102 protein-coding genes are annotated in these 103,140 nt (G+C 69.0%); 23 read left to right on the top strand and 79 right to left on the bottom strand.

Going from position 1 to position 103,140, the window contains the following annotated elements; translation table 11 throughout:
- Positions 1 to 741 (top strand): TOBE domain-containing protein (locus tag AC3WPZ_RS02725; RefSeq protein WP_492437982.1); only part of this gene is annotated, 741 nt, incomplete at its 5' end.
- A gap of 197 nt (positions 742 to 938) precedes the next feature.
- Here AC3WPZ_RS02725 and AC3WPZ_RS02730 read toward each other — a convergent pair.
- The 7 genes from AC3WPZ_RS02730 to AC3WPZ_RS02760 all read right to left on the bottom strand — a co-directional run bounded on the left by AC3WPZ_RS02730 (position 939) and on the right by AC3WPZ_RS02760 (position 6,575).
- Positions 939 to 1,241 carry a hypothetical protein gene (locus AC3WPZ_RS02730; protein WP_444686585.1) on the bottom strand — a complete coding sequence of 101 codons (303 nt, stop codon included), beginning with the start codon at positions 1,239 to 1,241 and terminating at the stop codon, positions 939 to 941.
- Between the two features lie 328 nt (positions 1,242 to 1,569).
- Positions 1,570 to 1,902, bottom strand: coding sequence for a hypothetical protein (locus AC3WPZ_RS02735; protein WP_444686584.1), 333 nt, complete (start codon positions 1,900 to 1,902; stop codon positions 1,570 to 1,572).
- A complete protein-coding gene (locus AC3WPZ_RS02740; RefSeq protein WP_444686583.1) occupies positions 1,899 to 2,522 on the bottom strand; it encodes a VC1465 family Xer recombination activation factor in 624 nt (207 codons plus the stop codon). Before AC3WPZ_RS02740 ends, AC3WPZ_RS02735 begins: the two co-directional genes overlap by 4 nt.
- 157 nt (positions 2,523 to 2,679) lie before the next feature.
- A complete protein-coding gene (locus AC3WPZ_RS02745; RefSeq protein WP_492437985.1) occupies positions 2,680 to 2,985 on the bottom strand; it encodes a hypothetical protein in 306 nt (101 codons plus the stop codon).
- 584 nt (positions 2,986 to 3,569) lie between these two features.
- On the bottom strand, positions 3,570 to 4,094 hold the full coding sequence (locus AC3WPZ_RS02750) for a VC1465 family Xer recombination activation factor (RefSeq protein ID WP_492437988.1): 525 nt from the start codon (positions 4,092 to 4,094) through the stop codon (positions 3,570 to 3,572).
- A gap of 155 nt (positions 4,095 to 4,249) precedes the next feature.
- Positions 4,250 to 5,095, bottom strand: a complete 846-nt coding sequence (locus AC3WPZ_RS02755; protein WP_492437990.1) for an alpha/beta fold hydrolase — start codon at positions 5,093 to 5,095, stop codon at positions 4,250 to 4,252.
- Positions 5,088 to 6,575 (bottom strand): phosphopantetheine-binding protein, encoded by a 1,488-nt coding sequence (locus tag AC3WPZ_RS02760; RefSeq protein WP_492437992.1) that lies wholly within the window; start codon positions 6,573 to 6,575, stop codon positions 5,088 to 5,090. Before AC3WPZ_RS02760 ends, AC3WPZ_RS02755 begins: the two co-directional genes overlap by 8 nt.
- A 183-nt stretch (positions 6,576 to 6,758) precedes the next feature.
- On the opposite strand from AC3WPZ_RS02760, the gene AC3WPZ_RS02765 reads away from it, so the two are divergent.
- Both AC3WPZ_RS02765 and AC3WPZ_RS02770 read left to right on the top strand, forming a co-directional pair.
- Entirely contained in the window at positions 6,759 to 7,601 is an 843-nt protein-coding gene (locus tag AC3WPZ_RS02765; RefSeq protein ID WP_444686580.1) for an alpha/beta fold hydrolase, read from the top strand.
- A 19-nt stretch (positions 7,602 to 7,620) separates the two neighbouring features.
- Positions 7,621 to 8,664, top strand: coding sequence for a 2,5-dihydroxypyridine 5,6-dioxygenase NicX family protein (locus tag AC3WPZ_RS02770; RefSeq protein ID WP_382324846.1), 1,044 nt, complete (start codon positions 7,621 to 7,623; stop codon positions 8,662 to 8,664).
- A 21-nt stretch (positions 8,665 to 8,685) separates the two neighbouring features.
- On the opposite strand, the gene AC3WPZ_RS02775 is transcribed toward AC3WPZ_RS02770, so the two are convergent.
- Positions 8,686 to 9,444: an IclR family transcriptional regulator gene (locus AC3WPZ_RS02775; RefSeq protein WP_382157941.1), complete on the bottom strand. Its 759-nt coding sequence runs from the start codon at positions 9,442 to 9,444 to the stop codon at positions 8,686 to 8,688.
- A gap of 141 nt (positions 9,445 to 9,585) precedes the next feature.
- Here AC3WPZ_RS02775 and AC3WPZ_RS02780 point away from each other — a divergent pair, with 141 nt between their 5' ends.
- From AC3WPZ_RS02780 to AC3WPZ_RS02810, 7 genes are read left to right on the top strand one after another with little or no spacing between them, the layout of a single operon-like run.
- On the top strand, positions 9,586 to 10,557 hold the full coding sequence (locus AC3WPZ_RS02780; RefSeq protein ID WP_492437995.1) for a Bug family tripartite tricarboxylate transporter substrate binding protein: 972 nt from the start codon (positions 9,586 to 9,588) through the stop codon (positions 10,555 to 10,557).
- Between the two features lie 11 nt (positions 10,558 to 10,568).
- The gene (locus AC3WPZ_RS02785) at positions 10,569 to 12,872 is read left to right on the top strand and encodes a xanthine dehydrogenase family protein molybdopterin-binding subunit (protein WP_492437997.1); all 2,304 of its coding nucleotides are present in this window, start codon (positions 10,569 to 10,571) and stop codon (positions 12,870 to 12,872) included.
- Between the two features lie 9 nt (positions 12,873 to 12,881).
- A complete protein-coding gene (locus AC3WPZ_RS02790; RefSeq protein WP_492437999.1) occupies positions 12,882 to 13,634 on the top strand; it encodes an SRPBCC family protein in 753 nt (250 codons plus the stop codon).
- Positions 13,634 to 14,497, top strand: a complete 864-nt coding sequence (locus tag AC3WPZ_RS02795; protein ID WP_382324838.1) for an FAD binding domain-containing protein — start codon at positions 13,634 to 13,636, stop codon at positions 14,495 to 14,497. The genes AC3WPZ_RS02790 and AC3WPZ_RS02795 overlap by 1 nt, the downstream gene beginning before the upstream one ends.
- Positions 14,494 to 15,009, top strand: coding sequence for a (2Fe-2S)-binding protein (locus AC3WPZ_RS02800; RefSeq protein WP_492438001.1), 516 nt, complete (start codon positions 14,494 to 14,496; stop codon positions 15,007 to 15,009). The genes AC3WPZ_RS02795 and AC3WPZ_RS02800 overlap by 4 nt, the downstream gene beginning before the upstream one ends.
- Before the next feature lie 32 nt (positions 15,010 to 15,041).
- Positions 15,042 to 16,226 carry an FAD-dependent monooxygenase gene (locus tag AC3WPZ_RS02805; protein WP_492438003.1) on the top strand — a complete coding sequence of 395 codons (1,185 nt, stop codon included), beginning with the start codon at positions 15,042 to 15,044 and terminating at the stop codon, positions 16,224 to 16,226.
- A 2-nt stretch (positions 16,227 to 16,228) separates the two neighbouring features.
- Complete coding sequence (locus AC3WPZ_RS02810) at positions 16,229 to 16,939, top strand: isochorismatase family protein (RefSeq protein ID WP_382157956.1); 711 nt, start codon at positions 16,229 to 16,231, stop codon at positions 16,937 to 16,939.
- Between the two features lie 21 nt (positions 16,940 to 16,960).
- On the opposite strand, the gene AC3WPZ_RS02815 is transcribed toward AC3WPZ_RS02810, so the two are convergent.
- The 5 genes from AC3WPZ_RS02815 to AC3WPZ_RS02835 form a co-directional block, all read right to left on the bottom strand.
- Complete coding sequence (locus AC3WPZ_RS02815; protein ID WP_492438005.1) at positions 16,961 to 17,668, bottom strand: 2OG-Fe(II) oxygenase; 708 nt, start codon at positions 17,666 to 17,668, stop codon at positions 16,961 to 16,963.
- A 12-nt stretch (positions 17,669 to 17,680) separates the two neighbouring features.
- On the bottom strand, positions 17,681 to 18,745 hold the full coding sequence (gene ada / locus AC3WPZ_RS02820) for a bifunctional DNA-binding transcriptional regulator/O6-methylguanine-DNA methyltransferase Ada (RefSeq protein WP_492438006.1): 1,065 nt from the start codon (positions 18,743 to 18,745) through the stop codon (positions 17,681 to 17,683).
- Positions 18,746 to 18,770: 25 nt separating this feature from the next.
- The gene (alkB, locus tag AC3WPZ_RS02825) at positions 18,771 to 19,421 is read right to left on the bottom strand and encodes a DNA oxidative demethylase AlkB (protein WP_492438008.1); all 651 of its coding nucleotides are present in this window, start codon (positions 19,419 to 19,421) and stop codon (positions 18,771 to 18,773) included.
- Positions 19,422 to 19,423: 2 nt separating this feature from the next.
- The gene (locus AC3WPZ_RS02830; RefSeq protein ID WP_492438117.1) at positions 19,424 to 20,086 is read right to left on the bottom strand and encodes a 2OG-Fe(II) oxygenase; all 663 of its coding nucleotides are present in this window, start codon (positions 20,084 to 20,086) and stop codon (positions 19,424 to 19,426) included.
- 203 nt (positions 20,087 to 20,289) lie between these two features.
- Positions 20,290 to 20,970 carry a GntR family transcriptional regulator gene (locus AC3WPZ_RS02835; RefSeq protein ID WP_492438010.1) on the bottom strand — a complete coding sequence of 227 codons (681 nt, stop codon included), beginning with the start codon at positions 20,968 to 20,970 and terminating at the stop codon, positions 20,290 to 20,292.
- An 84-nt stretch (positions 20,971 to 21,054) separates the two neighbouring features.
- On the opposite strand from AC3WPZ_RS02835, the gene AC3WPZ_RS02840 reads away from it, so the two are divergent.
- The 3 genes from AC3WPZ_RS02840 to AC3WPZ_RS02850 are packed head-to-tail and all read left to right on the top strand — an operon-like array spanning position 21,055 to position 23,789.
- On the top strand, positions 21,055 to 21,912 hold the full coding sequence (locus AC3WPZ_RS02840) for a fumarylacetoacetate hydrolase family protein (protein WP_492438012.1): 858 nt from the start codon (positions 21,055 to 21,057) through the stop codon (positions 21,910 to 21,912).
- The gene (locus tag AC3WPZ_RS02845) at positions 21,912 to 22,760 is read left to right on the top strand and encodes a polysaccharide deacetylase family protein (protein WP_382157968.1); all 849 of its coding nucleotides are present in this window, start codon (positions 21,912 to 21,914) and stop codon (positions 22,758 to 22,760) included. Before AC3WPZ_RS02840 ends, AC3WPZ_RS02845 begins: the two co-directional genes overlap by 1 nt.
- Positions 22,761 to 22,802: 42 nt before the next feature.
- Entirely contained in the window at positions 22,803 to 23,789 is a 987-nt protein-coding gene (locus tag AC3WPZ_RS02850) for a tripartite tricarboxylate transporter substrate binding protein (RefSeq protein ID WP_492438014.1), read from the top strand.
- Here AC3WPZ_RS02850 and AC3WPZ_RS02855 read toward each other — a convergent pair whose 3' ends face one another.
- The 4 genes from AC3WPZ_RS02855 to AC3WPZ_RS02870 are packed head-to-tail and all read right to left on the bottom strand — an operon-like array spanning position 23,790 to position 28,668.
- Positions 23,790 to 24,740 (bottom strand): fumarylacetoacetate hydrolase family protein, encoded by a 951-nt coding sequence (locus AC3WPZ_RS02855; RefSeq protein WP_492438016.1) that lies wholly within the window; start codon positions 24,738 to 24,740, stop codon positions 23,790 to 23,792.
- Positions 24,737 to 26,857, bottom strand: a complete 2,121-nt coding sequence (locus AC3WPZ_RS02860) for an acetate--CoA ligase family protein (protein ID WP_492438018.1) — start codon at positions 26,855 to 26,857, stop codon at positions 24,737 to 24,739. Before AC3WPZ_RS02860 ends, AC3WPZ_RS02855 begins: the two co-directional genes overlap by 4 nt.
- A 29-nt stretch (positions 26,858 to 26,886) precedes the next feature.
- Positions 26,887 to 27,684, bottom strand: a complete 798-nt coding sequence (locus AC3WPZ_RS02865) for an enoyl-CoA hydratase/isomerase family protein (RefSeq protein WP_382324819.1) — start codon at positions 27,682 to 27,684, stop codon at positions 26,887 to 26,889.
- Positions 27,685 to 27,690: 6 nt separating this feature from the next.
- On the bottom strand, positions 27,691 to 28,668 hold the full coding sequence (locus AC3WPZ_RS02870; protein WP_492431849.1) for a Bug family tripartite tricarboxylate transporter substrate binding protein: 978 nt from the start codon (positions 28,666 to 28,668) through the stop codon (positions 27,691 to 27,693).
- Positions 28,669 to 28,781: 113 nt separating this feature from the next.
- On the opposite strand from AC3WPZ_RS02870, the gene AC3WPZ_RS02875 reads away from it, so the two are divergent.
- The gene (locus tag AC3WPZ_RS02875; protein WP_382157981.1) at positions 28,782 to 29,672 is read left to right on the top strand and encodes a LysR family transcriptional regulator; all 891 of its coding nucleotides are present in this window, start codon (positions 28,782 to 28,784) and stop codon (positions 29,670 to 29,672) included.
- Positions 29,673 to 29,683: 11 nt separating this feature from the next.
- On the opposite strand, the gene AC3WPZ_RS02880 is transcribed toward AC3WPZ_RS02875, so the two are convergent.
- From AC3WPZ_RS02880 to AC3WPZ_RS02900, 5 genes are all read right to left on the bottom strand, one after another.
- Entirely contained in the window at positions 29,684 to 31,642 is a 1,959-nt protein-coding gene (locus AC3WPZ_RS02880; protein ID WP_492438020.1) for a methyltransferase domain-containing protein, read from the bottom strand.
- Between the two features lie 75 nt (positions 31,643 to 31,717).
- On the bottom strand, positions 31,718 to 32,521 hold the full coding sequence (locus AC3WPZ_RS02885) for an enoyl-CoA hydratase-related protein (protein ID WP_492438022.1): 804 nt from the start codon (positions 32,519 to 32,521) through the stop codon (positions 31,718 to 31,720).
- Positions 32,518 to 33,087 (bottom strand): DUF2889 domain-containing protein, encoded by a 570-nt coding sequence (locus AC3WPZ_RS02890; RefSeq protein WP_492438024.1) that lies wholly within the window; start codon positions 33,085 to 33,087, stop codon positions 32,518 to 32,520. Before AC3WPZ_RS02890 ends, AC3WPZ_RS02885 begins: the two co-directional genes overlap by 4 nt.
- A gap of 1 nt (position 33,088) precedes the next feature.
- Complete coding sequence (locus AC3WPZ_RS02895) at positions 33,089 to 34,255, bottom strand: CaiB/BaiF CoA transferase family protein (RefSeq protein WP_492438026.1); 1,167 nt, start codon at positions 34,253 to 34,255, stop codon at positions 33,089 to 33,091.
- Between the two features lie 16 nt (positions 34,256 to 34,271).
- Positions 34,272 to 35,432, bottom strand: coding sequence for an acyl-CoA dehydrogenase family protein (locus AC3WPZ_RS02900; RefSeq protein ID WP_492438028.1), 1,161 nt, complete (start codon positions 35,430 to 35,432; stop codon positions 34,272 to 34,274).
- A 127-nt stretch (positions 35,433 to 35,559) separates the two neighbouring features.
- On the opposite strand from AC3WPZ_RS02900, the gene AC3WPZ_RS02905 reads away from it, so the two are divergent.
- The gene (locus tag AC3WPZ_RS02905; RefSeq protein ID WP_382157993.1) at positions 35,560 to 36,150 is read left to right on the top strand and encodes a TetR/AcrR family transcriptional regulator; all 591 of its coding nucleotides are present in this window, start codon (positions 35,560 to 35,562) and stop codon (positions 36,148 to 36,150) included.
- Between the two features lie 16 nt (positions 36,151 to 36,166).
- Here the strand turns inward: AC3WPZ_RS02905 and AC3WPZ_RS02910 are convergent, their stop codons facing one another.
- From AC3WPZ_RS02910 to AC3WPZ_RS03030, 25 genes are all read right to left on the bottom strand, one after another.
- Complete coding sequence (locus tag AC3WPZ_RS02910) at positions 36,167 to 37,342, bottom strand: ABC transporter substrate-binding protein (RefSeq protein ID WP_492438030.1); 1,176 nt, start codon at positions 37,340 to 37,342, stop codon at positions 36,167 to 36,169.
- A gap of 32 nt (positions 37,343 to 37,374) precedes the next feature.
- The gene (locus AC3WPZ_RS02915; protein WP_492438032.1) at positions 37,375 to 39,501 is read right to left on the bottom strand and encodes a 3-hydroxyacyl-CoA dehydrogenase NAD-binding domain-containing protein; all 2,127 of its coding nucleotides are present in this window, start codon (positions 39,499 to 39,501) and stop codon (positions 37,375 to 37,377) included.
- A 32-nt stretch (positions 39,502 to 39,533) separates the two neighbouring features.
- Positions 39,534 to 40,742: an acetyl-CoA C-acetyltransferase gene (locus tag AC3WPZ_RS02920; protein ID WP_492438034.1), complete on the bottom strand. Its 1,209-nt coding sequence runs from the start codon at positions 40,740 to 40,742 to the stop codon at positions 39,534 to 39,536.
- 31 nt (positions 40,743 to 40,773) lie between these two features.
- Positions 40,774 to 41,565, bottom strand: a complete 792-nt coding sequence (locus AC3WPZ_RS02925) for an enoyl-CoA hydratase/isomerase family protein (protein ID WP_492438036.1) — start codon at positions 41,563 to 41,565, stop codon at positions 40,774 to 40,776.
- 110 nt (positions 41,566 to 41,675) lie between these two features.
- Complete coding sequence (locus AC3WPZ_RS02930; protein ID WP_492438038.1) at positions 41,676 to 42,065, bottom strand: hypothetical protein; 390 nt, start codon at positions 42,063 to 42,065, stop codon at positions 41,676 to 41,678.
- A gap of 9 nt (positions 42,066 to 42,074) precedes the next feature.
- Complete coding sequence (locus AC3WPZ_RS02935; protein ID WP_492438040.1) at positions 42,075 to 43,007, bottom strand: hypothetical protein; 933 nt, start codon at positions 43,005 to 43,007, stop codon at positions 42,075 to 42,077.
- A 164-nt stretch (positions 43,008 to 43,171) separates the two neighbouring features.
- Positions 43,172 to 43,267: an acyl-CoA dehydrogenase family protein gene (locus tag AC3WPZ_RS02940; protein WP_492438119.1), complete on the bottom strand. Its 96-nt coding sequence runs from the start codon at positions 43,265 to 43,267 to the stop codon at positions 43,172 to 43,174.
- A gap of 46 nt (positions 43,268 to 43,313) precedes the next feature.
- A complete protein-coding gene (locus AC3WPZ_RS02945; protein ID WP_492438042.1) occupies positions 43,314 to 44,042 on the bottom strand; it encodes an alpha/beta hydrolase in 729 nt (242 codons plus the stop codon).
- 101 nt (positions 44,043 to 44,143) lie between these two features.
- Positions 44,144 to 45,079 carry an AraC-like ligand-binding domain-containing protein gene (locus tag AC3WPZ_RS02950; RefSeq protein ID WP_492438044.1) on the bottom strand — a complete coding sequence of 312 codons (936 nt, stop codon included), beginning with the start codon at positions 45,077 to 45,079 and terminating at the stop codon, positions 44,144 to 44,146.
- A gap of 63 nt (positions 45,080 to 45,142) precedes the next feature.
- Positions 45,143 to 46,279: an acyl-CoA dehydrogenase family protein gene (locus AC3WPZ_RS02955; protein WP_492438046.1), complete on the bottom strand. Its 1,137-nt coding sequence runs from the start codon at positions 46,277 to 46,279 to the stop codon at positions 45,143 to 45,145.
- Positions 46,280 to 46,295: 16 nt separating this feature from the next.
- Positions 46,296 to 49,055, bottom strand: a complete 2,760-nt coding sequence (locus tag AC3WPZ_RS02960; RefSeq protein WP_492431864.1) for a winged helix-turn-helix domain-containing protein — start codon at positions 49,053 to 49,055, stop codon at positions 46,296 to 46,298.
- 1 nt (position 49,056) lies between these two features.
- On the bottom strand, positions 49,057 to 50,244 hold the full coding sequence (locus AC3WPZ_RS02965) for a lipid-transfer protein (protein WP_492438048.1): 1,188 nt from the start codon (positions 50,242 to 50,244) through the stop codon (positions 49,057 to 49,059).
- 5 nt (positions 50,245 to 50,249) lie between these two features.
- Complete coding sequence (locus AC3WPZ_RS02970) at positions 50,250 to 51,416, bottom strand: ABC transporter substrate-binding protein (RefSeq protein ID WP_492438050.1); 1,167 nt, start codon at positions 51,414 to 51,416, stop codon at positions 50,250 to 50,252.
- A gap of 27 nt (positions 51,417 to 51,443) precedes the next feature.
- A complete protein-coding gene (locus AC3WPZ_RS02975) occupies positions 51,444 to 53,288 on the bottom strand; it encodes an AMP-dependent synthetase/ligase (RefSeq protein WP_492438052.1) in 1,845 nt (614 codons plus the stop codon).
- A gap of 4 nt (positions 53,289 to 53,292) precedes the next feature.
- A complete protein-coding gene (locus tag AC3WPZ_RS02980) occupies positions 53,293 to 54,066 on the bottom strand; it encodes an ABC transporter ATP-binding protein (protein ID WP_492431870.1) in 774 nt (257 codons plus the stop codon).
- Positions 54,063 to 54,878 (bottom strand): ABC transporter ATP-binding protein, encoded by an 816-nt coding sequence (locus tag AC3WPZ_RS02985; protein ID WP_492431872.1) that lies wholly within the window; start codon positions 54,876 to 54,878, stop codon positions 54,063 to 54,065. Before AC3WPZ_RS02985 ends, AC3WPZ_RS02980 begins: the two co-directional genes overlap by 4 nt.
- Positions 54,875 to 55,951, bottom strand: a complete 1,077-nt coding sequence (locus AC3WPZ_RS02990; protein WP_382324787.1) for a branched-chain amino acid ABC transporter permease — start codon at positions 55,949 to 55,951, stop codon at positions 54,875 to 54,877. Before AC3WPZ_RS02990 ends, AC3WPZ_RS02985 begins: the two co-directional genes overlap by 4 nt.
- Positions 55,952 to 55,961: 10 nt before the next feature.
- Positions 55,962 to 56,837 carry a branched-chain amino acid ABC transporter permease gene (locus AC3WPZ_RS02995; protein ID WP_492438054.1) on the bottom strand — a complete coding sequence of 292 codons (876 nt, stop codon included), beginning with the start codon at positions 56,835 to 56,837 and terminating at the stop codon, positions 55,962 to 55,964.
- A 595-nt stretch (positions 56,838 to 57,432) separates the two neighbouring features.
- Positions 57,433 to 58,599 carry an ABC transporter substrate-binding protein gene (locus tag AC3WPZ_RS03000; RefSeq protein WP_492438056.1) on the bottom strand — a complete coding sequence of 389 codons (1,167 nt, stop codon included), beginning with the start codon at positions 58,597 to 58,599 and terminating at the stop codon, positions 57,433 to 57,435.
- A gap of 36 nt (positions 58,600 to 58,635) precedes the next feature.
- Positions 58,636 to 59,682, bottom strand: coding sequence for a branched-chain amino acid ABC transporter permease (locus AC3WPZ_RS03005; protein WP_444686552.1), 1,047 nt, complete (start codon positions 59,680 to 59,682; stop codon positions 58,636 to 58,638).
- Positions 59,682 to 60,554 (bottom strand): branched-chain amino acid ABC transporter permease, encoded by an 873-nt coding sequence (locus tag AC3WPZ_RS03010; RefSeq protein ID WP_382324781.1) that lies wholly within the window; start codon positions 60,552 to 60,554, stop codon positions 59,682 to 59,684. Before AC3WPZ_RS03010 ends, AC3WPZ_RS03005 begins: the two co-directional genes overlap by 1 nt.
- Positions 60,551 to 62,413 (bottom strand): AMP-dependent synthetase/ligase, encoded by a 1,863-nt coding sequence (locus AC3WPZ_RS03015; protein ID WP_382326691.1) that lies wholly within the window; start codon positions 62,411 to 62,413, stop codon positions 60,551 to 60,553. The genes AC3WPZ_RS03010 and AC3WPZ_RS03015 overlap by 4 nt, the downstream gene beginning before the upstream one ends.
- Positions 62,406 to 63,185, bottom strand: a complete 780-nt coding sequence (locus AC3WPZ_RS03020; RefSeq protein ID WP_382325598.1) for an ABC transporter ATP-binding protein — start codon at positions 63,183 to 63,185, stop codon at positions 62,406 to 62,408. The genes AC3WPZ_RS03015 and AC3WPZ_RS03020 overlap by 8 nt, the downstream gene beginning before the upstream one ends.
- Positions 63,182 to 64,033 (bottom strand): ABC transporter ATP-binding protein, encoded by an 852-nt coding sequence (locus AC3WPZ_RS03025; protein WP_382326693.1) that lies wholly within the window; start codon positions 64,031 to 64,033, stop codon positions 63,182 to 63,184. The genes AC3WPZ_RS03020 and AC3WPZ_RS03025 overlap by 4 nt, the downstream gene beginning before the upstream one ends.
- Before the next feature lie 131 nt (positions 64,034 to 64,164).
- On the bottom strand, positions 64,165 to 65,421 hold the full coding sequence (locus AC3WPZ_RS03030) for an NAD(P)/FAD-dependent oxidoreductase (protein WP_492438059.1): 1,257 nt from the start codon (positions 65,419 to 65,421) through the stop codon (positions 64,165 to 64,167).
- Between the two features lie 116 nt (positions 65,422 to 65,537).
- Between AC3WPZ_RS03030 and AC3WPZ_RS03035 the strand changes: the two genes are divergently transcribed.
- A complete protein-coding gene (locus AC3WPZ_RS03035) occupies positions 65,538 to 66,137 on the top strand; it encodes a TetR/AcrR family transcriptional regulator (protein ID WP_444686548.1) in 600 nt (199 codons plus the stop codon).
- 14 nt (positions 66,138 to 66,151) lie between these two features.
- On the opposite strand, the gene AC3WPZ_RS03040 is transcribed toward AC3WPZ_RS03035, so the two are convergent.
- Genes AC3WPZ_RS03040 through AC3WPZ_RS03070 form a run of 7 tightly spaced genes read right to left on the bottom strand, consistent with a single transcriptional unit; the run spans position 66,152 to position 73,269 of the window.
- On the bottom strand, positions 66,152 to 67,705 hold the full coding sequence (locus AC3WPZ_RS03040; protein WP_492438061.1) for an acyl-CoA synthetase: 1,554 nt from the start codon (positions 67,703 to 67,705) through the stop codon (positions 66,152 to 66,154).
- Between the two features lie 34 nt (positions 67,706 to 67,739).
- Entirely contained in the window at positions 67,740 to 68,870 is a 1,131-nt protein-coding gene (locus AC3WPZ_RS03045) for an Rv3169 family protein (RefSeq protein ID WP_492438063.1), read from the bottom strand.
- Entirely contained in the window at positions 68,867 to 69,382 is a 516-nt protein-coding gene (locus AC3WPZ_RS03050) for a hypothetical protein (protein WP_492438065.1), read from the bottom strand. The genes AC3WPZ_RS03045 and AC3WPZ_RS03050 overlap by 4 nt, the downstream gene beginning before the upstream one ends.
- Positions 69,379 to 70,416, bottom strand: a complete 1,038-nt coding sequence (locus AC3WPZ_RS03055) for a phosphotransferase family protein (protein ID WP_492438067.1) — start codon at positions 70,414 to 70,416, stop codon at positions 69,379 to 69,381. Before AC3WPZ_RS03055 ends, AC3WPZ_RS03050 begins: the two co-directional genes overlap by 4 nt.
- Positions 70,417 to 70,420: 4 nt before the next feature.
- The gene (locus AC3WPZ_RS03060; protein WP_492438069.1) at positions 70,421 to 71,725 is read right to left on the bottom strand and encodes a TRAP transporter large permease; all 1,305 of its coding nucleotides are present in this window, start codon (positions 71,723 to 71,725) and stop codon (positions 70,421 to 70,423) included.
- Complete coding sequence (locus tag AC3WPZ_RS03065; protein ID WP_492431892.1) at positions 71,725 to 72,231, bottom strand: TRAP transporter small permease; 507 nt, start codon at positions 72,229 to 72,231, stop codon at positions 71,725 to 71,727. Before AC3WPZ_RS03065 ends, AC3WPZ_RS03060 begins: the two co-directional genes overlap by 1 nt.
- 6 nt (positions 72,232 to 72,237) lie before the next feature.
- Entirely contained in the window at positions 72,238 to 73,269 is a 1,032-nt protein-coding gene (locus tag AC3WPZ_RS03070) for a TRAP transporter substrate-binding protein (protein WP_492438071.1), read from the bottom strand.
- Positions 73,270 to 73,455: 186 nt separating this feature from the next.
- On the opposite strand from AC3WPZ_RS03070, the gene AC3WPZ_RS03075 reads away from it, so the two are divergent.
- Complete coding sequence (locus tag AC3WPZ_RS03075) at positions 73,456 to 74,400, top strand: DMT family transporter (protein WP_492438073.1); 945 nt, start codon at positions 73,456 to 73,458, stop codon at positions 74,398 to 74,400.
- Here AC3WPZ_RS03075 and AC3WPZ_RS03080 read toward each other — a convergent pair.
- The 16 genes from AC3WPZ_RS03080 to AC3WPZ_RS03155 are packed head-to-tail and all read right to left on the bottom strand — an operon-like array spanning position 74,357 to position 91,147.
- The gene (locus tag AC3WPZ_RS03080; RefSeq protein ID WP_382158059.1) at positions 74,357 to 74,971 is read right to left on the bottom strand and encodes a TetR/AcrR family transcriptional regulator; all 615 of its coding nucleotides are present in this window, start codon (positions 74,969 to 74,971) and stop codon (positions 74,357 to 74,359) included. The two genes, AC3WPZ_RS03075 and AC3WPZ_RS03080, sit on opposite strands and share 44 nt — an antisense overlap.
- Before the next feature lie 40 nt (positions 74,972 to 75,011).
- Positions 75,012 to 76,223, bottom strand: a complete 1,212-nt coding sequence (locus AC3WPZ_RS03085) for a CoA transferase (protein ID WP_492438075.1) — start codon at positions 76,221 to 76,223, stop codon at positions 75,012 to 75,014.
- Positions 76,220 to 77,890, bottom strand: coding sequence for an acyl-CoA dehydrogenase family protein (locus AC3WPZ_RS03090; protein WP_492431897.1), 1,671 nt, complete (start codon positions 77,888 to 77,890; stop codon positions 76,220 to 76,222). The genes AC3WPZ_RS03085 and AC3WPZ_RS03090 overlap by 4 nt, the downstream gene beginning before the upstream one ends.
- Positions 77,890 to 79,212 carry a phytoene desaturase family protein gene (locus AC3WPZ_RS03095; protein ID WP_492438077.1) on the bottom strand — a complete coding sequence of 441 codons (1,323 nt, stop codon included), beginning with the start codon at positions 79,210 to 79,212 and terminating at the stop codon, positions 77,890 to 77,892. Before AC3WPZ_RS03095 ends, AC3WPZ_RS03090 begins: the two co-directional genes overlap by 1 nt.
- Positions 79,209 to 80,111 (bottom strand): HpcH/HpaI aldolase/citrate lyase family protein, encoded by a 903-nt coding sequence (locus tag AC3WPZ_RS03100; protein WP_492438079.1) that lies wholly within the window; start codon positions 80,109 to 80,111, stop codon positions 79,209 to 79,211. The genes AC3WPZ_RS03095 and AC3WPZ_RS03100 overlap by 4 nt, the downstream gene beginning before the upstream one ends.
- 8 nt (positions 80,112 to 80,119) lie before the next feature.
- Positions 80,120 to 80,965, bottom strand: a complete 846-nt coding sequence (locus AC3WPZ_RS03105; protein ID WP_492438081.1) for an HTD2 family dehydratase — start codon at positions 80,963 to 80,965, stop codon at positions 80,120 to 80,122.
- Positions 80,962 to 82,488: a 3-hydroxyacyl-CoA dehydrogenase gene (locus AC3WPZ_RS03110; RefSeq protein WP_492438083.1), complete on the bottom strand. Its 1,527-nt coding sequence runs from the start codon at positions 82,486 to 82,488 to the stop codon at positions 80,962 to 80,964. Before AC3WPZ_RS03110 ends, AC3WPZ_RS03105 begins: the two co-directional genes overlap by 4 nt.
- Before the next feature lie 4 nt (positions 82,489 to 82,492).
- Positions 82,493 to 83,269, bottom strand: a complete 777-nt coding sequence (locus AC3WPZ_RS03115) for an enoyl-CoA hydratase-related protein (RefSeq protein WP_492438085.1) — start codon at positions 83,267 to 83,269, stop codon at positions 82,493 to 82,495.
- A complete protein-coding gene (locus AC3WPZ_RS03120) occupies positions 83,266 to 84,063 on the bottom strand; it encodes an enoyl-CoA hydratase/isomerase family protein (RefSeq protein WP_492438087.1) in 798 nt (265 codons plus the stop codon). The genes AC3WPZ_RS03115 and AC3WPZ_RS03120 overlap by 4 nt, the downstream gene beginning before the upstream one ends.
- Positions 84,063 to 85,265: an acetyl-CoA acetyltransferase gene (locus AC3WPZ_RS03125; RefSeq protein WP_492438089.1), complete on the bottom strand. Its 1,203-nt coding sequence runs from the start codon at positions 85,263 to 85,265 to the stop codon at positions 84,063 to 84,065. The genes AC3WPZ_RS03120 and AC3WPZ_RS03125 overlap by 1 nt, the downstream gene beginning before the upstream one ends.
- A 3-nt stretch (positions 85,266 to 85,268) precedes the next feature.
- Positions 85,269 to 86,750, bottom strand: a complete 1,482-nt coding sequence (locus tag AC3WPZ_RS03130) for a hydroxymethylglutaryl-CoA synthase family protein (protein WP_444686532.1) — start codon at positions 86,748 to 86,750, stop codon at positions 85,269 to 85,271.
- Positions 86,747 to 87,757, bottom strand: coding sequence for an alpha/beta hydrolase (locus tag AC3WPZ_RS03135; protein ID WP_444686531.1), 1,011 nt, complete (start codon positions 87,755 to 87,757; stop codon positions 86,747 to 86,749). The genes AC3WPZ_RS03130 and AC3WPZ_RS03135 overlap by 4 nt, the downstream gene beginning before the upstream one ends.
- Positions 87,754 to 88,497, bottom strand: a complete 744-nt coding sequence (locus tag AC3WPZ_RS03140) for an SDR family NAD(P)-dependent oxidoreductase (protein ID WP_382158083.1) — start codon at positions 88,495 to 88,497, stop codon at positions 87,754 to 87,756. The genes AC3WPZ_RS03135 and AC3WPZ_RS03140 overlap by 4 nt, the downstream gene beginning before the upstream one ends.
- Before the next feature lie 2 nt (positions 88,498 to 88,499).
- Positions 88,500 to 89,336, bottom strand: coding sequence for an enoyl-CoA hydratase/isomerase family protein (locus AC3WPZ_RS03145; RefSeq protein ID WP_492438092.1), 837 nt, complete (start codon positions 89,334 to 89,336; stop codon positions 88,500 to 88,502).
- Between the two features lie 21 nt (positions 89,337 to 89,357).
- Positions 89,358 to 89,855, bottom strand: coding sequence for an aromatic-ring-hydroxylating dioxygenase subunit beta (locus AC3WPZ_RS03150; protein WP_382324732.1), 498 nt, complete (start codon positions 89,853 to 89,855; stop codon positions 89,358 to 89,360).
- Positions 89,852 to 91,147 (bottom strand): aromatic ring-hydroxylating oxygenase subunit alpha, encoded by a 1,296-nt coding sequence (locus AC3WPZ_RS03155; RefSeq protein ID WP_492438094.1) that lies wholly within the window; start codon positions 91,145 to 91,147, stop codon positions 89,852 to 89,854. Before AC3WPZ_RS03155 ends, AC3WPZ_RS03150 begins: the two co-directional genes overlap by 4 nt.
- Positions 91,148 to 91,275: 128 nt before the next feature.
- Here AC3WPZ_RS03155 and AC3WPZ_RS03160 point away from each other — a divergent pair, with 128 nt between their 5' ends.
- From AC3WPZ_RS03160 to AC3WPZ_RS03170, 3 genes are all read left to right on the top strand, one after another.
- Complete coding sequence (locus AC3WPZ_RS03160; RefSeq protein ID WP_492438096.1) at positions 91,276 to 91,596, top strand: 2Fe-2S iron-sulfur cluster-binding protein; 321 nt, start codon at positions 91,276 to 91,278, stop codon at positions 91,594 to 91,596.
- A gap of 157 nt (positions 91,597 to 91,753) precedes the next feature.
- Complete coding sequence (locus AC3WPZ_RS03165) at positions 91,754 to 92,029, top strand: BrnT family toxin (protein ID WP_492438098.1); 276 nt, start codon at positions 91,754 to 91,756, stop codon at positions 92,027 to 92,029.
- Entirely contained in the window at positions 92,019 to 92,279 is a 261-nt protein-coding gene (locus AC3WPZ_RS03170; RefSeq protein WP_382324726.1) for a BrnA antitoxin family protein, read from the top strand. Before AC3WPZ_RS03165 ends, AC3WPZ_RS03170 begins: the two co-directional genes overlap by 11 nt.
- Here AC3WPZ_RS03170 and AC3WPZ_RS03175 read toward each other — a convergent pair.
- The 6 genes from AC3WPZ_RS03175 to AC3WPZ_RS03200 form a co-directional block, all read right to left on the bottom strand.
- Complete coding sequence (locus AC3WPZ_RS03175) at positions 92,245 to 93,183, bottom strand: acyl-CoA thioesterase (RefSeq protein WP_492438100.1); 939 nt, start codon at positions 93,181 to 93,183, stop codon at positions 92,245 to 92,247. The two genes, AC3WPZ_RS03170 and AC3WPZ_RS03175, sit on opposite strands and share 35 nt — an antisense overlap.
- 3 nt (positions 93,184 to 93,186) lie before the next feature.
- Positions 93,187 to 93,939 carry an NAD(P)H-dependent oxidoreductase gene (locus AC3WPZ_RS03180; RefSeq protein ID WP_492438102.1) on the bottom strand — a complete coding sequence of 251 codons (753 nt, stop codon included), beginning with the start codon at positions 93,937 to 93,939 and terminating at the stop codon, positions 93,187 to 93,189.
- Positions 93,940 to 94,012: 73 nt separating this feature from the next.
- Positions 94,013 to 94,474, bottom strand: a complete 462-nt coding sequence (locus AC3WPZ_RS03185; RefSeq protein ID WP_492438104.1) for a hypothetical protein — start codon at positions 94,472 to 94,474, stop codon at positions 94,013 to 94,015.
- The gene (locus AC3WPZ_RS03190) at positions 94,471 to 94,818 is read right to left on the bottom strand and encodes a hypothetical protein (RefSeq protein WP_382158100.1); all 348 of its coding nucleotides are present in this window, start codon (positions 94,816 to 94,818) and stop codon (positions 94,471 to 94,473) included. The genes AC3WPZ_RS03185 and AC3WPZ_RS03190 overlap by 4 nt, the downstream gene beginning before the upstream one ends.
- A gap of 163 nt (positions 94,819 to 94,981) precedes the next feature.
- Positions 94,982 to 95,296, bottom strand: a complete 315-nt coding sequence (locus AC3WPZ_RS03195) for a hypothetical protein (RefSeq protein ID WP_382324718.1) — start codon at positions 95,294 to 95,296, stop codon at positions 94,982 to 94,984.
- Positions 95,297 to 95,374: 78 nt separating this feature from the next.
- The gene (locus AC3WPZ_RS03200; RefSeq protein ID WP_492438106.1) at positions 95,375 to 96,757 is read right to left on the bottom strand and encodes a phospholipase D-like domain-containing protein; all 1,383 of its coding nucleotides are present in this window, start codon (positions 96,755 to 96,757) and stop codon (positions 95,375 to 95,377) included.
- Positions 96,758 to 96,863: 106 nt separating this feature from the next.
- Between AC3WPZ_RS03200 and petA the strand changes: the two genes are divergently transcribed.
- Entirely contained in the window at positions 96,864 to 97,448 is a 585-nt protein-coding gene (gene petA / locus AC3WPZ_RS03205; protein WP_492438108.1) for a ubiquinol-cytochrome c reductase iron-sulfur subunit, read from the top strand.
- A 1-nt stretch (position 97,449) separates the two neighbouring features.
- On the opposite strand, the gene AC3WPZ_RS03210 is transcribed toward petA, so the two are convergent.
- Entirely contained in the window at positions 97,450 to 98,181 is a 732-nt protein-coding gene (locus AC3WPZ_RS03210; protein ID WP_382158108.1) for a response regulator, read from the bottom strand.
- A gap of 82 nt (positions 98,182 to 98,263) precedes the next feature.
- On the opposite strand from AC3WPZ_RS03210, the gene AC3WPZ_RS03215 reads away from it, so the two are divergent.
- Together AC3WPZ_RS03215 and AC3WPZ_RS03220 are read left to right on the top strand one after the other, a co-directional pair.
- Positions 98,264 to 100,336 (top strand): ATP-binding protein, encoded by a 2,073-nt coding sequence (locus tag AC3WPZ_RS03215; RefSeq protein WP_492438110.1) that lies wholly within the window; start codon positions 98,264 to 98,266, stop codon positions 100,334 to 100,336.
- Between the two features lie 57 nt (positions 100,337 to 100,393).
- Entirely contained in the window at positions 100,394 to 100,786 is a 393-nt protein-coding gene (locus tag AC3WPZ_RS03220) for a hypothetical protein (protein ID WP_492438112.1), read from the top strand.
- A 3-nt stretch (positions 100,787 to 100,789) separates the two neighbouring features.
- Here the strand turns inward: AC3WPZ_RS03220 and AC3WPZ_RS03225 are convergent, their stop codons facing one another.
- Together AC3WPZ_RS03225 and hemP are read right to left on the bottom strand one after the other, a co-directional pair.
- Positions 100,790 to 102,496, bottom strand: coding sequence for an AMP-binding protein (locus AC3WPZ_RS03225; protein WP_492438115.1), 1,707 nt, complete (start codon positions 102,494 to 102,496; stop codon positions 100,790 to 100,792).
- Between the two features lie 142 nt (positions 102,497 to 102,638).
- The gene (gene hemP, locus AC3WPZ_RS03230; protein ID WP_382324706.1) at positions 102,639 to 102,875 is read right to left on the bottom strand and encodes a hemin uptake protein HemP; all 237 of its coding nucleotides are present in this window, start codon (positions 102,873 to 102,875) and stop codon (positions 102,639 to 102,641) included.
- Between the last annotated feature and the right edge of the window lie 265 nt (positions 102,876 to 103,140).

Consider the following 103,140-nt stretch of genomic DNA (forward strand, 5'->3'; position numbering starts at 1 on the left):
GGGCATGGGCGGGTGGCCTTGCTGCGCGCCGTCGACCAGCACGGCTCCATCACACAGGCCGCCAAGGCCTTCGGCATGAGCTACAAGGCCGCCTGGGATGCCATCAACAGGATGAACGCGCTGTCTCGAACGCCCCTGATCGAGCGCGCCGTCGGGGGCAGAGGAGGTGGGTCCACTCACTTGACCGAGCATGGCCGGAAGTTGATCGAGCGCTATGAACAGGTAGACGCCATTCACCAACGTTTTGTCGAACTTCTGGACCAGGGCTCGATGGACCTGGATCAGGAATTCTCCCTTTTGAAGGTACTGAACATGAAGACCAGCGCGCGCAACCAATGGATGGGAAAAGTCACGGCCGTGCGCTCGGGCGCGGTCAACGATGAGGTCGAAGTGACCTTGCCTGGTGGACAGCGGCTCGCGGCCATCATCACCCGGGAAAGCACACAAGCCCTGGGACTCAAGACCGAGCAGGCGGTGATCGTGCTGGTGAAAGCGTCGTCTGTGCTGCTGGCCACCGACCTGCAAGGCGCCAAGATTTCGGCGCGCAACCGCATCGAAGGCAAGGTGCACGCGCTGACGCCGGGCGCGGTGAACGCGGAAGTCACTCTCAAGACCGAGGATGGCCTGGAGGTCGTGGCGATCGTCACGCAAGGCGCTGTCGCCGAACTTGCGCTGACACCAGGCGCCTCCGCAACGGCGCTGGTGAAAGCGTCGGATGTGATTCTGGCTGTCGCGAGCTGAGCTCGGGGCGGGACCGTTTTCAGCCCGAGACAGAGTCCGCGGGGGACCTGAGACGTTGGGTTTCAGATATCCTTTACACATTCTACGATGTATATCGCAGGCAATTGGATTTGCTCATGATAGCGAATTTCCTTCAATCGAGAGGCAATTAAATACCGCTTATCAAGCCGCGAGGGGCTTAATTGGCGGTAACTGAGTTACGTCCGCGACTGGTCGGATTGGCGATCAACCACCTTTGTCACCATGGGGGCCATGGCCCCCATACCCCCAATTGCGGCGATATCACGCAAGATCGGCATTGCCTCTCGGCCAATAGCCGTTTCCAGCACCTCCAGAGCCTCATAGAGCGGGCGGTACTGGTCGCGCATCATCTGCACCCACCGAGGTGCCTCTCCAAGCTCGCCGTTGATCTGGTCCAACACGGTGAGCACGTTGTCCATCACGTAGGCATGGCCCATCACATCCTGAAGCGCTTTTTCGATAACATTGGCAGCAGCCATTTCGTAACTCCTTTTCAGTTCGAACTTTGGTAAGAGACGCCCGGGCCTGACCGCCTGGGCGTTCTCGCTTTGTGGATTGACCGCCACATCGGCTAGACCGTCTCACCCCCTTTCCCGGATAACGCAGCTGCCAATTGCGCAGCCACGCCAGGCGCGAAGGACGGGCAAGGAACAACGTGGCGAGGACCGTAGGCCCAGGAATCAGCCCACTCCCGAAGCTCCGATTTCCGGCGACGGAGCAACAGGACCTGGACCGCATTGCGGCTGGCCCTGAAGCGCCGCTGAGCCTCACGATTGGCGATGGCCGCCTGCTCTGGTGTCATGGCCATCACTCACCCACCTTCCCGAACTGCTGGTACTGTGGTTGCCAAGAGGAGGGCGGATCAACCAGGGCAGTGCTCCCCAAGCTGGGGAACTCCTGCACGCCGGCCCGCTGCGCTACCTGCGCTGCAAGCTCGGCCATGCCGGCCAGCCAGGCGCGAGCGAACTCGGCCTGGCTGGTGCCTGGCTCACGGGAGGCCCAGGCGGCGCGCCTGTAGGCCTTCTGAGCGATCCGGGCGGCCTCGGCATTGGTGAGCCACTGCCAGGGCGCTTGGATCGGCACTAGACCATCGCGGCGGCGTTGCCGGAGCACGGCCATGTACTTTGCTGAAGTGCTCATCGGACACCGCCTTTCCGGGCGCCGAACCGAGGCCTCAACGACCGTTTGCAGGCCGCGCAGTGTTCAGCCCGCTCTGCGCTATCTGCGGTGGGCAAAAGCTCACCGGTGAGCCTAAAGTGACGTGTTACTAGCACGTCAGGCCCTGCGGGCCGCTTCGGTCCTGTCCGTTTTTCCGGACTAAAGTGAGGTGTTACAAGCACCTCAGGCCCTTCGGGCCGTTCTGAGCCGCGGTCGCGGCAAGCCGCTGCCCGGTCTCCGACCGGCCCTCCAGGCAGCGATGCAACCGCCGCTCTCAGCTCGTTGTTGGCCTTGTAGAGCTCGTTGAACATGGCGGCCTTGCGCGCCAGCAACCCCCACCAGTAGAAGTCCCTGGGGTGCAGTTCGAGGTTCTCAGGCGTGTACAGCCGGCCTGCGCTGATCGACCAGCCTTTCCAGGCATCGCCTGGCAGTTCGTAGTGCAGCTGCAGCCGCAGCAGCTTGTAGGCCGCGTACGGGATGCGCACGCGGCCGGAGATCCACGCGTAGACGGTGCGGGTGGTCACCTGAAGAAAACGGGCCACGTCGGCCACCGTGAAGCCCAGGCGGCTGTACATGGCCTTGAAGCGGCGGGCTTGTTCCATGCGGGCTTCAGGGCTGCAGGGCCGTTTCCTAGGTGGTGGGTTGATCTTCCACGATGTATATCGCGAGCTATTAATCATGATAGCGAATTTCCTGCAATCGGGAGGCAAATAAATACCGCTTATCAAGCCGCGATGGACTTAATTGGCGGTAACTGAGTTACGTCCGCGACTGGCCGGATTGGCGATCAACGACCCTTGTCGCCATGGGGGCCACGGCCCCCATACCCCCTTTTGCTGCGAACGAATCGAGATCGCGCAGATAGGGCAGCGCAGTGACGTGGACCTCGCTCATGTACGCGTGAGCCTCAAGCTCAACCCTGTCGACGAGACGCCCCACAGTCAGGAGCCATGCCTGCTCTTCCTCAACATCGAGGGTTCGGCACAACTTGATCAACTGCACCAATTCACACAGGGACTCTTCAAATTGGTTACCCGCTTTGGTAATAACATCGGCCTTAGCCATTTCGTAACTCCATTTCAGTTCGGTTTGGTCAGAGACGCCCGGGCCTGCCTGCCCGGGCGTTCTCGCTTGTGGACGCCTACGAGAGGGCTTTGGTAGACCTCCCGCCGAAGACCTGCTGCAGCGCTTCATAAGCGCCCGGCGCAAACGCTGGCACAGGCACCGGCCATGCTGGGCCGTACACGAACCCCGCATCTTCCTGGTCAGCACGGCCGCGATTGGCACGCGAGCGCGCAACGTAAGCGCGGTTTCGAGCTCGGCGCTGTTGCTCTGTCATGGGCTCACGAATGGCCATCACTAACCACCTTTCAAGACAGTGCCTAGGCGGCGCGGCCGCCTAGGCGAGTAGCCGGCCCTGGCATAGCCAGAGACCGGCCCGCGCGCGCCTGGCTTGAGGCGCACGGGCGTCGGAACCCACCAAGTGCTGTCCTCGGAGCGGTGAGCGCCCTCGATGCGACCATCACGAAGGAGCTTGGACGCACGCTGCCTGGAGACGCCGAGGAGGGCGCCCACCGAGGTCACAGACAGCCGTGCTTTCGACCCCATGGAACCCAGGATTTCGGGCGCAACAGTTCTTGCAACAGTTTTTAGCTTGGCCATTTGCCCCCCTGATCGGCCCGCAACCCGCGCCGTTGCTCACTTCTGCACCAACGGCATGTCTGTTTCTCAGTGCGTTTAATTGGACTAAAGTGACGTGTTACTAGCACGTCACGCCCTCCGGGCCGGTCGGAGCCTCGGTCGCGGCAAGCCGCTGCCCGGTCTCCGTCCGGCCCTGCGGCAGCACGGAGCGCGGTATTCGCCTCATAGAGCGTTTTGAACGACCGGGCTTGCCGCACCAACAGACCCCACCAAACGAAGTCCTGTGGGCGCAATTCATGGCCTTCAGGGGTGTACAGCCGGCCAGCGCTCAAGTGCCAGCCGTTCCAGGCATCGCCAGGCAGCTCGTAGTGCAGCTGGACGCGCAGCAGCTTGTAGGCCGCGAACGGGATCCGCACGCGGCCAGAGATCCACTGGTGGACCGTGCGCGTGCTGACCTGCAGAAACTGCGCAGCATCGGCCACAGAAAACCCGAGCTGGCTGTACATGGCCTTGAAGCGGAGGGCTTGTTCCATGCGGGCTTCAGGGCTGCAAGGCCGTTTCCTAGGTGGTGGATTGATATTCCACGATGTATATTATGTCAAATTAAAAAGATCGAGACAGCCCTCTTGGCCTACACCCCGAAAGACGCAGTGCCGTCGAGCACGGCCTGACGCACGGCTGCAGCGTCTCAGTCAGCATCAAGGCCACGGAGCCAATCGGCCAGGCTGTGGATCAAATGCTGCTGAGCCGCCAGTGTCGTGGCGGTGTGATCGGCCTGCGGCAGGTACTCGCACCGCACGCGTTCGACGAAGTCGAACTCGCTGAAGGCGTCGCGCCATTGCGCCGGGTAGTTGAAGTGCCAGCGCATGCTGCCGGAGTAAACGACACACACAGCCACACCGCGATCGACAAGCGCCTGGAAGTCGAGGGCGAAGACTTCACGCGGCGGAGGGTCTCGGCCAAAGTCCCACAACTCCTGCGTCATCGATTGGTCGGCCACGTTTCTGAAGGCCCGCGCGGCGCGCCTGACGAGCTTTCGCGTCCACGATCGGAGGGCGCGCAGCGGCGCCTCGCGCAGCTGGCCGGTGTAGCGATTCCACCTTGTCCTGGCCGTGGGATAGGCGTAACCGTCGAGCATCCAGAGGGCCGCCACCCGGTGGTCCGCCAGGGCCGCCGCCAGGCCGTTGTAGGCACCGGAGCAAATGCCCGCAATGGCGAATTTCTCGACCTTGCAAAGGCGCTGGAAATGGTCCATGGCCGCCTGAAGGTCCGTTACGGCCTGTTGTTCATAAGGCAGGGCTTCGTCCGGCGTGCCGCTGTCGCCCTGACCCGAGAGGTCCATGCGCAAAGTGGCCCAGCCCTCTCTGGCGAGCGTTCGGGCAAGCTTGGCGTTGAAGCGGTGCGGGCCCATGCGGTGAATGATGCCGACATTGAGCAGCACGACGCCCATGCGCGCAGGCCGTTCGCCAGGGGGCAGCGTCAGCGTGGCGCTCAGGTGCCGCCGGGAACCGAAGCTGAAGGAGACTTCATTCAAATGGGCCTCCCCTGAGCAGCGCGGCAAGAAGGTTCAGCGCGTCGGCGGGAACCAGCGCGGTGTTGAAGGCCTCCTCCGAGGTCCAGTCGAAGTTGAGGCTTAACGTTTGGCGCTGCACGTCGACCCCCCTGCCCTGCAGGACGGCGGCCCACCCGCCGGCGCCAGCGGTTTGCCGCCCCGGCGCGACCACCACGACGCGGCGGGCCCGCGCACGCTCGTAGTCGGCGGGCTCCACGGCGCGCAACTGCTCCAACAGGCGCCGACTCACGCCAAAGCCCAGGATCTCTTCATCGCCCGCGAGCGCGCCGCCGTCTGGCAGGTTGGCGACCGTCGACGCATGCACAGCCTGCAGGTGCTCGACATAGCGCGCTCCGGAGATGACCGGCTCCCAGAGCACAAGTTGCCGCGGTGCCTGCGGCGCCAGCGCCGAGGCCCGCACCGCCAGGGCGCTGGCCAGGCGCGGTGCAACCCAGTCCACTTCGTGAACGTCAGCTCGCTGGCGCAGCAGTGCGTCGGCGGCCACCACATCCTGGACCCATCGATCGAGATCGGCTTCGTGGTCCTCGCCCAGCGATTCCCCACTGGCGTGGTAGTCGAACCGAAGGCAGGCCACGCCGGCGCGCGCCAGGCGATCGGCCAGCACGCAGAAAAAACGATGAATGCGCACCGCTTCCTGGCCAAAGGGATTGCAGAAGAGCACGGCGCGAGGGCGCGCACCGCGCACGCCACTGGGATGGAAGACGCCATAAAGGGACGACGCAGGGTGACCAAAGCGCAGGGTGGTCATGCCCTCCCCGTTCTCGGCGTGCGACCCGGCCTGCACTTCGGCCGCAGGGGAAGCGTCGGGCGCGGCAGCGGCCGATTCGATCGCGATACCAGCGGCGATCTGGCTGAGCGATTCAAAGATCAGGCGGCTGATCGCGATCTTCTCGCCGGTGATGTGCTGCATCCCCTGGACGGCGCGCAGGGCGAGCAGCGAGTGGCCGCCGAGGTTGAAGAAGTTGTCGTTACGCCCGACCCGCTCGATGTTCAGCAGGCGCGCCCAGACGGCGGCGATCGCCAGCTCGGTGGCGTTCGCTGGCACGGCAAAGCCCACATGGGTCGCGCGCGGGTCTTCCAGCTCGAGGCGTTGGCCGCGCACCACGACCGGGCGGTCCACCATGGCGGGTGGCACCGCGTCGACGCGCGCGGCCTCGGTGGCCGCGGGCGGGCTGCCGTCGTTGGCGGTGACGGCCGGGGCCGCGGACGCGAGGGTAGGCACGACCATGGGGGCCACGCTGCCCGACAGCAGTGCCAACTGCTGCGCCATCAACTGAATCTGCTGCTGGATCAGCTGGTGAACCGGGCTGCCGCCCTGGACCGCAGGCACGAGCACCTGCGCCATGCGCATGGCCTCACTGGCGATCTCCGCGACCGGCTGGCCGGCCGCGTCGCGGAAGACCCGCTGGAGTTCGGCTTCGAAGAGGGGGGCGCGGATCATGAGGATGGTGGACAGCTCGGGAGTTGGTCGCAAGGGTGAGGGCAGCACTGCGCTCGGCGCATCGGGTGAACGGGGCAAACGGGGTGCCCGGCAGGCGCCGTGAGCACGAAGCCAGAGCGGGATGCCTGTTGTCGCGCTCGATGGTTCTGTTTGACAAAACGATATTCTTTCAAGCAGAATTGAATGCCATCCCATTCACGCATCGGAAAGCCCATGAGCCCCGCAAGCGGCGGACACGTCAGAGCCAACGGCATCCGCCAGCACTACCTGCACTTTCCGGGTGAAGGGCGGCCGGTCGTCATCGTGCCCGGCATCGTGAGCCCCGCCGTGCTCTGGACACACGTGGCTGAGCGGCTGGCGCCGCGTTTCGACTGCCACGTGCTGGACGTGCGAGGTCGCGGCCTGTCCGAGTCCGGCCCGCACCTGGACTATGGCGTGGGTGCGTGCGCACAGGATTTGATGGCTTTCGTGGAAGCGCTCGGCCTGACGCCAGAACCCATCGTCATAGGCCACTCGATGGGCGCGCGCATCGCTTTGCGGGCTGCCGCACTGGCCGCTGGGCGGCTGCATTCCCTGGTCCTTCTGGACCCCCCCACCAGCGGCCCTGGCCGCCGCCCCTACCCCGTGCCGCTGGCGCGCACGCTGGCGCTGCTCCGTGCGGCGCAGCGCGGTGAAGCGGCCGCGGCATTGCGTGCGAGCACGGCGACGCCCTGGCCCGAAGCGCTGCAGCAACTGCGTGCCGAGTGGCTGTCCACCTGCGACGAGCGCGCGGTCTTCGTCGCCAGCGAGGATTTCCATGGCCAGGACATGTTCGCCGACCTCGCCCGAAGCGACCTGCCCATCACGCTGATCTGCGCAGGCGAAGGCGGTGTGGTCGCCGACGCCGATGTGGACGACATGCGCAGCCGGCGCCCCGACCTTCACGCCGTGCGCCTCGAGGGCGTCGGTCACCAGATGCAGGCCGAGAGCCCGGAGGCTTTTTGCCGCTTGCTCAGTGAAACCCTGGAACGCCACGATCGATCGTGATCACAAGGAGAGAACATTGATGTTGGATGTCGAAATGCTGGAGCTGTTCACGCGCGAGCTCACACTTTGCGCGGTCAAACCCGGTGAAACCGTCGTGGTGCTGACGGCGGAGGACGAATGGAAGGACCACGCCCAGGCCTTCATGGCGGCGGCGGAAACCTTGGGTGCCAGCACCTTCAACCTCAACGTTCGGCGGGGGCAGCGCAACGCGGTCGGGGTTCAAGGCCGTCACCCCCTGGTGGGCAACGCCCTGGCGATGCAAACGCTGAAGTCGGCCAGCATGGTGATCGACATGGTGGGTCTGCTGTTCTCGCGCGAGCAAGCCGAGATCCAGGCCGCGGGCGTGCGCATTCTGCGCGTGATGGAGCCGTTTCACGTGCTCAAACAGATGTTTCCCACGGAAGACCTGGCTCGCCGCGTGGAGCACGCCAAGGGCCTGCTGGAAAAGGCCACGCGCATGCGCATCACGTCGGATGCGGGGACCGATGTCACCTACCACCTGGGGCAATACCCCGTGATTTCGGAGTACGGCTATACCCACGAGCCTGGCCGCTGGGACCATTTCCCTTCGGGCTTTGCATTCACGCAGGGCAACGACGGCGCGGTGGACGGCCGCGTGGTGCTGCAGCCGGGCGACATCCTGTGCGCGTTCAAGCAGTATGTGCAGTCCCCGGTCACGCTGGAGATTCGCCAGGGGATGGTGGTGGACATCCAGGGCGACGGCATGGACGCGCAATTGATCAAGAGCTACATCGACAGCTTCCACGATTCCCGTGCCTATGCCGTCTCCCACATCGGCTGGGGATTGAACGAGAAGGCGCGCTGGTACCAGTTCTCCGTGACTCGCCAGTTGCCGCTGGAGCATGTGATGAACGCGCTGTCCTTCTACGGCAACGTGCTGTTCTCGCTGGGCCCGAATCTCGAACTCGGTGGCACCAACGACACCGCCTGCCACCTCGATCTTCCGCTGCGCCGCTGCAGCCTGTGGCTGGACGACGTTCAGATCCTGAGCGAAGGTGACGTCATCCATCCTGCGATGCGCGTCGACAGCGGCGGGGCCTGACGGGGCCCCGCGCGGACAGGCTCAAGGGGCCGGCCGGGAGATCATGTTGATCGACTCGGCCCGGTCCAGCAGGGTCGAGTCGCCGCCCAGGCGGCGCGTCAGCTCCGATGCCGCCTTGAGCAGGGCCTGCGACATGCCGGGCACGAGGTCGATGGAAAAGCGCATGGCCGGTCCGGAGATGGCCAAGGCGCCGCGCAGGCTGCCCTGGGGCCCGAAGACCGGCGCGGCAATGGCCGCGATGTCGGGCTCGCGCTCACCCACGGTCGCGATCAAGGGCTGAGACGGGAACTGGGACGGATCCACCAGCGCGCGGTCGAAGCCGGCCAGCACACGGCCCGCGGCCCCTTTGTCCAGCGGCAGCAAATCACCGGTGTGCACGTGGTCGCGAACGGAGCGCGAAGAATCCACGCGGAACAGGCACACGCGCAGCGATCCTTCGCGGGTGAAGAACGATGCACCCTCGCCGGTTTCCTGAGCGAGCCGGCGCAGGATGGGCGGCACATGGTCGTCCAGGCGAAGCGCCGCCTGGTACAGACCACCCCAGTGCAGCAGCATGGAGCCGAGCTGGTAGCTGCCGTCGTCCAGTCGCACGATGCAGTGCTCCTGCACCAGCGTGGCGATCAGCCTCAGGATCGTGCTCTTGTACATCCCCGTGCGCCGCGCGAGTTCGTTCAGCGGCAGCGAAGCGTCGCCCGGTTGAAAGGCATTGAGGATGGCGAATGCGCGCTCGACAGCAGCGACACCACCCGGCTTCGGATCACTCTCTGGGTCTTTGGTCATGAACGAGCAAGGGGATTGGCAAACATTCTGCTTGACATTATGCCGTGCTGCTGTACAAAATGAGGTTCTCTTCAGCAGAACGATGTTCCCTCAAACAGAATATCGAAGACTTCTTGGCCTCAACCTTTCAGGAGTTTCCGCATGTCCCCATGGAAAAAAATCGCGCTGGCCCTCTGTGGTACCGGCCTCGCCCTCGCCGCCACGGGCGTTCAAGCCCAGGCATACCCCAACAAGCTCATCACGATCGTGGCGCCCTACCCGCCCGGCGGCGCCACCGACCTGTATGCGCGTTCGGTAGCCAACGGCCTGGCCGAGTGGGGCCAGCCCACGGTGGTCGACAACAAGGCGGGGGCGTCCGGCATGATCGGCGCGGACCATGTGTCTCGTCAGCCGGCCGACGGCCACACGCTGCTGATCGGTGCGTCGTCGATGTTCTCCGTGCTCCCCCAGCTGAACGAGCGGATGAAAGAGGTCTCGCAGCGCGTTGAGCCGATTTCGCTGCTGGGCCTGAACCCCTCGTATGTCGTGGTGCCCACCACGCTGCCGGTGGACACCATCCAGGATCTGATCGCCTATCTCAAGGCCAACCCCGGCAAGTTCGGCTACGGCTCGGCCGGCAAAGGCACCTCGCAGCACGTGTTCATGGAGCTGTTCAAGCAGCGCGCCGGTGTCGACACGTTCAGCGTTCACTACAAGGGCAGCGGCCCCATGGTGGTGGACTTGATCAGTGGACGCACCGTGATGGCCATCGAACAAGGTCCGGCGGTGCTCGGCCACATCAAGTCCGGCAAGCTCAAGGCGCTGGCGGTGACCACCGCCAGGCGCGCCCAGGCCTTGCCCAACGTGCCCACCCTGGCCGAAACGGTGCTCCCCGGCTTCGAGGCGGTGACGTGGTTTGCCCTCTACGGTCCCTCCGGCATGCCCAAGAGCGTGGTCGCCAAGCTGGTGCCGCAAATCGCGAAGACCATGGCTTCGGCCGAAGTCAAGGAGCGCTTGCACGCCGTCGGCGTCGAACCCGCCTCCAGCTCGCCGGAGGAACTGAGCAAGCGCCAGTCGAGCGAGACGACGATGTGGAAAGAGGTGATCACGCGCGCCGACATCACGCTGGATTGATTCACTCCGCCATGCACGCCCCTCTCCCTCTCACGCTTCACGAAGAACCCCGCGCCGACTACCTGCAGAAGGTCACCGGCACGGCGGTCTACGCCAGTGACGTGGAAGTGCCCGGCATGCTGCACGGGAAAATCCTGCGCAGCACCGTGCCCCACGCGCGCATCCGCCGCATCGACGTCAGCGCTGCCTTGGCGATGCCCGGCGTGGTGGCGGTGCTCACCGGCGACGACCTGAAGGACCTGCCCGGCACCGAGATCCGTTGGGGTCTGTCGCTGCGCGATCGGCCCGTGATCGCGCTGGACAAGGTCCGCTATGTGGGCGATCCGGTGGCCGCCGTGGCGGCGGTGGACGAAGGCACGGCGGAGGAAGCGCTCGACGCCATCACCGTCGACTACGACACCCTGCCCTATGCCACCACCGCGCAGGAGGCCATGGCCGAAGGTGCGGCGCTGGTGCATGACGACATGGACCGGCTCAAGGACTACTACTTCCGCGGCGAAGCAGCGCCCGTGGAGGGCACCAACATCTTCCAGCAATGGCAGTACGCCTGCGGGGATGTCGACCAGGCCTTTTCGAGCGCGGCGAGGGTTTTTGAAGACACCTTCACCTTCCCCATGGTGTTCCATTACGCGATGGAACCCCATGTGTGCGTGGCGCACTGGAAACCCGGATCGCTGGAGATCTGGAGCGGGGGCCAGACGCCCACCGCCATTCAGCGCGTGTGTTCCGAGATTCTCGGCGTGCCGCTGGCCTGCGTGCGCGTGCACTCGCCCTATGTCGGCGGCGGCTTTGGCGGCAAGGCCTCCGTGAAGATCGACCCCTTGGTGGCCGCCTTGTCGTGGAAGGCGCGCGCGCCGGTGCGCGTGTGCCTCACCATCGCCGAGTCCATGCTGACCTGCCGTCGACTCGACGCCGAGATTTCGCTCAAGACCGCGGTCGATGGCACGGGCCGCATCGTGGCCAAGTCGATCCGCGCCGTTCTCAATGGCGGGGCCTACGCCGACACGGGCCCGGCCATTGCCATCAAGGCGGCCATCCGCGCCATCGGGCCGTACCACATCCCGAACCTGCGGCTCGAGGCCGTCGGGGTGTACACCAACACCGTGCCCGGCGCGGCGTTCCGATCCATCGGCGGGCCACAGGCGGTGTGGGCCACGGAGTCGCAGATGGACATCATGGCCTCGGCGCTCGGTCGCGATCCGGTCGAATTCCGTCTGGCCAACATGGCCGACAAGGGCCAGACGATCAAGCCCGACCTGCGCCCGCTGGATGTCGACATGCGCAACTCGCTGCGCAAAGCCGTGGCCGCGCTCGAGAGCCTGCCGGAGCCCACGGACGCGCGCCGCCGCGGCCGAGGCGTGGCGGTGGGGGTGAGCGATCCCGGCATCGTCCCGGTCGGCGGCGCCATCGTGCGCTTGCGTGCCGACGGCTCGATCAACGTGTCGGCCAACACCGTGGAGATCGGCCAGGGCAGTCGAGGCGTGCTGCGCATCATCGCGCACAAGGCACTCGGGCAGCCGCTGCGCAGGATCGCCGTGGCCGAGCCGGACACGCTTCAGGCACCCTACGACTGGGGCACCGGCGCCAGCCGTTCGACGGTCATCATCGGCCTGGCCGTGCAGATGGCCTGCGAAGACATCGTGCGCCAGGTGCAGGAAACGGCCGCCCAGGTGCTGGGCGGATCGCCGCAGGCGTACCAGCTGGGCGAGGGTTGCGTTGAAGGGCCGGGCGGGCCGCTGTCCATCCTCGACCTGCTGCGCCGCTTCAACGGCATGGCCGCTGGCGAGTTTCTGGGCGTGGGCCGCGTGAACTCGAACACCCACAACGGCGATTTCAAGCTCGCGCCCCTGTTCTGGGAAACCGGCGCGGGCGCCTGCGAGATCGAGGTCGACGAAGGCACCGGCGCCATCCGAGTGATGCGCGTGGGTGGCGCGGCCGATCTGGGGCATGTGATCAACCGGAAGGCGGCCGAAGGCCAGGATGAAGGCGCCATGGTCATGGGCCTGGGACACACGCTGTCCGAAGAGTACGTCTACGAGGACGGCCAGGTCGTCAACGGCACCCTGTTCGACTACAAGGTCCCGACGATGGAAGACGCGCCGCGGCACGTGGCCACCACGCTGATCGAAAGCGGCGACGGCCCCGGGCCCTTCGGCGCGCGCGGCGGCGGCGAAGGCGCCATCCTTCCGGTGGCCCCAGCCGTGGCCAACGCGCTCTTCCAAGGCTGGGGCGTGCGCATCAAGGAGCTGCCGCTGACGCCGGAGCGCGTCTGGCGCGCACTGCAGGCTGCCAAGGCCGAAACCAACAACCAATGAGAGACTTGCATGGATTTCAAGATCGACGCCACCCTGCCCGCGACGGCCGCTCAACTCTGGGCCATCTTCTTTGATGTGCAGCGTGTCGCCGGGTTGATCCCCGGCTGCGAGAACGTCACCGAGGTCGAGCCGCTCAAGGAATTCTCCGCGGTGATGAAGCAGAAGATCGGCCCGTTCAAACTCGAGGTGCCCACGCGCATCGTTCTCGAATCGCACACCCTGGAAAAGCACGTCGAGCTCAGCGCCAGCGGTCGCGACAAATTCACCGGCACCACGATCGACGTGCGCATGAAGGTGGATCTGGAAGAGCTGAGTGATACGCAGCCGCGCCAATGCCGGCTCGCGGTGGACGCGCAGATGCAGGTGGCGGGCCGATTGGCCGCGCTGGGTTACCCGGTCGTGAAAAAGCGATCCGACGAGTTGTTCGCCGAATTCGAGCAACGCCTGCGCGACGAGCTGGCGTCATTCGGGGTCGCTCGGGCACCCTCCGCGGCCCAGGCGCCTGCGGCAAGCGCCCACAAGCCCGAAGCGCGAACCGCCGTCGCACCGCGACCCGGTGCGGCACCGGCCGCGCCGACCGCAGCGACACGGACCCGACCACGCCGCGTCGAACTGGTGTTGGTCTGGCCCCGCGTGGGCGTGAGCGTCGGGGTCGCTTTTGCGGTGGCGCATGTCGCCCACCTGCTGGGCCAGGCACCCTGGTGGTGGCTGGTGGCGCCCCTGCTGGGCGTGGCGGCCGGACTGGGTCGGAAGGAGGACTGATGCGCCCCGCCCGTTTCGAACTTCATCGCCCCACGAGCCTGGAGGATGCCCTGGCATTCAAGGCCGTGTACGGCGATGAATCCACGTTTCACGCCGGCGGCACGGAGCTGCTGGTGGCGCTGAAGGCGCGCGTGCTGCACTACGACCACGTGATCGACCTCAAGCAAGTGCCGGAGCTGCGCCGCATCCACCTGCGCGAGGACGGCACGCTGGTGATCGGCGCGCTCTCCACCCACCATGCCATCGCGCGCGATCCGCTCGTGCAGCGGCTCTTGCCGGGCTACGCCGAGCTGAGCGACAACGTGGCCAACATCCGGGTGCGTGTGGCCGGCACCCTGGGCGGGGTCCTGTGCTTCGCCGAACCGCATGCCGATGCACCCACCATGCTGTGCGCGCTGGATGCGCGCATGGCGCTGGCGAGCCACGGGTCGGCGCGAACCTTGCCGTCGCGCGAATTCCACCTGGGGGAGTTCACCACGGCGCGCGAGGAAAACGAAATCCTGGTGGCCATCGAAGTGCCACCGCAGCCGCCCGGTGCGCGCTCGGCCTACCGCTGCTTCGGACACACCGAACGCCCCGCCGTGGGCGTGGCCGCTGTCTGGTCCCGCAAAGGGCCGCAGCGCTTGTCGCTGTGGGCCGGCGCCATCACCGGTGTGCCCATCCCCCTGCCCGAGACGCAGGCCGCGGCGAACACCCTCCCCGCCGACCTGCCGCCGACCGAGATCTGGAATCGCCTGGCGCCGGTGCTGGCCGCCGAAGCGACCCGCATTCCTGCACACGACGATCTGCACGGCGGTGCGGACTACAAGCGCCATCTGGTCCAGGTGCTGGCCCAGCGCGCCATCGAGGCCTGCCTGACATGAACGATTCGAGTTCCCCCGAATTCCCCCTCACGCGCGTGGACATGACGCTCAACGGACGGCCGACCTCGGTCGACGTCGAGCCGCGCGACATGCTGATCGATGTGTTGCGCGACCGCTTGCGCCTCAAGGGCACCAAGCGTTCCTGCGACGTGCAGGTGTGCGGCGCTTGCACCGTGCTGGTGGACGGCATGCCCGCCTCCAGCTGCACCACGCTGTGCAGCGATGTGCACGAGCGCAGTGTGACCACCATCGAAGGGGTCGCCGCCGGCGGGCGGCTGGACCCTGTGCAGCGGGCCTTCATCGCCCATGGCGCACTGCAATGCGGCTTCTGCACGCCGGGAATGATCCTGGCCGTGAAGTCGCTGCTCGCCGTCGACCCCCGGCCGACGGAGGACACCGTTCGACATTACCTGCGCGGCAACCTCTGCCGATGCACCGGCTACGTCAAGATCATCGAGGCCATTCTGGACCTCGCCGACAACCCAGAACGTTTTTCATCGGAGCAACAATGACAGACAAGGTACAAGGAGATAAGCGCCCCCACGTGATCATCGCGGGCGCTGGCATGGGCGGGCTCACGCTCGCCGTGGCGCTGCTGAAGATGGGCATGGATGTCGACGTCTACGAACAGTCGTCGGAGCTGCGCGAGGTGGGGGCCGGCTTGTGGATCTCGGCCAACGGAGGCAAGGTGCTCGACACGCTGGGCCTGAAGAAGACGGTCGAAGCCATCAACCTCCCGCCCCAGGACCGTGTCGTGCGCTATTGGAAGACCGGCGAGGAACACTCGGTCTACAACCGCGATGCCCCCTCCTCCAAGGCCGATCACACGCTGATCCAGGTGCTGCGCGCCGAGCTGCAGCGCGTGCTGTTCGAGGCCGTGATCGCGCTCAAGCCGGATGCGGTGCACTTCGGTGTGCGCTCGCTGGGCGCGGACACGGTCGATGGCCGTGCGCGGCTGTTGCTCGATGGTGGAGGTTTCGTCGAGGGTGATGTGGTGGTCGGTTGCGACGGCGCGCATTCGCGCGTTCGCCAGTCCCTCTTCGGCGAGGCGCCGGCGCGCTACACCGGTGCCAATGCCTGGCGCGGCCTCGCGGCGATGTCGCGGCTCAAACCGCAACACCGCAGGCCCCTGGCCTCGACCTGGGTCGGACCGACCGCGCACGTGACCACCTACCCTGTGCAGCGCAACGGCGAGCAGTTCGTGAGCTTCTCGGCCCAGGTCGACAGCGACCTGTGGCAGACCGAATCGTGGTCGGAGCGCGGCGAGCTCGCCGACGCGCTCAAGGATTTCGAGGGCTGGCACCAGGACATCCTGGACCTGTTCATCCAATCGGAGAACCTGTTCCGCTGGGGTCTCTTCGTGCGCGATCCGCTGGAGGCCTGGTCCCAGGGACACGTCACGCTGGTCGGCGACGCCTGCCATTCGATGACGCCTTACCTGGGCATGGGGGTCAACGTGACCATGGAAGATGCCTACGTGCTGGCGCGCTGCCTCGCCGAATCGCCAAATGACGTGGCGAGCGCACTGAAGCGCTACGACACCGCCCGTGTTTCGCGCGCCAACCAGACCAAGGCCAGTTCGCTCGACATGCTGCACGTGTTCCACAGCCCGGCGCTGGAAAGCATCGAGACCGCGCGCCCCTACATTCAGAAGGCCTGGGCGCCCCAGGCCGTGCGCGAGCGCTACGACTGGCTGGTGTCCTACGACGCGACCACGGTGGAGATCTGAAGATGAGCGCTGCAGATCCTCAAGCGCGCCCTTGGGACGGGGTCATCCCTCCTGAAGAGCAGGCCATCTACCGGCAGTCCGGTTGGGGCATGCCCAGCGGCATCGGACGACGACCGGCCCTGCTGGTGATTGATGTGCAATACCGATCCATGGGTGAACAGCCCTTGCCGATCCAGGAGGCCATTCTCACCCTGCCCACCAGCTGCGGCGAGTACGGCTGGCGGGCGGTGCCGCACATCGCGCGGCTGGTCGAGACGTTCCGCCAACTCAACGCGCCCATCCTGTATCCGTACGTGGCGCACAAGTCGGCGCACAACCGCGGCCAGTTCGAGACCAAGGTGCCCGGGGTGATGGACGTACCGGAGCAGGCGTATGCCTTCGTCGCCGAGGTCGCCCCCCGCGAAGGCGACATCACCATCCCGAAGTTCCAGGCCAGCGCTTTCCACGGCACGGCCCTCACGAGCTACCTGGTGAGCCTCGGCGTCGACACCGTCGTGGTCACCGGCTGCACCACCAGCGGCTGCGTGCGCGCCACGGTGGTGGACGCCTGCGCGCTCAACTTCAAGGTGGTCGTGCCGCAGGATGCCGTTTACGACCGCTCGCAAACCTCGCACGCGGTCAACCTGTTCGACATGGCGAGCAAGTACGCCGACGTGACACCCACGGACACCCTGGTCGACCTGCTGAAGAACAAGATCGAACGGCGCGGCTGATCGGCCGCCGGAGTCCCCGCTCTACGGGGCATCGTGGAACGACAACTCCAGACCGATGCGCTCCCCCTGGCGCACGCGGCCGATGGCGTGCTTGAGGTTGACCCGGTAGTGCCCCTTGCTTCCCTTGAACGGGCGCTGCGCCGTGGCGATGAGGGCCGCGTCCCCGAGCCCAAGCGGCAGCACCATCGGGCGCGACTGCGTGCGGGGACGTTGTTCCGTCATCACGAATTCGCCGCCCTGGAAATCGGTGCCCGGCTCGGACAGCAATGCCACGAGCTGCAACGGAAACACCTGTTCGCCGGCGTTGCGCTGGTGCAGCGGCACATGGTCTTCCACGCCAAGCCGGCTCAGGTAGGACTGCCCTCGCGTCTGACCCGCCTTGCGGTTGCGCCGCAGAAAATCGCCCAAGGTCGCGGGATAACGGTCGTCCATGCCCAGTGTGTCGTTCCAGCGATTGGCGATCACGGCCAGATGACCGTAGAACGCCGTGCGCCAGGCGTCCAGTGGCGCCGGCAGCGCCGCGTCGAAATAGAACACCTCGGCGTTGCCCGGATCGGCCCCGCGCCGCGATGCGCCCTCCCCGTCTGCCGCCGCCGGCATCCTCCGTGCCAGGCGCCGGGCAGCCTCGGCGCCCAGCAGGCCTGGCAACAGGCAACAGCCTTCGGCATCGAGCTGTGCGCCGATGCCGGCCCAGTCCAGGCGGTCGATGAGGGTGTCGGGTGACGTCATGAAAAACCCCTGTCACGCCTCGAGTTCACGGCGCAGCAACTCGCGCTTGCGGTCCACGCCCCAGCGGTAGCCGGCCAGCTCGCCATCGCGGCGCACGACGCGATGGCAGGGAATGGCCACGGCAAGGGGGTTCGTCGCGCAGGCCTGCGCCACGGCGCGCACGGCCTTGGGAGCACCGATGCGCCGGGCGATCTCCGTGTAGCTCGCGGTCGTGCCCGGCGGGATCTCGCGCAGCGCACGCCAGACGCGTTCCTGGAAGGCCGTTCCCTGCACATCCAGAGGCAGGTGCAGGCCGACCGCAGGCGCTTCGATGAACCCCACCACCTGGGCGATCCAGTCTTCGAACTCACCATCGCACCCGATGATCTCGGCCTTGGGGAACTGGTCTTGCAGGTCGCGCACCAGCCGCTCGGGGTCATCGCCCAGCAAGATCGCGCAGATGCCGCGCTGGCTCTGGGCCACCAGGATGGCGCCCAGCGAGCACTGGCCCACCGCGAAGCGGATGACGGCGCCGGCACCGCCTGCCCGGTAGTCGCGCGCGCGCATGCCCAACAGATCGTCAGCGGCTTCATAGAACCGGCTGTTGGAATTGAAGCCCGCGCCATAGATGGCATCGGTGATCGAGGCCTGCGGGCTGCTCAGTTCCCCACGCAGCTTGCGGGCGCGGTAGGCCGAGCTGTAGGCCTTGGGTGTCAGCCCGGTTTCGGCCTTGAACACGCGGTGGAAGTGGAACGGGCTCATGCCCACCTCCAGCGCCAGGTCATCGAGCGGCGGAGGCGTCTGCGATGCCTCGATCACGCGGCAGGCGCGCGCCACCAGCGCGGCGCGCTCGGCCGCGGCGCTGGTCTGGTCGGCGCGGGCGCGGCGGCTGGGGCGGTAACCCGCGGCCTCGGCGGCTTCGGCGCTGTCGAAGAACTCGACGTTCTCGCGCTTGGGACTGCGCGCCATCGAACTCGGTGGGCAGTACACGCCGGTGGTGCGCACGGCGTAGACGAAATGGCCGTCGGCGGCGACGTCCCGCGCCTGCACGGCGGCCCAGCGGGTGTCTTCGGTGTCGTAAGCAAGGGTCGTGTTCATGGCAGAAACTCGGTCTCGGCGGGTGTCATCCCGCTTTGCGGAAGGTGAGATTGAGGCGTTGGCTGCCGAGTAGCGCATGCGGCGCCTCCTTGAGCGGCATCACGCCGTGGTATCGCAGGCGATCGGCACCGCCCCACACCACCACATCGCCATGGTGCAGCGGCACCTTGAGCACGGGGTCGGTGCGCGCCTGGCCACCGAACAGGAACGTGGCCGACATGCCCAGCGACACGGAGACGATGGGCGCGGTGTCGTCGCGCTCGTTCCGGTCCTGGTGCAGCGAAAGCCGGCTGCCGGGCCGGTAGCGATTGACGAGGCAGGCATCGGGCTCGAAGCCGTCGAATCCCGCCGCGGCCGCCGCCTGGGTGGCCAGCCGGGCCAACACCGCCGGCATGGCCGGCCAGGGGGCGCCGGTGTCCGGATCGACCGCGCTGTAGCGGTAGCCGCGCCGGTCGGTGGTCCATCCCAGCGCGCCGCAGTTGGTCAATGCCACCGACATGGTGAAGCCACCGGGCGTGACCATGTGCCGGAACGGCGAGATGGCTTCGATGGCGTCGATGGCGGGCAGCAGCTCACGCACGCACGGCAGGGCGAAGCCGCGCAACACCATCGCGGCAGGCCCCAGGCGCTGGCGCTCGTCTTGCGCCGTGGCCTCGAAAAGGTCGAGCGATGGCATGTTCACCTCGCGTCGTGAAAGATCAGGCCGACGGTGTGGCGCCGACCGCTGTGGATGCGGCTGACGCCGTGCCGCATGGCCAGCTTGCGGATGCCGCGCTGTCCCATCGCGGGCCGTTGATGGACGGTGAACACCACCGCATCCCCTTGGCGCAGCCCGACGACCTCCGCGCGCTGGCCCCGGGTGGACAGCTCGGTCATGACGAACTCGCCGCCGGCGAAGTCCCGGCCCGGCTCCGAGAGCAGGATCGCCACCTGCAGCGGGAAGACGTGCTCGCCATACAGATCCTGGTGCAGGCAGTTGTAGTCGCCTTCGCCGTATTGAAGGATCAGCGGCGTGGGGCGGGTCTGGCCGGCCTGGTGGCACCGGTGAAGGAAATCATCCAGCTCGTCGGGGTATTGCACCGCGATCCCCAGCTGCCGGTTCCAGCGGTTGGCGATCGGTGCCAGCCGAGGGTACAGCGCATGGCGCAACTGGTCGATCAGCGGCGGCAACGGGTACGAGAAGTACTTGTATTCGCCGCGCCCGAACCCGTGGCGGGCCATGACGATCCGCGAGCGATAGCCCTTGTCCTGCGGGTAGAGCGCGGCCAGTGCCTCGCATTGCTCCGCCGTCAGGAGGCCAGGCAGCACGGCATGTCCCTGCGCGTCCAGCCGCTGCGCCATGCCTGCCCAGCCGCTGGCGTCGGGCTTCGCGGTGCTGTCGTCGGTGGAACAGAAAAGGGAACGGGTCTGCATGGCCATGGCGCTAGGTGTCGAAAGGGTGGAGTGAGTCTAGGAACCCGCCCTCTTCCCGGCACTCCGCTCCTTGCGGTTGAATTCTTTTCCTGCCGTTCCCCCGCCGGTTCAGGTGCGCCGCCCGCCCCGGCCTAGGCGCTGGCCTCGAAGAAGATCCCCGCCGTGCGACGGTAGTGCTCGGCCATGAGGCGCTGCGCCTCTTCCAGCTGCGAGCCCATCACCGCGTCGAAGATGGCGCGGTGCTCATCGAGCTCGTTGCGGCGCTTGTAGGCCTTGCGCGCCGCGAGCTGCCGGTAGCGATAGGCCTGGTCGTACAGCTGTTCGCAGAAGCCCAGCAACAGGGGGGAGCCGCAGCCTTCGAGCAGGGAGACGTGAAACGCCCGGTGAAGCCGCTCCCATTCCGGGTTCTCCTCGTAGTCGGCCTCCCCCACCGAGCGCGGCGTTCGCGACAGGCGGTGGAAGGCCAACACCACCTTTTCCTCCCAGGCCGCCGAGCGCTTCGCGAAGGCCTGCGCCAGGGCCATCGACTCGACGGCGATGCGCGTGGACACCAGGTCGTCCAGCTGCGCCTGCGTGGCCTGCGCCACGCTGAAGCCGCGCTGGTCGCTGTGCACCACCCATTCCTCGCTGGCCAGGCGGTTGAGCGCCTCGCGCAGCGGGCTCGCGCCCACCTGGTAGTGCTCGCGCAATTCATGCATCAACAGCTTGCGGCCGGGTTGCCAGCGGCCGGACAGCACGTCGGCCCGCAGCCGGTCGTAGGTGGTGCGGGTCAGCGTGGGCGTCGAGATCTCGGGTGGGGCATCGGTCTGCATAGGGTTTTCACTTAATTATCGACAACAACAACGGTTGCATAATTTTTATCGACAAAACAACGTATCAAAGGATTTATCGACATCATGCCAAAGTTTGCGCGCATTGCAACGCTTGCGGGTGGGCCTGCCCATTGGGCCGTCCAGCAGGGCGACGACCTCATCGACCTGGGCCCCGCGCCAGCGGGTGACGACCCCGCCGCCTGGCTGCAACGGCTGGCGGGCGGCGCCAGTGCGGCGGCGCTGGCCCGTGGCGAACGCCTGGATGCCGCCCGCGTCCAGTGGCTCACGCCCGTGCCTCGGCCGGGCAAGGTGATCTGCCTGGGCCTGAACTACGCCGCCCACGCGGCCGAAGGCGGCAACGCGGCGCCCGAGTACCCGGCCTTCTTCATGCGCGGCGCCACCTCGCTGATCGCGCACCAGGCGCCGCTGGTGCGGCCCCGCGTCTCCGACAAGCTGGACTTCGAGGCCGAGCTGGCCGTGGTGATCGGTCAGCGCGCGCGCCACCTCAGCGAGGCCAACGCGCTGCAGGCGGTCGCCGGTTACGCCTGCTTCAACGACGGCACGCTGCGCGACTACCAGCGCCGCACGCCGCAATGGACCATCGGCAAGAACTTCGACGGCACCGGCGCGTTCGGCCCCTGGCTGGTGCCGGCGGCCGACCTGCCGCCGGGCGCCACCGGTCTGAAGATCGAGTCGCGCCTGAACGGCCGCGTGATGCAGAGCGACAACACCGGCCACATGGTGGTGACGGTGGCCCAGGCGCTGGTGCTGCTCTCGGAAGTGCTCACGCTGGAGCCCGGCGACGTGATCGCCATGGGCACGCCGGCCGGCGTCGGTTATGCGCGCAAACCTCCCGTGTGGATGCAGCCCGGCGACCGCATCGAGATCGAGATCGACGGCGTCGGCCTGCTGTCCAACCCCATTGCCCAGGAGAACCATTGATGGAACCCCGCGTGACCCGACTGCCCGACGACTTCCGCTGGCCCGGTGGCCGCCAGCTGGCCGTCATCTTCAACATCGCCTACGAAGCCTGGTCCGATGGCCAGGCGCCGGGCATCGGCCCCATGGGCAACGTGCTCAAGCCCGGCTTCTTCGACACCAACGCGCATTCGTGGGCCTCGTTCGGCCTGACGCGCGGCATCCACCGCCTGCTGGCCATCGCCGAAAAGCACGCCGTCAAGACCAGCATCATGGTCAACGGCGTGATCTGCGAGCGCGATCCGGCCACGGTGCGCCAGCTCGCCGAGCTGGGCCATGAGGTCATCAACCACTCGTGGGGCATGGACGTGATCCCGGTGTACTTCGACGAGGCCGGCGAGCGCGCCAACCTGCGGCGCAACCACGACCTGCTCACCAAGACGGCCGGCGTCGCGCCCACGGGCTGGATCAGCCCGCGCGGCACGGGCAGCCCGATCAGCTCGCGCCTGCTGGCCGAGGCCGGTTACCTGCACCATGGCGACGTGAACGACGACGACCGCCCCTACGTGATGGACTTCGGCGGCCAGCGCATCGTCGGCATCCCGCTGACCATGGATGTGAACGACCTGCCCACCTGCATCCGCTACGGCCAGGGCCCGCGCCACATGCTCGACACCTTCGACGACACCTTCGCCGCGATGCGCGCCGAGCGCGCGCCGCTGATGCTGGACGTCACCGCGCACACGCACGTCATGGGCCGGCCGTCCGGCGCCTGGGTCTACGACGAAATCATGGCGCGCGTCAAAGCCGCGGACGACGTCTGGATCTGCACCCGGGAAGAAATGGCGCGCCATGTGCTGAAGACGGTCTGACGGCGCGCGCATCCCCACCACAACAAAAGGAGACAAACCACCATGCAACGTCGATCCCTTGCACGGACCCTGTTGGCGGCCGCCCTGCTGGCCGCCCCAGCGCTCGGCCTGGCCCAGCAGCCGGCCTCCCTTGCCCCCTGGCCCACCAAGCCGGTGCGCCTCGTCGTCGCCTTCGCGCCCGCGGGGCCGGCGGACATCATCGCCCGCCTGCTGGGCCAGAAGCTGGGCGAGGTGTTCGGCCAGAGCGTGGTGGTGGACAACCGCCCGGGCGCGGGCGGCAGCGTGGCCTCGGCCCTGGTGGCGCGCGCCGAGCCCGATGGCTACACGCTGCTCATCAACACCAGCTCGTACGCGGTGAACCCGTCGATGCAGCGCAACCTCGGCTTCGACGCCGAGAAAGACCTGACGCTGGCCACCCTGGTCGCCTCCAGCCCCAACCTGATCGCGATCGCGCCTTCGCTCAAGCCGCGCAACCTCAAGGAGGTGATGGAAGAGGCCAAGGGCGGCACCTACAACTACGGCACCGCCGGCGCGGGCACCACGCCGCACCTGACGGCCGAGTACCTCTTCAAGGTGCTGGGCAAGGTGCCGGTCACGCACGTGCCGTTCCAGGGCGCGGGGCCGGCGCTCAACTCCATCATGGGCGCGCAGACGCAGCTGGCCAGCGTGGCGCTGCCGGCGGCCGTGGAGCTGGTCAAGTCCGGCCGTGTGCGCGGCCTGGTGGTCACCGGCTCCAAGCGCTCCGCCGCGCTGCCGGACGTGCCCACCGTGGCCGAATCGGGCTTCCCCGGCTTCGAGGACGTGACCTGGGTCGGCGTGTTCGCGCCCGCCAGGACACCCGACGCCATCCTGCAGCGCGTCAACCGCGAGGTGGCGCGCCTGCAGCAGGACCCGGACTTCCTGGCCAGGCTCGCCGCCACCGGCTTCGAGCCCCTGGGCGGCAGCGTCGCCGAATCGCGCGACTACCTGCACAAGGAGCTGGCCAAGTGGGCCCGGGTGGTCAAGGAGACCGGCGCGCAGCCCAACTAGTCAGGACACGCCCGCCCCGGGGCGGGCCCGCACCCGGTTGGACAACTCGCCCAGGCCCTCGATGCGGCAGGTGACGACATCCCCGTCGGCCAGGAAGCAGCGCGGATTCATGGCGTAACCCACGCCCGAGGGCGTGCCGGTGGCGATGACGTCGCCCGGCTCCAGCGTCAGGCCGGCCGACAGCGACTCGATGATGGCCGGGATCCTGAAGATCATGTCCGCGGTGCTGGCGTCCTGCCGGCGCTCGCCGTTCACGTCCAGCTGAATGCGCAGGGCGTGGGGGTCGGGAATCTGGCTGGCGTGCACGATCCATGGCCCCATCGGGCAAAAGGTGTCCAGCCCCTTGCCCTTGAACCACTGGTCGTGGCGGCGCTGCAGGTCGCGCGCGGTCACGTCGTTCACGATGGTGTAGCCAAAGACGTGCTTCCAGGCGTCCTTGGCCGGGATGTCGCGGCCGCCCCGGCCGATGACGAAGGCCAGTTCCACTTCGTAGTCCAGCCGCCGCGTGACCGCGCTGTCCAGCTCGATGTCGGTGTCCGGCCCGGTGATGGAGGTGGCGGGCTTGGTGAAGAACTGCGGCGCTTCGGGCAGAGGCGTGGCCTTGTCGCGCGAGGTGTTGTCCTCCTGGATGTGCTCGGCGTAGTTGCGCCCCAGGCAGAAGACGTTCTTGCGCGTGCGCGGAATCGGCGCGGCCAGGCGCAAGGCATCGGGCGCGATCCGCGCGGCGCCGAGCCCGGGCAAGGCCTGCGCGACCGCCTGGGCCAGCTCGAGCGCCCGTTCATCCAGCGCGATCAGTTGCACGATGTCGGTGGTCGCGCCAGGCGCAAGCCACTTCAGTTGGCCTTCGCGCTGCAGCAGCGGCAAGGCCAGGTGCAGATCGACGATGGTGTCGTCGTCCAGCTTCAGGACGGTGTGGTGCTCGCCTTCGCGCAGCAGGGTGCCCAATCTCACGGGTGATCTCCTTCGGTGGTCAGAACAATCAGGGCATCGAGCGCCACGGGTGCCGCGTCGCCGATGAGCAAGGGGTTGATTTCCATGGCCTGCAAGGTGGGGCCAAGGTTGGCGGTCAGGGTTTGCAGGCGCTCGAGCACCTCCACGAGGTCCTCCAGCGTGCTGGCGCGTGGCCATCGGGCGGCCGTCACGACGCGCCCCACGGTGCCCTTCAGGACGAAGGCCCGCATCTCGTCGCGGCTCGCCGGCATGCGCAGCAGCTGCACGTCGTCGATCGCTTCGGCGTACCGGCCGCCCAGGCCCATCAACAGGAAGCGACCCAGGGGGGCCTCGTGCACGACACCCACGATGAGCTCGAGTTCGCCCCGCATCATCTGCTGCGCGCAGACGTGGCCCGGCACCGGCAAGCCCGCCATCGCGCGCCCGATGCGCTCGAAGGCCTGCGCCACCTTGTCGGGCGTGTCCAGATGGAGCTGCACCAGCCCCACGTCCGACTTGTGTTCGATCCCGTCGACCACGCCCTTGAGCACGATGGGGGTGCCGCATTGCGCCGCGAAGGCCTTCGCCGCCGGGGCATCCGCCACGATGGCGCGCGCCACGCAGCGGATGCCGACCTCGGTGAACAAGCGCATGGCGGCGATTTCGTTGAGCGCGCGGGCCTGACCGGCGGCGCCCGCCGGCAGGGCACTCAGGTTCACCTCAGGGTCTGCCGGCCCACGCGATCGCCGGCTGCGCGCGGCTTTCATGAAAGCCGCCAGGGCTTCCATGGCGCTGGCGCTGTCGGTGAAGACGGGCACGTCCTGGGACGCCAGCAGCGCCGCCTGCTCGGCGGGCAGCGTGCCCGGTGCGATGACCAGGTGCGGCTTTCCACTGCCGCGCCGGGCGTCGCCAATGGCGCGCGCGAAGGTTTCCCGGCCCACGGCCGACGGCAAGGTGTGCAGGAACGCGACCACGGCGTCCACCGGCCCATCGCCCGCCAGCAGGGCCGCCGTCGCGCCGCTGCTGGGCGTCCCACCGACGCTGGTGACGTCCAGCGGGTTCAGCAGGCCGGGCGATCCCTTGATGCGGGTCAAGGCCTGGGTCGCCGCGTCGCTCAGGGCGGCGACCTCGAGTCCCTGGGCCACCGCCGCATCGGCGATCAGCGTGCCACCGCCGCCCGAGGCGGTGAGCACCCCCAGCCCGAGACCTCGTGGCTGCCAACCGGGCGGCTGGCTCTGCACCAGGCGCGCGAAGGCCACCAGCGCCTCGACGGAACTCACCTGGGCCACGCCCGCGGCGTCCAGCAAGGCGCGGTAGGCGCGCGCGCTGCCCGCCAGGCGGCTCGAATGCGCATTGGTGGACGCCGCGCCCGCCTGTGTCATGCCCAGCTTGAGCACGGCCACCGGCTTGCCCGCGGCCTGGGCGCGCGCGGCGATGTCCAGGAAACGGGTGCCGTCGCGCAAGGCCTCCAGCACCAGCAGGATCACCTGCGTCTGCGGGTCGTTCACCAGGTACTCGAAGAAGTCGAGCATGTCCAGGTCCGCCTCGTTGCCCACCGCCACGAACTTGGACAGACCCACGCCACCCGTGTTCATGCGGGCGGACAAGGTGGAGAACAGCGCGCCGCTGTGCGAGACGATGGAGACCGGCCCTTCGGCGAGCACCTGCGCGTGCGCCGCGTTGTAGCCCAGCGAAAGGCGCTGGTGGGTGGCGTACAGGCCGTTGGTGTTGGGCCCGACGAAGCGGATGCCCCATTCCCGGGTGAGCGCCGTCAACGCGAGCTGGCGCGCGGCGCCCTCCTCGCCCGCCTCGGCGAAGCCCGTGGACGCGACCACGGCCGAGCCCACGCCGAGCTTGGCGCACTCCGTCGCCGCCTGCAGTGCCTGCGCACCGGGGACCACCAGGAACGCGACATCGGGCACGGCCGGCAGATCGGCCATGCGGGCGTAGCTGCGCAGGCCGGCCACTTCGTCGGCGCGCGCGTTGACCACGAAGATCTCGCCCGCGTACCCGCCGTGGCGCAGGTACTCCAGGGGTCTGTGGCTCAGCTTGAGCGGGTCGGCGGAAGCGCCGACGATGGCGATGCTGCGCGGATTGAAAAGGCGTGGCGGCACGCCACCGGGTCTCGGTTGGGTCATCGGGTTCGGTCGTTGGCGGAAGGTGGGGATCAGCGGCCGCGCCACACCGGCGCGCGCTTCTCGAGAAAGGCCCGCACGCCTTCGCGGCGGTCCTCGCTGGTGTAGGGGCTGGGGCCGATCTCCATGCGCAGCGCGGCGGCCACCGGCATGTCCAGCGTCTTCAGGGCGTTGGCTTTCATGCGCCGCACGGACAGCGGCGCGTTCGACGCGATCCGCTGCGCCAGCGCCATGCTGCTGGCGAGCACCTGGTCTTCTTCCACCAGGGCGTTGAGCAGGCCGCTGTGCCACGCGCGCCCGGCGTCCATGGCGTCGCCCGTGCACAGCAGCTCCATCGCGAGCGCGGGCGCCACGCGCCGGGCCAGCATGACGGAGCCGAAGTTCGCGCCCAGGCCGATCCGGGCCTCCGGCAAGCCGAAGCGCGCACCCCAGTGGGACAGGCGGATGTCGCAGGCCAGCGCCAACTCGAAACCACCGGCCATCGCGCTTCCGTTGAGCGCGGCCACCACGGGCACCGGGCAGTCCAGCAGGACCTCGAACACCGTGCGCTCGATGCGCGCGTTCGGACCGCGCCACGGCGGGGCCTCGCCTTCGCTGGCGCGTTCGTCCTGCTGACCCATCTCCTTCAGGTCGGCGCCCGAGCAGAACACCGGGCCTTCGCCCGTCAGCACCACACAGCGCGTGACCCCGTCTTCGCCCGCCGCCAGCACCGCCTCGGACAGCGCGTGGATCAGGGCTTTCGACAGCGCATTGCGGCGTTCCGGCCGGTTCAGCTTCAGGAGCAGCACATGCCCGTCGCGCGAAGCCAGCAGCACATTTTCATCGGCCATGCCGTGTCACTCCTGCTCCATGCCCGCGGCCTTGACGATGCGGGCCCAGAGCGCGATCTCCTTCTCCTGGAAGCGGGCGAATTGCTCGAGCGTCAAGGGATTGGGTTCGCTGCCGCTCTGGCGGAAGTAGCTGGGGTCGCTGACGATGGCCTCGCGCACCAGTTCGTTCAGGCGCCGCGCCACGGCCTCCGGCGCCTGCGCCGGCAGGTAGACGGCGGTCCAGGCGTACAGCTGGTAGTCGGTCAGGCCCTGTTCGGCGAAGGTGGGAATGTCGGGCGTGCTGCTCATGCGCTCCGCGCCGGTGGTGGCCAGGGCTTTCATCTTGCCGCTGCGGATGTTGGTCATCGCGTTCAGCCCGTCCGACCAGGTGAGGTCCACGCGCCCACCGGCGATGTCCGTCATGATCTGCGAGGGGCTCTGGTACGGCACGTGCAGCAGGTCCACACCGGCGAGCAGCTTGTAGAGCTCGCCACCGGCGCGGGCGGAGGCACTGGAACTGGCGAAGGTCAGGCTGCCTGGGCTCTTCTTCGCGAGCTCGGTCAGCTCCCGCACGTTGTTGGCGGGGAAGTCCTTGCGGGCCAGCAGGACCGTGGCGCCCTTGCTGACGGTGGCGATGGGCGTGAAGTCCTTGACGGGGTCGTAGGGCAAGCGCTTGAACAACGCGGGGTTGGCGGCGTGCGTGGTCTGGGTGGTGACCAGGGCGGTGTAGCCGTCGCGCGGCGCCTTGGCGACAAAGCTCGCCGCCAGGAAGCCATTGCCGCCTGGCTTGTTTTCGATCACCACCGGCTGCCCCGTGACCTTGGTGATGTGGGCGCCCACGAAACGGGCCACGGTGTCGGTGGCGCTGCCGGCGGCGAAGGCCACCACGAAGCGGATCGGCTTGTTCGGGTACTTCTCGGCGTCGGCGAGCTGGGCGTGCGCATGGCCGGCCGCCAGCGCCAACAGCAGCGCGCCGGCGGTCGCGCGGAACGTGGAACGGATCATGTTTGTCTCCTGGGATGTATCGAACGCCAGGCCATTGTTGGGCGGCGCGCGCGCTGGGTAAATTGAATTCTTGGTGTACGCTGATAACCTTTGGTTAATCTCTCGTCGATGCCATGAACCTGCGCCAGATGGAAGTTTTTCGCCACGTCATGCAGACCGGATCGATCAAGGGCGCGGCCGAACTGCTGCACATCAGCCAGCCGGCCGTGAGCAAGCTGCTGGCCGGGGCCGAGCGCCGCAACGCGCTGCAGCTCTTCGCGCGCGTCAAGAACCGCCTGGTGCCCACGCCCGAAGCGCACCGGCTGTATGCCGAGGTCGAGCGGCTCTGGGAGCGCGTCGAACGCGTGCGCGATCTGTCCCACGAACTCTCGAATCCCAGTGGGGGCACGCTGGTGGTCGGGGTGTCGGCGAGCCTGGGCGCCACGGTGGTGCCCACCGTCGTTCAGGAGCTGATCCGCATGACACCGCTGGCGGTGGTGCGCATCGAGCAACTGGTGCCGCATCTGCTGGTGCAATCGCTGCTCGACGGCACCACCGACATCGGCGTCACGATGGGCGTCCAGCCCCATCCGAGCCTCGAGCTTCTGTCCCGGTACCCTTGCGGCCTCGTCTGCGTCATGCCCAAGGGCCACCCGCTGTCGTCGCGGCGCTCCATCCGCGCCGCCGACCTGCGGGGGCAGCAGATCATCTCGTTCCCACAGTCCTTGAGCTACGGCATCTCGCCGCGCGACCTGTACGGCGAGTACGCGGAGGAAATCCGCGCCTCCGTGGAAGTGCGCTCAGGCCAGGCCGCCTGCTGGTACTGCCTGGCGGGCGCGGGCATCGCCGTGGTCGATGCGACCGCCGTCGCCGGCAAGGCGTTCCCGGGCCTGGTGTCGCTGCCCTACCGCTGCGAGGCGCAACTGGAAGCGCGCCTGATGCACCACGGCGAGCGCCCTCTCTCGCGCCTGGCCGAGCGGTTCTGCGACATCTTCAAAAGCACCTGGCCTCGCCTCATGGGCTGATCAACGCCGGCTCACGCGGGCTTCTGCACCCAGAACTGGTACATGCCGACGAAGGTCTCGGGGTGCTCGGTTTCGTACCGGTGCCACAGGCCCAGGTCGTGCGCCGCGCCTTCGTGGGGGAAGCGCGCGCGGAACCGCTGGCGCACCGTGGGCTCCACGTGCAGGCCCACGAAGTCCAGGCCCAGCCGGCGCAGCAGCGCCTGGATGGCGGGCAGCGTGGTGCGGTGCTCCTGCTCGTGGAACAGCAGGTCCCGGCAGGCACTGAGGCCGAAGAAGTCGCCAAAGGTGGTCAGCCGTTGGAGGGCTTCGGGGCCATCGCAGGCCATCAGCGCGGCGCGGGCATCGCGGATGCCGTCGGCCGTGGCCGGGAAACCGCGCTCGGCGATGAAGCGGCGCGCCGCCACCACCGGCGCGCGCGCCAGCTCGCTGTAGAGCCCGACCAGCATCAGGCCGCCCGGCCGCAGCAGCGGCAACAGGGCGCGCCAGCCCGCTTCGGGCTCGGCCAGGTGGTGCAGCACGCCGACCGATTCGATCAGGTCGAACCGCCGCTCGATCGCACCGAGCTGCAGGAGGTCGGCCTGCGCGTATTCGATGCGCGCCAGGCCCAGCGCCCGCGCCTGGCGCATCGCATACGCCAGGCTGCGGGCGCTCAGGTCGATCGCGAGCACCTGCGCGCCCCGGTAGTGGTTCGCGGTCTCGGTCGAGTGGCGCCCGGTGCCGCAGCCCGCGACCAGGATGTCGATGCTGCGGCGCTCGCCCAGGGGCTGGAAGCGCGCGTGAGGAACCTGCCCGCGCAAGCGGTCGTCGAGCGACAAGGGCGCGGGGAACAGCGAAGGGCGCGTCCAGCGCGGGTAAGGGTTCTCCTCGTACTGCCGCCGCACGCGACACGAGGTGTTTTCGCCGATGGCGGTCAGGCGCGGCAGGCGCTCGCGCAGGCGTTCTTCCTCCCGCACGCCGTCGATCTGCTGCCGCATCACGGCCCGCAGCGCCTCGGGCCACGGCCGGGCCGACAGCGCGTCGGCGTGGGCCAGGGTGTGCAGCGGCCGGTAGCTGGCCAGCGCCAGCAGCTCGTGCGCCTGCGGCAGGCCACCTGTGTCCAGCGTGGCGTTGATCCGGGCCTGGAGTTGCGCCAACTGCCCGGTTTCGGGCCCGCTGCGGACCCACGCGTATTCGTTGATGAAGCACTGCCGGGCGAGCGCACCCCGCAAGGCCCACAGACCTTCCTCAGGGGCAACGGGCGCCAGCGCTTCGGCCAGCAGCGCCGCGCGCGCCCGGGTCAGGCAACGCTCCAGCACCACGTCGCACACCGTGGCGCTCTCCAGCAGGGCCAGCAGCAGGCGGTCCTCGCACCAGGGCGCCAGGGCCTGCACCGCCATCGGGCCTTCCTGCCCGATGGCGCCCTGCAGGTGCGGCTCGCACAGGATCAGCGCGCTGGCCGCGCGCGCCAGCTCCTCGGGGCGCCGCCAGGCTTCGGCGATCGCGCGCGCGAGCACCGGCCGCAGGTGGCGCTGCAAGGCCTGGAGAGGCAGGCGCTGCAGGCATTCGGCCACGCCGATCTTCACTTCCACGGCCTCGTGGATCGACAGCGCCTGGAGGAAACAATCGAGCGCCCGCAGCGGCTGCCCCTGGCGGTTGAACACGACGCCGAGGTTGGCATGCGCCTGCAGAAAACCGGGGGCGATCGCGATCGCCTGGCGGTAGTGCACCGCGGCCTGGTCGAGCAGGCCCTGTTGCATGTGAAGCAGGCCGAGGTGGTAGTGGGCTTCGGGAAACCGGGGCCGGGCCAGCGTGGCGCGCGTGAGGTGGTCCAGCGCGGCCGCGGCGTCACCCGCCTCCAGAGCCCACAGGCCCATCCGGTGCAGCGCATCCGCCTGCGGCGCAGGCGCACCGCCACCACCCGCCAGGCAGCAATGCTTGTGCTTCTTTCCGCTCAGGCACGGGCAAGGGTCGTTGCGCCCCGCTGTCTTCATGCTGTCTGTCTCCTCAGGGTGGCCGTCACACGGCGGCGGTTCCCTCCCCTTTTTCTTCTTCTGGTCTTCTCGCGCTCAGAACCGGGGGGCGCGCTTCTCCAGAAAGGCGCGCACGCCTTCGGCAAAGGCAGGCCGATCCGCCAGTTCCATCTGGCGCTCGCGCTCCAGGGCCACCTGCTGTTCGAAGCTGTGGCTACCGCCCTGTTCGTAGAGCCCGCGCACCTCGTGCACGGCATGGGCGGGCAGGCGGGCGAGCCGCTGCGCGAGCCGCAGGCTCTGGGCGGGCAACTCCGCGTCGTCCACGCAGGCCCAGATCAGTCCCCATTGCGCCGCGTCCTGGGCCGAGAGCCGATCGCCCAGCAGCGTCAGCCCGAGCGCGCGGGCGCGGCCCACCGCGCGGGGCAGCGTCCAGCTCGCGCCCAGGTCCGGCACCAGGCCCAGCGCCTGGGCGAACGGCAGGTAGAAAAACGCGGAGCGCGCCGCGATCACGATGTCGGCCGCCAGCGCCAGGCCCACACCGCCGCCGGCCGCCGCGCCGTTGACCGCGCACACCACCGGCACGCGCAGCGCGCGCAGGCCCGTCACGATCGGATTGCCCGCGTCGGCCATCATGTCGCCGATCGCGCGCCCGGCGCTGGTGCCGCCATGGGCCGGGCGGTCGGGATCGAAATCGGACAGCTTGGCGCCCGAGCAGAAGGCCTTGCCGCTGCCGGTGAGGATCAGGGCGCGCACGGAAGCGTCCTCGCGCACCCGCTCCAGCGCCCGCAGGCAGCCCTGCCGCATGCCCACGCTGATGGGGTTCATCTGCGCGGCTTCGTTGAGGGTCAGGGTGGCGATGCCATCGGCCACCTCGAACAGCACGGCGGGTGCGCCACTCATGTCGGGTCTCCTCCGGCCTTGCCGGTGTATTGCTCGGGGAAATGCAGGCGCACGATCTCGCCGTCGGTCTTCAGCGCGTGGCAGCCGCCCAGGGGCGAGTTGCGGTGCTCGGGCTGCTCGCGGTCGGTCACGTCGTCCGCGCCGCTCCACAGCATCTGGAAGGCGGTGGTGGCCATGGGCGGCAGCAGCTCGGTCATGTGGGTGCAGCCCAGCTCGGCCCGGAACAGGCGCTTGGCCACCAGGATGAAGCCGGGCTGGATGCGCTGCCCGATCAGGCGGCGGTAGCTCTCGGTGATGGCGCCGCACACGGCGTGCGGCCCCTCCACCGTGTGCGCCTCCACGCCGTGGATCAGCCGGTCGCGGTCGATGGTCAGGCACAGGCTCATGTGGTGGATGGGCTGGTTCTCCCCCACGCTCTTTTCTTCCAGCTCGATCGGGAACGGCTTGGTGTCGAGCAGCGTGCCCACGATGTCGAAGAGCCCGTCGTCGCGCTCGAAGCCTTCGCAGTGGATGCGCCGCAGGTGCACCTGGCGGCGCGTCACCGGGGGCGGCGGCGTGCCGGCCATCTCAGTCCGGCGCCCCGTGCGCCACACCGGCGGCCACCAGCGCGTCGATCTCGGCGTCGCTGCGCCCGAGCGAGCGCAGGATGTCCCGGCTGTCGCGGCCGATCGCGGGCGCGGCCGGCGGCAGCTCGCTGGGCGTGCGGTCGAAGCGCGGCGCGGGCGCGGGTTGCACCGCCCCACCCTGCTCCACGAAGGTGCCGCGCGCGCGGTTGTGCGGGTGCGCCGGCGCCTCGGCCATGCTGAGCACGGGCGCCACGCAGGCGTCGCTGCCTTCGAGCAGTTCGCACCAGGCGTCGCGGCTCTTCTGCAGGAACAGCGCCGCCAGCTTCTCGCGCAGCGCGGGCCACTCGGCGCGCTCCCACTGCCGCGCGAAGTGAGCATCCGTGATGCCGCACTTCTCCAGCAGCAGCCGGTAGAACTGCGGCTCGATCGCGCCGACCGACAGGTAGCGCCCGTCCGCACAAAGGTAGTTGCCGTAGAAATGCGCCGAGCCGTCGAGGAAGTTGCTCGCGCGCTCCTCGTGCCAGAAGCCCTTGGCCTGCAGGCCATACTGCGCGGCCATCAACACGGCGGCGCCGTCGGTGATGGCCGCGTCCACCACCTGGCCCTGACCCGAGCGCTGCGCTTCATAGAGCGCGGCGACCACGCCGAGCGCGAGCAGCATGCCGCCACCGCCGTAGTCGCCCACCAGGTTCAGCGGCACGGCGGGTGGCCGGTCGGCCGGGCCCATGGCGTGCACCGCGCCCGAGAGCGCGATGTAGTTCAGGTCGTGGCCGGCGGCCTGGGCCAGCGGCCCGGTCTGGCCCCAGCCCGTCATGCGGCCGTAGACCAGCTTCGGGTTGCGCGCCAGGCAGTCCTTCGGGCCGACGCCGAGTTTTTCGGTCACGCCCGGGCGAAAGCCCTCGATCAGGATGTCGGCCTTGTCCACGAGCCGCAGCACGGTCTCCACCGCGCGCGGGTCTTTCATGTTGAGCGCGATGGAGCGGCGCCCTCGGTCCACCACGCTGTCGTTGCGCATCAGCGCCTCGAGCGCGCTGCCGCCGCCGGGCGGGGGCATGCGGTCGATCCGGATCACCTCGGCCCCCATGTCGGCCAGCATCATGCCGGCGAAGGGGCCGGGGCCGATGCCCGCGAGTTCGATGACGGTGACGCCGTGCAGAGGTCCGCTCATGGTGCGTAGCCCCCGCTCACATGCGCTTGGCGACTTCTTCGAGCATCACCTCGGTGGCCCCGCCCCCGATGGTGAGGATGCGCGCGTCGCGCGCCATGCGCTCGACCGGCGTGCCGATCATGTAGCCGGTGCCGCCGTGCAGCTGCAGGCAGGTGTGCACCACCTCCTGCAGGGTCTCGGCGGCGAAGCACTTGAGCATGGAGACCTCGCGGACGATGTCCTTGCCCTCGTCGATCATCTGTGCGCACTGGTAGGTGAGCGAGCGCACGGCCGCCGTCTTCGAGGCCATCCAGGCCAGCTTGTTGCGCACCACCTGCTGGTCCCACAACGACTTGCCGAAGGCCTGGCGCTGCTTCACGTACTCCACCGTCAGCTCGATGGCGCGCGAGGCCGTGCCCGAACTGAGCGCGCCGATCACCAGGCGCTCGTTCTGGAAGGTGCTCATGATGTAGTAGAAGCCCTTGCCCTCCTCGCCCAGCAGCGCGTCGTGCGGCACTTGCAGGTCTTCCAGGTAGAGCTCGGCCGTGTCGGACGAGCGCCAGCCGTGCTTGTCCAGCTTGCGCGCGATCTTCAGGCCCGGGTTGCCCTTCTCCACGATGAACAGCGACAGGCCCTTGCTGCCCTTGGCGTGCGGGTCGGTGCGCGCGGCCACGATGTAGATGTCGCCGAACACCGCGTTGGTGATGAACATCTTGGAGCCGTTGATCACCCAGCCGCCGTCGGTGCGTTCGGCGCGCGTCTTCAGGCCCGCCACGTCGGAGCCGGCGTGCGCCTCGGTCACGCAGATCACGCCCACCTTCTCGCCCGCGCAAGCCGCCGGCAGGTAGCGCTGCTTCTGCTCGTGCGTGCCGCGGTGCGCGATGTGCGAGAGCGACATGTCGCTGTGCACCGTGAGCGCGGAAGCCACGCCGCCGTAGGTCGAGCGCGAGAGCTCCTCGCCCAGCACCAGCGAGGACAGGGCCCCCAGCCCGCCGCCGCCATATTCGACCGGGTGGCGCATGCCCAGGAAGCCCATCGCGCCCAGGTCGGTGAAGACGTGGCGCGGGATCTCGCCGCTGGCTTCCCAGGCGTCGCCATGGGGCACGATCACCTCATCCACATAGCGGCGCAGCTGCTCGCGCACCATGCGCAGGTCCTCGTCGACGATGTCGGGTTCGCTGAAGTAAGGCAGGGTCATGGAAACGGTCTCCAAAGGGTTCTGCCACTATTATAGACCGACACGTCGGGTTATTTAAAGCCCTGGGCGCGAGGCGGGCGGGGAAATTCAACGGGGTACACTCTCAGGCCTCTGAGAGGAAACAGACATGCCACGCGTGCGATCCGACGACTACGACGCCAAGAGCCAATCCATCATGGACAGCGCCGCCGCGCTTTTTGCGAAGGTGGGCTACCCCAACGCCAAGATGCAGGACATCGCGCAGGCTTGCGGCGCGACCAAGTCCATGCTCTACCACTACTTCCCGACCAAGGACGACCTGCTCAGCGCCATGCTGACGGAGCACCTGGAGCGGGTGATCGCCAGCGTGGACGAGGCCGTGGCCGGCGACCGGCCGGTGAAGGAGCGTTTCGCCGCCTTCGTGCAGACCTACGCGCAGAAGTCGGCGCAATCGCGCCGCCGCCACGTCATCGCGATGAACGACGTGAAGTTCCTGCCCAAGGCCATGCAGACGCCGCTGCGCCAGCTGGAGAAGAAGGTGACCGACCAGGTGGCCGACCTGCTGCGCGAACTCCACCCCGGGCTGGAAGACGGCGTCTACAAGCCCTACGCCATGATGCTGCTGGGCATGCTGAACTGGACCGACTACTGGTACCGGCCCGGCGGCCCGATGAAGTCCGACGAACTCTGCGAGCGCATCACGCGCCTGTTCCTGCTCGGTTTCATGGCCGAGAAGTAGGCCCCGGCCCCTCGGTTCATTTCATCATCTGGTCGTAGTCGAGCACGACCTTCCAGCGCCCGTTCTGGATCTGCGAGAGCCGCGCCTCACTGGTGGCCAGGTGGCTGGTGGGCGACCAGCTCATGGCCGGCATGCCGAACATGTCGCTCGGCACCTTGAGCGATTCCAGCGTCTTCGCCAGCGCATCGGTGCTCACGTTGGGCCCGTTCTTCTGCAGCGCGGTCGCCAGCCGGTCGATGATCACGTAGCCGTAGGTCGAGAACACGGTCGGGTTCTCGTTGTAGGCGGTCTTGTACTTGTTGGCCCAGAAGCGCAGCGGCTGCGAGGCGTCGTCCTCGTAGGGCACCTGCGCCATCATGGTCGAGTACAGGCCGTCCATGCCCTTGCCGCCCAGGCGCGGGATCAGGTCGGTGTAGGCGCCCACCGAGGTCAGGAAGGTCGGGTTGTAGCCCAGCTTGCGCGACTCGGCGATGGCGCCCACGGTCTCTCGGATCACCGTGCCGAGCACCACGAAGTCGCAGTTGGCCGCGCGCAGGCGCGCCACCTGGGAAGAGAAGTCGGTCGCGCCGCGCTTGTAGGTGGTGCGCTCGGCGAACTCCACGTTGATGCTCTTGAGGCCGATCTCGGCGCCCTTCATCACCTCCTGGCCATAGTCGTCGTCCTGGTACAGGGTGCAGGCCTTGGTGGCGTTCTTTTCCTTGTACAGACGCGGCGTGGCGCGCGTCATCTGCTCGATGTAGGACGAGACGAAAGCGAACTTGAGCTTGTCCACCGGCTCGTACATGTCCTTGGCCAGCGCCATGGGGAAGAAGTTCATCACGTTCTTCTGCGCCAGCGTGGGCATGGCCGCGTTGGCACTCGCCGCGCCCAGCATGCCGACCATCACGAACACCTTGTCCTGATTCACCAGCTTCTGCGCGGCGAGCACGGCGCGCTTGGGGTCGTAGCCGTTGTCTTCCACCCGCAGCGCGAGCTTGCGGCCTTGCACCCCGCCCTGCTCGTTCACCTCGGCGATGCGCAGGTTCATGCCGTTGCGCAGGTCCTTGCCGTAGCCCGCGAGCGGGCCGGAGAGGTCGAGGATGGAGCCGATGAGCAACTGGTCCTTGCTCACGCCTTGCTGCTGGGCCAGGGCCGGCCAGGCCAGCGCCGCCAGGGACACGGCGGCCAATGGGATCAGGTGGCGGTGCTTCATCTCTTGTCTCCTGCAGGGGTGGTTGAAGGGAATCAGATCGGGTGGTAGCGGCCGTTCGCTGCGGCCATGTCGCGCAGCGCCTGGGGCGCCTCGAAGCGCGCGCCGTGCCGTTTGGCCAGGCGGTCGCATTCGGCCACGAAGCGGGCCGCGCCCACCATGTCGATGTGGCTGATGGCGCCGCCGAGCACGGCCGGGAAACCCCAACCCAGCAGCGAGCCCACGTCGGCGTCGCGCGTGCTCACGATGCCCTCGGCCACGCAGCGCGCGGCCTCGAGCGATTGCGAGTACATGAGGCGCTGGCGCACGTCGTCCAGGCTGGGCTGTTCCTCCGCCAGCGGGAAGCGCTGCGCCAGGCCCGGCCAGAGCTTCTTGCCACCCTCGGCGGGGTGGTCGTAGAAGCCCTTGCCGGCCTTGCGGCCCGGGCGGCCCAGCTCGTCCACCATGGCGACCAGCACCTCGTCCTGCGGCTGCTCGCGGTAGGCCGCACCCTGGTCCAGGCGGCCCTGCTTCATGGCCTTGTGCAGCAGCTCGACCGAGAACTCGTCGATCAGCGCCAGCGGCGGCATGGGCATGCCCGCCAGGCGCCCGGCGTTCTCGATCAGGTTCGGGTTCACGCCCTCGGCCAGCATGGTCATGGCCTCGAAGGGGTACATGCCGAAGGCGCGGTTGGCGTAGAAGGCCGGGCAGTCGTTGACCACGATGGGCGTCTTGCGGATGCGCTTGACGAAGTCCATGGCGTGCGCCACGGCGGCCTCGCCGGTCTTCCCGCCACGGATGACTTCCACCAGCGGCATCTTCTCCACCGGCGAGAAGAAGTGCAGGCCCACGAAGGACGCGGGGCGCGAAGACACCTCGGCCAGGCCGGTGATGGCCAGCGTGGAGGTGTTGGTGGCGAAGATGGCGTCGGCGTCCATCGCGGCCTCGGCGCGGCGCGTCACGTCGGCCTTGACCGCGCGGTCTTCGAACACCGCCTCGATCACGATGCCGCAGCCCGCGAGCTCGGCCATGTCGGTGGTGGTCTTCACGCGCGCCAGGGTCTGGTCGCGCTGCGCGGCGTCCAGCCGGCCCTTGGCCACCTGGCCGTCGAGGATCTTCGCGCCGTAGGCCTTGCCTTTCTCGGCGGCCTCCAGGCTCACGTCCAGCAGCACCGTCTCCAGCCCGGCCACCGAGCACACATGGGCCAGGCCCGCGCCCATCATGCCGGCGCCGAGCACCGCCACCTTGCCGAACTTGCGCGGCGGCACGTCCTTCGGCCGGCCCGCGAGCCGGTTCGCATCGCCCATGGCGTAGAACAGCGTGCGGATCATGTTCTTGGTCTCGGGCGAGGTCGCCAGGCGCGCGAACTGGCGCTGCTCGATGCGCAGGCCGGTGTCGATGTCGACCTGGCAACCGTCGTACACGGCCGCCAGAATGGCCTCGGGCGCCGGGTACAGCGCCTGCGTCTTGCCCAGCAGGTGGCCGGACACGCCGAAGAACACCTGCGTGGGCCCGGGCGACTGCGGCGTGCCGCCGGGGAATTTGTAGCCCTTGGCGTCCCAGGGTTTGACGGTGGCGCTCGCGCCCTCGTTCAGCAGCCAGTGTTTCGCACGCGCCAGCAGCTCGGCCGCCGGCACCACCTCGTCCACGATGCCCGCCTCCAGCGCCTTCTGCGGCCCGACCTTGCGGCCCTCCAGCAGGTAAGGCAGCGCGGCCTTGATGCCGATCATGCGCGGCAGGCGCTGCGTGCCGCCGGCGGCGGGCAGCAGGCCCAGCGTCACCTCGGGCACGCCGAGCTGCAGCCTGGCGTCGTCCACCGCGATGCGGCGGTGGCAGGCCAGGCAGACCTCCAGGCCACCGCCCAGCGCCGTGCCGTTGATGGCGGCCACGAAGGGCTTGCCCGAGGTCTCGATGCGGCGCAGCGTGGCGCTCAGCGGCCCGGTGATGTCCATGGACTGCTGCGCGCTCGAGATGGTGCGGATGAATTCCAGATCCCCACCGGCCAGGAACTCGGGCCGCGCCGAGGTCACGATCACGCCGCGCACGGCCGCGTCCGCCACCGCGCGGTTCACCGCCGCGCCGAAGGCCGCGATCGAGTCCGTGTTCAGCACGTTCATCGGCCGGTCCGCCACGTTCCACGTCAGGGTCGCGATGCCGTCCGCGTCCACCGTGTAATCCACCATTGTTTCGCTCCAGTTGCTTGTTGTTGTGGCGCTCAGACGCGCTCGATGACCATGACGGACCCCATGCCGCCGCCCACGCACATCGTGACCACGCCGGTGCTCAGGTCGCGCCGCTCCAGCTCGTCGAGCAGGGTGCCGAGCAGCATGCCGCCGGTGGCGCCCAGCGGGTGGCCCATGGCGATCGCGCCGCCGTTGACGTTCACGCGGTCGTGCGGCACGTCCAGCACCTCCATGAAGCGCAGCACGACGGAGGCGAAGGCCTCGTTGCACTCGAACAGGTCCACGTCGCGCGCGTTCATGCCGGCGCGCTTGAGCGCGGCCTGCGCGGCCGGCGCCGGGCCGGTGAGCATGATGGTGGGCTCGGTGGACACGGTGCCGAAGGCGCGCACACGGGCGCGGGCTTTCAGGCCCTGCGCGGCCGCCGCTTCCTTCGTGCCGATGAGCACCGCCGAGGCGCCGTCCACGATGCCCGAGGAGTTGCCCGCGTGGTGGATGTGTTCGATGCCGCCGAGCTGCGGGTAGCGGTGCAGCGCCAGCGCGTCGAAGCCCATCTTCTCGCCCTGCGCGGTGAACGAAGGTTCCAGCTTGGCCAGCGTCTCCATCGTGGTGTCGCCGCGCACGTGCTCGTCGCGCGCCAGGATCACCAGGCCGTTGAGGTCGCGCACCGGCACCACCGACTTGTCGAAGTAACCCTCGCGCCAGGCCTGGGCCGCGCGGCGCTGGCTCTCGACCGCGTAGGCGTCCGCGTCCTGGCGGCTGTAGCCATAGAGCGTGGAGATCAGGTCGGCCGAGATGCCCTGGGGCACGATGCGGTTGGGGATGGTGAGCTGCGGGTCGGTGATCCAGGGGCCGCCCGAGGTGAACATGGGCACGCGCGACATGCTCTCCACGCCGCCGCCGATGACCAGTTCGGCCTGCCCGGACTTCACCAGCGCGGACGCGAAGTTGCAGGCCTCCAGGCCCGAGCCGCAGAAGCGGTTGATCTGGATGCCGGGCACCGCCTGGTCGTAGCCGGCGGCGAACACCGCGCTCTTGGCGATGTCGGCCGCCTGCTCCTGCACCGGCTCGACGCAGCCCAGGATCACGTCGTTCACTTGCGAGGTGTCCAGGCCGTGCCGGTCGCGCAGCGCGCCCAGCAGGCCCCCGGCCAGGCGCGCCGAAGGCACCTCGTGCAGACCGCCGCTGGCGCGGCCCCTGCCGCGCGGGGTGCGCACGGCGTCAAGAATGTAGGCTTCCGTCATATTGAAGAGGATGGTTGGGGAATGGCGCGCTTCAGCGCCCCTGGAACACGGGTGGGCGGCGCTGCTGGAAGGCGGCGATGCCCTCCTTCAGGTCGGCGGTGGCGAACACCTGGGCCAGTTGGCGGCCCTCGTGGGCGAACATGGCGTCGAAGTCACCGCCCTGCAGCAGGATCTCTTTCGACAGGCGCAGCGCCTGCGTCGGCCCGGCGGCGATGGCCAACGCGGTCTTCGCCACCTCGGCGGCGAGCTGCTCGCGCGGCAGCGCGCGGTTGATCAGGCCCAGTCGCGCGGCCTCGGTGCCGCTGAGCAGGCGGCCGGTGTAGATGAGCTCGGCCGCCAGCGGGTGGCCCAGGCGGCTCAGCAAGAAGTGGTGGGTGCCGCTGTCGGGCACCATGCCGATGTGGCGGAACGGGCTGCCGAACAGCGCCCCGTCCTCGGCGAAACACAGGTCGCAGCACAGCGCCAGGCCGAAGCCGAAGCCCAGCGCCGGGCCGGTCACGGCAGAGATGGTGGGCACGGGCAGCTCGCGCAGTCGGCGGCAGAACGGGCCGACCACGTTCGCGATCAGGGCCGTGGGGTCGTCGGCCGCCGGGTCGATGGAACCGATGTCCCAGCCGGCGGAAAACACCGCGCCGGCGCCCTGGATCACCAGGCAGCGCGCGCTGCCGGCGAGCGCCTCGTCCAGCAGCGCGCCCAGGCGTTGCACGTCGGCGGTGCGGAAGGTGTTCTTGGGTTGCGCGAGGTCCAGCACCAGGGTGGCGACGGCGCCTTCGGTGCGCAGGGCGATGCCCGTGGCGGGTCGGGTGGCGGTGGCGGTTGACATGTCCGCCACTCTGCCAGCGGGGGTGCTCCGGAATATCGTCGCCTTGGACGATTCAGAGGGCGGCCCAGACCCGTCGTTGCAAAGCCCGTTGAACTGAACCGCTTGTCAGGTCAGCGTTTGAGCCGCAGGCAAACAAAATATGCAAGGGCCGCCGCCACGCCCGCCGCGATGATGGCGTAAGCGGCGATTCCAAAATAGAGCGCAACAGGTGGTGGCACTTTGCCGTCGAGGTGATAGTAAAAAAGACCGAAGTAGTAGATGAAAGCCAGCCCAAACACCCCCACGACAATGCGCGAGGCGCTGCGGAATCGGCTGTGGAGTTGCCGAGGATTGGGTGGGTCGACAGAAGCCAGCAGGAGCGTCACCAGGACAGCAACCAAGGTAGTCCCAAGTGCTGCCCAGCGCAGTTCCGTCTCCAGACCGAACAGCGTGGGGATGGCCTGGGCAACGACCACCGACGCCGCGATCAAGAGTGACTTGAGGAACTTGACTGGCGCCATGCTTGCTCGCTACCTGACATCAGTGACCGTCGCGTACCGAAACGCGATTCTCACAACATTGTTCGAGTCAACCACAACGACTGGCTCGTAACGCACCGATGTTGCCTCGGCGCCGTGCGACAGTTCGAATGACATCTCGCCTGCATGCTTTCCCTCTGTCGTCAGGACGATAAAGTCTCCGGCGCCGATGAATTCGTTGAGGCGCTTGATGTCTTCGTCCTTCAGGCGAAATCGCTTGAGGAGGGCCTCGCTAGAGACAACTTCGATCCGCCCCTTCGATGAAAATTGACGCTCTTGTAGATTTTCCAGCAGGCTCCGGCGCGCTGAGGGACTGTGCGCGGCAAGCTTCAGGGCGACGACGCCAACGTTTTCCTTCCACTTCACAAGGTATCGCTTGTTTTTGCCTTTGTTCATCAGCACGACTTCCACGGTGGCTTCGGCGTCCGGAAGCCCTCTTTCCACGTTAGAGACGCCCACTGCACTCTCGCGACCGCTGAAGATGCGACTGGTGAGCGAATCGGACGCGTTGATGCCCTTTCCGCCCGCCCAGTAGGCCAATGCAGTTGTCACCTTGTCGAAGCCGTACGCAATCCTGGATTCGTCCTTCGTCCAGACGCTTGGCGCCGGCAACGTACCGACATCGCAAGTCTTTGGCTGCAGCGGATGCATGAGGCTGTTTGCCATGAACCGCTCCCACTTGTATGCAAGACCGTCCGCCCCGCGGTTGCAGATTTCGTAGACGAGCTTCGGCTGGTTGGTGGCTCTGTCCACGGCAGAGAGAAACGCGAACCGCTGCTCTTGAGTGGCCCCTTCGTTTTCCCCAGTAAGCGGGCCGTCATCGGGTCTTGTCGGCGACGCTGCGGATGTACCCGCGACATCTGCAGCCATCGTGGGCAACGCAGGCATTGCCAACGCAGCGAGCAACACGGATCGACAAAGCATCACCGACTCCTCCGGGCCATGGTTCGATGCAGCCAGGAACGATTCTCGTACAGACCAGCCACTTGCACCATCTCAACCTTTGACAGTTGTCGTGGGGTCCGGCACTGCGTACTCAGCAACCCCCAGTCGCGAGCACCCTGACAGGCCTATGGGAGCGTGAAGCCTCACAAGTCCCGAGCGATCAGCTCTTTCATGAGCTCGTTGGTGCCGCCGTAGATGCGCTGCGCCCGCGCGTCCACGAGGGTGCGGCCGATCTGGATCTCGGTCTTGAGCTCGCGCCCTTGGCGCCGGCGACGTTACCCCTGTCTAGTCGCGACCGGCCGCGATGATCGCCTGCGCCAGGTCGGCCGGGCGCGTGAACCAGGCCTCGTGGCTGCCGGGCGCCTCGACATAGCGGAACAGGCCCAGCCGCTCCGACAGCCGGGGGTGCCAGGGCAGGCTGCCGGGCAACGCCACGTCCAGCACGCAGTTCACATACGACTTGCCGACCGCCAGCGCGGCCAGGGGCTGGGTGATGGCCGAGGGCTCGGTGAAGGTGCGGTAAGGGTGGGGGTTGAGTTTGGCGTAGGCGGCTTTGGCCAGCGCGAGGTCGGCGTCGTTGATGAAGGCCTCGCGCCAGATCTCGAACGGCAGCATCACCGCCTGCCCGTTCGCGGCAGCGATCTGGTCGAACAGGGCCTTGTAGTGCGGCGGCACCATGTCGTTGAGGCACTCGCCCGGCTGCGGCACGAAAGCGTTCACATACACCAGGCGCGCCAGGCGCGGCAGCAGCCGCTCGGCCGCGCCGGATATGACCATGCCGCCGTAGCTGTGGCCGACCAGGCGCACCTCTTTCAGGTCGCGGCTTTCGATGTCGCTCACCAGCGAGGCCACCGCCTCCGCCAGGCCCACGGCGGCGCGGTCGTCGCCCGGCCGGTTGCCGGCCAGCGTGGGGCAGTGCACGGTGTGGCCGGCCGCGCGCAGGTGCTCGGCGGTGGCTTCGATTTCAGCGCCGGTGTGCCAGGCGCCGTGGACAAGGACGTAGGTGTCGGACATGGGGGTCTCCTGTTGAAAGTGCAGCGCACTGTAGGCCGCGCCCGCGGCGGTGGATGGCCGCTGCCCGCCAGGCCCATGGCCGCTGACGGCCCGCGAAGGCCTCAGCGCTGGCGGCGCAGGGAGCCCGGCGTGTGCCCCGTGGCGTGGCGGAACGCGCGCACGAAATGCGAGGGGTCGAGCAGGCCCACGCGGCGGCCGATTTCGGCGACCGTGAGGCGGTCGAAGCGCGGATCGGCCAGCAGGCGGCGCGCGCTGTCCATGCGGCAGGCCATGAGTTGCTGGGCGAACGTGTGCCGGTGCGCGGCCAGCGCGCGGTGCAGGCTGCGCTCGCCGATGCCCAGGCCGGCGGCCACGGCGGCGGCGGTGAGCCCGGGCTCGGCGTGGCGCTCGCGCACCGCGTCGGCGATGCGCGCGGCCAGGCCGGGGCGGGCCGGCGGCGCCTCGGTGCCGGCGGCCAGTGCCAGCAACGCACCGAGCTGATCCGCCAGCAGGGCCGGTGGCAGCGGTGGCGCCAGCGCCAGCTCGGGCTGCAGCTGGCGCGCGAAGGCCGAGAGCGCGGCGCCGAAGCCGCTTCGGCCATCCAGCGCGCGCCCGCAGGCGGCCGCCGGGTCGGGCAGCCAGCGCTCGACCCAGTCCGAGGGCAGTTGCAGCGAGATGGTGTCGCAACGGGTGTCGAAGTGGAATTCGTACCGGCGGCGCGAATCGACCAGCAGGCAGTCGCCCGGCGCCAGCCGCGTGCCGCGCGCCTCCTGGGCGCCGGCCCAGGGCTCATCGGTCTTGCAGAGCAGGTAGAAGTAGTTCGGCCCGCCGCGCGACAGGTGCCGGGGCGTGCGGTAGACGTCCTGCGCGCTGCCCTCGACGCGGTTGAGCTGCAGGTCGCCCAGCGCAGCCGAGGTCAGCGCGGCCTCGAAGCGCTGCGGCGCGCGGCTGCGCACGTCCATCGCCAGAAAGCCTTCGCAGACCGCGTCCACCCAGTAATCCAGGGACCGCCCGTGGGAAGCGGCCTCGGTGCTCCAGCGGCGCAGCGGGGTGTTCATGGCGCCAAGCATGGCACGCCCGCGCCCCGGCCGGCAAGCCCGGAAAACCCGCCTTCGAGGGCCTTACAGGTCGCGGGCGATCAGCTCTTTCATGATCTCGTTGGTGCCGCCGTAGATGCGCTGCGCCCGCGCGTCCACGTAGGCGCGAGCGATCGGGTACTCGGCCATGAAGCCGTAGCCGCCGTGCAGCTGCACGCAGGCGTCCACCACCTTGCCCTGCAGGTCGGTCGTCCAGTACTTGGCCATGGAGGCGGCCTGCGCGTCCAGCGTGCCGCGCAGCAGCAGCGCCAGGCAGTGGTCGACGAAGGTGCGGCCGATCTGGATCTCGGTCTTGAGCTCGGCCAGCACGAAGCGCGTGTGCTGGAAATCGGCCACCGCCTGCCCGAAGGCCTTGCGCTCGCGCACGTAGTCCAGCGTCCAGCGGTAGGCCGCTTCGGCGGCGGCGATCGCCGAGATCGCGATCTGCAGCCGCTCCCAGGGCAGCTCGCGCATGAGGTAGACGAAGCCCTGGTTCTCCTCGCCCAGCAGGGCGTCGGCCGGCACGCGCACATTCTCGAAGAACAGCTCGCCCGTGTCCTGCGACTTCAGGCCCATCTTCTTCAGCGGCTGGCCCTTGCGCACGCCGGGCAAGCTGGTGTCCACCGCCAGCAGGCTCACGCCCTTGGCGCCGGCGGCCGGGTCGGTCTTGGCGACCACGATCACCAGGTCGCACACGGTGGCGTTGGAGATGAAGGTCTTGGAGCCGTTGAGCACGAACCCATCGCCCTCGCGCACCGCCGCCGTGCGCACGGCCTTCACGTCCGAGCCCGCGCCGGGTTCGGTCATGGCGAGCGCACCGATCACCTCGCCCGTCACCATGCGCGGCAGCCAGCGCTGCTGAAGGTGTTCGCCCGCGAAGTACAGCAGGTAGTTGGTGACGATCTCCGAGTGCATGGTGAGCGAGAGGCCGAAGTTGCTGTACGGCGCGGCCTCCTCCAGCAGCACGGCGGAGTACAGCAGGTCCGCGCCCGGCCCACCGAGCGACTCGGGCACGGTGGGACACAGCAGGCCGGCCGCGCCGGCCGCCTCGAAGAAGCCGTGCTCGAAGCCGCCGCGCGCTTCCCAGTGTTCGATCTTCGGCGCCACCTCGGCCTGCAGGAAACGGCGCACCGTCTCGCGGAAAAGTTCGTGTTCGGGTTGGAAGATCTCGCGTTGCATCATGGGAGTAAGAACTTTCTCAGGCCAGCCAGCCCGCGCGCCGGGCGACCTGCACGGCCTCCATGCGGTTGCGGGTGTCGAGTTTCACGTTGATGTTGCGCAGGTGGGTGCGGATGGTGGTTTCGGCCACGAACATGCGCTCGCCTATCTGGTCGTTGGACAAGCCTTCGGCCACCAGGCGCAGCACCTGCAGTTCTTTTTTCGTCAGCGCGTCGATGGCGCTGGCCGAGGGCGTCGCCGCGCCGGCCACGGCGGGCGGCGGCAGCGGCGCCACGGGCGCGCGCAGCAGGCGGTCCAGGAAGGCGATGGGCGCGCCGCCGTCCGCGTCGAGCAGGTCGGTCGGCCCGCTGCGCAGTTCCTGCAGCATCACCAGCAGCAGCGGCCCTTCCACCAGGAAGGCGCGCACATAGCCCTCGGCGGCACCGAAGCACACGGCCTTGGCCAGCACGCGCATGGCGCGGTTGCGCTCGCCCAGCTTGTACTGCGCCTGGGCCAGCACCAGGCGCAGCGTCATGGCGCGGCGCTCGCGCTGGGCGCGTTCGGCCGCGTCCACCTCGGCGCGCAGCTCGGCCACCACCTCGGCCGCGTGCCCGGCTTGCACGGCCCAGCGCGCGTGCGCCAGCGCCAGCGTCTCGACCTCGTTGGCGCGCAAGGACGAGCGGCTCACGCGCGCCCACAGCGCCTTGTCGCCGCAGTGGTCGATCTCGGCGCGCGCGCGGCCCAGCCGACCTTCGGTCACCAGCATGCGCACGCGCTCCAGCCGCGCGCCGGCCACCACGCGCGGCAGGCCGTCGCGGTGGCCCAGGTGCTCCAGCTCGGCCAGCAACTGCAGCGCGTGGTCGGCATCGCCCTGGTCCTGCGCGATGCGCGCCATCACCACGTGGGCCAGGATCAGCTGGTCCGGAATGCCCACATGGCGGATCAGGGGGATGTAGACCGCCAGCAGGCGCTCGGCCTGGTCGAGCTGGTCGGCCTCGAACAGGGCCTCGGCCAGCAGCACGCCGGCCATGGCGTTGCCATTGGTGGTGCGCCCGGCGTCGTGCGTGCCGGCGTTGACGGCCAGCCGCAGGCGCGCGAGCGCCTTGCGCAGCCGGCCCTGCGTGAGGTCCACCGCCGCCTCGGCGGCTTCGGAGAGCGTGAAGTTGAAGCTGCTGCGGTGCTCGGGCTGGCGGCTGCGCGCGGCGTCGGCGTAGCGCAGCGCCTCGTGGTAGCGGCCCGCGATCATCGCCAGGTTGGCCAGGATGATCTCCAGGAAACCGCGCACGAAGCTCACGTGGCTGGGCAGCGCGCCCAGCAGGGCCGAGGCCAGTTCGGTCGCCTCGTCGGTGCGGTCGGTCAGCACCATGAAGAGCGGTTTCATCGCGAGCCGGTGCGCCCTCACCTCCTCGTCCGGGTCGGCGCGGCGCTCCAGGCGCTCCAGCAGGGGCGCGGCCGCCAGCGGGCCGCGCGCGAAACACACGGCCCAGGCGTGCACCACCTGCAGCATGGGGTGTTCGTCGAGCAGGCCGCGCTCCAGCAGCGGGTCCAGCCAGCGCGAGAGCAGGCGCATGCGGCCCTGGTCCAGCAGGGCTTGCGCGTGCTGGTTCAGCAGCGGCAGCGCGGTGCGCACGTCGCCGGCGGCCAGCGCGTGTTCGATGGCGGGCACCGGCCGGCCCTGGCCCAGGAACCAGCGCGCGGCCGCGCGGTGCAGGCCGGGCACCTCGTCCGGGTACTGGCGCAGCAGCTGCGCGCGCAGGAACTCGGCGAACATGCCGTGGTAGCGGTAGCCGCTGCCCTCGGGCTGCAGCGGAATCAGGAACAGGTGCGACTGCTCCAGCGAGCGCAGCATGGCGGCGCTGTCCTCGCGCCCGCAGATCAGGTTGCACAGCGAGGCGTTGAGCACGGCGAGCACGCTGGAGCGCAGCAGGAAACCGCGCACGTCCTCGGTCTGGCGCGCCAGCACGTCTTCCACCAGGTAGTCCACCACGGCGGCGTTGGAGCCGGTGAAGCCGGCGATGAATTGGCCCGGGTGGTCCCGGTGTTCGAGCGAGACCGAGGCCAGCCACAGCGCCGCCGCCCAGCCCTCGGTGCTGCGGTGCAGGCGCACGATGTCTTCGCTCTCCAGCACCAGGCCGCGCCGCTCGCGCAGAAAACCCTCGGTCTCGCTGACCGAGAAGCGCAGCTGCGCCGGGTCGATCTCCAGCAGGCGGCCGCGCGCGCGCAACCGCCCCAGGCTCAGCTCGGGCGCGCCGCGCGAGCCGACGATGAGCTGGGCGCCGCGCGGCAGCTGGTCGATGAGTTCGTTCACCAGGCCCAGCGCCACCGGGTTCTGCAAGGCCTCGAAGTCGTCGAGGAAGAGCGCGAACGGCGCGGGGTGCGCCGCCACGTGGTCGATCACCGAGAAGGCCAGTTCCTCCAGGTTGCCCACGGGCGCGCCGCGCGCGCGCGCCAGGCCGGGCACCAGCGGTTCGAGCGCGGCGGCCAGCACGGTGAGGAAGCGGCCCACGTCGTTGTCCGCCCGGTCCAGCGTGAGCCAGGCGGTGGGCAGGCCGGCTTCCTCGAAGCGGTGGCGCACCTGCAGCATCACCGTGGTCTTGCCGAAACCCGCCGGGGCTCGCAGCAGCACCAGCCGCGCCGAGCCGGCGTTGAAGATCTTCTCGCCGACCTCGGCGCGCACGATCTCGAAAGCCGTGGGCAGCGGCGGGTTGAGCTTGGCCGCCAGCGGCGAGCCGCGCGCGGCCTCGTCCACGGCCTCGGTCGCCGTGCTCACCAGTCTCAGTCGCGCGCCTTCGGTTGCCATGTCATCCCGCCTTCGTGTACATCGTAACGACGCAGGCGCCGCCGAGCCCGAGGTTGTGTTGAAGCGCGACCTTGGCGCCGTCCACCTGGCGCGCGCCGGCCTGCCCACGCAGCTGCCACACCAGCTCGGCGCACTGCGCCAGCCCGGTCGCGCCCAGCGGATGCCCCTTGGACAGCAGGCCGCCCGAGGGGTTGGTGACCACACGGCCACCGTAGGTGTTGTCGCCGTCCAGGATGAAGCGCTCGGCCCCGCCCTCTTCCACCAGGCCCAGGGCCTCGTAGGTGATGAGCTCGTTGCTGGTGAAGCAGTCGTGCAGCTCGACCACCGGCACGTCGCCCGGGCCGATGCCGGATTGTTCGTACACACGCTGGGCCGCGCGGCGCGTCATGTCGAAGCCGACCAGCTTGCGCATGTCGTTCTCGTCGAAGCTGCTGTTGCCGTCCGTCACCAGCGCCTGACCGGCGATGCGCACCTGGCGGCTGAGCCCGTGCTTTTTCGCGAAGGCCTCGGAGCACAGCACCGCCGCCGCGCCGCCGCAGCTCGGCGGGCAGCATTGCAGCCGGGTCAGGGGATCGAACACCGAGGGCGAGGCCAGCACCTCCTCCAGCGTGAGCGGCTCGCGGAAGATGGCGTTGGGGTTGTTCGCCGCGTGCCGGCGCGCCTTCACCGCGATGCGCGCGAAGGTGTCGGCCCGCGTGCCGTAGAGCTGCATGTGCATGCGGCCCGCGCCGCCGAAGAGCTGCGCGGCGATGGGCGCGGCCTCGTCGCGGCCCTGGGTGTCGGCCATCACGTCGAGCAGGCGCTGCGAGGGATCGGGCCGGTCGGTGAAGTGCGCCGCGATGGCGCCGCGCTGCATCTGCTCGAAGCCCACCACCAGCACGCACTCGGCCTCGCCGCTGGCGATGGCCTGGCGGCCGAGCCAGAGCGCGGTGGAGCCGGTGGCGCAGTTGTTGTTGACGTTGACGACGGGGATGCCGGTCAGGCCCACGTGGTAGGCCGCCGCCTGGCCGCAACAGGAGTCGCCGTAGACGAAGCCGGCGCAGAGCTGGTCGACCGACTGGTAGTCCACCCCCGCGTCGGCCAGCGCGGCCTTGATGGCCGCCGCGCCCAGCAGCGGGTAGGGGTCGCCGGCGCCGGGCTTGGTGAAGGGCACCATGCCCACGCCAGCCACGAACACTTTCCGGCTCATGGCGTTCACTTCATCTGCGCGTAGTCGTACACCACCTTCCAGCGCCCGTCCTGGATCTGCGAGAGGCGCGAGGCGTCCGACGCCAGGTGCTTGGTGGGCGAGAACGACATCGGCGGGTTGCCGAACAGGTCGCCCGGGATGTTGCCCAGGCTGTCCATCGCCTTGACGAACGACTCGGTCGTGAGCGCCGGGCCGGCCTTCTGCGCCGCGCGGGCGAACAGGTCGATCATGGTGTAGCCATAGGTCGAGAAAGTCGTGGGCGCTTCGTTGAAACGCGTCTGGTATTTGTTGGCCCAGAAGCGCAGCGGCTGCGAGGCGTCGTCCAGGTAGGGGTGCTGCGCGGTGGTGGCGGCGTAGAAGCCGTCCATGCCCTTGCCGCCCAGGCGCGGGATCAGGTCGGTGTAGGCGGAGGACGTGGCGACGAAGACCGGGTTGAACTGCAGCTTGCGCGCCTCGGCGATGGTGCCCACCGATTCGCGGATCAGCGTGCCCATGACGATGAAGTCACAACCCGCGGCCTTGAGCCGCGCCACCTGCGAGGAAAAGTCGGTCGCGCCGCGCTTGAAGCTGGCTTTCTCTTCCAGCCTGGCGTTGACCTTCTGCAGGCCGGCCTCGGCCCCCTTGAGCACCTCGGCGCCGAAGTCGTCGTCCTGGTAGATGGCGCAGGCCTTCTTCGCGCCCTTCTCCCGGTACAGCTTGGGCACCACGACGGCCATCTGGTCGAAGTAGGAGGCGATCAGCGCGTACTTGTACTTGTGCAGGGGCTCGTACATGTCGCGCGAGAGCGAGAGCGGGAACAGGCTGAGCACGTGCTTGGAGAACATGATGGGCATGGCCGCGTTGGCGTGCGCGGTGCCGAAGGTGCTCACGATCGCGAACACCTTGTCCTGGTTGACCAGCTTCTGCGCGGCCAGCACGGTGCGCTTGGGGTCGTAGCCGGCGTCTTCCACCAGCAGGGTGATCTTGCGGCCGTGCACCCCGCCCTGCTCGTTGATCTCGGCCACGCGCAGCTGCATGCCGTTGCGGATGTCCTTGCCGTAGCCGGCGAGCGGCCCCGAGAGATCGGGGATGGTGGCGATGCGGATCTCGTCCTTGCTCACGCCCAGCGACTGGGCCGAGGCCGTGCCGCAGAGCGCCAGCAGCGCGGCGGCCAGGAGGGAAAACGTCTTCATGAAGCGGTCCTTTCAGGTGGGGTGGGGTCAGCGGTACATGGCCTCGATCTGCTCGGCGTACTTGGTCTGCACCAGCTTGCGCTTGAGCTTCATCGTGGGGGTGAGCTCTTCGTCCTCCGCGCCCAGGCGGGTTTCGAGCAGGAAGAACTTCTTGATCTGTTCGACGCGGGCGAACTTGGCGTTGACCTTGTCGATCTCGCCGCGGATCAGCGCCTGCACCTCGGGCGAGCGCGCCAGGCTGGCGTAGTTGCTGAAGGGCACGTCGTGGTCCTGCGCGAACTTCTCGACGTTCTCCTGTTCGATCATCACGATGGCCGTGAGGTAGGCGCGCCGGTCGCCGATGACGACGGCGTCGGTCACGTAGGGGGAGAACTTGAGCTCGTTCTCCCACTCGCTGGGCGTGATGTTCTTGCCGCCGGCGGTGATGATGATGTCCTTCATGCGGTCGGTGATGCGGAAGTAGCCGCCCTCGTCGGCCACGCCCACGTCGCCGGTGCGCAGCCAGCCGTCGGCGTCGATCGCCTCGGCGGTCTTCTCGGGCTGGTTCAGGTAGCCCATGAACACGTTGGCGCCGCGCACCAGCAACTCGCCGGTCTGCGGGTCCACGCGCACCTCGTTGCAGGGCGCGGCGCGGCCGATGCTGCCCGGGCGCATGGCCTGCGCCGGCATGATGGTGGAAATGCCGCCCGACTCGGTCTGGCCCCAGGCCTCCAGCATGGGCACGCCCAGCGCGAGGTACCAGCGGATCAGGTCGGGCGAGATCGGCGCCGCGCCGGTGATGAGGAAGCGGCAGCGGTGGATGCCGATGAAGCGCCGCACGTGGTCCAGCGAGGCCAGGCCCGCGAGCCGGTACTTCAGCCGCAGCCAGGGCCCCACCGGCCGACCCGCCAGCACGGCGGCAGAGACCTCGTGGCCGACGCCGATGCCCCAGGCGTACAGGGCCTGCTGCACCCTGCCCGCTTCCTGCACCGAGATGGTCACGGCCGAATAGAACTTCTCCCACAGCCGGGGCACGCCGCCGAACACGGTGGGCGCGATCTCGCGCACGTTCTCGGGCACGGTGTCGGGGTTCTCCACGAAGTTCATGCGCGTCCCGCTGTAGAACGAAGCGTAGAGCCCGATCACGCGCTCGGCCACGTGGCACAGCGGCAGGAAGCACATGCGCTCGTCGTTCTCGTCCTGCGGCTGGATGCCGTCGAGCCCGCGCACGGTGGCCAGCAGGCTGGCGTGCGAATGCATGGCGCCCTTGGGCCGCCCGGTGGTGCCCGAGGTGTAGATCAGGATCGCGAGGTCGCCGGGCTGGCGCGCGCCGGCCCGCTGCGCCAGGGTGTCGGACTGGGCCGCGCCGCGCCGCCGAAGTTCGTCCAGCGTGATCACACCCGGGTCGCTGAAATGCTCCAGCCCCTTGGGGTCGATGACCACGATCCAGGCCAGGCGCGGCAGGTGGGCGCGCGCCTCCAGCGCCTTGTCCAGCTGTTCCTCGTCTTCCACGAACAGCACGCTGGTGGACGAGTCTTCGCACAGGTAACGCACCTGGCCGGCCGCGTCGGTCGGGTAGATGCCGTTGGACACGCCGCCCGCGCTGAGCACGGCGAGGTCGCACCAGACCCATTCCACCCGCGTGTTGGAGAGGATGGACGCGGTGTCGCCCGGGCGCAGGCCCAGGTCCACCAGGCCCAGGGCGATCTCGCGCACGGTGTCGCCCACCTCGCGCCAGGTCCACTCGCGCCAGATGCCCAGCGTCTTCTGCCGCATGAGCACGCGATCGGCGCGGCGCGCCACGCCGGCCCAGAACATGGCGGGGATGGTCTCGCCGGGCAGCGGCTCGCGCTGGCGCGGCCGCAGGGATTCGAGGTTCCAGAGTTGTGCCATGGGGTTACCGCCAGTTCTTCTTTTTCTTCCAGCGCCGCTCGCCGCGCGCGCCGGTTTCCTTCATGCCGAGGTAGAACTCCTTGATGTCGTCCTTCTCGCGCAGGTTCTCGCAGCTGTCGTCCATCACGATGCGGCCGTTCTCCAGCACGAAGCCGTGGTCGGCCACGTTGAGGGCCATGTTGGCGTTCTGCTCCACCAGCAGGATGGTGGTGCCGCGCTCGCGGTTGATGCGCACCACGATCTCGAAGATGTCCTTGGTCAGCTTCGGGGAGAGGCCCAGGCTGGGTTCATCGAGCAGGATGAGCTTGGGGCCTGCGAGGATGGCGCGCGCGATCGCCAGCATCTGCTGCTGGCCGCCGGAAAGCAGGCCGGCGTCCTGCGCGGCGCGGTCCTTGAGGATCGGGAAGTAGCCGAACACGGTCTCCATGTCGCGCGCGATGCCGTCGCGGTCGCTGCGGGTGTAGGCGCCCATCAGCAGGTTGTCGCGCACCGAGAGCAGCGGGAACACCTCGCGCCCTTCGGGCACGTGCACCAGGCCGCGGCGCACCACGTGCGTGGGGTCGGCGGCGGTGATGTCCTCGCCCTCGAAGCGGATGCTGCCCTTGCGCGGATCGAGGATGCCGCTGATGGTCTTGAGAATGGTGGTCTTGCCCGCGCCGTTGGAGCCCAGCACGGTGACGATGCGCCCCGCGTGCACGCTCAGGCTCACGCCGCGCACCGCCTTCACCGGGCCGTAGGCGCTTTCCACGTTGTTCAGGGTGAGAACGGGTTCGCTCATGCTGACACCTCCGCCGGCCGGCGCAGCGAGGCCACGTCGTCCACGCTGCCCAGGTAGGCCTCCACCACCGCCGGGTGCGACTGCACCTCGGCCGGCGCGCCCAGCGCGATCACCTCGCCCTGGTTCATCGCGAGCACCCGGTCGGACACGCGCGAGACCAGGCCCATGTCGTGCTCGACCATCAGCACCGTGATGCCCAGGTCGCGCACGATGTCCTGGATCCAGAACGCCATGTCACCGGTCTCCTCGCTGTTCAGGCCGGACGAGGGTTCGTCGAGCAGCAGCAATTTCGGCGACATGCACAGCGCGCGCGCCAGCTCGACCACCTTGCGCACGCCGTAGGGCAGGCCCGCCACCAGCGAGTCCCGGTGGTGCTGCAGGTCCAGCATCTCGATCACTTCTTCCACCTTGGCCCGGGTCTCGCGCTCGGCCGCGCGCACGCCGGGGCCGAACAGCGCTTCGCGCCAGACCGAGGTGCGGCGGCGGATGTGGCGGCCGATCAGCAGGTTCTGCAGCACCGTGGCGTGCTCGAACAGCTCGATGTTCTGGAAGGTGCGCGCGATGCCCAGCAAGGCCACCTCGTGCGGCGGCACCGCATTCAGCGCCTGGCCGTCGAAGGCCAGCGTGCCCGAGGTGGGGGTGTAGATGCGGCTGATCAGGTTGAACACCGTGGTCTTGCCGGCACCGTTGGGGCCGATCAGCGTGAAGACCTCGCCGCGCTTCACATCGAAGCTCACGTTGTTCACCGCCAGCACGCCGCCGAAGCGCACGCTCAGATTGCGGGCCGACAGCAGGAACTCGTTGTCGCTCATTTCAGCCGCTCCGATTTCTGGAAGCTCTTCTGGCGCTTGAACATGCCGCGCCGGTAGAACGGATACAGCTCCAGCCAGGTGCGGATCTTCAGCCAGCGGCCGTGGATGCCCATGGGCTCGAACATCACGAAGGCGATCAGCACCAGGCCGTAGACCACGGCCTGCAGGCCGGTGGCCTGGCCGATGGCGGGCGGCAGCAGGTCCTTGAACAGCGCGATCACCTGCGGCGCGCCGATCAGGAAGATGGCGCCGAAGAAGGCCCCGTGCATCGAACCCAGGCCGCCGATGACCACCATGAGCAGCAGGTCGATGGACTGCACGAGGTTGAACTGGTCGGGCGAGATGAAGGTCATCTTGTGCGCGTACAGCGCGCCGCCCAGGCCGGCGAGCGCGGCCGAGATGGCGAAGGAGAGCGACTTGTAGCGCGCCAGGTGGATGCCCATGCTCTGCGCCGAGACCTCGGAGTCGCGGATGGCGACGAAGGCGCGGCCGGTGGGCGCGCGCAGCAGGTTGAGCACGGCCAGCGTGCTGAGCACCATGCAGACCAGACAGACGAAGTAGAAGGCGCGGTCCGAGTCGAAAGTCCAGCCGAACAGGGCCATGGGCTTGACGCTCTGGCCCGCGCTGCCGCCGGTGACCGACTCCCAGCGCGCCAGCACCTCTTCGACGATGAAGCCGAAGGACAGCGTGGCGATGCCGAGGTACATGCCTTTGACGCGCAGCGCCGGCAGGCCGACGATCACGCCCACCGCCGCCGACAGGCCCATGGCGCAGGCCAGCGAGACCGGGAAGGGCCAGCCGCGCGCGGCCAGCCAGGCTTCGGTGTAGGCCCCCACGCCCATGAAGGCGGCGTGGCCGATGGAGAACTGCCCGGTGAAGCCGGCCAGCAGCATGAGGCCGACGGCGACGATGGCGTAGATGAAGACGAAGGTGAGCTGCGCGAGCCAGTAGTCGGGCAGCAGCCAGGGCGCGGCCAGCAGGGCCACGAACAGCAGGCCGTACCAGAAGCGCTGGCCTTCGTGGCGAACCAGGTCGATGTCCTGGTTGTAGGAGGTCTTGAAGATGAAACGCATGGGGCCGGCCTCAGACTTTTTTTCTGGCGCGTTCGCCGAACAGGCCGGTGGGGCGCACGGCGAGCATGATCAGCACGACCACGTAGGGCATCACGTCCTTGAAGCCTTCGGGCAGGAAGAAGCCCGAGAGCGCTTCCACCACGCCGATGACGAGGCCGCCGACGATGGCGCCGGGCAGGCTGCTGAAGCCGCCGATGATGGCGGCGGGAAAGGCTTTCAGTCCGATGAAGCCCATGTTGACGTGCACGAAGGTGATGGGCGCGAGCAGGATGCCGGCGACGGTGGCGACGGCGGCGGCGAGGGCCCAGACGAGGCCGTTGAGTTTCTGCACCGGAATGCCCATGTAGTAGGCGGCGAGCTGGTTCTGCGAGGAGGCCTGCATGGCGATGCCGACGCGGGTGAAGCGGAACAGGAGCCAGAGGCCGGCGCAGAGGGCGGCGGTGGCGGCGATGATGAGGATCTGTTCGCCGGCGAGCACGAGGCCGGCGAGTTCGACGGCTTCGCCTTTGTAGGGGGCGGCTAGGGTGTGGGTGTCGGTGCCGATGCCGGGGATCATGGTGACGCCGCCGCGGGCGACGTAGCCGACGCCGATGGTGAGCATGACGATGGAGAAGGCGGGTTGGCCGAGCACGGGGCGGATGACGGCGCGTTCGAGGCCTAGGCCGACGAGGGCCATCGCGCTCACTGCTGTTATGGCGGCGAGCCAGAAGGGCATGCCGAGGGGGCCCATGCACGCGAGGCAGATGAAGGCGCCGAGCATCATGAGTTCGCCTTGGGCGAAGTTGACGGTTTCGGTGGCTTTGTAGATGAGGACGAAGCCGAGGGCGATGAGGCCGTAGACGCAGCCTAGCGCGATGCCTGCCACGAGGATTTGAAGGATGAGCAACTGGGTCTCCGTCGGCGGCCCTGCTGTGCTTTTTTTGTCTTTGCACGCGGGCATCGTTGTGGGCCCGCTCTTGTGCTGTGCGGGAGTTGCAGGGATCGTAGGAAACGCAGGGCTTCGGAATATCGTCCTATCCGACGAATCCGTTTTTTGGTGCTCGGTGGTTGCTGGGTTGGACCTCGCGCTGACGGCTGGCGTGGTCCGCGTTCTCCGGCGCTGCTCGCGGGCGTCTGCACGGGTCCGCCTTCACCTCTTCGTCAACACCACCCCCTCACTCACCCTCCGTGGCAACCGCGAATGGGCGCCTGCGCCCGCGAACCCCACCATCCGTCGAGAGGGAAGGAATGGCATGCCATTCAAATGAAACTTGAATTCAACCACTTGAATTGCCCTGCGCCACCACCATGCCACTGGGTCGATGGTGCGGGTGGCCGGGCGCAGGCGCCCATTCGCGGTTGCCACAGAGTGGGCGCGCCCGCCCCGTGTTGACGCGGGGGTATGAGCGCGCCCGGGCAGCCGCCCGCGAGCAGCGCCGGAGAACGGTCACCCGCACCAGCGGCCCCGAGCAAACCCAGGCGAGCAACCCAGGCGAGAAAAATTACTCGACAGCCTTGTAGGTAGAAGCCGCCGGATCAGCCTTCAGCAGAAAGAGCTTGGGCGCCGCCAGGTGGTTGGTGGCAGTGAAACCGATGGGCGTCATCGCCCCGGTATCCAGGTTGTTCACCTTCGCCAACTCGGCATTCGTGCAATCCCAGGTCAGCGCCTTGCCACAACGCCCCATCGCATCGAACAAAGCCCGCGTGGCCGAATAGCCGGTGTAGGTGTAGCGATTCACCCGCCCCATCTCCTCCGGGCTCAGGTGCTTGCTGATCCTGTCGGTGAAGGCCTTGCCCTGCGGCGAACTCTCCAGGTACACATAGTCCACCGTGTACACATTTTCCGCCGCGGCACCCATCAACTTCGCACTCGCCGGCACACGCGACACATACGTCACCCCCACCGGAATCTTGTGGTTGATGCGCTCCAGCTCCTTCACCATGGTCACGTTCTCGCCCAGCACACCACCGGCCAGCAGGATCTCGGCACCGGACTGCTTGACCTTCAGGATCTCCGACGAAAAATCGGTCTGGCCCTTCTTGTAGATCTGGGTCGACACCACCTGCAGCTTCTTCGCCTTGGTCGCGCGCTCGAAACCGTCGCGCACGTTCTCGCCGTAATCGTCGTCCTGCGAGATCAGGGCCCACTTCTTGCCCGGGTACCGGTCGGCCATGCGCGCGGCCAGCTCTTCCACCGCGTTGGACATGTCGTAACCGACGGCGAACACGTTCTTGATCGTCGGCTTGTACAGGCCTTCGTAGGTGGTGATGGGCGCCATCGCCGGCAGGCCGGCCTGCTGGATCAGCGGCATCGCGGCCTGGGCCTGCGCCGTGCCGGAGACCGAGGTCAGCGCGAACACCTTGTCGCTGTTGATCAGCTTGCGCACGCCCTGGATGGTGCGCGAAGGCACGTAGCCGTCGTCCTCGGAGATCAGGCGCAGCTTGCGGCCGTGGATGCCGCCGGCGGCGTTGGCTTCGGCGATCGCCGCCTTCACGCCCAGGTTGTGGGCCACACCCAGCAGCGCGGGCGGGCCGGTCAGGGGCAGGATGTCGCCGAGCACGATCTCGGTGTCGGTCACTCCCTGCTGCTGGGCCTGGGCGGTGGCGCAGGCGCCAGCGGTGAGCAGCGCGAGCGCCGCGAGTTGGGTGAGGCTGTGCTTTTTCATCATGGTGTTGTCTCCGGTGGTTGGGGTGAGAGGGTCAGGTCAGTAACGCAAGGGCCAGAACACCCAGGTGTGGCGGATGTCGTGCCAGATGCCGCGCAGGCCGCGTGGGTCGAAGCGCAGAAAACCGATGATGGCCAGGCCGTAGAGCACGCTCTTGACCTCGTGCGCGCTGGTGGTCATCACGTCCTGCAGGCGCCCGCCCAGCAGTTGCACCAGCGAGCTGAAGACCTCGGGCAGCGTCACGATGAAGACCGTGCCCAGCACCGCGCCGAGCACCGAGCCCAGGCCGCCGACGATGATGATGGCCAGCGCCTCGATGGACAGCAGGAAAGGAAACGCTTCGACGCTGACGATGCTCAGGTACATGCCCATGATGGCGCCGGCCACGCCGGTGAGCGCGGCACTGATCAGGAAGGCCAGCAGCTTGTAGCGCACCAGGTTGATGCCCATGGTGCGCGCGGCGATGTCGTTGTCGCGCAGCGCCACCAGCGCCCGGCCCAGCACCGAGCGGCGCAGGTTGAGCGTGACCAGCACGGCCAGCGTGCACATGAAGAGGCAGAACCAGTAGAAGGCGCGGTCGCTGGAGAGGTCGAAGCCGAACATCGTCGGCCGCATCACCATGATGCCCCGCCCTGCCCCGGTGAACTTGCCGCCGGCCAGGATGGCGGTGGCCACGATGTGGCTGAAGGCCAGCGTGGTGATGGCCAGGTACAGGCCGTGCAGGCGCAGCGAAGGCAGACCCACCAGCAACCCGAAGAAGGCCGGCACCACCGCCGCCGCCAGCAGCGCCAGCTCGGGCGGCAGGCCCAGGCGCGTGACGCCGATGGCGTACGAGTACGCCCCCAGCATCAGAAAGCCCACGTGGCCGAGCGAGATCAGGCCCGCGAACCCGGTGAGCACCGTCAGGCCCAGCACCCCGATCAGGGTGAACAGGATGATGGTCACGTGCGAGAGCGCGAAGTTGCCCAGCAGGAAGGGCGCCGCGATCAGCGCCACCATCAGGACCGCGACCCAGGCTTTCACCGCGGGCGAGTCCGTGAGGACGACCAGCCCGCTGTAGTGCTCCTTGAAATATCCGCTGCGCATCAGACTCTCTCGATTCGTTTTTCGCCAAACAGCCCGAAGGGCCGCACCATGAGCACCACGAGGATCAGCATGAAGCCCGCGATTTCCTTGAGGGAACTCGACAGGTAGCCACCCGTCATGTTCTCGAGCACGCCGATGATCAGACCGCTCACGCCCGAGCCCAGCACCGAGTCGAAGCCGCCCAGCACCGTGGCCGGGAAGGCCTTGAGGCCGAGCTCGTAGATCGTGGGCGTGAGGCCGTAGATCACCGCGAACAGCGCGCCGGCCAGGCCCGCCAGCGCCGATGCCGAAGCCCAGGCCACGGCCTGCACGCGCGCGGTGGACACGCCCATGAGGCGCGCCGTCTTCTCGTCGGCGGCCACGGCGCGCATCGCCACGCCGAAGCGGCTGTGGCCCAGGAAGTACCAGAAGCCCGCCACCGCCAGCACCAGGGCACCGAGCACGCCGAGCTGGCTCACGCGCAGGCCGATGCCGCCCAGGCTCACGAGGTCGTCCGCGCCCGCCACCTCGAACTTGTGCGGCGAGGCGCCCCAGACGATGGTGACGATGGAGCGCAGCACCACCGCCAGACCGACCGTGACCAGCACCACCGAGAGCACCGGCTCGCCCAGCATGGGCCGCATGATCAGGCGCTCGCACAGCAGGCCCAGCACCGCGCCGACCACGATGGCCAGCGCCACCGTGGCCAGGCTGCCGGTGCCCAGCATGGTCGCGAGCGACCAGGTGGTGTAGGCGCTGAGCATGCCCATCTCGCCCTGGGCGAAGTTGACGATGCCGGTGGCCTTGTAGATCACGGCGAAGCCCATGGCCACCAGGCCGTAGATCGCGCCGACCGCGAGGCCGGAGACCAGCAGTTCAATGAAGTAGTTCATGGCGCGCTCCCATAGATGATCTCGAGCTCGCGAGCGAACTTCTTGTTGATGAGGCCCCGGCGCACCTTCTGCGTCGCGGTGAGCTCGCCGTCGTCGTGGTCGAGCTCCTTTTCGAGCAGCACGAACCTGCGCACGTTCTCCACGCGGGCGAAGCGCGAGTTGACCTCGTCGATCACGCCCTGCACCAGCTCGATGACTTCGGGCAGCAGGGTGAGCGACTTGTAGGTCGTGTACTGCAGGTCGCGCTCGGCGGCCCAGCGGCCCACGGTGTCGAAGTCGATCTGCAGCAGGCCGCCGAGGAACTTCTTGCCCTCCCCCACCACGATGGCTTCGCGCACGTAAGGGCTGTCCTTGATCGCGTTCTCGATCTCCGAAGGCGCGATGTTCTTGCCGCCACTGGTGATGATGATGGCCTTCTTGCGGTCCACCACCGCGATCTCGCCCTCGCCGTGTTGCTCCACGATGTCGCCGGTGGCGATCCAGCCGTCGGCCGAGAGGATGTCGGCCGTGCCCTTGTCGTCGAACAGGTAGCCCTTGAACACGCCGGGCGAGCGCACGAAGACTTCCTTGTCGTCACCCAGCCGCCACTCCACGCCTTCCATGGCCGGGCCGCAGCTGCCCCGGATGAAGGGCCGCCCCGGCACTTGCACGAAGGCCAGGCCGCCGGCCTCGGTGAGGCCGTAGCCCTGCCCCACCGGCAGGCCGATGATGTCGAAGAACTTCAGCGTCTCGGGCGAGACCGAGGCGCCGCCGCACATGCGGGTGTGCGTGCGGTTCAGGCCCATGTGGCGCTGCATGTTGCGGAACAGCAGCAGGTACCAGAAGCCGAACTCGAGCCGGTCGCCCAGGCCCTGGAGGTGGCCGTGTTCGGCGCGCCGGTCCGACAGCGCGCGCCCGCGCTTCATGCCCACCCGGTAGAGCCAGCGCTGCGCGCGCCCGCTGTCCTTCATGCGGAATTCGAAGCCCTGCTGCAGCTTTTCCCAGATGCGCGGCACGCCCAGGAAGAAGGTCGGGCCGATCTCGCGGATGTTGGTGGCCACGGTGTCGACCGACTCCGCGAAGTTGATGCAGCCGCCCGAGATCAGGTGCTGCACCGTGGAGTAGGTGCGCTCGGCCACGTGGCACAGCGGCAGGTAGCAGACCGACTCGAAGGGCTTGTCCGCCATCTGGCGCGCCACCATGTAGGCGTAGGCGCCGTAGACGAAGTTGCGGTGCGTGAGCATCGCGCCCTTGGGCGGGCCGGTGGTGCCGGAGGTGTAGACCAGGATGTTGACGTCGTCGGGCACCAGGGCGTCGATCTGCCCGTCCAGCCGCTGCTCGGCCAGCGGGTCTTCGGCCACCAGCTGATCGCCGAGTTCGAGCAGGTGCGTGAACGCGTGCGGGCGGCCGGGCTCGTAGCGGCGCAGGCCCTTCATGTCGACGCAGAAGATGTGCCGCAGGTGCGGCAGGCCGGGGCCTTCGCGCATCGCGTCGAGCACCTTGTCGGTCTGCTCCTGGTCGCCCGTCACCGCCAGCTTGGCCTGGCAGTGGCCGGCGATGTACTGCACCTCGGCCCAGGGGTTGGTGGGGTAGATGCCGACCACCTGCACGCCGATCATCTGCGCGCCCAGGTCGGCGTAGAACCACTCGGGCACGTCCTCGGCCGCGATGATGATGCGGTCGCCGCGCTGCAGGCCGAGCTTGGTGAGGCCGTGCGCGACGCGGCGCGCGGCCTGGTAGTACTCGAGCCAGGTGCGGCCCTGCCAGATGCCGTGGATCTTCTCGCGCAGCGCCACCTGGGCGCCGCGCTCCTGCGCGCGCTGGCGCAGCAGGCCGGGCAGCGTGGTCTCGCCGCGAATGAGCTGGTTGTGGTCAAGCATGTGCCGCCTCCCCGCCCAGGTAGGCCTGCAGCACCGCCGGGTTCGCAGCCACCTCGGCCGGTGTGCCTTCGGCGATCAGCATGCCGAAGTCCAGCACGTAGACGCGGTCCGACAGGTCCATCACCACCTGCATGTCGTGTTCGATCATCAGCACCGCCACCCCGAATTCGTCCCGGATGTCGAGCGTGAAACGCGCGATGTCCTCTTTCTCCTCGCGGTTCATGCCCGCGACGATCTCGTCGAGCAGCAGCAGGCTGGGCTCGCAGGCCAGCGCCCGCCCGAGCTCCACGCGCTTCTGCTGGCCGTAGGCCAGTTGCGAGACCGGCTTGTCGCGCAGTTCCTCGATCTCCAGGAACTCGATGATTTCCTCGACCTTGCGCCGCGCCGCGATTTCCTCGCGGCGGGGCCGGCCCCAGAACATCAGCGACTCCAGCACCGTGTAGTTGAAGTGCACATGGCGGCCGGTGAGCAGGTTCTCCACCACCGTGCCGTGCTTGAACAGCGCCAGGTTCTGGAAGGTGCGGCCGATGCCGGCGCGCGCGTAGTCGGACGAGCGCAGGCGCGCCGTGTCCTGGCCCTGGAAGAACACCTGGCCGGCGCTGAGGTCGAGCACGCCGCTGATCAGGTTGAAGGTGGTGGTCTTGCCCGCGCCGTTGGGGCCGATCAGGCTGACGATCTCGCCCGGCATCACGCGCAGGCTCACGTTGTTGACCGCGGTGACACCGCCGAATTTTTTTGTCGCGCCGCGCACGTCGAGAATGGGATCGCTCATGACAGCCACCTCTTGCGGCGCTTGTAGTGTTTGACATCGCGCATGCTGGTGCGGCCCTGGGCCGCGCTCAGACCGAGGTAGAACTCGCGCACGTCGGCGTTGCGGCGCAGGGCCTCGCTGGTGCCGTCGAGCACCACGCGGCCGTTTTCCATGATGTAGGCGTAGTCGGCGATCGCCAGCGCGCGCGTGGCGTTCTGCTCCACCAGCAGGATGGTCAGGCCGTTCTGGTCGCGCAGGGTTTCGATGGCCGAGAAGATCTCGGAGACGATCAGCGGCGCCAGGCCCAGCGAGGGCTCGTCGAGCGCGAGCACCTTGGGCCGGCTCATGAGCGCGCGGCCGATCGCCACCATCTGCTGCTCGCCACCCGAGAGGTAGCCCGCGATCACACCGCGTTTTTCCAGCAGGCGCGGGAACAGGCGGAACACGTTCTCGCGCTCCTCGTCCAGCACCTGGCGGCTCTGCAGGTGCGCGCCGACCAGCAGGTTTTCTTCCACGGTGAGCGTGGCGAACAGGCGCCGGCCTTCGGGCACCTGCACCAGGCCCCGGCGCACGATCTCGGGCGCGGCGGCTTTTTCGATGTGCTGGCCGAAGAGCTGGATCGAGCCCTTCTCGATCTCGCCGTCCTCGGCATCGAGCACGGCCGAGATGGCCTTGAGCACGGTCGACTTGCCCGCGCCGTTGGAACCGAGCAGCGCCACGATCTGGCCGGCCTGCACTTCCAGCGAGACGTCGCGCACCGCCTCGATGGCGCCGCCATAGACGATCTGGATGTTGTGAACCGCCAGCACGGAGGCCTGGGCGGGCGCCGTCCCCGGGGGCGGGGCGGCGGCGGTGGATGGAAGCGACATGGGGCTGTGTGTGTCTCGAGGTCGTTGCGGTATCGGCGAAGGCGGTCGGGATTTGATAATTAGTCCGTCGCGTCGGTCTTTGATTGGGGCGATTATGGGGTGGTGACCTGTCGCGCGCCCTAGGACAAACCCTAGGCCGGCGCGGCGGTCGCCAGCAGCTCTTTCAGGGGAATGCCGGTGTCGGCCAGGGCCAGGGGATCGGCCTGCACGCCGGCCGCCACGGCCTTCTTGGCGAGCATGAAATCGGCCGGCCGGTTGACGGCGTCGACCGCGATCAGGCGGCCCTCGCGCAGGTAGAAAGCGCAGAAGCTGCGGTCCACGAAGGAGCCGCGCACCACGCACTGGTCGTGCCCGTCGGCCAGGCCGGTCATCTGCAGCTTCAGGTCGTACTGGTCGGACCAGAACCACGGCACCGCGTGGTTGGGCCGGGGCTTGCCGCACAGCCAGCCGGCGGCCGAGCGCGCCTGCTCCAGCGCGTTGGGCACCGACTCCAGGCGCACGCGCCGGCCGTAGAGCGCGCTGTCGTGCACCGTGCAGTCGCCGGCCGCGACGATGTGAGGATCGGAGGTGACCGAGTGCGCGTCCACCACGATGCCTCCCTCCACGCGCAGGCCCGCCGCTTCGGCCAATGCCGTGTCGGCCAACATGCCAATGCCCACGATCACCACGTCGGCCGGCAGGCGTTCGCCGTCGCCGCAGAGCACGGCGCTCACCGCGCCGGTGGCATCGCGCTCGATCGCGCGCACCGAGGCATTGGTGCGCAGGTCCACGCCGGCCTCGCGGTGCACCGATTCGTAGAAGCTGGAGAGCGTGGCGCCGGTCACCCGCGCGAGCACGCGCGGCTGCGATTCGAGCACCGTCACGCCCGCGCCGAGCTTGCGCGCCGAGGCCGCGACCTCCAGGCCCACATAACCCGCGCCGATGATGACCACGCGCGCGCCTTCGCGCACCGCCCCGGCGATCGCCAGCGCATCGGCCTGCGTGCGCAGGCTGAACAGGTTGGGCGGCGGCGCGCCCTCCAGGCCCGGCACCTCGAGCGCGCGCGCCCGGCCGCCGGTGCACAGCGCGAGCCTGCTGTAGGCCAGCGCGCTGCCGTCGGCCAGCAGCACCTGGTGCGCGGCGCGGTGAATGGCGCGCACCTTCGTGCCCAGCCGCAGCGTGATGGCCGCGGTGTCGAAGGCCGTGGCCTGGCGCAGCGCGAGCGAGGCCGCGTCGGCCGTGCCGCAGAGAAAGGCCTTGGAGAGCGGCGGCCGGTGGTACGGCAGGTGCGGCTCTTCGCCCAGCAGCACGATGGGGCCGGCCCAGCCCTGCTGGCGCGCGGCGAAGGCCAGTTCCACACCGGCGTGGCCCGCGCCGATGACGATCAATGTCTCTTCTGTGTGATCCATGCTTTCCCTATGGTGTGCCTGGGGCATTGGGCTTATAGTCCGTCTCGTCGGTCTAAATATAAAAGGGAACAGAGGAACATGCAACAGGTCACCACCCGGCCCAGGGGGCATTCCAGATGACGCGCGTGCGGGCCAACGACTACGAGCTCAAGAAGCAGGTCATCCTGGACAGCGCGGTCGCGCTGATCGCGCAGAAAGGCTTCGACCACGCGACCATGAGCGACGTGGCCGCCGCGTGCGGCGCCTCGAAATCGCACCTGTACCACTACTTCGCGAGCAAGGAAGACCTGCTCTACGCGATCGTGAAGGAGCACATCACCGGGCAGGTGGCCGAGCTCTCGGCCATCGCGCGCGAGCCGCGCCCGGCGGCGGAGCGCTTCCAGCGCTTCGTGGCCTCGTTCGTGCAGGAAGGGGCGAAGTCGCGCCACCACCACCTGGTGCTGATGAACGACATCAAGTTCCTGCCGCCGGTGCAGCGCGAGGACGTGCGCAAGCTGGAGCAGGAACTGATGCAGCTCATGGTGGGCCTGCTGCGCGAGATCAACCCCGCCCGCATGGCGCGCGCCGAGGTGAACTCGCCCTACGCCCTGCTGCTGTTCGGCATGGTGATCTGGACCTTCACCTGGTACGAGCGCGACGGCCCGATCACGCCCGCCGAGCTGGCCGAGCGCATCTCGGCCCTGTTCCTCGACGGCTTTCGCGGCGGCGGCGGCTGAGGCCGCCCGCTCACTCAGTTCACCGACTTGCTCTTGCCGCGCCAGAACGGCTCGCGCAGCACGTTCTTCATGATCTTGCCCGCGCCCGAGAGCGGCAGCGCGTCGCTGAAGTCCACCGAGCGCGGCACCTTGTAGCCCGCGATCAGGGTGCGGCAGTGGTCGATGATCTCCTTCGCGCTGGCGCTCTGCCCGTCCTTGAGCACCACCACCGCGTGCACCGACTCGCCCCACTCCGCGTTGGGGATGCCGATCACGGCGCAGTCGCGCACCGCGGGGTGCGCGTGCACCGCGTTCTCGACCTCGCGCGAGTAGATGTTCTCGCCGCCGCTGATGATCATGTCCTTCACGCGGTCGACGATGTAGACGAAACCGTCCTCGTCCATGTAGGCCGCGTCGCCGGTGTGCAGCCAGCCCTCGCGCAGCGCGGCGGCGGTGGCCTCGGGCTTGCGCCAGTAGCCGATCATGACCTGCGCGCCACGCACCGCGATCTCGCCGTGCGTGCCGCGCGGCACTTCGTGGCCCGCCTCGTCCACGATGCGCACGTCCACGCCATAGGCGGCGCGGCCGGCGGCCAGGCGCTTGCTGGGCATGCCGGGCTGGTCGAAGTGGTAGCGCCAGGGCAGGCTCACGGTGAGCGCGGCCGACTCCGTCATGCCATAGCCCTGGATGAACTCCCACGTGGGCAGCTTCTCCATGGCGGCGGCCAGCACCGGCACCGGCATGGGCGAGGCGCCGTACTCGCAGTAGCGCACGCTGGTGAGGTCGTAGCGGGCGAAGTCCGGGTGGTTGATCATCATGTTCACCATGGTCGGCACGAACAGGCAGTAGTTCACCTGGTGCGTCTGGATGGCCTCGAAGGCCAGCACGGCGTCGAACTTGGGCAGGCACACGTGGGTGCCGCCGGCCAGCGTGAGCGCGATGGCCGGCGAGCAGCCGGCCAGGTGGAACAGGCCTGCCGAGTGCATGTAGACCGTTTCCTCGCTGAAGTGCAGCGTGGCGATCCAGTTCACCGAGGCCGAGATGAAGTTCTTGTGCGAGAGCATCACGCCCTTGGGGTGGCCGGTGGTGCCGCCGGTGTAGTAGATGCCGCAGAGCTCGTCGTCCTTGCCGCATTCGTCGGCCATGGGCGGCGTGGTGGCGATCAGGGCTTCGTAGCCCTGCATGCCCTCGGGCGTGGCGCCCTCCCCCGCGTGGATCACGTGCGCCATCGCGTGGCCCGCGAGCAGCTGCGGCACCTGGGCCACGAAGGCGTCGTCCACGATCAAGGCCTGGCACTGCGCGTCGCCCAGGGTATAGATGTTCTCGGGCACGGCCCAGCGCGTGTTCAGCGGCACCAGCACCACGTTGGCCCAGGCGGCGGCGAAGAAGATCTCGATGTAGTTGTCGCTGTTGAGCGCGAGGATGCCGAGCCGGTCGCCGGGCCGCAGGCCCAGGGCGCGGAACGCGGCGGCGGCGCGCGGCACGCGCTCGCCCACCTGGGCCCAGCTGCGTTGGCGGCCCGCGAAAATCGTGGCGGTGTGGTGGCGCCGGGTCTGCACGGCGCGTGCCAGGGCCTGGGTCATCTGCATGGTGGATCGGTCTCCTGCGTGTTCTTGGGCGGCTTCAGAGCGCGGGGTGCTGCTGCGGCCCGGGGTAGCGAGCATAGCCTTGCGCCACGCCGTATTCGCTGATGCCGATGCCGGTGCGGCCCTCGCAGGTGGCGCGCACCACGTGGTCGCCCAGGGTGCGGGCGGCCGCGCGCGTGGCCGGGTCGTCGAGGTCCCACACGTCGTGCTCGGCGTGGTAGTCGCCCTTGGGGTCGCCGTGGTTCCAGCCCTGGAAGCCGCCGTACAGGCCGCCCTTCAGGTAGAAGCGGGCTTCCAGCCCTTCCATGCGCACGGTGCGCGGCGGGCCTTCGGCGAACTGCAAGGTGAAGGTGCCGGCTGAGATGGTCTGTCCCAGCGGGTCGTCGGCCCATTCGAGTTCGTGCATGACGCTGATGGCCTCGCGGTGCGCCATGCGGCCGTCGGCCCCGCGCACGAATTCGGTGGCCGAGAGGTAGTGCGGCTTGCCCGGCTCGCGCTCCTTCAGGAAGATGGAAAAACCCAGGTCCTCGAACTGGAACATGGACCAGGTCCAGAAGAAGCCGCTGTGCTGCTGCACCGGGGGCGCGGCCTCGTCGGTGCGCATCTCGGAGCGGATGCCCCAGGAATGGTCGCGCTGGCCCCACCAAGTCTGCGGCGTCACCTCGTGGCGTTGCCCACCGAGGGCGAACCAGCCGCGCCAGCGGCCGAACTGCGAGATGCGCACCATGTCCTCTTCCACCACGCCTTTGCGCTCGCGGAAGTTCTGTTTCTCCTGCGCGGCGGGAAAGCTGGCCTCGAAGTCCAGCGCGAAGCGGAAGCCCGAGGCGTTGTCGGTGAGCGTGAGGCGGTGCCGCTTCATGCCCTCCACCACCTCGAAACGCAGCGGCCCCGCGCCGGCCTCGAGCGGCGTGGCGCCCAGCGCGCGCGAGGCGCGGAAGTTGTGCTGCCGGCGGCCCACGGTGATGCCGGCGAACACGTCCATCACGCCCTTGTTGGGGTAGTAGCCCATGCCGATGTCAAGGATCATGGGCACGCCGTCCACCGTGCCGGTGACGGGGTGCAGCGTGTACCAGTAGCGCTCGGTGAAGCGGGGGTCGCCTTGGCCGGCGCGTTGCGCGAAGGGCGCGGGGGCCTGGTGGCCGATCAGGTCGTCCTGGGCAGACATCATTTGAAAACTCCTTGGGCGTCGGCCGCTGGGCTCGGCGCGGTCATCGATGAAAAGTCGGCGCTCGGCACCAGGCGGCGCTGGGCCTTGAGCGTGAGGCGAAGCGCCGTGCGAAGCTGGTCGTGCAGTTCGCCCGCCAGGGGCGCGGGCAGCTGGTCCGGCGGCGAGAACAGCCAGTCGGTGAAGCGGGCGAAGCGCCGCTCGGCGTCCGCCAAGGCGGCCTGCAATGCGGCCTGGGTTTCGGGCCGGGCGGTGGACGCGGGCGCGAGGCCGGGCGGCGCGGTCTGCCCCGCCGCGGCCAGGCGGGCCGCCACCCGCGCCAGGCAGACGTCGAGCAGTTCGAGCTGTTCGCGCGTCACGTCCGGCGACCAGACCACCATGCGCTCCACCTTGCCCAGCACGTCCAGCACGCCGGCCAGCTGCGAGCGCGCGTGGTCGCTCTGCAGTTCCGGCGCGATCTCGTCGCGCAGCGCGCGGCAGATGCTGCCCATCAGGGCTTCGAGTGATTGGTTCATGCGGCCTCCGCGATCAGCTTGTTGAGTTCCATCAGCGTGGAGGTGAGCTGGAAGCCCATCGCGGCCATGCGCACGTCGCGCGAGCGGCCGGTCTGCACGCGGATCATGGCGCCCATCAGCATCGCGGCCATCTTGAACTGCACCATCACCTCGTAGTAGCGCACCACCTCGGGCCGCACGCGCAGGCCGGTCTTCGCCTGCCAGCGCTGGTAGAAGACCTCGCGCTCGATCAGCCCGCCGATGCGCGAGGTGCCGGCGGCGAAGGTGCGCAGCCCGGCCCAGGCCAGGTCGGCGTGCGGGTCGCCCAGGTGCACCAGCTCCCAGTCGAGGATGGCGGTGATGCGGCCGTCCTGCTGCAGGAAGTTGCCCACCCGGTAGTCGCCGTGCACGATGGTGATGCGCTCGGCCTCGGGCGCGTGCGCCTCCAGCCAGCGCATGGCGTAGTGCATCTGCGGCGGCGTGGGACCGGTCCCCAGCTGGGCATGCCGCGTCCAGTAGCGCGTCTCGTGCAGCGCGGTGGTCCGCGGCGTGATGGGACCCTCCTGCGCCCAGGCGGCCAGCGGGGTGGTGGTCCAGTCGAAGGCGTGGATGGCGCCGAGCGCGTCGGCGAAGTCGTGGCCGAGCGACTGGTTGGCCGCCTCGCCGCGTTCGTCCGCGTCGCGCCAGGGCGTGGGCGTGTCGCCGGCCACGCGCTGCGTGATGACGAAAGGTGCGCCGAGGATGGCCGGGTCGTCGCTGTGCTCGTAGGCCTGGGGAATGGGCAGGCCGGGCACGCTGGCCAGCGCGGCCAGCGCCTCGTACTCGGGCCGCGAGCTGTAGGGCGAGAACAGGCCGCCCGGGTCGCCCACGCGCAGGATGAGGTCCAGCGGCGCCTCACCCGGTGACTCGGCGGTGAAGCCCAGGGTCACCCAGGACATGCCGGCCGGAAAGCGGCTCAGCCCGCTCACCTGGACCGGCTTGCGCCAGCGTTGGGACAGCCACGATTGAAGGCGCGCCGGCAGTTCGGGCGCCGCGGGGTCGAAGACAGGGTTCACGGTGTCAGGCGGCTGCCTTGAACAGCAGGTTGGGCAACCAGAGGGACAGGGCCGGCACGGCGGCGATGAGCAGGATGCGCAGCACATCGGCCACGATGAACGGAATCACGCCACGCACCACGGTCATCATGGGGATGTCGGGCATGACCGAGCGGATCACGAACAGGTTCACGCCGATGGGAGGCGTGATCAGCCCGATTTCCACCACCATCACGACCAGGATGCCGAACCACACCGGGTCGTAGCCCAGGGCCAGGATGATCGGGAAGAAGATCGGCACGGTCAGCAGGATCATCGACAGGCTTTCCAGCACCGTGCCGAGCAGGATGTACAGCACGATCATCAGCAGGATGATCCCGAACGGGGGCAGGCCGCTCTCCTGCACCACATGCAGCAGGCCTTCGTGCACGCCGGTGAGGTTCACGAACTCGCCGAACAGCGCGGCGCCCAGGATGATGGCGAACATCATGGCCGAGGTGCGCGCGGTGTCGACCAGGATCGCGTAGATGTCCTTGAGCCTGAGCGAGTGGTGCGTCAGCGCGAACACCAGGGCCGCCGTCGCACCGATGCCCGAGGCCTCGATGGAGGTGAAGAAACCGCCGTAGATGCCGCCCATGACCACGCCGAAGATCAGCGCCACGGGCCACAGCGCGCGCAGCAGCGCCAGCTTGTTGACCGGCTCCTTGTCTTCGGCGAGCGGCGCGAGTTCCGGCTGGCGCCAGACCGACCACTTCACCGCCGACATGTAGCCGCCGATGGCGATCAGGCCGGGCACGATGCCGGCGGCGAACAGCATGCCGATGTGCGTCTGCGTGGCCACGCCGTACACCACCATGATCACGCTGGGCGGGATCAGGATGCCCAGCGTGCCGCCTGCGGCGACCGCGGCCGACGAGAGCGAGTCGCCATAGCCGAGCTTGCGCATGGAGGGGATGGCCACCTTGCCCATGGTGGCTGCCGTGGCCACGCTGGAGCCGCAGATGGCGCCGAAACCACCGCAGGCCACCACGGTGGCCATGGCCAGGCCGCCCCGGCGCCGGCCGATGAAGGCCTGCGCCGCGCGGAACAGATCGCCCGAGATGCCGGCACCGGCCACGAGGTTGCCCATCAGCACGAACAGCGGCAGCACGATCAGCGAGTACACCAGCGTGCTGTCCTTGGTGACGGTGGCCACCATGCTCAGCGCGGGCGTGAGGCCATTGAGCACCACGTAACCGCCGAAACCGGCGAGGGCCAGCGCGGTGGCGATGGGCACCTGGAACAGGATGAACGCGAACGCCACGAGAAAACCCAGACAGGCAGCGAGCATCAGATCACCTCGGTGGCGTGTGGCGCGGCAGGCGCGCCGGGATGGCGAAAGGACCGCGCGGCGGCCAGCAGGAATGCGAGCGTGCTGATCGCGGCCATGGCGCCGATGCCGCCGAGCACCCAGGACAGCGGCACGCCCAGCAGCGGCGTGGCCTCGCCATAGCTGGCGGCACGCAACGCCTGGCGGACCATGCACCAGGTGATCAGCGCGAACACCACGGCGCCGATCGCGCCGCTGAGCACGCGCTGCACCTTGTGCAGGCGGGCCGGCAGCTGGATCAGGTCCACGGTGATGTGGCCGAAACCGAGCGCCAGCAAGGGATAGATCGCGAAGATCATCAGGGCCAGCACCATCTCCAGCAGCTCCGTGCCCCAGGGCAGCGGCGTGTTGAAGAGGTTGCGCCCCACCACGTCGATGAAGACGGTGACCATCAGGATCAGCAGCGCGACCGCGCCGATCGCTTCCAGGACGCGGACGGTGCGTCCGCCGGTGGCTTGTGCGGTCATGGCGGCTTATTTGGCGACAGCGATGTCGGCGCGCAGCTGGTCGATCACCTTCTGCGGATCGGCCATGCCCTTCTTCTTCGCCTTCTCGATCCACTCGCGCTCGATCGGCAGCAGCACCTTCTTCATCTCCGCCAGCGCCGGGGCCGGGAACACCTCGGCCGGCTTGCCCGCCTTGCGCATGGTCTCGAAGGCGGCCTTGTCGCCGTTGGCGTAGGCGCGGCCGATGTTTCGCGCGAACACGTCGCCCGAGATGCGGGTGATCGCCTCGCGGTCCTCGGCGCGCAGCGACTTCCACTTGTCCTCGTTGATGCCCAGCACCAGCACGGTGTTGTAGACCGCGCCGGGCACGATGGTGGCGTAGGGCACGAGCTCGGTCAGCTTGAAGGCGGGAATCGACTCGGGCGGCATGAAGGTGCCGTCGATCACGCCGGAGGACAGCAGCTCATAGGTTTCGCTCACCGGCTTGGAGATCGGCACCGCGCCCAGCAGCGTGAGCGCCTGCGTGGCGCTGGTCTGCGGACTGCGCATCTTCAGGCCCTTGAAGTCGGCCACGCTGCGCAACGGGCGCTTGGAGTTGAAGATCTGGCCGGGCGAGACCACGTAGACCGACAGCGGGTGCACGCCCTTGAACTCGTTGTGCGAGGCCAGGTGCTTGCGGTAGAAGCGGTCGGCCAGCGGCGCGTACACCTCGGGGTTGTCGCTCACGAACGGCAGTTGCAGCACCTCGAGCAGGTCGAAGCGGTTGGGCGTGTAGCCCGGAATGAAGATCACCAGATCGGCCTGGCCGTCGCGCGCCACGTCGAACTGGGCCGGCAGCGTGCCCACGACCTTGGGCGCGGTATCGATCTTCACGCGGCCCTGCGTGGCCTTCTCGACCTCGGCGATCCAGGGCTCCACCACCTCCACGCGCATGGCCTGCCCCGGCGGCAGCCAGTTGGAGTACTTGATGACGGTGGTCTGCGCCATGGCGGGCGCGCTGGCGGCGAAGGCACTGGCCAAAGCGAGGGCTGCGGTGAGCCTGGGAAGGGAAAAACGCATGCTTGTCTCCTGGGTGGATTGACGTGAGAACGACCAAACGCTGGCAGCCCGTATAATAGACCGACGGGACGGTTTAACAAAACAATTGGTCGAAAAAATCCCTAGGGATTTCCCGTATCAAAGGCCGGTTCAGATGAATCTTCTGCCGGTGGATCGATTGCAAATATGACTCATGGGACGGTTTTAATGGGCATCAACCCCAACCATCCGCCGGTTTCCGGCACGGTCCGCCGGTGGGCGCTGGTGGTGGCGCTGGCCCTGATGCTGCTGTGGGGCAGCAACTACAGCGTGCAGAAGGCGGTGATGGCGCAGATCGGGCCGGGCGCCCTGGTCTTCGCGCGCTACCTCATCACGCCGGCCTGCGCCATCGCCCTGCTGCTGTGGCGCCACGGTTGGCACTGGCCGCGGCTGGAACGGCGCGACTGGCTGGGCCTGGCGGGCCTGGCCCTGCTCGGCCACATCGCTCACGTCAACGTGATGACGCAGGCCATGCACCTGTCCACCGCGTTCTCCAGCGCGCTCATCTCCGCGCTCGGCCCCATGTTCACGCTGCTGCTGGTGCGCGTGCTGCACAGCCAGCGCTTCACGCGCCTGCAGGTGGGCGGTGTGGCGCTGGCCATGGCGGGCGTGCTGGTGTTCCTGTCGGACAAGGTCGCGCTCATGCGCACGCAGGGCCTGGGCGACCTGCTGCTGCTGCTCGCCGCCCTGCTCTTCTCGGCCCACACGGTGGCCGCCAGCCGGCTGTTCGCCCGCCATGGCGTCACCTTGGTGATGGCCTACACCACGCTGCTGGCGATGGTGCCCATGCTCCTCATCAACGCGCCGCAGGCCTTGCAGGTGCCGTGGGCCAGCCTGGGCGCGGCCGTCTGGGGCGCCCTGCTGTGGTCGCTGGCCGTGGCGTCGTTCGCGGGCTGGCTGGCCTGGGGCTGGCTCAACGACCACCTGGGCGTGGCGCGCGCGGCGCCCCTGCTCTACCTGCTGCCGCCGGTGGCGGGCCTGATCTCGTGGCTGGCGCTGGGCGAGACCTTCAGCGCCCTGAAGATCGCCGGCGCGGTGATGGCCGGCGTGGGCGTGGCGGCCACGCAGTTCAGCTGTAACCCGGCGGATGATCCCCGCCGTCGAAGCCCTTGAGGTAGACCTCGGTCAGGCGGTCGGCCAGCTCGTGCGGCGTCATGCCGCCGCCCCGGCGGTACCAGGTCGCGGTCGAGATCATCGAGCCGTAGAGGAAGAGCGCGTAGGACGCGCTCTCGCGCCGCCGCCGCATGAGGTGCGGGTTGATGTCGGTGAGCAGATCGATCACGAAGTCCAGCGCCTTGGCCTGCGCCAGCTTGATCCCCTGCTGCTGCAGCGTCGGCAGGAACTTGAGGTCGTTGGTGAGCACCGTGTGCTCGTGGCGCTTTTCCGCGGCCCGCGTCACCATCGCCCGCACCAGGTTCGTCAGCCGTTCCCGGCTCGTCCCCGGGCCCTGCGCGATGGCCTCGAGCTCGGCCACCGAGCTCATGATGTGCTCGGTGATGATCTCGAGCAGCAGCACTTCCTTGCCAGGGAAGTAGTGGTACAGCGCGGACTTCGACATGCTGCACGCCGCCGCGATGTCCTGCAGCCGGGCACTCTCGTAGCTCGTGCTCGCGAAGAGCGCGGCTGCGACGTCGAGGATCCTCTGGCGTTTGTCGTCGTGGTTCCTTGCAAGCGATCGGGTCATCGTGTTCCGCTCAAGTTTTGAGGCGGCTATTCTGACCCAACTAGACCACGCCCCTGTCGCGAAGATCACCGAATTGCGCCTGGGATACCCCCAGGAGTTCAAACAGCACCTCGCCCGTGTGCTGGCCCAGCGTGGGCGCGGTTCCCGCGGGGATGCGATCCATGCCCGAGAAGTTCAGCGGCAGCCCGGCCGCCAGGTGCGGCCCTACGCCAGGCTGGTCGATGGTGCGGAACATCGGGTTGGCTGGCGAGCAAGCCTCGTCCTGCGTCACCAGTTGCGTGAGGCTCTGGTACTTGCCCCAGCAGGCGCCCTGCTTCGTCAGCGCGGCCGCCACCTCGGCCAAGCTGTGCCGCGACACCCAGGCCTCCACCAGCGCGCCCAGTTCCTTGCGCGCGCGAAAGCGGTGGCCTTCCAGGTCCAGGTCCAGGCCCAGGCGGTCGCCCAGCGCCTTCACGGCCTCATTCAGGCCCATGGCCTCGCAGATGGCCTGCCATTGTTTCAAGGTCAGGCCGACGACGATCACGCGCTCGCCGTCCGCCGTCTTGAAGTCGCGGCCGAAGGCGCCGAACAACTCGTTGCCGTGGCGCTCGCGTTGCTGGCCGAGTTGCGCTTCGGCGATCAGGCCGAGGTGACTCACGGCCGCGAGGGCCACGTCTTCCAGTGGCAGCTTCACGTGCTGGCCCTGGCCGGTCTTGAGGCGGTGGCGTTCGGCGGCCAGCAGGCCCACGGCCGCCATCTGGCCGGTGACGAGGTCCCAGGCCGGCAGCACGTGGTTGACGGCCTCGTTCGTGGCCGCGCCGCGCTCGTCGCCGGTGATGTAGGGGATGCCGACGCGCGAGTTGATGGTGTAGTCCACCGCCGAGCCGCCGTGCCGGTCGCCTTGCACGGTGAGCTGGATCAGGTCGGCGCGCCTCTCTTTCAGCTTGTCGTGGTCCAGCCAGCCGCGCGGCGGAAAGTTGGTGAGCAGGATGCCCGCGTCCTCGCCCGGCGCGGTGATCAGCGCCATGGCGATCTCGCGGGCTTCGGGCTTGCTCAGGTCCAGCGCGACCGAGCGCTTGGACTTGTTGAGGCCGCACCAGAACAGGCTCACGTCGTCCCGGGTCACGGGCCAGCGCTTGTAATCCAGCCCGCCACCCAGGGTGTCGATGCGGATCACGTCGGCGCCCATCTGCGCGAGCGTCATGCCGCCCAGGGGCGCGGCGACGAAGGCGGCGGCTTCGACCACCCGCATGCCGCAGAGGATGGGTTTCATGGTTTGAGTGCGTCTTCCAACAGGCTGCGACCGATGACTTTGAGCGCCAGGGTTTCCTCCGCGCCCTCGAAGATCGAGAGCACGCGCGCGTCCACGAAGTAGCGGCTCACGGCGCTTTCCTCAGCGTAACCCATGCCGCCGTGCAGCTGCAGCGCTTCGCGCGTGACCATCTCGGCCGAGCGGCAGGCCAGCAGCTTGACCAGGCTGGCTTCCATGCGGCCGCCGCCGGCGTTGAGCTGCTCGGCGATGGCGTAGGCCAGCGTGCGGCAGGCCGCCAGGCGCGCGGCCATGCGCGCGAGCTTGGCCAGGGTGAGCGCGTAGGCCTGCAGCGGCGCGCCGAACACCTTGCGGTCGGCCGTGTAGCGCATCGAGGCGCGCAGCGCCGCGCGCATCACGCCGCAGGCACGCGCCGAGGTCTGCATGCGCCCGCCCACCATGCCGGCCATGGTGAAGTAGAAGCCCTTGCCCAGGCCGCCCGCGCCGCCGATCACGTTGGCGTCGGGCACGAAGAACTGGTCGAAGGCGAGGTCGAACGAGTGCATGCCCCGGTAGCCAATGGTGGGAATCGCCTTGCCGCTCAGGCGCCCGCCGCCGGGCTGCTGGAAGTCGAAGGCGTGGCCGTCGTAGGACGGTTTTTCCACCAGCAGCACGCTCAGGCCCCGGTAACCGGCCGAGCGGTCGGGGTCGGTGCGCGTGACCACCATCAGCAGACCGGCCTTGCCGGCGAAGGTGCACCAGGTCTTGGCGCCGTTGAGCAGCCAGCCGCCCTCGGTGCGCGTGCCCTTCAGGGCCAGGCTGGCCACGTCCGAGCCGTAGTCGGGCTCGGTGATGGCGATGGCGCACAGCGGGTCGCCCGCCGCGATGCGCGGCAGCCAGGTGGCCTTCTGTTCGTCGGTGCCGCCGCTGATGAGCGCGCGGCTCAGGATCTCGGGGCGCGTGATCAGGCTGCCGGCCGCCGCCAGCGAGGCTTCGGACAAGGCCTCGGTGACGACCACCATCATGGTCGCGTCCTCGCCCTCGTCGGGCCCGGTGCCGCCGTGCGACTCGGGGATGGACAGGCCGAACACGCCCATGTCGCGCATGGGCTGCAGCAGCGATTCGGGCACGGTCGTATCGTGCCGGTGGATGTGCTCGGCCTGGGGCGCCACCACATCGGCGGCGAAGCGGCGGAACGCGTCCTGCGCCATCACCACCGGGTCTTGCAGCGCCACGCTGCCCAGCTCCACCGCGTCGCCAGCGGCCACGAGGGCGCGGCCGGCCGCCGTGAGCGCCTGCGCGCCGCCCGCCGCGCCGCGCAGCGCGGCCCAGTCGGCGTCGGCACCGAGTTGCTGCAGGGGCGCGAGTGGCAGGCCCAGCTCGATGCAGAGCGCCTCCAGGCGCGGCAGCAGCGCGGCGATGGCGTCCACCGCGAAGATCAGGGCCAGTTGCGACTGCAGCGGATCGCCGTCGAGCCGCGCCAGTGTGGTCTCGGCGGCCAGCAGGTCGGCGCTGGCCCAGGCGATCTCGAAGGTCGCGACCTGTTGCTCGTCCAGCTTCGCGCCGTCGAGCTGGCCGCCTGGCGCGCAGGCCCTGGCGAGCGCGGCCACGCCGTGCTCGAACAGCGGGCGCAACCGCGCCAGCAGCGCGCGCGCCTGGTCCACCTGCGCTTGAAGCTCGGCAACGGCCATCACGCCGCCGCCGCCACGCGGGCGCCGTCCAGGTGGGCTTCGGCCTGGCGCGCGGCCTCGCGGCCGGTGTAGGCGCAGGCCTGGGTGCCGCCGTCGCCATAGTCCTTCACCGCGTCGCCCACGTGCCAGAGGTTGGCCAGCGGCGTGGTCTGCGGCATATCGAAACCGGCGCAGGAGCGCTGGGCCGGCCAGCCGTCGCGCATCACGCGCACCGAGAGCATCTTGGCCTGCGCGAAGCCGGGGAACTCGTCGCGCAGGTCCTGCAGCGAGGCCTCGATCTCGGTCTTCTCGTCGAAGTCGCCGATGGCCGGGCGCGGCACGGCATAGGCCACGTACTGGTGCCAGCCGGCCGGCGCGAGCTCGGGGCAGGTGGCGGTGAGTTCGCCCATGTTGCACAGGCGGCGCGTCTTGCCGAAGGTGACCAGGCCGGGCACGTCCACCAGGCGCTGCTGCGTGGCGAAGTTGATGACGATGTTGGCCGAGGGCTTGGGCGCGGTGTGCGCGAGCCGGATGTAGTCGCCGCCGAAGGCCTCGCCGCCGGGCAGGTCCACCGTGGCGCGCGGGCCGATGTTGCTGATCACGGTGCGGGCCTGGATGCGCGTGGCCACGCCGTCCTTCATCACGGTCACGCCGCTGGCCAGGCCGTCCTGCGTGTGCAGCTGGGTCACCGGCGCGTCCAGCCAGATCTCGCCGCCGGCCTTTCGGATGCCGTCGGCCAGGTCGTTCCACAGGCCCACGGTGCCGCGCGGGCAGAAGCCGAAGCGCTTGAACGCGCCCTTGACCGCGAAATAGGTGAGGAAGGCGCGCGCGGGCACCTCGTCGTCGTTGGCGGCGAAGATGGCCGCGCACAGGTTGCGGAAGATCGCGTGCACGGTCTCGTTCTTCGTGTACTGGCTGAGCCACTCCTTGGTGCTCATCTTGGCCTCGGGCAGGTCGCCCGCGCGCGCGTCGGCGAACTTGGTGCCGATCTTGGCGGCCTGCTTGGTGAAGGTGCCCAGCAGCATGCCCCAGCCGCCCTTGGCGACGTTGATGACCTTGCCGTCGATCAGGAACACGGTGGCCGGGCTGGGTTCGCGGATGTCCAGCGGCACGTTGAGCAGGCCGAAGGTTTCCTCGAACACGCCGCCGCGTTCGATGGCGATGGCGCCGATGTTGACGGTGAAGCCGTCGATCTGTTCGCTCGATGCGCGGCCGCCGACGCGGCCCAGGCTCTCGACGACCAGCACCTTGCGGCCGGCGGCCACGAGGCGCGCCGCCGCGCTGAGGCCGCCGGCGCCGGCGCCGATCACGACCGCGTCGTACACGGTGGGGTGGGTGTTCATGGGTGTGTCTCCTGTTGGGTGGAAAGGGGGGCCGGTGCGGCGGCGCGGCGCAGGATTTCCCGCGCGCGCGCCACCACGGGCAGATCGACCATCTTCGAGCGGTACTCGGCCGCCCCACGGCCTTCGCGCGCGGCGGCCTCGAAGGCCTCGATGGCGCCGCGCGCGTGTTCGATGTCTTCCGTCGAAGGCGAGAAACCGGCGTTCATCACCGCCACCTGCGTGGGGTGGATGCACAGGCCGCCGACGAAGCCGAGCTGGCGCGCCAGGCGGATGGTCTGCGCGAAGGCTTCGGTGTCGCCGTAGTCGGCGATGGAGCCGGGAAAGCCGAACGGCAGGATGCCGGCGCGCCGGCAGGCGAACAGCACCAGCTGGTTGGGCAGCAGCAGCGCCTCGCGCACCGGCGCCATGCCAGCGGAGGCGGAAAAATCCTCGGGGCCGAGCATCATGCCCAGCATGCGCGGCGAGCAACGCGCGATGGCGTCGAGCTCGGACAGGGCCTGCACGTCCTCGATCAGCGCGATCAGCCGCGTGTGGCCGGCGGGCAGGCCGCGCTGCGCCTCCGCGCGGTCGATGCGCCGGGCCACTTCGCGCACGGTGGCGTCGTCGTTCACCTTGGGCAGCACCAGCGCGCTCACGGCCGGGCCGATGGCGGCGTCGATGTCGGGCGCGGCGAGTTCCCAGGGCTGGTTCACGCGCACCAGCACGGGCGTGCCATGGGCCGCGATGGCGGCGGCGGCCTGCGGCACGGCGGCGCGCGCCTGCGCCTTCTGCGCCAGCGGCACGCTGTCTTCGAGGTCGAGCACGCAGGCGTCGGCGCCGCGCTCGTGAGCGCGCTCGACGAAGCGCGGCACGTGCGCCGGCACGAACAGCATGGATCGCCAGATCGGGTGATGGCGCATGGCGGCGTTCAACCCAGCGTGGCGCGGGCCGTCATGCCCACCTGGCCATGCGCGTCCTGCGTCCAGAGCTCGACCGTGTCGCCCTCGGCGGCGGCGCAGAGCTGCAGCGTGTCGGTGTCGAAGGCGGGGCGCAGGGCGCGGAACGAGAACGACCGCACCGGCACGCCGGGTCGGCCGCGCGCCAGCAGGTCCAGCAGCGCGGTGGCCAGCAGCGGGCCGTGCACCACCAGCGCGGGGTAGAACTCCTCGCGCACCGCGTAGTCGCGGTCGTAGTGGATGCGGTGGCCGTTGTAGGTGAGCGCGGAGAAACGGAACAGCAGCGCCGGGTCCGGCTGCAGCACGGCCGACCATTGCGCGGCTTTCGCGGCCTGCTCGCCCGCCGGCTGCGGCGCGGGCCCGGTGGGCGCTTCGCGGTAGACGATGTTCTGCTCTTCACGGATGCAGACGCGGCCGTCCTGCTCCAGCAGGTGGTCCACGGTCACGAAGACCAGCGGGCCGCTGCGGCCTTCCTTCAGGTCCACGCTGCGCACGGTGGAGGTCTTGCGCGCGGCTGCGCCCAGGCGCAGCGGGCTTTCGCATTGCAGCGAACCGGCGGCCCACATGCGGCGCGGCAGCGGCACCGGCGGCAGGAAACCGCCGCGCTGCGGATGCCCGTCGACGCCGGTGGCGGCGCGCGCGGGCGTCTCCAGGAAATACAGCCAGTGCCAGGGCAGCGGCAGCGCCTCGCCCATAGCCGGCGGCGCGGCGCGGTCCAGCAGGCCGCTCAAGGCGACGGCGGGAAAGGGCTCCAGTGTCTGTTCGGCCACTTGCTCGCGGCCGACCCATTCGCGCAGGTGGTGAATGTCGATGTTCATGCGCGCTCTGCCTCCGGGGTGAGCAGGGACACGCCCAGCGCCACGCGCCGCACCAGCCAAGGGCTGGGCCGGTAGCGCGGGTCGCCGGTCTCGGCCTGCATCGTCCGCAGGATCTGCAGGATGCGCGCACCGCCAATGCGGTCGCCCCAGGCCAGCGGGCCGTGCGGGTAGCCCAGGCCCAGCTTCACGGCGTCCTCGATGTCGGCCACGCTGGCGATGCCGCGCTGCGCGATCTGCGCCGCGATGTTGACGATGGTGGCGAGCACGCGCTGGGCGATGAAGCCCGGGCTGTCGTTGATGACGGTGACCGGCACGCCGTCGGCCGCCAGCAGGCCCCAGGCGGCGTCGCGCGCGGCGGCCGAGGTGAGCGCGCTGAGCATGAGCGTGCGGCGCAGGGCCAGCGGCACCATGGGGTCGACGGCGACGGTGCGCGCGGAGTCCAGGCCGAGCGCGGCGGCCGCGTGGCTGGCGTCGCCGCCCCAGGGCTGCACGACGCAGACCTCGGCCTGCGCCGCGCCGTCGGTGAGCCGCGCGCCCGCGCCGCTCAGCAGGGCAATCAGTTCGGCACGGCCGCTGGCCTGCGGGTCGATCCACACCGCCACCCCGGCGCGTGGCGGCGGCACGGGGCGCGCGGGCGCGGCGCGGCGGGTGTCGCCGTCGTAGACGTACCAGCCCTCCCCGGTCTTGCGGCCGAACAGGCCGGCGGCCACGCGCGGCGCCACCAGCGACGAGGGCCGGAAGCGCGGCTCGTGCTGGAACTGCTCGTAGATCGAGGCCATGACCTTGCTCGACACATCCAGGCCGGTGAGGTCCAGCAGCTCGAACGGACCCATGCGAAAACCCACGCCCTCGCGCAGCACGTCGTCCACGTCGGCAGGCGTTGCGGCCTGCTCTTCCAGCACACGCAGGCCTTCGGTGTAGAGGCCGCGCCCCGCGTGGTTCACGAGAAAGCCGGGCTGGTCGGCCGTGACCACCGCGCGGTGGCCGGCGCCGCTCACCAGCTCGCTCAGGGTCTGCACCGTCTGCGGCGAGGTGCGCAGCGCGGCGATCACCTCCGCCACCTTCATCAGCGGCACCGGGTTGAAGAAATGCAGGCCGGCCACGCGCGCCGGGTGGCGGCAGGCGGCGGCGATGTCGGCCACGGTGAGCGAAGACGTGTTGCTCGCGAGCACCGTGGTCTCGGCCACCACGGCCTCCAGCGCACCGAACAGCTGGCGCTTGACGGCCAGGTCTTCCACGATGGCTTCGATCACCACGTCGCAACCGGCGAACCCGGCCATGTCGGCGCAGGCCGAGACGTTCGCTCGAATGGTCTCGAAGGCCTCGGCGCTGAGGCGGCCCTTGTCCACGCCGCGCCCGATCATGCCGAGCGCGAACTCGACGGCCTTGGCGGCCGCGCCAGGCGCCGCGTCGAAACAGCGCACGCGGTGGCCCGCCTGCGCGAACAGCTGGACGATGCCGCGCCCCATGGCGCCGGCACCCACCACGCCCAGGGTGAGCGGTTTCACGTTGTTGGAAGTCATGTGGTCATCGACCCTTGAATTCGGGTTTGCGTTTGTCGAGGAAGGCGCGCATGCCTTCGGTCTTGTCGGCGGTGTCGAACAGGAGCAGGAACTCGCGGTTCTCCAGCGAGAGCGCGGCGTCCAGCGGCAGGTCGGCGCCCTGGCGCAGCACATGGCGCGTGGCCTTCACGGCCTTGGGCGGCATGCGCGCGGCCTTGCGCGCCAGCTCGGCGGCGCGCTCCAGCGCTTTCCCGTCGGCGGCCAGTTCGGCCACCAGGCCCAGCTGGAAGGCGCGTTCGCCGGTGATCATCTCGCCGGTGAGCAGCATGAGCGAGGCCACCTGCTTGCCCAGCGTGCGCACCAGGCGCTGCGTGCCGCCCGCGCCGGGCATGATGCCCACGGCCAGTTCGGGCTGGCCGAAACGCGCGCTGGCGTCGGCCACGATGAAGTCGCACATCATGGCCAGCTCGCAGCCCGCGCCCAGCGCGAAGCCGCTCACCGCCGCGATGGTGGGTTTGCCACAGCCGGCCACCGGCGCCCAGTACTGGCCCAGGTCGATCTCGGCCACGTCCTGCGCGCCCTTGTCCACCAGCAGGTTCAGGTCGGCGCCTGCGGCGAACACGCCCTCCCCGCCCGTGATCACGATCGCGCGCACGCTGTCATCGGCGTCGAGGGTTCTCACCGCCTGTGCGATCGCGGCGCGCATCGTGAGGTCGAGCGCGTTGCGCTTCTCCGGCCGGTTGAGCACCACGGTGCCCACGGCGCCCTCGCGGCGCAACAGCACGGCTTCTTCCTGGCTCATCGTTTCACTCCCGGTCGCGCCACGAAATCGGCGGCGCGCTTGTTCACATAGGCGTCGTGCCCTTCAACGAAATCGTCGCCGAGCAGGCAGACGGCCTGGTCGTTTTCCTCGCGAGAGAGCTCCTCGGCCAGCGTGGCCGAAGGGTGGTTCAGCCGCGCCTTCATGCGCGCGAAGGCCTCGCGCGGCAGCTGCGCCAGCTCGGCGGCCTGCGCCACGGCGGTGGCCATCACCTGGGCGTCGGCCACCAGCGTGTCGGCCAGGCCGATGCGGTGCGCCTCGGCGCCGCTCACCGGCACACCCTCGGTCAGGATGCGGCGCGCCACCGGCAGGCCCACGCGCCGGGGCAGCGTGAGCAGCTGACCCCAGTCGGGCACCAGGCCGAGCTTGAGAAAGGGAAACAGGATCTTCGTGCCCTCGCCGACCACGATGCGGTCGCCCATCAGGGCCAGGCCCACGGCCGCACCCGCGCCAATGCCTTCGATGGCGCTGACCACCGGCACGCCGGCCTCGGCGATGAGCTGGCACAGGCGGTGGATGTGCCGCATGCGCTCGCGCGCCTGCGCTTCCGTGAGGCCCACCATGCTGGGCACGTCGCCCCCGGCGGAGAACACGCCCTGCGCGCCGCCGAAGACGATGGCGCGCACGGTGTCATCGCCCAGCAGCGCGGCCAGCGCCTCGGTGAGCTGCTGGCGCACATCGTGATCGATGGCGTTGCGCTTGTCGGGGCGGTTGATGAGCAGCCGCGCCACGTGCGGCGCGGGGCGGCCCACCAGAACCACGGGGGTGGCGCTCATCACACGCCCTCGCGGCCGACGATGGAGACCGAACACACGTTCTGCGAGGGCTGGCCGCCCAGGTTGTGGGTGAGGCCGATCTTCGGGTCATTCAGCTGGCGCGGGCCGGCGCGGCCCTGCAGCTGCAGGTACATCTCGTAGAGCATGCGGATGCCGCTGGCGCCGATGGGGTGGCCGAAGCACTTGAGGCCCCCGTCGATCTGGCAGGGGATCGCGCCTTCGGCGTCGAACTTGCCGTCCAGCACATCGCGCACCGCCTCGCCCTCGCCCGACAGGCCCAGGTCTTCCATGGTCACGAGTTCGGTGATGGAGAAGCAGTCGTGCACCTCGGTCATGCTCACTTCCTTCCCGGGGTTCGTGATGCCGGCTTCGGCGTAGGCCTTGCGCGCGGCGACCCGCGCGGTGTGCACATAGCTGCCGTCCCACTCGTTGGAGTGCATTTCCCAGCCGTTGGACACCGCGACTTGCAGTGCCTTGAAGGTGATCAGGTCGCGCTTGCCCAGCGAGCGCGCGATCTCGGGCGTGGTGACGATGACCGCCGCCGCGCCGTCGGACACGCCCGCGCAGTCGTACAGACCCAGCGGCTCCGCGATGATGGGCGCCTTGAGCACCTGCTCTTCGGTCACGGCCTGGCGGAAGTGCGCCTTGGGGTTCTTCGCGCCGTTGGCGTGGCTCTTGATCGACACGCGCGCGATCGCGCGCTTGAGCAGCGCCGGGTCCACGTTGTGTTTGCGCTGGTAGGCCGAGGCCAGCTGCGCGAAATTGGCCGGCGCCACGGCGTTGGGGTACCACTGCGGGATGTAGGTGCCCACGGTGGCCACCGGCAGACCGCCGTAGCCCGTGTCCTTGAGCTTCTCCACGCCGAGCGCGATGGCGATGTCGCAGGCGCCCGCGGCCACGGCGTACACCGCCGCGCGGATGGCTTCGGAGCCGCCGGCGCAGAAGTTCTCGACCCGCGTCACGCCGATGTTGGGCAGGCGCAGCGCGATGCCCATGGGCGTGCCGCCCCGGCCGGTGCCCACGTCGTCCATGTGGGTGGAGAACCAGGCCGCGTCGAGCTGCTCGGGCGCGATGCCGGCGTCGGCCATGGCTTCGTTGTAGGCCTCGACCATGAGGTCTTCGGGGCTGGCGTCCCAGCGCTCGCCGAACTTGCTGCAACCCATGCCGAGAATGGCGACTTTGTCCTTGATGCCGATGGGCATGGCTTACTCCTTGGATGCTGCGGTGGTGTCGACGCCGGAGGCCACGGGCGTGGCCTTCCAGAAATAGCGCGTGAAGCCGCGCAGCTCGTCGATGTCCTTGATGCGGAAGCTCATCTCGACCTCGGTGCCCGAAGCGACGTCGCCCTTGGCCACGTCGGTGAACTCCATGAGGATGCGGCCGCCGCCCTCGAAATCGACCTGCCCGTACTGGTGCGGCGGCGCCCGGTGGAACGAGAGCGACTCGGCCGACCAGCTCAGCACCTGGCCGCGCCGCTCGGCGAGCTTGTGGGGTTTCTGCGTGTCCTGCAGCGGCTTGCCCTGGTCGTAGGAAATGCGCGAGGGCGGGAAGTGCACCTGGCCCGTGACCTCGCAGCGCCCGGCCACCAGGCCCAGGATGGCGGCGCGGTGGCGGTAGGCGGTGCTCAGCGCGGTCTTGCGGTCCTGCTCGCCGCGCATGCCGCGCTCCAGGCGCAGCTGTTCGCGGAACGAGAGGAACTTGGTGTAGTTCTTCTCTTCCACGCCGCGCGCGAGCCAGCCCGAGACGCCGCGCGCCGGGCGGAAGGCGGCGATGGCCGGCGTCACGCGCAGCACCACGGCCTGCGCGCCGCCGCCGAACTGCGCCAGCAGGATGTGCTGACCCGGCTGCGCGCGCTCCAGCACGGCCGCGAGCATGAGCAGCGCGTGCGGCGTGCCGGTCTCGCCCACGGTGGCGGCCAGCGAGTCGGCCACGGCCTCGGCGCGGATGCCGCAGGCCTTGGCGAGTTGCGCGTCCATCTTGGCGAAGGTGGTGGGGAAGATGAAGTGGTCCACCGCGCTCGCTTCCACGCCGGCCTTCTGCAGGGCGCTGGCGATGGCGCGCGGCCCGAGCTTGCCGATGCCTTCGTCGCGCACCCAGCGTTCTTCCCAGTGGTAGTCGATGTCTTCGCCGGCCCTGCGGAAGTGGTCCACGAAGTCGACCGTGAGCGTGGCGCTGCCGAGCACCTCGGCGATCACGTTCTCGCGGCCGAGGGTGAGCGCGGCCGCGCCGTCGCCATAGTCCAGCTCCTGCGAACTGGCCGCGCGGGTCTTGCGGTGGTCGGTGGCGATCACCAGGGCATTCCCGCCGCGCGCGTTCACGCGGTCCAGCGCGCCGAGCACGGCGCTGAGCGCGGCGCTGGGCGAGCCGCCCATGTCCAGGGCTTCCACGCCCTCCTCCAGCGTGAGCGCCTCGCAGACCACGCCGGCGTTGAGCCGCTCGGCGAACGGCAGCGTGCTGGAGACCAGCTGCACGCTGCCGATGTGGCCGCGCTCGTCGTCCGCGCCCAGGCAGTCGCGCGCGGCGGCCACGGCCATGGTGAGGCTGTCTTCGTCCCAGTTCGCCATGGAACGCGTGCCCTTGCGGCCCGCGAACTGCGGCGCGTACCAGGCGTTGGCCTGGGCCACGGCCTGGCGGCTCAGGCGCAGCCGCGGGATGTAGCTGCCGTATCCGGTGATGCCTGCGGTCATGTGTGTCGGTCTCCGTGAGTGGGGGTGATCGGTATCGAACCAGAGGTACCGCCGATCCGGCTCTGCCGGTCGGCTGGTATCGCCCCCTTGAGGGGGTGACGCGAAGCGGCGCGGGGGTGAGCCAGATGCCACCGCAGGAAGCGGCCCAGGTCTTGAATGGCCGCGCGCGCTTCGGGCAGCTGCGCGGGGAATTGCTGGAACACGTGGATCATGTGGTCCCACACCTGCAGGGTGGCGTCCACACCGGCCTCCTTGGCGCGCGCCACGAAGTCGCGCGAGTCGTCGAGCACGGTCTCGCGGTCGCCCACCTGGGCGAGCAGCGGAGGCAGGCCCTTGAGGTCGGCGAACAGGGGCGAGACCAGCGGGTCGGCGGGGTTGCCTTCCTTGCCCAGGTAGTTGCGGGCCATGGCCACGATCATGGGCCGCTGGTGGATGGGGTCGCTGTCGGCGCGCGTGCCGTAGCTCGCGCCCGAGGCGGTGAGGTCGGTCCACGCGGACATGAGCACGGCGGCGGCCGGCAGCGGCCGGCCCGCGTCGCGCAGGCGCAGCAGCAGGCTCAGCGCGAGGCCGCCCCCGGCGGAGTCGCCCGCGAGGGCGATGTGCCTGGGCTCGAAGCCCTGGCCGATCAACCACTGCCACGCCGCCGACGCGTCGTCGAGCGCGGCGGGGTAACGGTGTTCGGGGGCGAGGCGGTAGTCCACGCCCAGCACGCGGCAACGCGCGGCGGCGGAGAGCTGGGCCATCATCTCGCGGTGCGAGACCAGCGAGCCGACCTGGAAACCGCCGCCATGGAAGTACAGCAGCACGCGCTGCGCGTCCGCCCCCGGTGCGCCGACCCACTGGGCCTTCACGCCGCCGGCGTTCACGTCTTCGAGGGTGGCGTCCACGGGCACGCCGCCAAACAGCGTGTCCCAGTCCTGGCGCATCTGCGCCACCGTGGTGTCGCGCTTCCAGCTGCCATAGACCTGGCGCACGCGCTCGATCACTTGCTCCACAGCGGTGCTCATGCGCCACACCCCATGCCGCCGGAAACGCCCAGCACCTCGCCGGTGATGAAGCCCGCGTCCGCCGAGGCCAGGAAGGCCACGGCGGCGGCCACCTCGTCGGGCGTGCCCAGGCGGCCGGCCAGCGTGGCGCCGGTCATGGCCTCCAGCAGCTTGTCGCCGCCCTGCGCCACCGCCTGGCGCAGCAGCGGCGTGTCGATGGGGCCGGGCGCGATCACGTTCGCGGTGATGCCCTTGTCGCCGTTCTCGCGCGCGATGGAGCGCGTGAAGGCGATCACGCCGCCCTTTGCGGCGGCGTACACCGCGCCGCCGCGCGAGCCCAGGCGGCCGGCTTCGGAGGCGATGTTGATGATGCGCCCGTGGCCCGCCGCCCGCATGGCCGGCAAGGCCGCGTGCGTGGTGGCGAACACCGATTCGAGGTTGATCGCGATCAGGCGGCGCCAGTCTTCCGGCGTGGTGCGGGTGAAGAAGGCGTGCTGGTCCACCCCGGCGTTGTTCACCAGGATGTCCACCGGGCCGTGTTCGGCCATCACCTCGGCGACCTGCGCGAGGTCGGCCACGTCGAGCCGCACGGCGCGCGCCCAGATGCCGTTGGCCAAGGCCTGCGCGGCCTCCATGTCCAGGTCGGCGATGGTCACGAGCGCGCCGTCGGCCGCGAGGCGGCGCGCGATGGCCGCGCCGATGCCCTTGGCACCACCGGTGACGAAGGCCTTGCGGCCCGCGAGGGGGTTGGGGGCGGCCATGTTCAGCGGCCCGTGAAGGTGGGCGCGCGTTTCTCGATCACGGCGGCCAGGCCCTCGCGCGCGTCGGCCATGCCCGAGAGGTAAGCCTGCATGCGGTTCTCTTCGGGCATGCAGGCGTCCACGCCGGAGCCCAGGCCGTTCCACAGCAGGCGCTTGGTGCCGGCGAGCGCGGCCGGCGCGCCGGCGGCGAGCTGGCGCGCCAGCGCGAAGGCTTCGCTCTGCAGTTGTTCGTCGTCCACCACGCGGGTGATCAGGCCCATGGCCAGGGCCTGTGGCGCGGTGATCACCGGGTTGAGCATCAGGATCTCCATCGCCTTGCGCAGGCCCACCAGCTGCGTGAGCGTGACGGAGACCCCCGCGTCGGGCACCATGGCCACGCGCGTGGCGCCGGCCAGGAATTTCGCCGAGGCGCCGGCGACCACGAAGTCGGACGAGCACACCAGGCCCATGCCGCCGCCGCCGGCCGCGAAGCCGTGCACGGCGCTGACCACCGGCGCGTTGAGCCGCATCATCATGGAGGCCACGATCTGCAGGTAGGACGTGGCCATGCGGATGTAGTCCGGCAGCGCCTCGCCCTTGGAGAGGAAGGTGTGCACGTCGCCACCGGCGCAGAAGTTCTTGCCCTCGCCGGTGATCAGCACGGCGCGCACGCGGCTGTCGCCGTGCACCGCCGTCATCACCTCGTGCAGGCCCTTGAGCATGGCCATGTCCAGGCCGTTGGCGGCCTCGGGCCGGTTCAGGCGGATGTGGGCCACGCCGTCGGCATGCAGCGCCAGCAGCGCCGGGCCTTCGCCGATCAGCACCTCGGGGGTTGGCGTTTTCTTGTCTTGTGGTGCCATGGGTGTGTCTCCTGGGGTGCGCTAGATGAGGAAGGCCATCGAGTACAGCGCGGTCTCGTTGTTGACCAGCACGACTTTCTTGCGCGCCATGCGCAGGGCATCGCCCTCGCGGCGCAGGGTGTATTCGTTGCGCGAGGCCCAGAGGGTGTCGCCCCGCGCCGGGGACGACTCGAACACCATGGCGTTGGAGGTGACCAGCAGTTCCTCGCCCTCGTGTTTCAGGATCTCCACGTTCGAGACCACGCGGCGCAGGCGCGACTGCGGGGTCTGGCTGTAGCGCTTGCCGGTGTGGAACTGGCGGATGCGCAAGGCGATGCGCGAGCGGTTGTCGTAGATGATGGACATTTCCTTTTCCGGGTCACCGCCCTCGCCGTTGGCCGGGATCCAGTAGACGCCGTCGTCGGTCCACAGGGCTTCCCAGTCGTCGTAGGCGTGGTCGTCCTGGTAGCGCGCTTCGCGGTAGATGAACTGCGTCACCTCGTCGAGCAGGGAACGGGCATCGAGTGCCAGGGAGCTCATGCAGCCTCCATCATGGATTTGTAGTGGCGCCAGATGCCGCGCGAAGGGGTTTCGTCGGTGTTGTCGCTGATGCGGTAGCCGTTTTCGTCCAGGCGCTCGCGGTGGCGGCCCCGGCCCAGGTAGAGCCACTCGGGGTTGCTGGACTGCACACCGAGCTGCGTGCGCTCGTACATGGCGGCGTCGTCGGCCAGCAGGAAACCGGCCGGGCCCACCGAGCCCATGGTCTGCTGGCGCAGGCGGCGGTTGATGTCGGGCGCGCCCTTGAACTGGATGGCGGTGACGTGCTGCACCGTGTGGTCCACCGACAGCGGCTGCAGCACGAACAGCTGGATCTCCGCGATGAACAGGTTGGGGAAGATCATGATGTGCGGCGTGCCGTCGATCATGATTTCGCGCGCCTTGTCCTTGCCGTAGGCCGCTTCCATCTGCGCGACGTAGGCCGGCAGCCGGTCGGCCGTGGTGCCGAACCAGCCCATGGGCACATCGCGCTTGCGGAACTCGGGCCGCAGGTCGTTTTCGGTGTGGCCCTTTCCGAAGTCGCGCGAAACGGCGGTGGAGTCGCTGTCGTACAGCGTGCCGATGCCGCTCTGCGCCACCTCGAAGATGGAGGCGTGCACGAACGAGGGGTGGTAACCGTCGGTCTCGTTCTCGACCAGGAACTTCCAGTTGGCCTTGACCTTGTGCTTGAGGTAACCCGCCGTGACCTCGACCTCGCCCTCGGGCGAGTTCATGCACAGCGCGTCGATCGCGCCGGCGGCCGCGCCCAGGTGCTCCAGCAGCGACTCGCCCTCCTCCGCGAACGAGCCGAACACGAAACCCCGGTGCGAGGCCACGCGCGCCACCTTGCCCAGGCCGAGCTGGGAGCGGTCGGCGCCCTCGTAGCCCGAGGGAAACGGGTAGCCGCGCAACGCGCCGTCGTTGGCGAAGGTCCAGCCGTGGTACGGGCAGGTGAAGGAGCGCGCGTTGCCTTTCTCCGTCATGCAGACCCGGTTGCCGCGGTGCGGGCAGCGGTTGTGCAGCAGATGGATCTGGCCTGACTTGTCGCGCGTCATGAGGATGGGCTCGGGGCCGATCGACTTCATCACGTAGTCGTTGGCGCTGGGCACCTCGCTCTCGTGGCCCACATAGACCCAGGTGCGGTACCAGATCTTCTGCAGCTCGGCCTGGTAGATCGCGGGGTCGGTGTAGAGGGAGCCGTGCACGTGGTCGTCGCGGACGAGGTCGTCCCAGCGAACGGCCGAGCCGGTCGCGGCAGCGGGCGCAATGGGAATCACATGGGCGCAGTTGCTCAAGGTGTCATCTCCGTGGTGTCGGGGGCGGATCGGGCTTGTTGTCCGTTTCCGATGGTGCAATAATAGTCCGACGAGACGGACTATGTCAAGCCATCGTCCACCGGTCCACCGAAAAGGAATTCGCTCCCATGCCCATCGTCACTTTCATCGAACACGACGGCACCGCCCGCCGCATCGACGCCCCCAACCAGCGCAGCCTGATGCAGATCGCGGTGGACAACGGCGTGCCCGGCATCCTCGGCGATTGCGGCGGCTCCTGCAGCTGCGCCACCTGCCACGGCTACATCGGCAGCGAGTGGGCGCCGCACCTGCCGCCCATTTCCGAGACCGAGGCCTTCATGCTCGAAGGCGTGCCCGAGCCACGCGAGACCAGCCGGCTGTGCTGCCAGTTGCGCATGAGCCCGACGCTCGACGGCATCGTGGTGCACCTGCCGGCCGAGCAGGTCTGAACAGCGAGCCATTCGGACTCTCGCGGCCCGCCTCATCCTCCACCGATACGGGTGGGGGAACCCTGCTCTTCACGCTCTTAGACTGCACGCGAACGTCGTGCAAGCGCCCTTGCCGAACGACGCGGTCGCCAGAACAGGTTTATGTAGCTACAATAACATGCGTGTCACCTTCGATGCCGCCAAACGGGACCGAACACTTCTGGAAGTTGGACTGGATTTTTCCGATGCCGCCCTCGTGTTCGAGGGCACCACGCTCGAGATGGAAGACACGCGCAAGGACTACGGTGAGATCCGCATCATTTGTTATGGCCTGCTGGCAGGCCGCATGGTGGTGGTGGGTTACACGCCGCGTGGCGCGGATCGCCACATCTTCAGCATGAGGAAAGCCAATGACCGCGAAAAAGACCGCATCGGCCCGCTCCTTGAAATCTGATCTGAAAAAGGTCGATGCCCACCGACTGCAGGCCTCGGAGTACGAGGAACTGCCCGAACTGACAGAAGACATGCTGGAGCGCGCCACGATCAACAAAGGCGGTCGCCCCAAGGCCTCTTTCACCAAAGTGCTGGTTTCCGTGCGCTACAGCCCCGAGGTCCTCGACTACTTCCGCAGCACCGGTGCCGGCTGGCAGGCCCGCATGGACGGTGTGCTCAAGGACTACGTGGCGCAACACGCTCGGCGGTGATGGCTGCCTGGGCATCGACAGGCTGGCTCACATAAGCCATCAGGCATTCCTGCGTCATCGTCGCCAGCTGGCGGCCCTGCTGGTCGTGCACCGAGCCGATGGACAGGCCGCGCCCGGCCTGCGCGCACGGGCTGGTGCAGTCCACGTGCAGCCACTGGTCGGCGCGCACCGGGCGGTGCAGCCACAGCGCGTGGTTCAGGCTGGAGATGTAGAGCGGCCGGCCGTGGAGGTCGCGCAGGTGCAGGCCCAGCGCGGCGAAGTTGAGCCACCAGTCGGAGAGGTAGGCGAAGGCGGCGGCCTGGAAGCGCGCATCGTCCGGCAGCGGCTGGATCGCGCGCATCCAGAAGCGGAAGCGCCCGTTCATGTGGGTCTCGGCGAGCTGGCGCGTGGGGTCGGGCACGCGGAAGTCGATGCTGGGCTTGCGGTCCTGCGAGTAACCACCGAGCCGCGTCAGGTCGCCGATCAGCGCGCGGTCCACCTCGTCGAACCGGGGCAGATCCTCCGGCCGCTCGCCCAGGGGCGCGGTGCTCGGGCTGGCGTGGGTCGGCGCGTCCAGCGGCAGCGCGCAGGTGACCTGCGCGTCCAGCACCGTGCGGCCATTGCCCTGCGCGGCGCGCACGTGGCGCGAGCTGAAGCGCTTGCCTTCCTGCAGCACGGTCACGCCGAAGTCCACCGGCTCATCGGGCATCGCGCCTTGCAGGAAGAGGAACTGCATCATGGTCGCCTCGCGGCCGGCGGGCACGTCCATCAGCGCGGCCATCATGGCCTGCCCGAGCAGCTGGCCGCCGTACGAACGGCCGTTGAGGTTGGCGTCGCCGTGGCGGCTGCGCCAGCGCCCTTCGCCCAGACGGTCCAGCGTCAGCAAGGCTTCGATATCGAGATCGCTCCAGGTGGCCTGTGGCATGGGTCAGGCCTCCGTGGACAGTCGGCGGTGCCCGGCCGTGCGCGGAGCGATCCCGGGTTTGAGCCGCCAGTCGGGGCCGAAGTCGGCCAGGGGGTGCGAGGGCATCACCTCTTCATGCTCGATGCCGCGCAACCGTGCCTCGTAGGCGTCGAGGTAGGCGTGCCGCTGGGCCTCGTCGGTGTACTGGATGGAGAAGCCCACGAAGGGCGGCAGCACCTGCAGGCCGCCGTAGCCGAAGGTGCCGTGCTGCAGGTGCCACAGGATCACGTCGCGCTGCCCCAGCAGGCCGTCGGCCTCCATCATGTCGGGGAAGCAGCCGGTGGTGAAGGCCAGCATGGCCTTGCGCCCCTTGAGCCCGCCGTTGTCGAAGCGTTTGCCGCCCGCACCGTACACGGTGCCGTTGACGAACACGCGGTCGATCCAGCCCTTGAGGATCGCGGGCACCGAGAACCACCACAGCGGGAACTGCAGGATCAACAGGTCGCAGGCCAGCAGCTTGTCGAGCTCGGCCTGGATGTCGGGCGTGAAGGTCTGGCGCTGCGAGGACTGCTTCTGCTCGCGGTCGTACTGCAAGGCATCGGGGAAGCGCCGCTCGGTGAAGTCATCGCCCGTCGCCACGGGGTTGAAACCCATCGCGTACAGGTCGGACACGACGACCTCGTGCCCGCAGGCCTGCAAGGTCTGGACGGAGCGGTCGAGCAGCGCCTTTCCGAAGGACCGGGGTTCCGGGTGGGCATAGACGATCAGCACATTCATGGCGGTCTTTCATTGGGGGTCGAATCCCAATAATAAACCGCCGCGTCTGATTATTTATAGAACAGGCGAGGCCCTAGGCGTCTCGTTCTGGCCCGGCTTGGTCGCGGGCACCCTCCACGCGGCGTTGGCGCGAGCGCTGCAGCAGCAGGCCCACGAGCACCATGGCCGCGGCCGAACCCGAAAGGCCGGGAGACATGAGCACCAGCCGCGCGAGGCCATCGACCGCTTCGACGCTGACCTGCTGTGCGTGATCGACCAGCGCCACGATGTCGGCGGATTGCACGTTGGGGATGTCCTCCAGCCGCACGTGGAACTCCTGCCAGCCACCGCGAAAACGGATCTTCGCGAAGACGCCATCGGCGACCGCCACCAGCGACAGCACGCCCAGAGGGCGCAGCAACTGTTCCAGCATGTGGCCGCGGTCGGTCGGCAGCGCGGTCTCGTACACCTCGGCGACCAGCTCCGGGATGGCCATGCCATTGCGGGCAGGGGGTGGATCGCCGCCGCCCTCGGACGGCCCGGTCGTCGGGTTCATGAAACCCGGCCTGACAGGGCTCGCATGAGGTCCAGCGCCGTTTCCAGGGCCTCCTCCGCGCGCAGGAACTCGTGGTGGCGGATGAACCAGGACGCCTCGTCCAGCGCGACCAGGGCATCGGCCACACCCACGGCGGACGTGGCATGCAGCGCGCGGCGGGCCTCGCGGATGGCCGAGATGGCCAGGCTGTCGTGGCTGCAATAGACGTCGACCTGCGCCCGCCGGACATGGTCCATGGCTTGCATCGACAGCGGCACAGCACCCGACTCGTGCAGCGGAGGGGTGTAGGCCGTGGCGCCGACCATCGCATCAACGAGCAGGAGCGCGGGGAGGTTGTTGGACATGTTCGGCCTTTCTGGTCGGTGGTTGGGATGAGGTTCACTCTGCGGCGGGCGTGGGAACGGGAGGTTGCAAACGACAACGCCGCAGATGACAAATGTCATTTGCGGCGCCGTGGCATGGTGGGGCGCGGCGGGGGGCTGCCGGCGCCCCACCCCGTTGCGTGCGTCAGCCCGCGGCTTTCTGCTCGGTCGGCATGGCCTTCTGCTTGTGTGTCGCCTTCTTGGCCACGTGCTTCTTGTGCGGGGCCTTGGCGGCCTTGTGCTTTTCGGCCGGCATGGTCTTGGGCATCGCGGTGGTCGCGGGGGCGGCCGCCGGGCTTGGCATGGCGGGTTTGGGCGAACTGTCCATGGTGCTTTGCGCAAAAGCGCTGGCCCCCATGGCGGCAATCGCGGCGGTGATGAGGACGGTACGTAATTTCATTCGAAGCTCCAGGTTCGCAGCGGTCTTGGATTGCGGTCGATGCTGCGTTTCGTCAACCACGGTTCCGATGCTGGTGGCCCGGTGTGCTTCGCCGGTGTCAATCCACCCGTTGGCACATTTCACTTGCAATCGCGGGGATCAGAGCTGGAACCCCAGCCACAGCAGCATGCCTTCGGCGATGTCGCGCGCGAGCCCGGGTGCGGTGGCCACGTAGGGCTGTGCCGTGCCGCGCTCCTGGTCGAACCAGTCGGCGAACCGCTGCACGTCGGCCGGCGGGTGGAAGGCGCACATCAGCTCGTAGTTCAGCAACAGGCTGCGGCTGTCCAGATTGGCCGAGCCGCACAGGGCCAGCGTCTGATCGAACACCGCGAGCTTGGCGTGCATCATCCCGGGCGCGAGCCAGATCCGGCCGCCGGCCTGGGCCAGCGAGCGCAAGGCCCGGCCCCGCGCCATGTCCGAGAGCCGGTGGTTGGAGCGGGCGGGCACCAGCAGGTCGACCACCACACCGCGCCGCGCGGCCAGGCACAGCGCCATCAGCAGCGCCGCGTCGGGCACGAAGTACGGTGTGGCCAGGGCGATGCGGGCCTTCGCCCGGTAGGCCGCCGTCAGCAGCAGCGCCAGCACGGTGTCGTCCGCCTGGTCCGGCCCCGAGGCGACGAGCTGGGCACCTTCCCCGGCCTGCGCGCTGGCGTGGAGGACTTCGCGCGAAAGGGCCGGCAGGCCCCGGGCGAAGCGCCAGTCGTGTTCGAACAGCTCGCTCGCCTGCTGCACCAGCGCACCGCCCAGGTCGAAGCTCAGATCGCGCCAGGGCGCCTGCCCGGCTGAACCCATGAAGTACTCGGCGGCCAGGTTGCGGCCACCGCACCACAGGCGGGCCGAGGGCAGGCCCGCGTCGGCGATCAGCATCTTGCGGTGGTCGCGCAGGTTGGTGCGCCCCCGGATCGGCGAGCGCAGCGGCGGCACGAAGCGCACGAACTCGGCCCCCGCGCTGGTCAGGCGGTCGAGGCTCGGGGGACGCTGCATCAGGCTGCCCATGCCGTCGAGCAGCAGGCGCACGCGAACGCCCTGCCCGGCCTTGGCCGTCAAACGGTCGACCACCGCCTGCCCCGGCCCCTCGCGCCCCAGGATGAAGGTGCACAGATCGAGGGTGGCCTGCGCGCCGTCGATCGTGCGCATCAAGGCCTCCTGGGCTTGGCGGCCATCGCGGTGCAGCCGCAGGTCGCGGTAGGCGGCGGGTGCGGGCTGTCCGAGCGAGACGATGGTGCCGGCCGCCCAGCCATCGCCCGAGGCCAGTGGGCGCGGCGCGGTGCCCGCGAGGGAGGCCGGTCGGGCGAGCTTGCGCGAACCGAGCAGCAGGAACGCCGGCAGGGCCACATAGGGCAGCAGCACGATGAACAGGACCCAGGCGATCGCCGACGCGGGCGGCCTGCGCTGGCGCATCGCGTGCGAGCTGAAGACGTAGACCAGGACCGCCAACGAGACGGCGAGGCCGTGCAGTGTCAGCCAATGGCTGGGCAACATGTCACTTGTCATCTGCCTTTGCGCTCCATGCAATACCGCCCAGGCCGGGCAAGCGCAGTATCCCCTCATGTCCAGGCTCCCTCCTGGAACCCCGAGGAACCCCACCATGCCCACCGACCCCCAACGGCGCATCTGGATGGTGACCACCGCCAGCCTGGGTGGCGCGGCGGCGGTGGTCGCGGCCTACCCGTTCGCCGCGTCGTTCGCCCCGAGCGAGCGGGCCAAGGCGGCCGGCGGGCCGGTGGAGGTCGATGTCTCGACCCTGGCTCCCGGGGCCACCACCATCGTCGAGTGGCGGGGCAAACCGGTGTGGGTCGTGCACCGCACGCCCGAGATGGTGGCCGCGCTGCAGGGCCACGACGCCGAGCTGGCCGACCCGCAGTCGAACCGCAACCAGCAGCCCGCCTATGCCCGGAATCCGGCCCGTTCGATCAAGCCCGAGTTCTTCGTCGCCGTGGGCATCTGCACCCACCTGGGCTGCTCGCCCACCTCGGTGCCGGCAGGCACCGGCAATCCCGGCCTGCCCGCCGACTGGCCCGGTGGTTTCTTCTGCCCCTGCCACGGCTCGACCTTCGATGGCGCGGGACGGGTGTTCAAGAACAAGCCGGCACCGAGCAACCTCGAGGTGCCGCCGCACCGCTACGCGAGCGCCACGCAACTCGTGATCGGCGACGACGACGCACCCGCGTGAATCAGAACAGCGTCTCGACCTCGCTGGCCAGCAGGTAGCCCGCGCCGCGCTCGGTGAGAATCAGCGTGGGGTTGGTGGCGTCGGCTTCGATCTTGAGGCGCAGGCGGCGGATCTGCACGTCGATCGTGCGGTCGTAGACCTCGGCTTCATGCAGGCGCGACATCGACAACAACTGATCGCGGCTCAGCACGCGCCGCGGCGCCCGGCACAGCGCGTTGAGCAGGCTGAATTCGCCGTTGGACAGCTCCACCGACTGGCCCGCCGGCGACACCAGGCGGCGGGTGCGCAGGTTCAGCTCCCAGCCCGAAAAGCGGTAGGCGCGCCGCGTGTTGTCGCGCTCGGGCAGCGTGGCCTGCACCTGGTAGCGGCGCAGCACCGCGCGCACGCGAGCGAGCAGCTCGCGGGGGCTGAACGGTTTGGTGACGTAGTCGTCCGCGCCCAGCTCCAGGCCCATGACGCGATCGGCCTCCTCGCTGCGCCCGGTCAACAACACGATGGGCACGGTGGCCCGTTCGCGCAAGGCGCGGGCCAGCAGCATGCCGTCCTCGCCGGGCAACCTGAGGTCCAGCAACACGAGGTCGATGGCCTCGCGGTCGAACAGCGCGAACATCTCCGCCCCCGAACACCCGGCGCTCACGCGCATGTCGTTCTTGCCGAGGTACTCGACCACCAGGTCGCGCACGTCCGCGTCATCGTCGATCACGAGAATGTGGGGAACGGTGGTGGTGCTCATCGTGTGGCGCCCAATGTAGCGCAAGCCACCGCTCGGGACACGCGGCGGCGCATACTGGACACCCATGCGCACAGGTGCCTCGTTGAACCGATCGACCCCTGACACCACCTTCCGACCGCGAGCCTCGGGCCTCCCGTGGCTGTTCGCACTGGCGCTGTGGTTGCTGCTGGTGGCGGTCACCTCGCTGGCGCTCTGGCAGTTGCACCGCAGCGCACTGGAGAGCCAGGGACGGGAAATGGCCCTGCTCTCCCTGGCGCTGACCGACGAACTCGATCGCGGCTTGCAGGGCGCCGAAGAGGGTTTGCAGGCATTGGCCCTGGAACTCGGCCGGCGCCGACTGCCCACGGTGGACAGCCAGACCGTCCAGGCGCTGCAGACGCGAGCGGCCCTGATGCCGCTGGTGACCACGCTCTGGCTGCTGGACAAGGACCAGGCGCCGATCGCCTCGTCCGAGGCCACGGCCCCGCCGGACCTGCAGACCTTCCTGCCACGGCTGGACTCGCTCGCCGAAGGGGCCACCGCCTTGAGCCAGCCCTTCGTGCCGGCCGGGGGGGCGCAGGCGCAGGTCGCGCTGGCGTTTCGCGTGGGCGCCGTGCACGGCCACCCGGGCGGCTGGATCGTCGCCGCCATGCCGGCCAACCAGTTGCTGGGCGCCTTTGGCGTGGCCCTGCCCGCGGCCGACGCGCGCATGGCCATCTTCCGCCGCGATGGCGCGCTGCTCGCGGGGGTCAACGTCGGGCTGCTGCGAGCCGATGAGGCCGGACTGGCGCAGCGCCCTCGCCTGGCCAGGCAGCGCTTCAGCGATGGCAGCGAGCACCTGGTCGGCTCGCACCGGGTGCCGCGCTACGGCCTGGATGTCGTGGTGTCCCGGGAACTCGCCGCCGTGCTTCAGGGCTGGCGTGGCGCGCTGCAGCTGGCCATCGCCGCGCTGGCCTTCCTGCTGGTCACCATGGCGGCGGCGGTGCACTTCGTGACGCGGTCCGAACGGCAGCGGCTGGCGGCGCAGCAAGCCCTACAGGTGCAACTGGCCCGCACCAGCCGGCTCGAGGCCCTGGGCGCCCTGGCCGGCGGCGTCTCGCACGACTTCAACAACGTGCTGGCCGGCATCGTCGGGTACGGGGAAATGGCGCAGGACGCCGCCGCGCCCGGCAGCGACCAGGCCCGGCACCTGGACAAGGTGCTGCAGGCCGCCCAGCGCGGCCAGTTGCTGATCGAACGCATCCTCTCGTTCAGCCGGGGCGGCGCGCGCACCTCGGCCGTCTTCGAGCTGGAGCCGGTGGTCGAGGAGGTGCTGACGCTGCTGACCGCCTCGCTGCGTCCGGGGGTGGTGCTGGAACGGATGCTCGCCGCGCCCGGCGCGCGGCTGCGCGGCGACGCGACGCAGGTCTTCGAGGCGGTCATGAACCTGTGCACCAACGCCATGCAGGCCATGCCCGATGGCGGCATGCTCAGCGTCCAGCTCGAGCGCCGGCAGGTCACCACGCCCCAGGTGCTGTCCCACTCGCCGCTGCCCGCTGGCGACTACCTGGCGCTGGGCGTGACCGACCAGGGCGTGGGCATCACGCCCGAGGTCATGGAGCACCTGTTCGAGCCGTTCTTCTCCGCGCGCGGCACCCAGGGCGGCACGGGGCTGGGCCTGGCGGTGGTCTTTGGCGTGGTCGCAGAGTTCGGCGGCGGGATCGACGTCGACAGCCTGCCGGGCCAGGGTGCGCGCTTCACGCTCTACCTGCCCGAATGCACCGACGCCGTTCCCGAATCGACCGCAGCTTCCACGCCCGTGCCCGCCGGCGCCGGCCAACGCCTGCTGGTGGTGGACGACGAACCGGGGCTGCTGGCGCTGGCCCAGGAGATGCTGACGGGCCTGGGTTACGAGCCCGTGTGCTTTGACGATGCCGGCGACGCGCTGCAGGCGGTGACCGAGGCGCCGCAGCGGTATGCCGCCGTGATCACCGATGAACGCATGCCCGGCCTGAGCGGCACACAGTTCGCCAGCACCTTGCGGGCGCGCTCGCTGCAACTGCCAGTGGTGCTGGTCAGTGGCTACGGCGGGGCGCTGCTGGCCCGCCGCGCCAGCGACTCGGGCGTGACCCGCGTTCTGATGAAACCCCTGCGGCGCGACGAACTCGCTCGCACCCTCGCCGAGCTCATCCCCTGATGGGCGGGTCTGCCCGCCTTTGTGTCAGATGGCACACAAGCACCCGGACCGCGACACATGGCACGGCAGCCCAAGGACCAAGATGCGCCCATGATGGATGCCGACACCCTTGCAGAAGGCCAGGACACCCGATCGCGGCTGCTGATCCATGCCTGTGCCGACGAGACCCGCTGGTCCGTGCCCGTCCTGTGGCGGCGCATGCTGGCGCGGGTGCGCGGCGCGCCGCCCGCTGACCGGGCTCCGCCCACGCTGGAAATCCACGATCTGCCGGGGCGCCGTCTGCTCACCCTCACCAACGCGGGCGCCCCTCTGATCGACATGGTGCTGCCGACGGGCACCTACCACGTCACCGCGCTGACCGGCGAGAACCGCCGCAGCTACACGGTGGTGCTGGCGCAGGACGCCACGACCGAACTCCACCTGCTGCCGGCCCATTCGCGCCGGCATTGAGGGTCAGCGCTGGGCGCGCGCCGGGAAATCGTCTTCCTGAAAGGCCTGCCCGCCGCGCGAGCCCGCGGCCACCCGCTGGGCCTCTTCGGTGCGCAACTGCACGCGCCGGATCTTGCCCGACACGGTCTTGGGCAGTTCCTGCACGAACTCCAGCCGCCGGATGCGCTTGTACGGCGCGAGGTGCTCGCGCGAGAACGCAAAGAGGGCCTGCGCCAGTTCCGGGCTGGCCACCACCCCGGGCCGCAGGATCAGGTAGGCCTTGGGCACCGCGAGGCGCACCGGATCGGGGCTGGGCACCACGGCCACCTCCATCACCGCCTCGTGCTCCATCAAGGCGCTTTCCAGCTCGAAGGGGCTGATGCGGTAGTCCGAGGCCTTGAACACGTCGTCGGCGCGGCCCACGAAGGTGATGTAGCCGTCGGCATCGCGCTGGGCGATGTCGCCCGTGTGGTAGTGACCGTCGCGCATCGCGCTGCTGTTCTGCGACTCGCTGCCCTGGTAACCCGCCATCAGGCCCAGCGGTCGCTGCGCCAGCGGCAGCGACACCTCGCCTTCGCTCGCGGCTTGTCCGTCCACGTCGAGCAGCTCGATGCGGTAACCAGGCAGAGGCCGCCCCATGGAGCCCGGCTTGAGCAACTGGCCCGGCGGGTTGCCCACCTGCGCCGTGGTTTCGGTCTGGCCATAGCCGTCGCGCAGGTCCAGGCCCCACGCGGCGCGCACCTGTTCGATGATCTCGGGGTTGAGCGGCTCGCCGGCGCCAATGAGTTCGCGCAGGCTCAGGCGCTCGCGCCGCGCCGCCAGGTCTTCCTGGATCAGCATGCGCCACACCGTCGGCGGCGCGCACAGGCTGGTCACGCGGTGGCGTTCCAGCACGGACAGCAGGCCGGGTGCGTCGAAGCGCGCGTAGTTGAAGATGAAGATGCAGGCCCCGGCGTTCCAGGGCGCGAAGAAGCAGCTCCAGGCGTGCTTGGCCCAGCCCGGCGACGAGATGTTCAGGTGCACGTCACCCGGCAGCAGGCCGATCCAGTACATGGTGGCCAGGTGCCCGACGGGGTAACTCTGGTGCGTGTGCAGCACCAGCTTGGGCTTGGACGTGGTGCCGGAGGTGAAGTACAGCAGCAGCGGGTCGGTGGCGCGCGTGGGGCCATCGGGCGTGAAGGCCGTGGCGGCCTGCGCCGCGTCCTCGAAGCGCAGCCAACCGGCCACGCTCTCCCCCACGCTGATGCGCGTGTAGTCGCCCGCGAGGCCGTCGAACTTGCCCGTCTGCGCGCTGGCCGCGACCACGTGCCGCACCTGGCCGCGCTCCAGCCGGTCGCGCAGGTCGTCGGCGGTCAGCAAGGCGGTGGCCGGGATCAGCACGGCACCCAGTTTCATCGCCGCGAGCATCACCTCCCACAGCGCCAGCTCGTTGCCAAGCATGAGCAGGATGCGGTCGCCCCGCTGCACGCCGATGGCGCGCAGGTGGTTGGCCACCTGCGAGGAGCGCTCGGCCATCTGCGAGAAGGATCGTTTCACCTCGCTGCCGTCGTCGCCCACGATGTGCAGGGCGGTGGCGCCGTTGCCGCGCGCCATCGCGTCGAAGTGGTCCAGCGCCCAGTTGAACTCGCCCAGCACGGGCCACTGGAAATCGCGGTAGGCGCGCTCGTAGTCCAGTCGGTGGGTGAGCAGGAAATCGCGAGCGGCCAGAAAGGAAGCAGTGGAATCTGTCATGGTTCCTCGGATGTCTTGGGGCGGGACATCCGGATTCTGCTTGAACTCAGCGGGGGAAAAAATGCATGGCTGGCCGGCATCACCGATGGCTAGCAAAAACGACACCTGAGAACCAAGCCTCAGGGTCGCCCCACGAAAAAAACTATTTGGTCAGGATCAGCTTGCCCAGCTTGGTGGATTGCAGCTTGTACATCGATCCGTTGTGCGCGATCTGCACGCACTTGCCACCCTGCAGCAGCGACAGGCTGTCGATGCTCGAAAGCCCATCGAGCACGCTCGGCGCGACCTGGGTCTGCGCCTCGTCCGCATCGACAGCGGACACGGCGGCAACACGTCGCGGCACGCGCAACAGCGGACGGGTGATCGACAAAGTCTGCATGGCATCGGCTCCTGGGTGGTCAGTGCATGCAGTGTACCCCATAAATGCGACTGATTCTCATTTATAAAAAATAAACTGCGCGCTGATGCAGGATCCGGACGCACCAACATGGGCCGGCTCGGTTGTTGCTATGGCTATACGGGGAAACACCGGGATCGCCCGTCCGTCTGCCGATGGGCCCAGATTTACAATGTGAAAGCCCGTCACTGCCGCATTCAGCGGCGTTCAAACGAAAGACATTTCATGAAGAACCTCTTCCTTTCCC

It is taken from the genome of Hydrogenophaga sp. FW305-3-2-15-A-LB1 (assembly GCF_058787875.1).

Bases quoted from the DNA above. Each gene is read 5' to 3' on its own strand.
- AC3WPZ_RS02730 (WP_444686585.1), bottom strand. From the start codon at position 1,241: ATGGCTGCTGCCAATGTTATCGAAAAAGCGCTTCAGGATGTGATGGGC.
- AC3WPZ_RS02735 (WP_444686584.1), bottom strand. From the start codon at position 1,902: ATGAGCACTTCAGCAAAGTACATGGCCGTGCTCCGGCAACGCCGCCGC.
- AC3WPZ_RS02740 (WP_444686583.1), bottom strand. From the start codon at position 2,522: ATGGAACAAGCCCGCCGCTTCAAGGCCATGTACAGCCGCCTGGGCTTC.
- AC3WPZ_RS02745 (WP_492437985.1), bottom strand. From the start codon at position 2,985: ATGGCTAAGGCCGATGTTATTACCAAAGCGGGTAACCAATTTGAAGAG.
- AC3WPZ_RS02750 (WP_492437988.1), bottom strand. From the start codon at position 4,094: ATGGAACAAGCCCTCCGCTTCAAGGCCATGTACAGCCAGCTCGGGTTT.
- AC3WPZ_RS02760 (WP_492437992.1), bottom strand. From the start codon at position 6,575: ATGATCCGCGCCCCCCTCTTCGAAGCCGAACTCCAGCGGGTCTTCCGC.
- AC3WPZ_RS02765 (WP_444686580.1), top strand. From the start codon at position 6,759: ATGCCATCCCATTCACGCATCGGAAAGCCCATGAGCCCCGCAAGCGGC.
- AC3WPZ_RS02770 (WP_382324846.1), top strand. From the start codon at position 7,621: ATGTTGGATGTCGAAATGCTGGAGCTGTTCACGCGCGAGCTCACACTT.
- AC3WPZ_RS02775 (WP_382157941.1), bottom strand. From the start codon at position 9,444: ATGACCAAAGACCCAGAGAGTGATCCGAAGCCGGGTGGTGTCGCTGCT.
- AC3WPZ_RS02780 (WP_492437995.1), top strand. From the start codon at position 9,586: ATGTCCCCATGGAAAAAAATCGCGCTGGCCCTCTGTGGTACCGGCCTC.
- AC3WPZ_RS02785 (WP_492437997.1), top strand. From the start codon at position 10,569: ATGCACGCCCCTCTCCCTCTCACGCTTCACGAAGAACCCCGCGCCGAC.
- AC3WPZ_RS02790 (WP_492437999.1), top strand. From the start codon at position 12,882: ATGGATTTCAAGATCGACGCCACCCTGCCCGCGACGGCCGCTCAACTC.
- AC3WPZ_RS02795 (WP_382324838.1), top strand. From the start codon at position 13,634: ATGCGCCCCGCCCGTTTCGAACTTCATCGCCCCACGAGCCTGGAGGAT.
- AC3WPZ_RS02800 (WP_492438001.1), top strand. From the start codon at position 14,494: ATGAACGATTCGAGTTCCCCCGAATTCCCCCTCACGCGCGTGGACATG.
- AC3WPZ_RS02810 (WP_382157956.1), top strand. From the start codon at position 16,229: ATGAGCGCTGCAGATCCTCAAGCGCGCCCTTGGGACGGGGTCATCCCT.
- AC3WPZ_RS02815 (WP_492438005.1), bottom strand. From the start codon at position 17,668: ATGACGTCACCCGACACCCTCATCGACCGCCTGGACTGGGCCGGCATC.
- ada (WP_492438006.1), bottom strand. From the start codon at position 18,745: ATGAACACGACCCTTGCTTACGACACCGAAGACACCCGCTGGGCCGCC.
- alkB (WP_492438008.1), bottom strand. From the start codon at position 19,421: ATGCCATCGCTCGACCTTTTCGAGGCCACGGCGCAAGACGAGCGCCAG.
- AC3WPZ_RS02830 (WP_492438117.1), bottom strand. From the start codon at position 20,086: ATGGCGCAGCGGCTGGACGCGCAGGGACATGCCGTGCTGCCTGGCCTC.
- AC3WPZ_RS02835 (WP_492438010.1), bottom strand. From the start codon at position 20,970: ATGCAGACCGATGCCCCACCCGAGATCTCGACGCCCACGCTGACCCGC.
- AC3WPZ_RS02840 (WP_492438012.1), top strand. From the start codon at position 21,055: ATGCCAAAGTTTGCGCGCATTGCAACGCTTGCGGGTGGGCCTGCCCAT.
- AC3WPZ_RS02845 (WP_382157968.1), top strand. From the start codon at position 21,912: ATGGAACCCCGCGTGACCCGACTGCCCGACGACTTCCGCTGGCCCGGT.
- AC3WPZ_RS02850 (WP_492438014.1), top strand. From the start codon at position 22,803: ATGCAACGTCGATCCCTTGCACGGACCCTGTTGGCGGCCGCCCTGCTG.
- AC3WPZ_RS02860 (WP_492438018.1), bottom strand. From the start codon at position 26,857: ATGACCCAACCGAGACCCGGTGGCGTGCCGCCACGCCTTTTCAATCCG.
- AC3WPZ_RS02865 (WP_382324819.1), bottom strand. From the start codon at position 27,684: ATGGCCGATGAAAATGTGCTGCTGGCTTCGCGCGACGGGCATGTGCTG.
- AC3WPZ_RS02870 (WP_492431849.1), bottom strand. From the start codon at position 28,668: ATGATCCGTTCCACGTTCCGCGCGACCGCCGGCGCGCTGCTGTTGGCG.
- AC3WPZ_RS02875 (WP_382157981.1), top strand. From the start codon at position 28,782: ATGAACCTGCGCCAGATGGAAGTTTTTCGCCACGTCATGCAGACCGGA.
- AC3WPZ_RS02880 (WP_492438020.1), bottom strand. From the start codon at position 31,642: ATGAAGACAGCGGGGCGCAACGACCCTTGCCCGTGCCTGAGCGGAAAG.
- AC3WPZ_RS02885 (WP_492438022.1), bottom strand. From the start codon at position 32,521: ATGAGTGGCGCACCCGCCGTGCTGTTCGAGGTGGCCGATGGCATCGCC.
- AC3WPZ_RS02890 (WP_492438024.1), bottom strand. From the start codon at position 33,087: ATGGCCGGCACGCCGCCGCCCCCGGTGACGCGCCGCCAGGTGCACCTG.
- AC3WPZ_RS02895 (WP_492438026.1), bottom strand. From the start codon at position 34,255: ATGAGCGGACCTCTGCACGGCGTCACCGTCATCGAACTCGCGGGCATC.
- AC3WPZ_RS02900 (WP_492438028.1), bottom strand. From the start codon at position 35,432: ATGACCCTGCCTTACTTCAGCGAACCCGACATCGTCGACGAGGACCTG.
- AC3WPZ_RS02905 (WP_382157993.1), top strand. From the start codon at position 35,560: ATGCCACGCGTGCGATCCGACGACTACGACGCCAAGAGCCAATCCATC.
- AC3WPZ_RS02910 (WP_492438030.1), bottom strand. From the start codon at position 37,342: ATGAAGCACCGCCACCTGATCCCATTGGCCGCCGTGTCCCTGGCGGCG.
- AC3WPZ_RS02915 (WP_492438032.1), bottom strand. From the start codon at position 39,501: ATGGTGGATTACACGGTGGACGCGGACGGCATCGCGACCCTGACGTGG.
- AC3WPZ_RS02920 (WP_492438034.1), bottom strand. From the start codon at position 40,742: ATGACGGAAGCCTACATTCTTGACGCCGTGCGCACCCCGCGCGGCAGG.
- AC3WPZ_RS02925 (WP_492438036.1), bottom strand. From the start codon at position 41,565: ATGTCAACCGCCACCGCCACCCGACCCGCCACGGGCATCGCCCTGCGC.
- AC3WPZ_RS02930 (WP_492438038.1), bottom strand. From the start codon at position 42,065: ATGGCGCCAGTCAAGTTCCTCAAGTCACTCTTGATCGCGGCGTCGGTG.
- AC3WPZ_RS02935 (WP_492438040.1), bottom strand. From the start codon at position 43,007: ATGCTTTGTCGATCCGTGTTGCTCGCTGCGTTGGCAATGCCTGCGTTG.
- AC3WPZ_RS02945 (WP_492438042.1), bottom strand. From the start codon at position 44,042: ATGTCCGACACCTACGTCCTTGTCCACGGCGCCTGGCACACCGGCGCT.
- AC3WPZ_RS02950 (WP_492438044.1), bottom strand. From the start codon at position 45,079: ATGAACACCCCGCTGCGCCGCTGGAGCACCGAGGCCGCTTCCCACGGG.
- AC3WPZ_RS02955 (WP_492438046.1), bottom strand. From the start codon at position 46,279: ATGATGCAACGCGAGATCTTCCAACCCGAACACGAACTTTTCCGCGAG.
- AC3WPZ_RS02960 (WP_492431864.1), bottom strand. From the start codon at position 49,055: ATGGCAACCGAAGGCGCGCGACTGAGACTGGTGAGCACGGCGACCGAG.
- AC3WPZ_RS02965 (WP_492438048.1), bottom strand. From the start codon at position 50,244: ATGAGCCGGAAAGTGTTCGTGGCTGGCGTGGGCATGGTGCCCTTCACC.
- AC3WPZ_RS02970 (WP_492438050.1), bottom strand. From the start codon at position 51,416: ATGAAGACGTTTTCCCTCCTGGCCGCCGCGCTGCTGGCGCTCTGCGGC.
- AC3WPZ_RS02975 (WP_492438052.1), bottom strand. From the start codon at position 53,288: ATGGCACAACTCTGGAACCTCGAATCCCTGCGGCCGCGCCAGCGCGAG.
- AC3WPZ_RS02980 (WP_492431870.1), bottom strand. From the start codon at position 54,066: ATGAGCGAACCCGTTCTCACCCTGAACAACGTGGAAAGCGCCTACGGC.
- AC3WPZ_RS02985 (WP_492431872.1), bottom strand. From the start codon at position 54,878: ATGAGCGACAACGAGTTCCTGCTGTCGGCCCGCAATCTGAGCGTGCGC.
- AC3WPZ_RS02990 (WP_382324787.1), bottom strand. From the start codon at position 55,951: ATGCGTTTCATCTTCAAGACCTCCTACAACCAGGACATCGACCTGGTT.
- AC3WPZ_RS03000 (WP_492438056.1), bottom strand. From the start codon at position 58,599: ATGATGAAAAAGCACAGCCTCACCCAACTCGCGGCGCTCGCGCTGCTC.
- AC3WPZ_RS03005 (WP_444686552.1), bottom strand. From the start codon at position 59,682: ATGCGCAGCGGATATTTCAAGGAGCACTACAGCGGGCTGGTCGTCCTC.
- AC3WPZ_RS03010 (WP_382324781.1), bottom strand. From the start codon at position 60,554: ATGAACTACTTCATTGAACTGCTGGTCTCCGGCCTCGCGGTCGGCGCG.
- AC3WPZ_RS03015 (WP_382326691.1), bottom strand. From the start codon at position 62,413: ATGCTTGACCACAACCAGCTCATTCGCGGCGAGACCACGCTGCCCGGC.
- AC3WPZ_RS03020 (WP_382325598.1), bottom strand. From the start codon at position 63,185: ATGAGCGATCCCATTCTCGACGTGCGCGGCGCGACAAAAAAATTCGGC.
- AC3WPZ_RS03025 (WP_382326693.1), bottom strand. From the start codon at position 64,033: ATGTCGCTTCCATCCACCGCCGCCGCCCCGCCCCCGGGGACGGCGCCC.
- AC3WPZ_RS03030 (WP_492438059.1), bottom strand. From the start codon at position 65,421: ATGGATCACACAGAAGAGACATTGATCGTCATCGGCGCGGGCCACGCC.
- AC3WPZ_RS03035 (WP_444686548.1), top strand. From the start codon at position 65,538: ATGACGCGCGTGCGGGCCAACGACTACGAGCTCAAGAAGCAGGTCATC.
- AC3WPZ_RS03040 (WP_492438061.1), bottom strand. From the start codon at position 67,705: ATGCAGATGACCCAGGCCCTGGCACGCGCCGTGCAGACCCGGCGCCAC.
- AC3WPZ_RS03045 (WP_492438063.1), bottom strand. From the start codon at position 68,870: ATGATGTCTGCCCAGGACGACCTGATCGGCCACCAGGCCCCCGCGCCC.
- AC3WPZ_RS03050 (WP_492438065.1), bottom strand. From the start codon at position 69,382: ATGAACCAATCACTCGAAGCCCTGATGGGCAGCATCTGCCGCGCGCTG.
- AC3WPZ_RS03060 (WP_492438069.1), bottom strand. From the start codon at position 71,725: ATGCTCGCTGCCTGTCTGGGTTTTCTCGTGGCGTTCGCGTTCATCCTG.
- AC3WPZ_RS03065 (WP_492431892.1), bottom strand. From the start codon at position 72,231: ATGACCGCACAAGCCACCGGCGGACGCACCGTCCGCGTCCTGGAAGCG.
- AC3WPZ_RS03070 (WP_492438071.1), bottom strand. From the start codon at position 73,269: ATGCGTTTTTCCCTTCCCAGGCTCACCGCAGCCCTCGCTTTGGCCAGT.
- AC3WPZ_RS03075 (WP_492438073.1), top strand. From the start codon at position 73,456: ATGGGCATCAACCCCAACCATCCGCCGGTTTCCGGCACGGTCCGCCGG.
- AC3WPZ_RS03080 (WP_382158059.1), bottom strand. From the start codon at position 74,971: ATGACCCGATCGCTTGCAAGGAACCACGACGACAAACGCCAGAGGATC.
- AC3WPZ_RS03085 (WP_492438075.1), bottom strand. From the start codon at position 76,223: ATGAAACCCATCCTCTGCGGCATGCGGGTGGTCGAAGCCGCCGCCTTC.
- AC3WPZ_RS03090 (WP_492431897.1), bottom strand. From the start codon at position 77,890: ATGGCCGTTGCCGAGCTTCAAGCGCAGGTGGACCAGGCGCGCGCGCTG.
- AC3WPZ_RS03095 (WP_492438077.1), bottom strand. From the start codon at position 79,212: ATGAACACCCACCCCACCGTGTACGACGCGGTCGTGATCGGCGCCGGC.
- AC3WPZ_RS03100 (WP_492438079.1), bottom strand. From the start codon at position 80,111: ATGCGCCATCACCCGATCTGGCGATCCATGCTGTTCGTGCCGGCGCAC.
- AC3WPZ_RS03105 (WP_492438081.1), bottom strand. From the start codon at position 80,965: ATGAACATCGACATTCACCACCTGCGCGAATGGGTCGGCCGCGAGCAA.
- AC3WPZ_RS03110 (WP_492438083.1), bottom strand. From the start codon at position 82,488: ATGACTTCCAACAACGTGAAACCGCTCACCCTGGGCGTGGTGGGTGCC.
- AC3WPZ_RS03115 (WP_492438085.1), bottom strand. From the start codon at position 83,269: ATGAGCCAGGAAGAAGCCGTGCTGTTGCGCCGCGAGGGCGCCGTGGGC.
- AC3WPZ_RS03120 (WP_492438087.1), bottom strand. From the start codon at position 84,063: ATGAGCGCCACCCCCGTGGTTCTGGTGGGCCGCCCCGCGCCGCACGTG.
- AC3WPZ_RS03125 (WP_492438089.1), bottom strand. From the start codon at position 85,265: ATGCCCATCGGCATCAAGGACAAAGTCGCCATTCTCGGCATGGGTTGC.
- AC3WPZ_RS03130 (WP_444686532.1), bottom strand. From the start codon at position 86,750: ATGACCGCAGGCATCACCGGATACGGCAGCTACATCCCGCGGCTGCGC.
- AC3WPZ_RS03135 (WP_444686531.1), bottom strand. From the start codon at position 87,757: ATGAGCACCGCTGTGGAGCAAGTGATCGAGCGCGTGCGCCAGGTCTAT.
- AC3WPZ_RS03140 (WP_382158083.1), bottom strand. From the start codon at position 88,497: ATGGCCGCCCCCAACCCCCTCGCGGGCCGCAAGGCCTTCGTCACCGGT.
- AC3WPZ_RS03145 (WP_492438092.1), bottom strand. From the start codon at position 89,336: ATGGCACCACAAGACAAGAAAACGCCAACCCCCGAGGTGCTGATCGGC.
- AC3WPZ_RS03150 (WP_382324732.1), bottom strand. From the start codon at position 89,855: ATGAGCTCCCTGGCACTCGATGCCCGTTCCCTGCTCGACGAGGTGACG.
- AC3WPZ_RS03160 (WP_492438096.1), top strand. From the start codon at position 91,276: ATGCCCATCGTCACTTTCATCGAACACGACGGCACCGCCCGCCGCATC.
- AC3WPZ_RS03165 (WP_492438098.1), top strand. From the start codon at position 91,754: ATGCGTGTCACCTTCGATGCCGCCAAACGGGACCGAACACTTCTGGAA.
- AC3WPZ_RS03175 (WP_492438100.1), bottom strand. From the start codon at position 93,183: ATGCCACAGGCCACCTGGAGCGATCTCGATATCGAAGCCTTGCTGACG.
- AC3WPZ_RS03180 (WP_492438102.1), bottom strand. From the start codon at position 93,939: ATGAATGTGCTGATCGTCTATGCCCACCCGGAACCCCGGTCCTTCGGA.
- AC3WPZ_RS03185 (WP_492438104.1), bottom strand. From the start codon at position 94,474: ATGAACCCGACGACCGGGCCGTCCGAGGGCGGCGGCGATCCACCCCCT.
- AC3WPZ_RS03190 (WP_382158100.1), bottom strand. From the start codon at position 94,818: ATGTCCAACAACCTCCCCGCGCTCCTGCTCGTTGATGCGATGGTCGGC.
- AC3WPZ_RS03200 (WP_492438106.1), bottom strand. From the start codon at position 96,757: ATGTTGCCCAGCCATTGGCTGACACTGCACGGCCTCGCCGTCTCGTTG.
- petA (WP_492438108.1), top strand. From the start codon at position 96,864: ATGCCCACCGACCCCCAACGGCGCATCTGGATGGTGACCACCGCCAGC.
- AC3WPZ_RS03210 (WP_382158108.1), bottom strand. From the start codon at position 98,181: ATGAGCACCACCACCGTTCCCCACATTCTCGTGATCGACGATGACGCG.
- AC3WPZ_RS03220 (WP_492438112.1), top strand. From the start codon at position 100,394: ATGGCACGGCAGCCCAAGGACCAAGATGCGCCCATGATGGATGCCGAC.
- AC3WPZ_RS03225 (WP_492438115.1), bottom strand. From the start codon at position 102,496: ATGACAGATTCCACTGCTTCCTTTCTGGCCGCTCGCGATTTCCTGCTC.
- hemP (WP_382324706.1), bottom strand. From the start codon at position 102,875: ATGCAGACTTTGTCGATCACCCGTCCGCTGTTGCGCGTGCCGCGACGT.